General features: G+C 70.3%; 95 protein-coding genes and 4 tRNA genes. 55 read left to right on the top strand and 44 right to left on the bottom strand.

The features are described 5' to 3' along the window. Positions 1–151: 151 nt before the first annotated feature. From ABTZ99_RS20445 to ABTZ99_RS20415, 7 genes are all read right to left on the bottom strand, one after another. Positions 152–454, bottom strand: coding sequence for a DUF1416 domain-containing protein (locus ABTZ99_RS20445; protein ID WP_230566272.1), 303 nt, complete (start codon positions 452–454; stop codon positions 152–154). A gap of 2 nt (positions 455–456) precedes the next feature. Then, positions 457–1,302, bottom strand: coding sequence for a sulfurtransferase (locus tag ABTZ99_RS20440; RefSeq protein ID WP_230566273.1), 846 nt, complete (start codon positions 1,300–1,302; stop codon positions 457–459). A 40-nt stretch (positions 1,303–1,342) separates the two neighbouring features. Then, positions 1,343–1,798 (bottom strand): DUF4395 domain-containing protein, encoded by a 456-nt coding sequence (locus tag ABTZ99_RS20435; RefSeq protein WP_498785610.1) that lies wholly within the window; start codon positions 1,796–1,798, stop codon positions 1,343–1,345. A gap of 104 nt (positions 1,799–1,902) precedes the next feature. After that, positions 1,903–1,980: a putative leader peptide gene (locus tag ABTZ99_RS20430; protein WP_360462167.1), complete on the bottom strand. Its 78-nt coding sequence runs from the start codon at positions 1,978–1,980 to the stop codon at positions 1,903–1,905. A gap of 66 nt (positions 1,981–2,046) precedes the next feature. Further along, positions 2,047–2,472 carry a TlpA family protein disulfide reductase gene (locus ABTZ99_RS20425; RefSeq protein WP_498785612.1) on the bottom strand — a complete coding sequence of 142 codons (426 nt, stop codon included), beginning with the start codon at positions 2,470–2,472 and terminating at the stop codon, positions 2,047–2,049. Next, positions 2,472–3,275: an LmeA family phospholipid-binding protein gene (locus ABTZ99_RS20420; protein WP_498785614.1), complete on the bottom strand. Its 804-nt coding sequence runs from the start codon at positions 3,273–3,275 to the stop codon at positions 2,472–2,474. The genes ABTZ99_RS20425 and ABTZ99_RS20420 overlap by 1 nt, the downstream gene beginning before the upstream one ends. Next, the gene (locus ABTZ99_RS20415; RefSeq protein ID WP_498785616.1) at positions 3,272–3,973 is read right to left on the bottom strand and encodes an alpha/beta hydrolase family protein; all 702 of its coding nucleotides are present in this window, start codon (positions 3,971–3,973) and stop codon (positions 3,272–3,274) included. The genes ABTZ99_RS20420 and ABTZ99_RS20415 overlap by 4 nt, the downstream gene beginning before the upstream one ends. Before the next feature lie 229 nt (positions 3,974–4,202). On the opposite strand from ABTZ99_RS20415, the gene ABTZ99_RS20410 reads away from it, so the two are divergent. The 10 genes from ABTZ99_RS20410 (at position 4,203) to ABTZ99_RS20365 (ending at position 13,556) form a co-directional block, all read left to right on the top strand. After that, on the top strand, positions 4,203–4,958 hold the full coding sequence (locus ABTZ99_RS20410) for a winged helix-turn-helix domain-containing protein (protein WP_498785618.1): 756 nt from the start codon (positions 4,203–4,205) through the stop codon (positions 4,956–4,958). 149 nt (positions 4,959–5,107) lie between these two features. Next, positions 5,108–5,986, top strand: coding sequence for a mycothiol synthase (gene mshD, locus ABTZ99_RS20405; RefSeq protein ID WP_499612955.1), 879 nt, complete (start codon positions 5,108–5,110; stop codon positions 5,984–5,986). 194 nt (positions 5,987–6,180) lie between these two features. Then, the gene (gene pstS / locus ABTZ99_RS20400; protein ID WP_499612953.1) at positions 6,181–7,302 is read left to right on the top strand and encodes a phosphate ABC transporter substrate-binding protein PstS; all 1,122 of its coding nucleotides are present in this window, start codon (positions 6,181–6,183) and stop codon (positions 7,300–7,302) included. 34 nt (positions 7,303–7,336) lie between these two features. After that, positions 7,337–8,392 (top strand): phosphate ABC transporter permease subunit PstC, encoded by a 1,056-nt coding sequence (pstC, locus tag ABTZ99_RS20395; protein ID WP_498785624.1) that lies wholly within the window; start codon positions 7,337–7,339, stop codon positions 8,390–8,392. Next, the gene (pstA, locus tag ABTZ99_RS20390) at positions 8,389–9,303 is read left to right on the top strand and encodes a phosphate ABC transporter permease PstA (protein WP_498785626.1); all 915 of its coding nucleotides are present in this window, start codon (positions 8,389–8,391) and stop codon (positions 9,301–9,303) included. Before pstC ends, pstA begins: the two co-directional genes overlap by 4 nt. A 10-nt stretch (positions 9,304–9,313) precedes the next feature. Next, positions 9,314–10,090 (top strand): phosphate ABC transporter ATP-binding protein PstB, encoded by a 777-nt coding sequence (gene pstB / locus ABTZ99_RS20385; RefSeq protein WP_498785628.1) that lies wholly within the window; start codon positions 9,314–9,316, stop codon positions 10,088–10,090. Between the two features lie 165 nt (positions 10,091–10,255). Further along, positions 10,256–10,657 (top strand): hypothetical protein, encoded by a 402-nt coding sequence (locus ABTZ99_RS20380; RefSeq protein WP_498785630.1) that lies wholly within the window; start codon positions 10,256–10,258, stop codon positions 10,655–10,657. 12 nt (positions 10,658–10,669) lie between these two features. Continuing rightward, a complete protein-coding gene (locus ABTZ99_RS20375; RefSeq protein ID WP_498785632.1) occupies positions 10,670–11,215 on the top strand; it encodes a DUF3558 family protein in 546 nt (181 codons plus the stop codon). Positions 11,216–11,235: 20 nt separating this feature from the next. After that, entirely contained in the window at positions 11,236–12,765 is a 1,530-nt protein-coding gene (locus ABTZ99_RS20370) for a PPE domain-containing protein (RefSeq protein ID WP_499612949.1), read from the top strand. Continuing rightward, entirely contained in the window at positions 12,762–13,556 is a 795-nt protein-coding gene (locus tag ABTZ99_RS20365) for an ESX secretion-associated protein EspG (protein ID WP_498785636.1), read from the top strand. The genes ABTZ99_RS20370 and ABTZ99_RS20365 overlap by 4 nt, the downstream gene beginning before the upstream one ends. A gap of 3 nt (positions 13,557–13,559) precedes the next feature. Here ABTZ99_RS20365 and phoU read toward each other — a convergent pair whose 3' ends face one another. The 7 genes from phoU to ABTZ99_RS20330 all read right to left on the bottom strand — a co-directional run bounded on the left by phoU (position 13,560) and on the right by ABTZ99_RS20330 (position 21,528). Continuing rightward, positions 13,560–14,231: a phosphate signaling complex protein PhoU gene (gene phoU / locus ABTZ99_RS20360; RefSeq protein WP_230566287.1), complete on the bottom strand. Its 672-nt coding sequence runs from the start codon at positions 14,229–14,231 to the stop codon at positions 13,560–13,562. Positions 14,232–14,311: 80 nt separating this feature from the next. Continuing rightward, a complete protein-coding gene (locus tag ABTZ99_RS20355) occupies positions 14,312–17,497 on the bottom strand; it encodes an LCP family protein (protein ID WP_499612946.1) in 3,186 nt (1,061 codons plus the stop codon). Between the two features lie 210 nt (positions 17,498–17,707). Continuing rightward, entirely contained in the window at positions 17,708–18,571 is an 864-nt protein-coding gene (locus ABTZ99_RS20350; RefSeq protein ID WP_498785640.1) for a GGDEF domain-containing protein, read from the bottom strand. 180 nt (positions 18,572–18,751) lie between these two features. Continuing rightward, positions 18,752–19,207, bottom strand: coding sequence for a hypothetical protein (locus tag ABTZ99_RS20345; protein ID WP_499612944.1), 456 nt, complete (start codon positions 19,205–19,207; stop codon positions 18,752–18,754). Then, positions 19,200–20,348 (bottom strand): tRNA dihydrouridine synthase DusB, encoded by a 1,149-nt coding sequence (gene dusB, locus ABTZ99_RS20340; RefSeq protein WP_498785644.1) that lies wholly within the window; start codon positions 20,346–20,348, stop codon positions 19,200–19,202. The genes ABTZ99_RS20345 and dusB overlap by 8 nt, the downstream gene beginning before the upstream one ends. Before the next feature lie 43 nt (positions 20,349–20,391). Then, positions 20,392–21,006: a DUF4937 domain-containing protein gene (locus ABTZ99_RS20335; RefSeq protein ID WP_499612942.1), complete on the bottom strand. Its 615-nt coding sequence runs from the start codon at positions 21,004–21,006 to the stop codon at positions 20,392–20,394. 96 nt (positions 21,007–21,102) lie between these two features. Beyond that, entirely contained in the window at positions 21,103–21,528 is a 426-nt protein-coding gene (locus ABTZ99_RS20330; protein WP_499612940.1) for a superoxide dismutase, read from the bottom strand. Positions 21,529–22,211: 683 nt separating this feature from the next. Here ABTZ99_RS20330 and ABTZ99_RS20325 point away from each other — a divergent pair. Both ABTZ99_RS20325 and ABTZ99_RS20320 read left to right on the top strand, forming a co-directional pair. Beyond that, positions 22,212–23,543 carry a serine/threonine-protein kinase gene (locus ABTZ99_RS20325; RefSeq protein WP_499612938.1) on the top strand — a complete coding sequence of 444 codons (1,332 nt, stop codon included), beginning with the start codon at positions 22,212–22,214 and terminating at the stop codon, positions 23,541–23,543. Positions 23,544–23,599: 56 nt separating this feature from the next. Next, positions 23,600–24,919: a DNA methyltransferase gene (locus ABTZ99_RS20320; protein WP_499612936.1), complete on the top strand. Its 1,320-nt coding sequence runs from the start codon at positions 23,600–23,602 to the stop codon at positions 24,917–24,919. A gap of 12 nt (positions 24,920–24,931) precedes the next feature. Here ABTZ99_RS20320 and ABTZ99_RS20315 read toward each other — a convergent pair whose 3' ends face one another. Both ABTZ99_RS20315 and ABTZ99_RS20310 read right to left on the bottom strand, forming a co-directional pair. Beyond that, positions 24,932–25,948 (bottom strand): hypothetical protein, encoded by a 1,017-nt coding sequence (locus tag ABTZ99_RS20315; RefSeq protein ID WP_499612934.1) that lies wholly within the window; start codon positions 25,946–25,948, stop codon positions 24,932–24,934. Then, entirely contained in the window at positions 25,945–28,410 is a 2,466-nt protein-coding gene (locus ABTZ99_RS20310) for a coiled-coil domain-containing protein (protein ID WP_499612932.1), read from the bottom strand. Before ABTZ99_RS20310 ends, ABTZ99_RS20315 begins: the two co-directional genes overlap by 4 nt. Positions 28,411–29,507: 1,097 nt before the next feature. Between ABTZ99_RS20310 and ABTZ99_RS20305 the strand changes: the two genes are divergently transcribed. Then, on the top strand, positions 29,508–30,155 hold the full coding sequence (locus ABTZ99_RS20305) for an HAD family hydrolase (protein ID WP_499612930.1): 648 nt from the start codon (positions 29,508–29,510) through the stop codon (positions 30,153–30,155). Positions 30,156–30,166: 11 nt separating this feature from the next. Here ABTZ99_RS20305 and ABTZ99_RS20300 read toward each other — a convergent pair whose 3' ends face one another. Beyond that, positions 30,167–31,618 (bottom strand): helix-turn-helix domain-containing protein, encoded by a 1,452-nt coding sequence (locus tag ABTZ99_RS20300; protein ID WP_499612928.1) that lies wholly within the window; start codon positions 31,616–31,618, stop codon positions 30,167–30,169. A 176-nt stretch (positions 31,619–31,794) separates the two neighbouring features. Here ABTZ99_RS20300 and ABTZ99_RS20295 point away from each other — a divergent pair, with 176 nt between their 5' ends. Continuing rightward, positions 31,795–32,121, top strand: a complete 327-nt coding sequence (locus tag ABTZ99_RS20295) for a hypothetical protein (RefSeq protein ID WP_499612926.1) — start codon at positions 31,795–31,797, stop codon at positions 32,119–32,121. After that, positions 32,118–32,459, top strand: coding sequence for a hypothetical protein (locus ABTZ99_RS20290; protein WP_499612924.1), 342 nt, complete (start codon positions 32,118–32,120; stop codon positions 32,457–32,459). The genes ABTZ99_RS20295 and ABTZ99_RS20290 overlap by 4 nt, the downstream gene beginning before the upstream one ends. 127 nt (positions 32,460–32,586) lie before the next feature. On the opposite strand, the gene ABTZ99_RS20285 is transcribed toward ABTZ99_RS20290, so the two are convergent. Next, positions 32,587–32,985, bottom strand: a complete 399-nt coding sequence (locus tag ABTZ99_RS20285) for a GntR family transcriptional regulator (RefSeq protein WP_499612922.1) — start codon at positions 32,983–32,985, stop codon at positions 32,587–32,589. A gap of 136 nt (positions 32,986–33,121) precedes the next feature. Between ABTZ99_RS20285 and ABTZ99_RS20280 the strand changes: the two genes are divergently transcribed. The 11 genes from ABTZ99_RS20280 to ABTZ99_RS20230 all read left to right on the top strand — a co-directional run bounded on the left by ABTZ99_RS20280 (position 33,122) and on the right by ABTZ99_RS20230 (position 40,254). Then, positions 33,122–33,514 carry a hypothetical protein gene (locus ABTZ99_RS20280; protein ID WP_360462139.1) on the top strand — a complete coding sequence of 131 codons (393 nt, stop codon included), beginning with the start codon at positions 33,122–33,124 and terminating at the stop codon, positions 33,512–33,514. Positions 33,515–33,702: 188 nt separating this feature from the next. Next, entirely contained in the window at positions 33,703–34,101 is a 399-nt protein-coding gene (locus tag ABTZ99_RS20275; RefSeq protein WP_499612920.1) for a hypothetical protein, read from the top strand. Continuing rightward, positions 34,076–34,336 carry a hypothetical protein gene (locus ABTZ99_RS20270; RefSeq protein WP_498785670.1) on the top strand — a complete coding sequence of 87 codons (261 nt, stop codon included), beginning with the start codon at positions 34,076–34,078 and terminating at the stop codon, positions 34,334–34,336. Before ABTZ99_RS20275 ends, ABTZ99_RS20270 begins: the two co-directional genes overlap by 26 nt. After that, positions 34,336–34,557: a hypothetical protein gene (locus tag ABTZ99_RS20265; protein WP_499612918.1), complete on the top strand. Its 222-nt coding sequence runs from the start codon at positions 34,336–34,338 to the stop codon at positions 34,555–34,557. The genes ABTZ99_RS20270 and ABTZ99_RS20265 overlap by 1 nt, the downstream gene beginning before the upstream one ends. Positions 34,558–34,638: 81 nt before the next feature. After that, positions 34,639–36,021 (top strand): FtsK/SpoIIIE domain-containing protein, encoded by a 1,383-nt coding sequence (locus ABTZ99_RS20260; RefSeq protein WP_499612916.1) that lies wholly within the window; start codon positions 34,639–34,641, stop codon positions 36,019–36,021. 122 nt (positions 36,022–36,143) lie between these two features. Next, positions 36,144–36,521 (top strand): hypothetical protein, encoded by a 378-nt coding sequence (locus ABTZ99_RS20255; RefSeq protein WP_499612914.1) that lies wholly within the window; start codon positions 36,144–36,146, stop codon positions 36,519–36,521. A gap of 10 nt (positions 36,522–36,531) precedes the next feature. Further along, the gene (locus tag ABTZ99_RS20250) at positions 36,532–36,807 is read left to right on the top strand and encodes a transcriptional regulator (protein WP_499612912.1); all 276 of its coding nucleotides are present in this window, start codon (positions 36,532–36,534) and stop codon (positions 36,805–36,807) included. Beyond that, a complete protein-coding gene (locus tag ABTZ99_RS20245; RefSeq protein ID WP_499612910.1) occupies positions 36,782–37,549 on the top strand; it encodes a hypothetical protein in 768 nt (255 codons plus the stop codon). Before ABTZ99_RS20250 ends, ABTZ99_RS20245 begins: the two co-directional genes overlap by 26 nt. Before the next feature lie 19 nt (positions 37,550–37,568). Continuing rightward, the gene (locus ABTZ99_RS20240; protein ID WP_499612908.1) at positions 37,569–38,915 is read left to right on the top strand and encodes a replication initiator; all 1,347 of its coding nucleotides are present in this window, start codon (positions 37,569–37,571) and stop codon (positions 38,913–38,915) included. Then, complete coding sequence (locus ABTZ99_RS20235; protein WP_230566308.1) at positions 38,912–39,091, top strand: helix-turn-helix domain-containing protein; 180 nt, start codon at positions 38,912–38,914, stop codon at positions 39,089–39,091. Before ABTZ99_RS20240 ends, ABTZ99_RS20235 begins: the two co-directional genes overlap by 4 nt. Further along, the gene (locus ABTZ99_RS20230) at positions 39,091–40,254 is read left to right on the top strand and encodes a tyrosine-type recombinase/integrase (protein WP_499612906.1); all 1,164 of its coding nucleotides are present in this window, start codon (positions 39,091–39,093) and stop codon (positions 40,252–40,254) included. The genes ABTZ99_RS20235 and ABTZ99_RS20230 overlap by 1 nt, the downstream gene beginning before the upstream one ends. Positions 40,255–40,318: 64 nt before the next feature. Here the strand turns inward: ABTZ99_RS20230 and ABTZ99_RS20225 are convergent. Further along, positions 40,319–40,394: transfer RNA gene (locus ABTZ99_RS20225), tRNA-Lys, on the bottom strand. 136 nt (positions 40,395–40,530) lie between these two features. On the opposite strand from ABTZ99_RS20225, the gene ABTZ99_RS20220 reads away from it, so the two are divergent. Then, positions 40,531–41,409, top strand: coding sequence for an exodeoxyribonuclease III (locus ABTZ99_RS20220; RefSeq protein WP_499612904.1), 879 nt, complete (start codon positions 40,531–40,533; stop codon positions 41,407–41,409). Here ABTZ99_RS20220 and ABTZ99_RS20215 read toward each other — a convergent pair. After that, positions 41,406–42,422 (bottom strand): FAD-dependent monooxygenase, encoded by a 1,017-nt coding sequence (locus ABTZ99_RS20215; protein ID WP_498776157.1) that lies wholly within the window; start codon positions 42,420–42,422, stop codon positions 41,406–41,408. The genes ABTZ99_RS20220 and ABTZ99_RS20215 overlap by 4 nt on opposite strands. A gap of 57 nt (positions 42,423–42,479) precedes the next feature. On the opposite strand from ABTZ99_RS20215, the gene ABTZ99_RS20210 reads away from it, so the two are divergent. The 4 genes from ABTZ99_RS20210 (at position 42,480) to ABTZ99_RS20195 (ending at position 50,516) form a co-directional block, all read left to right on the top strand. Further along, positions 42,480–43,025, top strand: coding sequence for a TetR/AcrR family transcriptional regulator (locus ABTZ99_RS20210; protein ID WP_499612902.1), 546 nt, complete (start codon positions 42,480–42,482; stop codon positions 43,023–43,025). 80 nt (positions 43,026–43,105) lie between these two features. After that, entirely contained in the window at positions 43,106–43,687 is a 582-nt protein-coding gene (locus ABTZ99_RS20205; protein ID WP_498776163.1) for a hypothetical protein, read from the top strand. Further along, positions 43,687–45,684, top strand: coding sequence for a flotillin family protein (locus ABTZ99_RS20200; protein WP_498776165.1), 1,998 nt, complete (start codon positions 43,687–43,689; stop codon positions 45,682–45,684). The genes ABTZ99_RS20205 and ABTZ99_RS20200 overlap by 1 nt, the downstream gene beginning before the upstream one ends. After that, positions 45,681–50,516 carry a DNA repair ATPase gene (locus ABTZ99_RS20195; protein WP_498776168.1) on the top strand — a complete coding sequence of 1,612 codons (4,836 nt, stop codon included), beginning with the start codon at positions 45,681–45,683 and terminating at the stop codon, positions 50,514–50,516. Before ABTZ99_RS20200 ends, ABTZ99_RS20195 begins: the two co-directional genes overlap by 4 nt. A gap of 57 nt (positions 50,517–50,573) precedes the next feature. Here ABTZ99_RS20195 and ABTZ99_RS20190 read toward each other — a convergent pair whose 3' ends face one another. Beyond that, positions 50,574–51,092, bottom strand: a complete 519-nt coding sequence (locus ABTZ99_RS20190) for an excalibur calcium-binding domain-containing protein (protein WP_499612899.1) — start codon at positions 51,090–51,092, stop codon at positions 50,574–50,576. A 127-nt stretch (positions 51,093–51,219) separates the two neighbouring features. Here ABTZ99_RS20190 and ABTZ99_RS20185 point away from each other — a divergent pair, with 127 nt between their 5' ends. From ABTZ99_RS20185 to ABTZ99_RS20175, 3 genes are all read left to right on the top strand, one after another. Further along, entirely contained in the window at positions 51,220–52,056 is an 837-nt protein-coding gene (locus ABTZ99_RS20185) for an oxygenase MpaB family protein (RefSeq protein WP_499612897.1), read from the top strand. A 165-nt stretch (positions 52,057–52,221) separates the two neighbouring features. Then, a complete protein-coding gene (locus ABTZ99_RS20180; protein ID WP_499612895.1) occupies positions 52,222–53,049 on the top strand; it encodes a glutamate ABC transporter substrate-binding protein in 828 nt (275 codons plus the stop codon). Between the two features lie 213 nt (positions 53,050–53,262). Beyond that, complete coding sequence (locus ABTZ99_RS20175; protein WP_015105489.1) at positions 53,263–53,466, top strand: cold-shock protein; 204 nt, start codon at positions 53,263–53,265, stop codon at positions 53,464–53,466. A 130-nt stretch (positions 53,467–53,596) separates the two neighbouring features. Here ABTZ99_RS20175 and ABTZ99_RS20170 read toward each other — a convergent pair whose 3' ends face one another. Together ABTZ99_RS20170 and ABTZ99_RS20165 are read right to left on the bottom strand one after the other, a co-directional pair. Beyond that, positions 53,597–53,836, bottom strand: a complete 240-nt coding sequence (locus ABTZ99_RS20170) for a hypothetical protein (protein ID WP_498776179.1) — start codon at positions 53,834–53,836, stop codon at positions 53,597–53,599. Positions 53,837–54,172: 336 nt separating this feature from the next. Continuing rightward, positions 54,173–54,568, bottom strand: coding sequence for a hypothetical protein (locus ABTZ99_RS20165; RefSeq protein ID WP_499612892.1), 396 nt, complete (start codon positions 54,566–54,568; stop codon positions 54,173–54,175). Between the two features lie 164 nt (positions 54,569–54,732). Here ABTZ99_RS20165 and ABTZ99_RS20160 point away from each other — a divergent pair, with 164 nt between their 5' ends. The 5 genes from ABTZ99_RS20160 (at position 54,733) to ABTZ99_RS20140 (ending at position 56,351) form a co-directional block, all read left to right on the top strand. Beyond that, a complete protein-coding gene (locus ABTZ99_RS20160; protein WP_123745109.1) occupies positions 54,733–54,978 on the top strand; it encodes a hypothetical protein in 246 nt (81 codons plus the stop codon). A 159-nt stretch (positions 54,979–55,137) separates the two neighbouring features. Next, a complete protein-coding gene (locus tag ABTZ99_RS20155; protein ID WP_499612890.1) occupies positions 55,138–55,884 on the top strand; it encodes an SCO6745 family protein in 747 nt (248 codons plus the stop codon). A 154-nt stretch (positions 55,885–56,038) separates the two neighbouring features. Beyond that, positions 56,039–56,111, top strand: a tRNA-Glu gene (locus ABTZ99_RS20150). A 54-nt stretch (positions 56,112–56,165) separates the two neighbouring features. Next, a tRNA-Asp gene (locus ABTZ99_RS20145) sits at positions 56,166–56,239 on the top strand. Between the two features lie 35 nt (positions 56,240–56,274). Beyond that, positions 56,275–56,351: transfer RNA gene (locus tag ABTZ99_RS20140), tRNA-Phe, on the top strand. 44 nt (positions 56,352–56,395) lie between these two features. Here ABTZ99_RS20140 and ABTZ99_RS20135 read toward each other — a convergent pair. Beyond that, positions 56,396–57,145 carry a protein phosphatase 2C domain-containing protein gene (locus tag ABTZ99_RS20135; RefSeq protein WP_499612959.1) on the bottom strand — a complete coding sequence of 250 codons (750 nt, stop codon included), beginning with the start codon at positions 57,143–57,145 and terminating at the stop codon, positions 56,396–56,398. A gap of 65 nt (positions 57,146–57,210) precedes the next feature. On the opposite strand from ABTZ99_RS20135, the gene ABTZ99_RS20130 reads away from it, so the two are divergent. Both ABTZ99_RS20130 and ABTZ99_RS20125 read left to right on the top strand, forming a co-directional pair. Then, the gene (locus ABTZ99_RS20130; protein WP_077010893.1) at positions 57,211–57,423 is read left to right on the top strand and encodes a helix-turn-helix domain-containing protein; all 213 of its coding nucleotides are present in this window, start codon (positions 57,211–57,213) and stop codon (positions 57,421–57,423) included. After that, entirely contained in the window at positions 57,420–57,956 is a 537-nt protein-coding gene (locus tag ABTZ99_RS20125) for a Clp protease N-terminal domain-containing protein (protein ID WP_498776185.1), read from the top strand. Before ABTZ99_RS20130 ends, ABTZ99_RS20125 begins: the two co-directional genes overlap by 4 nt. On the opposite strand, the gene yczE is transcribed toward ABTZ99_RS20125, so the two are convergent. Then, a complete protein-coding gene (gene yczE / locus ABTZ99_RS20120; protein WP_499612888.1) occupies positions 57,925–58,554 on the bottom strand; it encodes a membrane protein YczE in 630 nt (209 codons plus the stop codon). The two genes, ABTZ99_RS20125 and yczE, sit on opposite strands and share 32 nt — an antisense overlap. 61 nt (positions 58,555–58,615) lie before the next feature. On the opposite strand from yczE, the gene yczR reads away from it, so the two are divergent. Next, on the top strand, positions 58,616–60,076 hold the full coding sequence (gene yczR, locus ABTZ99_RS20115; protein ID WP_499612886.1) for a MocR-like transcription factor YczR: 1,461 nt from the start codon (positions 58,616–58,618) through the stop codon (positions 60,074–60,076). Between the two features lie 613 nt (positions 60,077–60,689). On the opposite strand, the gene ABTZ99_RS20110 is transcribed toward yczR, so the two are convergent. From ABTZ99_RS20110 to ABTZ99_RS20075, 8 genes are all read right to left on the bottom strand, one after another. Continuing rightward, positions 60,690–61,607 (bottom strand): hypothetical protein, encoded by a 918-nt coding sequence (locus ABTZ99_RS20110; RefSeq protein ID WP_498776191.1) that lies wholly within the window; start codon positions 61,605–61,607, stop codon positions 60,690–60,692. 335 nt (positions 61,608–61,942) lie between these two features. Beyond that, a complete protein-coding gene (locus ABTZ99_RS20105) occupies positions 61,943–62,836 on the bottom strand; it encodes a CHAT domain-containing protein (protein ID WP_499612884.1) in 894 nt (297 codons plus the stop codon). After that, complete coding sequence (locus tag ABTZ99_RS20100; RefSeq protein WP_499612882.1) at positions 62,833–63,264, bottom strand: Ig-like domain-containing protein; 432 nt, start codon at positions 63,262–63,264, stop codon at positions 62,833–62,835. Before ABTZ99_RS20100 ends, ABTZ99_RS20105 begins: the two co-directional genes overlap by 4 nt. Then, complete coding sequence (locus ABTZ99_RS20095) at positions 63,261–63,800, bottom strand: RNA polymerase sigma factor (RefSeq protein ID WP_498776200.1); 540 nt, start codon at positions 63,798–63,800, stop codon at positions 63,261–63,263. Before ABTZ99_RS20095 ends, ABTZ99_RS20100 begins: the two co-directional genes overlap by 4 nt. A gap of 88 nt (positions 63,801–63,888) precedes the next feature. Further along, positions 63,889–66,063: an FtsX-like permease family protein gene (locus tag ABTZ99_RS20090; RefSeq protein ID WP_499612880.1), complete on the bottom strand. Its 2,175-nt coding sequence runs from the start codon at positions 66,061–66,063 to the stop codon at positions 63,889–63,891. A gap of 171 nt (positions 66,064–66,234) precedes the next feature. Then, positions 66,235–68,535 (bottom strand): FtsX-like permease family protein, encoded by a 2,301-nt coding sequence (locus ABTZ99_RS20085; protein WP_498776206.1) that lies wholly within the window; start codon positions 68,533–68,535, stop codon positions 66,235–66,237. Next, positions 68,532–69,269 carry an ABC transporter ATP-binding protein gene (locus ABTZ99_RS20080; RefSeq protein WP_498776208.1) on the bottom strand — a complete coding sequence of 246 codons (738 nt, stop codon included), beginning with the start codon at positions 69,267–69,269 and terminating at the stop codon, positions 68,532–68,534. Before ABTZ99_RS20080 ends, ABTZ99_RS20085 begins: the two co-directional genes overlap by 4 nt. Next, positions 69,266–69,790 (bottom strand): PadR family transcriptional regulator, encoded by a 525-nt coding sequence (locus ABTZ99_RS20075; RefSeq protein ID WP_498776212.1) that lies wholly within the window; start codon positions 69,788–69,790, stop codon positions 69,266–69,268. Before ABTZ99_RS20075 ends, ABTZ99_RS20080 begins: the two co-directional genes overlap by 4 nt. A 152-nt stretch (positions 69,791–69,942) precedes the next feature. On the opposite strand from ABTZ99_RS20075, the gene ABTZ99_RS20070 reads away from it, so the two are divergent. Then, positions 69,943–70,479, top strand: coding sequence for a CGNR zinc finger domain-containing protein (locus tag ABTZ99_RS20070; protein WP_498776214.1), 537 nt, complete (start codon positions 69,943–69,945; stop codon positions 70,477–70,479). Positions 70,480–70,546: 67 nt separating this feature from the next. Here the strand turns inward: ABTZ99_RS20070 and ABTZ99_RS20065 are convergent, their stop codons facing one another. Then, complete coding sequence (locus tag ABTZ99_RS20065; protein ID WP_498776216.1) at positions 70,547–71,803, bottom strand: DUF445 domain-containing protein; 1,257 nt, start codon at positions 71,801–71,803, stop codon at positions 70,547–70,549. A 29-nt stretch (positions 71,804–71,832) separates the two neighbouring features. On the opposite strand from ABTZ99_RS20065, the gene ABTZ99_RS20060 reads away from it, so the two are divergent. After that, a complete protein-coding gene (locus ABTZ99_RS20060; RefSeq protein ID WP_498776218.1) occupies positions 71,833–73,005 on the top strand; it encodes a pyridoxal phosphate-dependent aminotransferase in 1,173 nt (390 codons plus the stop codon). Here the strand turns inward: ABTZ99_RS20060 and ABTZ99_RS20055 are convergent. After that, positions 72,994–74,922 carry an NACHT domain-containing protein gene (locus tag ABTZ99_RS20055; protein ID WP_499612876.1) on the bottom strand — a complete coding sequence of 643 codons (1,929 nt, stop codon included), beginning with the start codon at positions 74,920–74,922 and terminating at the stop codon, positions 72,994–72,996. The two genes, ABTZ99_RS20060 and ABTZ99_RS20055, sit on opposite strands and share 12 nt — an antisense overlap. A gap of 73 nt (positions 74,923–74,995) precedes the next feature. Between ABTZ99_RS20055 and ABTZ99_RS20050 the strand changes: the two genes are divergently transcribed. Beyond that, positions 74,996–75,496, top strand: coding sequence for a TFIIB-type zinc ribbon-containing protein (locus tag ABTZ99_RS20050; protein WP_499612874.1), 501 nt, complete (start codon positions 74,996–74,998; stop codon positions 75,494–75,496). 65 nt (positions 75,497–75,561) lie between these two features. Here the strand turns inward: ABTZ99_RS20050 and tgmC are convergent, their stop codons facing one another. Next, positions 75,562–76,686, bottom strand: a complete 1,125-nt coding sequence (tgmC, locus tag ABTZ99_RS20045) for an ATP-grasp peptide maturase system methyltransferase (protein ID WP_499612872.1) — start codon at positions 76,684–76,686, stop codon at positions 75,562–75,564. Between the two features lie 112 nt (positions 76,687–76,798). On the opposite strand from tgmC, the gene ABTZ99_RS20040 reads away from it, so the two are divergent. From ABTZ99_RS20040 to ABTZ99_RS20020, 5 genes are all read left to right on the top strand, one after another. Beyond that, entirely contained in the window at positions 76,799–77,305 is a 507-nt protein-coding gene (locus tag ABTZ99_RS20040) for a helix-turn-helix domain-containing protein (RefSeq protein ID WP_499612870.1), read from the top strand. A 5-nt stretch (positions 77,306–77,310) separates the two neighbouring features. Continuing rightward, positions 77,311–78,015 carry a hypothetical protein gene (locus tag ABTZ99_RS20035; protein ID WP_499612868.1) on the top strand — a complete coding sequence of 235 codons (705 nt, stop codon included), beginning with the start codon at positions 77,311–77,313 and terminating at the stop codon, positions 78,013–78,015. A gap of 116 nt (positions 78,016–78,131) precedes the next feature. Next, complete coding sequence (locus tag ABTZ99_RS20030) at positions 78,132–78,416, top strand: DUF2516 family protein (RefSeq protein WP_498776591.1); 285 nt, start codon at positions 78,132–78,134, stop codon at positions 78,414–78,416. Continuing rightward, positions 78,410–79,072, top strand: a complete 663-nt coding sequence (locus ABTZ99_RS20025; protein WP_498776233.1) for an alpha/beta fold hydrolase — start codon at positions 78,410–78,412, stop codon at positions 79,070–79,072. The genes ABTZ99_RS20030 and ABTZ99_RS20025 overlap by 7 nt, the downstream gene beginning before the upstream one ends. 9 nt (positions 79,073–79,081) lie before the next feature. After that, on the top strand, positions 79,082–79,636 hold the full coding sequence (locus ABTZ99_RS20020; RefSeq protein ID WP_498776236.1) for a type 1 glutamine amidotransferase domain-containing protein: 555 nt from the start codon (positions 79,082–79,084) through the stop codon (positions 79,634–79,636). A gap of 48 nt (positions 79,637–79,684) precedes the next feature. Here ABTZ99_RS20020 and ABTZ99_RS20015 read toward each other — a convergent pair whose 3' ends face one another. Then, the gene (locus ABTZ99_RS20015) at positions 79,685–80,443 is read right to left on the bottom strand and encodes a MerR family transcriptional regulator (RefSeq protein ID WP_498776238.1); all 759 of its coding nucleotides are present in this window, start codon (positions 80,441–80,443) and stop codon (positions 79,685–79,687) included. Positions 80,444–80,514: 71 nt separating this feature from the next. Between ABTZ99_RS20015 and ABTZ99_RS20010 the strand changes: the two genes are divergently transcribed. Continuing rightward, a complete protein-coding gene (locus tag ABTZ99_RS20010; protein WP_498776240.1) occupies positions 80,515–81,063 on the top strand; it encodes a YbaK/EbsC family protein in 549 nt (182 codons plus the stop codon). Here the strand turns inward: ABTZ99_RS20010 and ABTZ99_RS20005 are convergent. Further along, a complete protein-coding gene (locus ABTZ99_RS20005; RefSeq protein WP_499612865.1) occupies positions 81,060–81,560 on the bottom strand; it encodes a TetR/AcrR family transcriptional regulator in 501 nt (166 codons plus the stop codon). The two genes, ABTZ99_RS20010 and ABTZ99_RS20005, sit on opposite strands and share 4 nt — an antisense overlap. A gap of 44 nt (positions 81,561–81,604) precedes the next feature. On the opposite strand from ABTZ99_RS20005, the gene ABTZ99_RS20000 reads away from it, so the two are divergent. Then, complete coding sequence (locus tag ABTZ99_RS20000) at positions 81,605–82,978, top strand: amidase (RefSeq protein WP_499612863.1); 1,374 nt, start codon at positions 81,605–81,607, stop codon at positions 82,976–82,978. Here ABTZ99_RS20000 and ABTZ99_RS19995 read toward each other — a convergent pair. Genes ABTZ99_RS19995 through ABTZ99_RS19975 form a run of 5 tightly spaced genes read right to left on the bottom strand, consistent with a single transcriptional unit; the run spans position 82,950 to position 86,974 of the window. Then, positions 82,950–84,017: an LOG family protein gene (locus tag ABTZ99_RS19995; RefSeq protein ID WP_499612861.1), complete on the bottom strand. Its 1,068-nt coding sequence runs from the start codon at positions 84,015–84,017 to the stop codon at positions 82,950–82,952. The two genes, ABTZ99_RS20000 and ABTZ99_RS19995, sit on opposite strands and share 29 nt — an antisense overlap. Positions 84,018–84,061: 44 nt before the next feature. Then, positions 84,062–84,940 (bottom strand): formyltetrahydrofolate deformylase, encoded by an 879-nt coding sequence (purU, locus tag ABTZ99_RS19990; protein ID WP_498776250.1) that lies wholly within the window; start codon positions 84,938–84,940, stop codon positions 84,062–84,064. Positions 84,941–84,952: 12 nt separating this feature from the next. Beyond that, positions 84,953–85,687, bottom strand: a complete 735-nt coding sequence (locus ABTZ99_RS19985) for a maleylpyruvate isomerase family mycothiol-dependent enzyme (RefSeq protein ID WP_499612859.1) — start codon at positions 85,685–85,687, stop codon at positions 84,953–84,955. A gap of 10 nt (positions 85,688–85,697) precedes the next feature. Next, the gene (locus ABTZ99_RS19980; protein ID WP_498776259.1) at positions 85,698–86,501 is read right to left on the bottom strand and encodes a class I SAM-dependent methyltransferase; all 804 of its coding nucleotides are present in this window, start codon (positions 86,499–86,501) and stop codon (positions 85,698–85,700) included. Further along, positions 86,480–86,974, bottom strand: a complete 495-nt coding sequence (locus ABTZ99_RS19975; RefSeq protein ID WP_498776264.1) for a DUF2505 domain-containing protein — start codon at positions 86,972–86,974, stop codon at positions 86,480–86,482. The genes ABTZ99_RS19980 and ABTZ99_RS19975 overlap by 22 nt, the downstream gene beginning before the upstream one ends. Between ABTZ99_RS19975 and ABTZ99_RS19970 the strand changes: the two genes are divergently transcribed. Then, positions 86,973–88,082 carry a UDP-N-acetylmuramate dehydrogenase gene (locus tag ABTZ99_RS19970; protein ID WP_498776267.1) on the top strand — a complete coding sequence of 370 codons (1,110 nt, stop codon included), beginning with the start codon at positions 86,973–86,975 and terminating at the stop codon, positions 88,080–88,082. The two genes, ABTZ99_RS19975 and ABTZ99_RS19970, sit on opposite strands and share 2 nt — an antisense overlap. A gap of 182 nt (positions 88,083–88,264) precedes the next feature. Then, positions 88,265–89,224 carry a chymotrypsin family serine protease gene (locus tag ABTZ99_RS19965; protein WP_498776269.1) on the top strand — a complete coding sequence of 320 codons (960 nt, stop codon included), beginning with the start codon at positions 88,265–88,267 and terminating at the stop codon, positions 89,222–89,224. Between the two features lie 43 nt (positions 89,225–89,267). Here the strand turns inward: ABTZ99_RS19965 and ABTZ99_RS19960 are convergent, their stop codons facing one another. Continuing rightward, positions 89,268–89,999, bottom strand: a complete 732-nt coding sequence (locus ABTZ99_RS19960; protein WP_499612857.1) for an SDR family NAD(P)-dependent oxidoreductase — start codon at positions 89,997–89,999, stop codon at positions 89,268–89,270. A 90-nt stretch (positions 90,000–90,089) separates the two neighbouring features. Here ABTZ99_RS19960 and ABTZ99_RS19955 point away from each other — a divergent pair, with 90 nt between their 5' ends. Then, positions 90,090–91,235, top strand: a complete 1,146-nt coding sequence (locus ABTZ99_RS19955; protein ID WP_499612855.1) for a L,D-transpeptidase — start codon at positions 90,090–90,092, stop codon at positions 91,233–91,235. Positions 91,236–91,406: the final 171 nt, after the last annotated feature.

Raw genomic sequence — 91,406 nt, 5'->3', positions numbered from 1 at the left:
GCACCCGCAGTCCTGTTACCACGTGTCCCCCCCCCCCCTTTTCGCCCCCCGGCCCCGGACCCCCCCCCCCCGGGGGGCCAACCCCCCGGGGGTCGGCGAGGGGTAGCGCCGGGGGCAGCCCGTGCGCTCCCCGGGTCTCGGGGGTGTGGTGTCAGGCCACCGCGACCTCGACCGGGTGCACGCCCGGCCCCTCCGCGCTGACCGACGCCTGCCCGTTGCCCGACCGGTGCAGCGCGCGGATCGTCCACGTGCCCGGCGCGGCGAAGAACCGGAAGTCGCCGTCGGCCGAGGACACGACCTCGGCGGTGAACTCGCCCGAGGCGTCCAGCAGGCGCACGAACGCGCCGCCGACCGGTGCGCCCTCGGACCGGACCTTGCCGGACAGCACGACCTCGTTCGCGCCGACCTGGATGTCGACGCCCTGCTCGGGCGCGCCGCAACCGTCCAGACTCATGATCAGGCCTCCTTGCCGCTGCCGAGCTCGACCGGCACGCCGACGAGCGAGCCGTACTCGGTCCAGGAACCGTCGTAGTTCTTCACGTCCTCGTGGCCGAGCAGCTCGTGCAGCGCGAACCACGTGTGCGACGAGCGCTCGCCGATGCGGCAGTAGGCGATCGTCTTGCGGGAGCCGTCGAAACCGGCCTCGCCGTAGATCTCGGCCAGCTCCTCGTTCGACCGGAACGTGCCGTCCTCGTTGGCCGCCTTGCTCCACGGCACGTTGATCGCGCTCGGGATGTGGCCGGCGCGCTGCGCCTGCTCCTGCGGCAGGTGGGCGGGCGCGAGCAGCTTGCCGGAGAACTCGTCGGGCGAGCGCACGTCGACCAGGTTCTTGTTGCCGATCGCGTCGACGACCTCGTCGCGGAACGCGCGGATCGCCAGGTTCTGCTCCTGGGCGGTGTAGCTCGTCGCCGGGCGCTCGACCTGCTCCTTGTCCAGCGGGCGGCCGTCGAGCTCCCACTTCTTGCGGCCGCCGTCGAGCAGCTTCACGGCGTCGTGGCCGTAGAGCTTGAAGTACCAGTAGGCGTAGGCGGCGAACCAGTTGTTGTTGCCGCCGTACAGGATGACCGTGTCGTCGTTGGAGATGCCCTTGGCGGACAGCAGCTTCTCGAAGCCCGCGCGGTCGACGAAGTCGCGCCGCACCGGGTCCTGGAGCTCGTTCCTCCAGTCGATCTTCACCGCGCCCGGGATGTGGCCGCCGTCGTAGGCGGTGGTGTCCTCGTCCACCTCCACGAACACCACGCCGGGCGCGCTGAGGTTCTCCTCGGACCAAGCGGCCGAGACCAGGACGTCTTCACGGCTCATCGAGCTGCTCCAATTTCTTCGTTCTGACTGCGACTTGGTGTCACTGGGGTCGGGCGAGCGCGGGTGCGTAGCGGCGCAGGAGCAGGAACAGCTCACAACCCAGGCACAGGCCGACCGCGGCGTTGAGCAGCGCGGCGACCAGTGCGGCGGAGGTGGCGACGACTCCGAGCGCGGTGAAACCGGTGGTGTAGCCGATCGTGCCGATGAGCGCGAAGACGAACCCGACGCCCTGCGCGAACCGCAGCGGGGCGGCCTCCTCGCGCTCGGCCGTCGGCTTGATCCTCGGCTGCACGGCGAACCGGTAGACGTGGCCCCACGGGTTGAGCTTCAGCGAGATGAACGCGCACATCGCGAAGAGCACGGTCTGGGCGGCGAGCAGCCGCCACGAGCCGGTCAGCAGGACGACCGCCAGGATGGCGGTGGTGATCCAGGCGCTGAACCGCGGGCCGCGCGGGTCGACCGGCGCGTCCTTGGTGGCGGTGGCATCTAAAGGCATGGCGACCTCCTGACGGTGGACAAGACTGGTAGTCCGTCTCAGGCGGTGTTAGGGGCAGGCGCGCACCACCGTCAAGGGTGTGCGGGCCGCCGGGAACCGCCCGGTCAGCGCGCCGCGCGACACAGGCTGCTGCGCACGCGGCACAGGTCCACCGCGAGTCGCTTGGTCAGCAGCGTGGTCATGGGTTCGAGACTAGCCGCTCGTCCCTGCTGTCGGGAGTGCCGTCCAAGGCGTGGGAATACCGAGGTTCACCCGATCGGGCCAGGCAGGTGTGGGCGCAAAGCCGCAATGAGGCGGTCCGCCTTCGGGACGCCACCGACCCGGAGCAGCTCCGCGCCCGAGGCGTCCAGCGCCACCGTGGTCGGCGCGCGCAGCACCCCGAGGTCGGCGGCGACCTCCGGCAGGTCGGTCACGTCGAGCTCGACGTGCCGCAGCCCCGCGGTGCGGCCGGCGAGGTCCTCGAGCACGGTGCGGGCCTGCCGGCAGTTCGCGCAGAACGTCGTGGAGAGCTGCACCAACGTCACCGGGACGCCCGGGTCGATCAGGTCGCGCACGGGCGCGGGCAGGCCCTGGTGCGGTTTCGCCACGCGCACGCGGCCGTCCCGGGCGCGCAGCGCCACGGCGACCGCGGCGACGACCGCGACCGCGCCGAACAACGCCCACACACCGGTCATCAGCCGCCGCCCTGGTCCAGGAGGATGTCGTTGATCGCGCCTTCCACGGTGAAGGCCCCACTCTCCACCTTGACCGCGGTCGGTGTCACCGTGAAGGGCAGCGCGCCGGGGTCGATGGTCACGCTCAACGCCTCGCGCACCACGCCGAGCACCGCGTCCAGCCCGTCCAGCGCCATGTCGTCCAGCTCGACGTCGTTCACCGCGATCATCACCTGGCCGTTGACCAGCGACACCGTCCCGTACGCGGTGATGCGGAGGTCGCGGCCGGCGACGTTGGTCTTGCCCGACAGCCGCACCGCCGCGACCGTCGGGTCCGGCGCCTGCCCGTCCGTGACCTTGGTGCGCTTGTCCGGGTCGATCGCCAGGTCGGTGAACGGCGTGATCTGGTTGACCAGCCGGCTCAGGTCGTTGACCTTGATCTTGACGCTGCCCTTGACCTGGTCGATCCGCGCGTCGCGGGTGTTGCCGGCCAGCAGGTCCGACAGGCCGATCCGGGTGTGCTTGAGGTTCGCCCGGATCTCCAGGTCGCGCAGCTGGTCGCGCACCGGCACGCCGGTGGCGCTGATCTCGATGTCGCGGTAGTCGCCGCCGATCGCCTGCGTGATGAACGGGAAGCCGTTGATCCGGACCGACGGGTCCTCGCTGAGCCCGAACTTCTCCCGCATCTTCTGCGCCACCTGGTACTCGCCGACCGCGGCCAGCGCGAAGTCGGCGGCGACCAGCAGCGCGCCCACGACGAGCGCGGCGATGATCAGCTTGCGCCCGCGCGTGGAACGGCGGCGGTTCGTGTCGGTCGCGGTCATCGCCTGCCCTTTGTCCGGTCCGGGTGGTGCTGCGAGGTGCGTTCGGCCAACCAGGTCGCGATCCGGTCTACCAGAGCGGGCGTCATCGACGACTCGGCGTGCCGCACGCCCGGCTCCAGCCACAGCTCGGCGTCGCCGCCCGCGGCCCGGTGCAGCGCGACGGCGTGAGCCGGGCCGAAGTAGTGGTCCTGCTCACCGTGCACGATCAGCAGTGGGGTCGGGGTGATGCGGTGCACCACCTCCAGCGGGCTCTCCGGCGCGGTCCGCCACGGCGGGCCGAGGCGCACGCCCAGCGCGCGGGCGGCGAGCCTGCCGTGCGGCTGTTCGAGCAGCCAGTGCACGCGGCGCATCGCCACCGTGTCGCGCACCCACCAGCGCGAGGGCGCGCTGACCGCCGCCACGGCGTCCGGCCGCTCGTCGTGCAGGCCCGCGTGGCGCAGGGCGACGGACGCGCCCATGGAGAAGCCGACGGTCGCCACCCGCCGGTAGCCGAGCTCGCGGGCGAGCGACACCCCGGCCGCGAGGTCGTGGATTTCGTCACCGCCGACGGTGGACCGCCCGGCGGAGCGGCCGTGGCCCCGGAAGTCCAGCGCGACGACCCCGCCGTGCCTCGCGAACCGGTGCAACACGCGTGACACGAACGGCTTGCGGACGTGGTTCGTGAAGCCGTGACCCACCACGAATGCGAGATCCGTCACGGTCGGTGTCGATCTCACATGCACACCGCGCAGGAGGACGGCGTCATGTGACATGGATGTAACAGGCGTGACGCTTGTGGAAACAACTGTGACTCTGTCCTGCTGACCTGGGTCTTTCGTGGTGTGCACCGGTATCGTCTCCGTCATCCGCAGGCAACGGGGCCCGGTCACCGTACTTCGCCTGTGCCTGGTCGGTGACCAAGCACCGGCCGAACGAGAGGGCGCCGCGATGAGTATCGATGTGCTGCTGCTGACCACCGACTCCGACCCCGAGGCGGTTCTCCCCGCGCTGTCGCTCCTCCCGCACGAGGTGCGGCCGCTGCGCCCGGAGGTCTCGGCGCTGCTGGAAGCCGGTCCGCACGACATCGTGCTGGTCGACGCCCGGACCGACCTGGTCGCGGCGCGCAGCCTGTGCCGGCTGCTCGACTCCAGCGGCGTGGACGTGCCCGTGGTGGCGGTCGTCACCGAGGGCGGCCTGGTCGCGGTCAACTCCGACTGGAGCGTGGACGAGATCCTGCTCCCCACCTCCGGCCCGGCCGAGGTGGACGCCCGCCTGCGCCTGGTGCGCTCCCGGCGCGGCACCACGCAGCCCGGCGGCGACGGCTCGATCCAGCTCGGCGAGCTCGTCATCGACGAGGCGACCTACACGGCCCGCCTGCGCGGTCGCCCGCTCGACCTGACCTACAAGGAGTTCGAGCTCCTCAAGTACCTGGCGCAGCACGCGGGCCGCGTGTTCACCCGCGCGCAGCTGCTGCAGGAGGTCTGGGGCTACGACTTCTTCGGCGGCACGCGGACGGTGGACGTGCACGTCCGGCGCCTGCGCGCCAAGCTGGGCCCCGAGCACGAGTCGCTCATCGGCACCGTGCGCAACGTGGGCTACAAGTTCGTGCGGCCCCCGCGCCCGGGCAGCGCCCGCCGCGTGGACCACGCGATCGACGCGCCCGAGACGACGATCGACGACGCCGAGCTGATCTACGGTGTTTGATTGCCGCTGCTCCGCAGACGGCGGCGAGGTCGCCTGGAAGTCGGCCGCTCGCGCCTGATTTCCCGACGATCGAAAAGCGTGATCGCCGGAAAATGAGTCGCGAACGACCGACGCGACCTCGCGGGGCGAGCTCCGGGTAGGTTTTCGGTGTGGAATTGACCTGGTTCGAGGTGTTGTCCCCCGAGCAGGCCGACGAGGTCAGCGGTCTGCTCGGGGCGGCCGAAGCCGCCGACGGCGTGGCCCCGGTCGGCGAGGCGGTCGTCCTGCGCCTGCGCCCCGACGCGCGCGGCAGCCGTCACCTGCTCGCCCGTGACGGCGCGACCCTCGTCGGCTACCTGCACCTGGACGTCTTCGGCGACTCCGACGGCAATGAGGTCGCGGAACTCGCCGTGCACCCCGACCACCGCCGTCGCGGGCACGGCGCCGCGCTGGTCGAAGCCGTGGCCGACCGCGCCAAGCCCCTGCGGATCTGGTCGCACGGCGGGCACCCCGGCGCCGCGGCGCTCGCCGCGAAGCTCGGCTACCGCAAGGTCCGCGAGCTGCTGCGCCTGCGCCGCCCGCTGGACGCCGACCTGCCCGAACCCGTGCTGCCTCCCGGCGTGGCGCTGCGCTCGTTCGTGCCGGGCCGGGACGAGGCCGCGGTGGTCTACGTCAACCACCGCGCGTTCGCGTGGCACCCCGAGCAGGGCGCGATGAGCATCGAGGACGTGCGGGAGAAGGAAGAGCAGCCGTGGTTCGACCCGGCCGGCTTCCTGCTCGCGGTCGACGACGACGGGCGGCTGCTCGGCTTCCACTGGACCAAGGCGCACACCGCCGAGCTCGGCGAGGTGTACGTGGTCGGGGTCGACCCGGACGCGCAGGGCGGCGGCCTCGGCAAGGCGATCACCCTCGCGGGCCTGGCGCACCTGCGCGCGGCCGGGCTCACCGACGTGATGCTGTACGTCGAGTCCGACAACGCTGCGGCGTTGGCCGTGTACGACCGGTTGGGCTTCACGCGCTGGGACTCGGACGTCCAATACGCCCGGTAGTGACAAACCCATCACGCCATGCAAACGTGCAGGTCACGGGACACCCAAAAGGCGGTGTACTCGGTCACTTCCCGTGTGGTGTTCACCCGTCGTTCACCTTCTCCTGGGTGCCTGTCCACCCTCGCTACCTACCGTCCGTGTCGAGCGGCGGGGCTTCGCCGCGAAACCCGCTTCCGTAGCTGGAGGACTCCCAGGTGAAGACCAAGCGACACGGCGCCGTACTCGGCCTGATCGCGGCCGGTGCGCTTCTGCTCACCGCGTGTGGCAGCGACAACAACGCCCCCGGCACGGGTTCGACGTCGGCGGCCGGCGATTCGTCGGTCCCCGTCGAGTGCGGTGGCAAGTCGAAGCTGAGCGCCGAGGGCTCTTCCGCGCAGCAGAACGCGATCGCCACGTTCATCCAGGCCTACCAGGCGAAGTGCCCGGGCTCCGACCTCGCCTACAACGCCTCCGGCTCCGGTGCGGGCGTCAAGCAGTTCAACGCGGGCCAGGTCGACTTCGGCGGCTCCGACTCGCCGCTGTCGGAGAGCAAGGGCGAGGTCGCCGCGGCGGCCGAGCGCTGCGAGGGCAACCCGGCGTGGAACCTGCCGCTGGTCTTCGGCCCGGTCGCGCTGGGCTACAAGCTCGAGGGCGTCAACGACCTGGTCCTCAACGGCGAGGTGACCGCCAAGATCTTCAACGGCGGCATCAAGAAGTGGAACGACCCGGCCATCGCGGCGCTGAACAGCGGCGCGTCGCTGCCCGACAAGGACATCAAGGTCGTCTACCGCTCGGACGAGTCCGGCACGACGGACAACTTCCAGAAGTACCTGACCGCCGCCTCCAAGGGCGCGTGGACCCAGGGTGACGGCAAGCAGTTCAAGGGCGGTGTCGGCGAGGCCAAGGAGAAGTCCGCCGGCGTCGCGCAGGCCGCGGGCTCCGTCGACGGCGCCATCACCTACGTCGAGCTGTCGTTCGCGCAGGACAACAAGCTGTCCCTGGCCAAGATCGACACCGGTTCCGGCCCGGTCGCGCTGACCAACGAGACGGTCGGCAAGGCCATCGACGGCGCCACCATCAAGGGCGCCGGCAACGACCTGGTCCTCGACCTGGACTCGATCTACGGCTCCACCGCCGCGGGCGCCTACCCGCTGCTGCTGGCCACCTACGAGATCGTCTGCTCCAAGGGCTACGACGCCGACACCGCGAAGGCGGTCAAGGCGTTCCTCACGGTCGCGGCCACGACTGGCCAGGACGGTCTGGCGGACGCGGGCTACGCTCCGCTGCCGAAGGCCTTCCAGGACAAGCTGCTGACCGCCATCAAGGCCATCGCCTGACCAGGCCGGCACACTTCCCGGGAACGCCATTGCGATGAACGACCGCACAGTGGCCCCACGCCCCGCGGGCACCGGTTCGACCGGTGCCCGTGCGGGCGTTCCGGCTGCCCGACCCGACTCGGAGGCTCCGATTCCCCCGACCACGGAAGCCGACCAGAAGACCCACGTCCGGCCGGGTGACCGGATCTTCGCAGGCCTGGCCACGGGGTCGGGCATCTTCATCGTGGTCCTGATCGCGGCGATCGGCGTCTTCCTGCTGCTCCAGGCCATCCCCTCGCTCGCCCTGGACAAGGTCAACTTCCTGACCAGCCGCGAGTGGTCCACCGGCGACGTCGACGACATGCGCTACGGCATCCTCGACCTGCTCCTGGTCACCGTGGTGTCGTCCGCGTTCGCGCTGGTCATCGCGATGCCGATCGCGCTGGGCATCGCCCTGTTCCTCACCCAGTACGCGCCGCGCCGGCTCGCCCGGCCGTTCGCCTACGTCATCGACCTGCTGGCCGCCGTGCCGTCGATCATCTTCGGCCTGTGGGGCCTGCTCGTGCTCGGCCCGGTGCTCACCCCGATCGGCGAGTGGCTGACCGCCAACCTCGGCTGGATCCCGCTGTTCGCCGAGGGCAACGTCAGCATCGAGCTCGGCGGCACCATCTTCACCGCCGGCATCGTGCTGGCCGTGATGATCCTGCCGATCATCACCGCGGTCAGCCGCGAGGTGTTCGACCGCACGCCGGTCACCCACGTGGAGGGCGCCATCGCGCTCGGCGCCACCAAGTGGGAGGTCGTGCGCACCACCGTGCTGCCGTTCGGCAAGGCGGGTTACGTCAGCGCCTCGATGCTCGGCCTCGGCCGCGCCCTCGGCGAGACGATCGCGCTGACGATCATCCTCAGCGGCACGGGCGCCGCGTTCGCGTGGAGCCTGTTCGACGGCGGCGCGACGTTCGCGTCCAAGATCGCGCTGGCCGCGCCCGAGTTCAACGACCCGCGCACGGCCGGCGCCTACATCGCCGCCGGCCTGGTGCTGTTCGTCCTCACCTTCGGCGTCAACGCCCTCGCCCGGTCCATCGTCGCCGGTCACAAGGAGTACGAATGACGACCGACACGGCGGACCTGAACCGCCTCGCCACGCCGCCGACGTTCCAGAGCGTCAGCGGCGCGCGCAAGCTCAAGAACGGCGTCGCCACCGTCCTGGTGTACGGGGCGTTCCTCGTCGCGATCGTGCCGCTGATCTGGGTGCTGTGGGTGGTGATCCAGCGCGGTTTCCCGGTCGTGCTCGACGGCGACTGGTGGCAGAAGTCGTTGTCCGGCCTGCTGGGCCGCCAGCAGGGCGGCGGTGTCTACCACGCGATCTACGGCACGTTGGTGCAGGGCCTCGTGTGCGGTGCGCTGTCCGTGCCGATCGGCCTGTTCGTCGGCGTGTACCTGGTGGAGTACGGCGGCCGGTCCAAGCTGTCCCGGGCCACCACGTTCATGGTCGACATCCTCACCGGTGTGCCGTCCATCGTGGCCGCGCTGTTCGTCTACACGCTGTGGATCACCTACTTCGGCTTCGGCCGCAGCGGGTTCGCGGTGTCCCTCGCCCTGGTGCTGCTGATGGTGCCGGTGATCGTGCGGACCACCGAGGAGATGCTGAAGATCGTGCCGGACGAGCTGCGCGAGGCGTCCTACGCGCTCGGCATCCCCAAGTGGAAGACGATCGTGAAGGTCGTCATCCCGACGGCGCTGTCCGGCATCATCACCGGCATCATGCTGGCGCTGGCCCGCGTCATGGGCGAGACCGCGCCGGTGCTCGTGCTGGCCGCGTACGCGCCGTACATCAACTACAACCTGTTCGAAGGGCCGATGGCGTCGCTGCCGCTGCTCATGACGTCGGAGCGGAACAACCCGACGCAGGCCGGTTTCGAGCGGATCTGGGGTGCGGCGATCACCCTGGTCATCATCATCACGCTGTTCAACCTGCTGGCGACCGTGATCTCGCGGTGGCTGGCTCCGAAGACGAAGTGAGCGGGCGGTCATGGCCAAGCGCATCGACGTGAAAGACCTCAACCTGTACTACGGCAAGTTCCACGCCGTGGACGGTGTCTCGCTCGCCGTGCCGCCGAAGAACGTGACGGCGTTCATCGGCCCGTCCGGTTGCGGGAAGTCCACCGTGCTGCGGTCGTTGAACCGCATGCACGAGGTGGCGCCCGGGGCGCGGGTGGAGGGCACCGTGCTGCTGGACGGCGAGGACATCTACGCGTCCTCCGTCGACCCGGTGCAGGTGCGCCGCACCATCGGCATGGTGTTCCAGCGCCCCAACCCGTTCCCGACGATGTCCATCCGGGACAACGTGGTCGCGGGGCTGAAGCTCGCGGGCGAGCGGAACAAGAAGAAGCTCGACGAGGTGGCCGAGCGGTCGTTGCGCGGGGCGAACCTGTGGAACGAGGTCAAGGACCGCCTCGACCGCCCCGGCGGCGGCCTGTCCGGCGGTCAGCAGCAGCGGCTGTGCATCGCGCGGGCGATCGCCGTGCAGCCGGACGTGCTGCTGATGGACGAGCCGTGCTCGGCGCTGGACCCCATCTCCACTCTCGCGATCGAGGACCTGATCACGGAGCTGAAGAAGGAGTACACGATCGTCATCGTGACCCACAACATGCAGCAGGCGGCGCGGGTCAGCGACCAGACCGCGTTCTTCAACCTGCTGGGTGTCGGTCAGCCGGGTCGGCTGATCGAGGTGGACGACACGGAGAAGATCTTCTCCAACCCGGGCCAGAAGGCCACGGAGGACTACATCTCCGGCCGTTTCGGCTGATCACCGCCTTGGCTCCCGGAAGCCCTCCCACCAGCGGTGGGAGGGCTTCCGCGCGTTCGGGTGACAGGGGAACCACGGGCCCGCCCCAGCCGTCAAAATCGAGACACGGTCGCCCGTTCGGGGGTACCGTGACCGTTGGGATCGGCAGACTCGCAGGGGGTAACCGTGGCGGCGGAAGGTGCGTTGAGCGCACAGTCCATGCAGGCTATGACGGCCAACATGGTGGGGCTGAAGCAGGCCGCCGAGTCGGGCTCGTTCGCCATCAGCCAGGAAGGCGCCGAGGCCTACCTAAAGGCGATCGACAGCGCGATCACGGACCTCAACAAGATGGATCGCGAAATCAACCGGCTCCGCCAGGAGACCAAGCTCGGCACCAGCCCTGATGGCACCGCCATGGCGCGCTACAACCAGGAGAGCGTCGAAGGTGGAGCCGGCACGAGCGGCATCGTCCCGGCGGTCGAGCAGCTGCGGTCCGCGTTGAACGAGGCACGTGAGGCGTTGCAGAAGGCGATTGAGAACTATCGTGAGGTCGACAGCTCGAACGCCAGCACCTACCAGCGCTACTGAGGGTGGAGTCAGTTGATCAAGGGATTGTCGACTCGCGTCGTCCTGTCGTTGGCCGTGCTGGGTGCGGTCGCGACCGGCTGCACGACCGGAGGGACCGCCACGCCGGGACCCACGGGGGCGACGACGACCGAGCAGACGTCGAAGGCCACCACCAGTAGCAGCAAGCCGTCGGGTGGTGGTGACTCGTTGGCCGACTTCGACCCGTGCGCGGTCCTCGAGCCGTTGATGTCTCAGCTGAACCTCTCGAACCTCGAAAAGGTCGACGAGAAGGAATGCAGCGCTGAGTACCCGTCGCTCGGCCTTACCAGCGTTACGAAACAGCCTGAACTTGCGATCGCCGACGCCGTCGGTGACGGCAAGAAGACCGACATCTCCATCGGCTCGCGCAAGGCCAGGGTTGTCGAGGCTCCGGCCAGCAAGAACTCGTGTCTGGTGGCAGTCGAGGTGGGGCCGACGTCCAGGGTCGACGTCTTCGCCGTTTCCAACACCTCGGGCGCCGAGGCATGTGAGGTCGCCACCAAGGTCGCCACCGCCGTCGAACCGAAGCTGCCGAAGTAACCCAGAGGGGGGAGAACGTCGTGACGCCGCCGAACTCGCAGCCGCCGTCCAACTCGCTGCCGCCGCAGAGCGGCAACCAGGCAACCCAGGTCACCTACGCCGGGCAGACCGAGGCTGAACTGCGCGCCGAGTACGAGCGCGAACGCGCCGCCAACCCGGGGATCTTCGGCGCCATCACGACGCTCGACGACTACCTGCGCTACAAGCAGCAGTCGGCGCAGTACCAGTCCACGCAGGAGCAGCAGCTCGAGCAGGTGGTGGAGAACTACCGGCCGCCGCTGTCGCCGCCCGGCTCCCACTACTTGGGCTACGACCACAAGGCGCTCAAGGACATGGTCACCACGAACATGTCCCCGAGCACGGCCAACGAGCAGGGCGAGGCCTGGACCAAGCTCGGCAACACCCTCGCCGAGCTGCAGACCAACCTGAGCAGCGCCACGGCCGCCAGCAAGGGCGCCTGGCAGGGCGCGGCGGCGGAGTCGGCGCAGGGCTACTTCACCAACGTCGCCACCTGGTCCGGCAACGCCGCCCAGGGCGCGCAGCTCACCGGCAACAAGCTGTACTCCCAGAGCCAGGCGGCCGAGACGGCGAAGAACGCGATGCCCGAGCCGGTCGAGTTCAGCACCGCCGACGCCTACAAGATGTTCTTCTCCGAGCCCAACCCGTTCAAGTGGGCCGAGACGATCGACCAGATCGAGCAGAAGTTCGAGGAGAAGCAGCAGGCCCACGAACGTGCGGCCGAGGTCATGACGACCATGTCCACGAGCTTCCAGGAGTCGGGCTCGACCATGCCCGCCTTCTCGGCGCCACCGCCGATGTCGGGCTCCGGCGGCGGCGACCCGAGCCAACCCGGCACGGGCCAGATCGGCGGCCGGCCGACCATGCCCAGCGGCACGGGGACGGGCACGGGCACCGGAACGGGTGACTTCAGCCTGCCCGGCGGCGGAACCGGCGGCGGCAACACCAACCAGTCCGGCTGGAACGGCCCCGGTGGCATCTCGACGCTGCCCGGGCCCGGCGGCGGTGGCGGGGGTGGCGGCGGTGGTGGTGGAAACACCAACATCCCCGGCCCCGGTCCGTACCCGCCCGGCATCTACCCGCCGGGCACCGGGCCCAACCGGCCCCCGATGCCGCCCGGCGGACGTCCCAACCCGAACGGTCCCGGCGGTGGCGGCGGCAACCGCGGCCCCGGCGGTCCTCCCGGAGGCGGCGGCGGCCGCGGGCTCGGCGGTGGCCCCGGCGGCATGGCCGCGGCCGGTCGCGGCGGCCTGGGCGGCTTCGGCCCCGGCGGCAGCGCGGGCACGCTCGGCGAGGCGGGCCGGGCCGGCGCCGGCGGCTTCGGTCCCGGCGGCAGCGGCGGTCTCGGCGGCGCGGGCGCGGCGGGCCGCGGTGGCGCCGGCGGCATGGGCGCCGGCATGGGCGCGGGCGCCGGTGGCGCGCGCGGCCAGGGCGACGAGGACAAGGAGCACAAGGCCGCGTCCTACCTGGTGGAGACCGAGGACGTCTTCGGCGACGGCACGATGGTCGCTCCGCCGGTCATCGGCGGGTGAGCGTGTTCTCGTTCGCCCTGTCCCACGCGGCGGCCGACATGCTCTGGGAGGACCTGAGGCTCGGCAGCCGTCCCTACCCGTTCGAATTCCCCTACCTCGGGCAGACGGTCGACGAGCGGCGCGGCATCCGCAACGCCGTCTACCGCGACCTGGAGTCGCGCGGCCTGGCCCGGCGCGGCCGGGTCGCGCCCGAGGTGGAGGAAGCGCTCACCCTGCTGGTCCGCTTCGACTACAGCCTCAACGCGGTCGCGTCGCTCGACGCGCGCAACGTCGAGCGCCAGCTGCTGGCGCGCGGCGGCGCGGCCGGTGAGAACGCGGCGCTCGCGGTCATGGACGACCGGCAGCTCAAGGTCGACCTGATGCGGGCGCCCGCGTTGCTGCGCACGATCGTGGACCTCGTCCCGCCGTCCCGACCGGGCCCCGGCCAGTCGATCACCGTGCCCATGCCGACGTCCGCGCCGCCACCGCCGCGCCGCGACGACGACTTCGGCAACGCCACCTTCACCCAGACCATGGCGCCGCGCTCGACCGCGGGCACGCAGGTCCGGGCGCTGGAAGCGGTGTTCGAACGCCCCCGGCTGCGCGCCGGCCAGTTCGGCGTCACGGTGCGCGGCAGGCACGGCCGGGAGCAGCGCGCGCCGCAGATCGCGTGGTTCGACAACGACCAGGGCCGCTACATGTCGCAGACGCGGCAGGGGCAGGACGGCCAGAAGTGGCTCACCCACGCCCCCGCCGACAACGCGCGCATCGCGGGCCAGCTCGGGCAGGAGCTGAACGCCCTGCTCGCCTGAGGCTCAGGAACCGTCGCCGGTGTCGCCGTGGTAGCCGGGCATCCGGCCGGTGACCACGAAGACGGTCCGCTTGGCCACCGACACCGCGTGGTCGGCGAAGCGCTCGTAGAACCGGCCGAGCAGCGTCGTGTCGACCGCGGACGGCACGCCGTGCGCCCAGTCCTTGTCCATGATCACCGTGAACAGGTGGCGGTGCAGGTCGTCCATCGCGTCGTCGGCGTCCTCCAGCGACCGCGCCCGCTGCACGTCCTGCGTGCGGATGATGTCGGTCGCCTCACGCGCCAGCTCGACCGCGATGCGGCCCATCTCGGCGAAGTACGGCCGCACCGTGTCCGGCAGCACCGGGTTCGGGTGCCTGCGCCGCGCGGCCTTGGCCACGTGCAGCGCGAGGTCGCCCATCCGCTCCACGCTCTCGGCCGCGTGGATCACCGCGAGCACGATGCGCAGGTCGGTCGCGACCGGCGCCTGCAGCGCCAGCAGCGCGTACGCCTGCTCCTCGATGTCGGCGCGCACGTCGTCGATCTTGGCGTCGTCACCGATCACCTGCTCGGCGAGGGCTAGGTCCGCCCCGAGCAGGGAAGCGGTCGCGCGCTCCATCGCGTCGCCTGCCATGCCGCACATGTCGGCGAGCTGGTCGGCGAGTTGTCCGAGCTGGTCGTGGTAGGCCTCACGCATGGGCGTCAGCCTACGGCGAGGTCATCGCGGTAGCGACCCGCCCCGGTGAACCCAGGGTGAACCCGAGACGTCCAGTCCTGTCAGGCGCAGGGGTCCTTCCCCGCGTTGACCACGTCCAGGTCCTCGGGCGGCGCCGTCTTGCCCGGCTCGGTGCCCGCCGCCTGCGGCGCCCGGACCTCCTCGTCCCAGCCGGGCCCGATCAGCAGCTGCACCGAGCCGCCCATGTTCGCCTGGAACTGCAACGTCGCGCCGGGCACCGAGGACAGCAGCGTCGTCGCCGCGTCCTCCGCGCCGATCCCGTACAGGATCACGGTCTTCTCGGCGCGCGGCGCGTCACCGGCGATGACGACGTCGTAGCCGAGTTCCCGCAGCGCGAGGGTGGTCCGGCGGGACGCGCCGTCGTTGTCCGGGTCGCCGTTGCGCACCTGGACCTTCAGTCCCTTGTGGTCGATGACCTTGCCCTGCTTGGGACCGGCCGGCGGGGTGGAGGTCTGAGTCGCGCCCTGGGCCGCCTGGTTCGGGTCGGCCGGCGTGTCGTCCGGGGTCTCCTCCGGCAGCGGCGTGCCGTCGATGATGGCCTGGAACAGCGCCTTGGTCTCCTCTTCCCGCAACAGCTCCAGGTTGTCGTCGTTGGACTTCGTGGCGCCCTCGGACGTCCGGTGCGGCACGGTGACGAACGTGACCCGGCCGGCTTCCAGGCTCTGCAACGACTGCGCCAGCGTCAGCATGTCGTTCACGCCGATGTTCTGGCCCACGGTGGACGCGGCGAACGCGTTGAGGAAGGCGTTGAGCTTGCCCGGGTTCAGCAGGATCTCCGACGACAACGCCTTGCGCAGCAACGACGACAGGAACTTCTGCTGCCGCGTGACGCGGTCGTAGTCGCCGAGCAGCTCGCCCTCGACCTTGCGGGCGCGCACGTAGTCCAGCGCCTTGTCGCCGTTGACCTCGAACTTGCCCGCCTTGTCGAAGATCAGGCCGAGCTCGTCGTCGTTCATCGGCTTCGGCACGCACACCGGGACGGTGCCGATGGCGTCGACCATGCCCTTGAAGCCGTTGAAGTCGACGCTGATGAAGTGGTTGATCTCCAGGCCGGTCAGCTCGGTCATGAACGCGCTGACGCACTTGGGCCCGCCGATGGCGTACGGCTCGTTGGCCTTCACGTCCTCCTCGGCCTCGAGCATCTCGCCGGTGTACTGGCCGGTGTTCGGATCCCACTTCTCGCACTTGGGCCGCTTGACGAGGAGGTCACGCGGCACGGAGACGACGACCATGCGCTTACGGTCGGCCGGGATGTGCGCGAGCATCAGCACGTCCGAGCGCGCGCCCGCGGTGTCCTCGGAGTTCGGGTCGCCGACGCCGTCCTGGGGCTTCGCGCCCGCACGGGTGTCCGAGCCGACGATGAGGAAGTTCTCGTCGCCGAGCTGCTTCTCCGCCTCGTGCACCGCGGCCGAGTTCGTGTTCAGCGCGTCGATCTCGGTGAACTTGCTGTCGATGTAGAACATCGCGCCCCAGCCGAGGCCGGTGGACACGAACACCAGCACGGCGGCGGCCAGCGCGACGACCTTGACCGCGCGCACGATCTTGCTGTGCTTGGCCGTGCGGCCGCGGCGGCGCGGGCCGTCGTCGTCGGGGTCGTCGACCGGCGAGGCGTACTCGGTGGCGTCCTCGTCGTGCTCGGCCTTCCACGGCATGAGCTTCTGGCGGCGTTCCTTGCGCAGGCGCTCCTGCTCGGCCAGCTCGTCGTGGACGGCGGAGAAGCGGGCCAGCGTGTGGTCGACCTCGCGACGCTTCTTGACGTCGTCGCTGATGGCCTCCATCTCCGTGGTGAGGCTGGCCGGGTCGATGGCCTCGCGCGGCTCCGGGCCCGCGTTGAGGCGGGCGGCGATGACGGGCGGCGCCGGGTCGGGAGCGGCGGGGCCCTCGTCGGCGAACCTCCGGCCGGGCACGTCGCCGACCGGCCGCGGTCCGCTGCCGTCCTCCGCGAGCCGGCGCGGTCCGCTGCCGTCGACCGGCACGACCGGTGGGCCTTCGGCGAGGCGGCGGGGTCCGCTGCCCTCGGGTCGGCGGCCGGGGCGCGGCGCGCCGGTCAGGTCGTGCGGGCCGCTGCCCTCGGCGGGGCGACGGGGTCCGTCGGCCGGGAGGCCGGGACGGGGGCGTTGGCCGGTGTGCTCGCCGGGCCGGGGCCCGTCCGCGAGCCGCCTCGCGATGCCGTCGGCGGGCGCGCCCTCGGCGACGCGGCGTCCGGGCGGTCCTGCTTCCTCGGGCCGCGGCCGGGGACCGCTGCCGTCCGGCAGGCGACGGGGCGCGTCGGGAGCCGGTGGCGGGTTGCCGTCCGCCGGACGTCGTGGCGCGAGGTCTTCGGGTCGCGGTCGAGGTCCGCTGCCGTCGGCGAGGCGGCGGGGCGCGTCGGGGGCCAGGTCTTCGGGGCGGGGGCCGCCGCCGTCCGCCAGGCGCCTGGGTGGTGCGTCGGGGGCGAGCCCTTCGGGCCGTGGCCGCGGTCCGCTGCCGTCGGGGAGCCGTCGACCCGGCGCGGCGCCGGGGAGGTCGGGGCGCGGGCGCCGGCCGGTGCTCTCGGCGGCACGTCGTGGCCCGGCCGGGTCCTGCGGGTGGCCGTTGGCCGGAAAGCGTTTGCCCGGCTCGCCGGGGGGCGCGGGGCGCGGGGCGGCGGGACGTCCCGGGCCGAGGTCGTCCGGTCGGCCGGCGTAACCGTTCGCGGGTCCGGCGGCCGGCGGGGGCGCGGGACGCCCGGGACGTGCCGGGCCGGGCTCGTCGGGACGGCGGCGGGCGCCGGTGTCCTCCGGCACGGGACGCGGCGTCCGGGTGCCGGTGCCGTCGTTCGCGGCGAAGAAGTCGTTCGGGGGCGGCGGTGCGCTCGGGCGGCGGCCGGCGACCGGCGGTGCGCCGTTGGTCGGCCTGGGCCGGGCGCCGGTGTCCTCCGGTGGCGGTGGCGCGTAGTCCGGCGGAGCCTGCCTGCGGGGCGGCTCCGGCGCGGCACGGCGGCCGGTTCCCTCGGGGGCGTGCCTGCCGTTCTGGGGCGGCGTGGGTCTGCGTGGCGGCTCTGGCTCGGGCGCGGCGCGCCTGCCGGTGTCCGACGGACCGGGCGGGACCGGGCGGGGGATGTTCGTGCGGCTGTGCTGTTCCAGCAGGTCGGACACGCTCAGCCCGCCATCGTCCAGCGACCTGCGGCGACGGCCGGTCGGCTGGTCCTCCTGAGGGGCCTGGTCACCTCCGGGTCCGGGGCCGCCACGGCGGGGCTCGTCGGGCACCCGGTCTCCCTTCAGCTTCGGTCATTAGTCGGTCGTCATCACGAGTTGACGACAGCAAGGACACATTGGTTGCACCAACGGCGTGTCACTTGCCTTGGCGATACTACGGATGACGGCCAGTCCTGACGACCACTCCCGGTGATACAGGGGTCGGCAGTACTCGGTTGCGCGCAGCAGACTACGTCCGAAAGGGTGAGTGGACGTGAGGTGTCAGTAACCGGCGACCCGCGATTCGGCTATACCTCGTCGCCCGGAAGCGGCACCCGCCAGGAGGACGCGGCCGTTCTCGCGGTAGGCGACGGCGTTCCGTCCTGACTGCTTGGCGGTGTAGAGCAAGCTGTCCGCGCGCAGGAGTTGCTGCTCCGGGGCGACCGGCGGACGGGTCGGCGCGCCGGCCGGCGGCGGCTCGTAGGCCAAGCCGATGCTGACGGTCACTCGCAAACCGGGCGCGAGGGAAGCCCAGGCGTGACGCTCGACACGCAGCCGGGCCGACTCGGCGATCTCCACGGCCGGCTCGGGCTCGACGTCGGGCAGCACGAGGACGAACTCCTCGCCGCCGTAGCGGGCGCAGAAACCGCCCTCCGGCAGCTCCTCCTGCAACAGCTCGACCACGCGCTGCAACACCCGGTCGCCCAAGAGGTGCCCGAACGTGTCATTCACCTGCTTGAACCAGTCCAGGTCGATCAACGCGATGGCGAGGCCCGCCGCGGTGGAGCCGCGCTCGGCGACCATGTCGAGCAGTCGCTCGTCCAGGTATCTGCGGTTGTAGCTGTCAGTGAGGCTGTCGCGCAGGCTCTGCTCGCGCGCCTCGGCGTGCTCGCGGCGCAGGCGGTCGACCTCCCGGCGCAGCTGCTCGGGCACCTGCGGCGGGTCGTCCTGGTCGGCGTAGACCAGGTCGAACGCCGAGCGCAGGTGCTGGTAGGCCTGCCGCCACTGGCCCCGGGAGGCGAGCAGCGCGGCGATCGACTCGTGCAGTTGCACCAAGCCGGTGCCCTCGCTCTCGGACGCGGGCATGCCTCCTCCGGGCCGGCCGTCGCGGTCGGACTCCGCGACTTCGGGTCGCAGTGCGGTCATCGCGCTCACCTCCCTCCTTGCCAAGGTGTCGTCTGATACGAGGCGACGCTTGAGCCGGCGGGACGCGTCATAGAGGGATTTCCCTCGACTGGTTGACCGTGCACTGCTCCGAACTAGTGGCATTCGGTGATCGAAAAGCCGAGAAGTTCACGGAGCGTGGTCAACCGGGTCGGCGTCACCTCAATTGACGCACGGGGCGAAGCCGTAGGCCTTGCCGTTGAGCAGGACGACGTGCTGCGAGCCGATCTGGCTGCCGATCTCGGAGCCCTCCTGCACGACGGTCAGCGTGACCGCGACGACCAGCACCACGCCGCGCGGGTGCTCGTCCTCGCCGGGCGGCGCCCACGCCGGGTCCAGGCGCAGCGTCGACATGGTCGGCTGCACCTTGATCGTGCCCGCGGGCAGCTCGCAGTCCTCGTCGCGGAAGTCCGGGTGCTGGGTGTCCTTGAGCAGGTCGCGCTGCTCGCTCGTGCCCTGCCCGCCCGCCTCGTTGAGGTCGGCGAAGTAGCCGGACACCAGCTCCCGCTCCACGTCGGTGACCTGGAGCGGACGGGCCACGCCGGTGATCACCGAACCGCAGCCGGCCAGCAGGAGGGCGCACGCCAGCGCCATCGCGGCGCGCACCGCCTCAGCCACCCGAGTGCAGTTCGTCGGCGCCGACGGGCACGGTGACGTCCTCGGGGTCGTCCAGCCAGCCCTCGGGCAGCACGACCTTGCCGGGCGAGCCCTGCCGGCCGCGCGGCTCGTCGGCGTTGTCCGGGAACTCCAGCGTCGGGTCGAGCCTGCCGACCAGGTCGTCCAGCTCGGCGAGGGTGGACACCATGGCGAGGTTGCGCCGCAGCTCCGCGCCGACCGGGAAGCCCTTCAGGTACCAGGCCATGTGCTTGCGCAGGTCACGCAGGCCCTTGTCCTCGCCGAGGAAGTCCGCGAGCAGCGCGCCGTGCCGGCGCAGGATGTCCGCGACCTGGCCCAGGCGCGGCCCCGGTGGGATGGGCTCGCCCCGGAACGCCGCCTGCAGCTCGCCGAACAGCCACGGCCGGCCGAGGCAGCCGCGCCCGACGACGACGCCGTCGCAGCCGGTCCGGGCGACCATGTCCAGGGCGTCCCGGGCGCTGAAGATGTCGCCGTTGCCGAGCACGGGGATGCTGGTCACGGCCTCCTTCAGGCGGGCGATGGCGGACCAGTCGGCCTTGCCGGAGTAGCGCTGGGACGCGGTGCGGGCGTGCAGGGCGACCGCCTGCGCGCCCTCGTCCTCGGCGATGCGGCCCGCGTCGAGGTAGGTGAGGTGCTCGTCGTCGATGCCGATGCGGAACTTCACGGTCACGGGCACACCGGCGGGCTCGGCGGCGCGCACCGCGGCACGCACGATCTGCCGGAACAGCTGCCGCTTGTACGGCAGGGCCGCGCCGCCGCCCTTGCGCGTCACCTTGGGCACCGGGCAGCCGAAGTTCATGTCGATGTGGTCGGCCCGGTCCTCGGCCACGATGATCTTCGCGGCTTCGGACATCGACTTCGGGTCGACGCCGTAGAGCTGCATCGAGCGGGGGCTCTCGTCCGCGCCGAACGTGATCATCTGCATCGTCTTGGCGTCGCGTTCGACGATCGCCCGGGCGGTGATCATCTCGCAGACGTAGAGCGACGTGGGGCTGCCGAACTCGCGGCAGAGCTGCCGGAAGGCCACGTTGGTGATGCCCGCCATGGGTGCGAGCACGACGGCGGGATCGACCGGGTGGCGGCCGATCTTCAGGGGCTTGGTGGCGTGCAGGGCGGTGGACATCGCCGTCCATTGTCGCCCAGCGCTGGTAGTGGTGGGTGCCACATCACCGAATCGCCCTCACCCGCCACCCCTCCTCCAGCTCCAGGACGTGCCCGGTCGTGGACGTGAGGTCGGCGTCCGCGCGGGCGCGGGCGCGCAGCCCGGGCACCTCGGCGGTGTACCGGCGGTGGGTGCGTGCATCGGGCCAGAACGTGGCGACGAGGTGGCGGTCCGCGGACAGGCGCGCGACCACGCCGCCGAGCACGCCCGCCGCCACCATCGCCGGCGCCCACACCTCGCGCTGGACCTCGGTGAAGTGCTGCTGGGCGCCCTCGGCGAGCCGGCAGTCCGCGACGCGCAGCACGGGGCCCTCCAGCGCCTCGGCCACGGTCGCCGCCGTGCCGGGCAGGGTGAGCACCGTCTCACCGACCGCCACCGCGATGTTCCGGTAGCCGCTCGCGTCGGCTACCGCGTCGTGCCGGTCGCGAAGGAACACCTCGTGGCTCGCCGCGTCCGCCCACAGCGCGAGCACGTGCGCGCGGCCCGTTCGCGGGTCCCAACCGCCGACCTGCCCGACCAGCCCGGGCTGGTCGGCGATGACCGTCCACCTCGCTTGGGCCGCGTCGAACACGTCGCGCGATGCCTCCGGCACGTCACAGGTGATCCACTTCGCGAGCACCAACGCCTCCGTCCGTCGAGGCCGTCGATCGTGCGACATCGAGGGCGCTGGAGGTCAAGGGCCGGCGTCCGCGGCGGGATGGGGAGTGCGGCGAGCTCAGAACGGCACGGTGAGGCAGCCGAGCCGGGCGCCCGCCGTGCCGGCGTGACCGGGCTCGGTGTGGGTGTGCTCCTCGTGCAGCACGATCGACCCGGCCCGCCGTTCGCCGAACTGCCACGCCACCCGCGTCATCGCCTCACCACGGCCGTGCCCGTCGGTGGTGAAGTCGAGCCAGATCTCGTTGCGCGGGTTGGCGAACGCGGGATCCGTCGCACCGCCTTGGACGTGCTGGTAGTGCGGTCCGGCATCGGTCGGCTCCGTCCCGCAGGGGTTCACGTGCGCGTGCGCACCGTAGTCGCGGTCCGGCAGCAGACCACTGGCGCGCAGCAGCACGACCGTGCCGCCGTCCCTGGGCGCCACCACGACCTCCGCCCGCGCTCCGGCGGGCACGCGGGGGTCATAGCTGATCAGTTCCCCAGCCACGGTCGTGACCGAAGCCGCAAGGGCGAGTGCCGCTACGAGGTGCATGGCACCTACTTATCGCCCACCCAGGGGCCACGCCAGCGCGATCACCCGTTCCGGTGGCGTCCCACACACATTCGCATTCCGGGCGCAGCACAATGGAAAAGAGTGGGCCGCCAGGGACTCGAACCCTGAACCCGAAGGTCGTGGATCTCACCCGCCCATCGTCTGTTGAAACCTTCCGGCATCAACCACTAGCTGCAAGATTTCCAAAAGCGAACCACCACTGTGGATCGAACGACGTGGTCCTCTGTCGTCGTTACTCGGGGGTAACCGAGGGAGTCGATCTTACCGCCGAAAGATGCCCTCCGCGCCCACAACCATCCACGGTCACTCGCCAACCGCTCGTGGCACTGGCAGAGGACCCCTGCGCAGGATCTGGCAGCACCGCCGCAGCAGGTCCCTGACCTGTGATTCAGCTACTGCTGCACCTGGAGCGCCGCGTTCTGTTCCATATAGGTTCCGTGGATAACGCGACGTCTTCGCCCAGAGCTACAAACGACAAGGCCATCTGCGGCCCTGTCTGATGTCGGCAGAGTGAAGGCGGGCCGTGATCACCGCTGCCTCAAGATCAACACCGATCTTGGGCTGGTTTTACTCGATCTGACGAGTCGATCACAGGGCGGGACGTCTATGCTTGCCCGATGACGGGTGTAGGTGAAACCGTGGATCCACGTGACCTCTATCGCTTGAGTGCCCGCCCGCTTGGCGAAGGAGGCTACGCGCGTGTTTGGCGTGCGCATCACAAAGAGTCAGGTCTGGAGGTCGCGCTTAAACGAGCGTTTCCAAAGCTTGACGCCTATAACCGAATCAAGCGGGAAATTCATGCTCAACAAAGCCTTGCGCACCCCAACATCATGCCCATCCAAGATCATGATCCCGGATTTCGCTGGTACACAATGCCGGTAGCTGAAGGCACTCTTCATACGCTCAGGAATGATCTTGACGAAGAAGTGCTGATGTCCATCCTGCTTAACCTTGCAGATGCACTTGAGGTTGCACACGGTCAAGATTTGATTCATCGGGACATATCTCCGAGCAATATCTTAGCTCTTTCTGGTGGTAGTGCAGGTAAGTTTAGATGGGTGTTGGCCGATTGGGGAATGGTACGACACCCTCCCAGTCTTGTCTCACAGCAGCTCACTCAAACGGGCCAAGGCATGGGTACGCCCGGATTTAACGCTCCCGAACTTGATGATGATCCACGAACTGTCACACCGGCGGTCGATGTTTATAGCTTGGGACGTATCGCCGCGTGGTTCGTGACGGGTAATCGACCAGTGCGTGGACGTCGACTTTTGCCCGACGGCACCATGATTCATTGGCGACCATTTGTCGCGAATTGTACGCATAAAGAAGTGAGTCAGCGAGTCTCGGATATAGCTGGTTTGAGGGACCTGCTGCGACGGGTTATTAGCGAGCGCGAAGAGTCGCCAGAGCGGCGTGCGCGAAACCTCGTCAATGGGTTGTTGAGGGGAGCAACGGAAAATCTCGACTCTTTGATGTCATTAGCGGAGGCGTACGCGAACGACGTTGATCTATATCTTGACCATCTTGCTCGCGTTCCTACAGCAAGCTTGCACGGTTGGGCTGCAAGCGAGCCAGATCGATCCGCTGCGCTTGCTATCACAATGGCTCAGCATGTCGTCGATGGTCCGTGGGGCGACAGGGATCTTCAGTATGTGGGGACACCTTTGGGTTTTGTCCACACCATTTTGCGTGCGATGGTCGATGTGGGCAAATTGGGACTTGCTCAAGATCTCGCCACCCTCTTTTTCACGGCAGACGCGCGTTGGAAGGACGTTGGACAACGGATGCGCACGAGAGACTGGCTGGACGGTCTGGCAGGGCCAGCGACCGCGGTCATGGCGCGAGCCTTGGCTCACTGCGCTGACATGACCGCTGTCTCTGACTACTACACAGAAGGCGGCTGGCGCCCTGCAGCTCCCGTCCTTCAAGCCCTCATGACAGCGTGACAGATAATCGCCTACCGCCGTGGTGGTGACAGGCGTCACCTGGTAAGAATATCCAGGTGGCGGACTCAAGCACTCCCTTGCTCTCACCTGGGCTTCCAGCAGAGCCTGCATCCGGCCGTGGCCGGAGCCATGGCACGAGTGGCACAGAGCCGTTCGACCGATGGTTCCGCTATCCAGCAGGGTTCGCATCGGACTACGTTTCGTTGCTTCTGAAGCATCTCGCTCTGCCGGCCGGCAGTCTAATTATTGACCCGTTCGCCGGATCTGCGGTTACTGGGACCGCTGCACGCAACGCGGGTCTTTCCTTCTTTGGGATTGAAGCGCATCCGCTAATCGCCGAACTCGCAAATTTGAAGCTCAAGAGGCCTCCAGGTTCCCCTGCTGCGCTTCTTCGGGCTATCGACAATGTTGTCAATGTTGCCCGGAATAGAAAAGCCTCCAAATCATTGCTTGATTCAGAAACCGAGCTGGTCCGCCGCTGCTTTTTTCCCGACGTGCTCGCAGACTTGATCTCCATTCGAAATTCGATAATCAGTGGCACAGCGGGGGTTTGGGGAAAGTATGCAAAATGGGCGCTTCTCGCTACGTTGCGCGACGTAGCATCTGTCCGTGTTGGATGGCCCTATCAAAGGCCAGGCCAAGCTCGCCAACCGAGGTACGCTGACCCGTACGCTCGATTCCTGCAACGAGCGAAGGTGATATCTGAAGATATTGGTCTCATAGACTGGAATTCTGGCCTCGACATGCGCGCATACGTGAGTCAAGGCGACTCTCGACAGAAGCGCTCGTGGAAGAATTTGACTTCAGGTGAGGCGCACGGCTGTATTGCGTCACCACCGTATCTAAATAACTTTGATTACGCGGACGCGACACGTCTGGAACTGTACTTCTGGGGCGAGGTTTCGAGCTGGGCCGAGATGGTCACGAATGTACGTTCTGGCATGGTGACTGCCACAACACAGCAGAGTAGCGTAGGTGCCGCTTCGGAGGCTTCTGAGAGGTTGAACAGGTTCGCCGAGGTCGGAGCAGAAGTAAATGAGCTGGTCGATGCCCTGAAAGGGCATCGTACCCGACGCGGGCGAGGAAAAGAGTACGACAGAGTTGTCCCAGACTACTTTGAGGCAATCTCGGAGGTACTCGAAAATCTTGCGACGTCAATGCGCCCTAGTTCCTCCGTTGTATGGCTTGTAGGCGACAGTGCTCCGTACGGTGTCTATATTGATACGCCAGCAATAATTGGCCGGATTGCTGAACAAGTCGGTTTCACTATGGAAAGAGATGAAGTGCTCCGACGTCGCGGCCAACGGTGGGCGACTAACAAGACGCGACACGACGTGCAGCTATCTGAACGTCTCATTCTATTCCGTCGCAATTGATGGGTATGCAAATCATGGCGATCCTTGCTGCCGCGCTGAAGAGAATATTTCTATCAAATGCTGCTTAAGCGTTTGAGTGTCGGCTGCGCGCTCAAATACCATCGACCGATGAGCCAATTGTCCGGCTATGCTGCGAAACTCGCTCACTAGTTGATCGAAGGCCAATGCCAGTTTTTCTTGGCTCAAGCTGGGGCGTCTCGCGAGGTCGTTCGCCAGAAACCGGATGACCTCGTCCCGGTGCTCAGCTGGGACATAGAGACGTTCTCCTTCAGACCTGTTGTCATGCTCCACAGCCAACCGGTGGGCCAATCGGCGCCGCGCCTCACTCAGTGCATAGCCGCCTTTGAGTCGCTGCTCCCCGGCTGATCGCCCTCCGCGACTGCCTGAAATCACGGAGGCAAATCTCTCAGCTCCGGCATGGATCGCTTTATCGATCTGCTCACCTTCGGGAGTGTAGTGATCCCATCGAATAACGGCACGTGCGGGAGAATCAGACCTATTGGCAAGTAGCGCAATTACCAAGCCGACGGAAATCGCCTGAAGAACTTCTGTGCCCCGGCCACTCTGTAGTGCGATGACTTGATTGAGTCGTCCGCGAGACCACCCTCGGTATACCTGGAGCGCCTTTTTCTCGACCGATGATACTTCGGTAGATGGAAAGACTAGGTGTCCTTTGCTGAGGTCCTGACGTTCCAGTAGGGCTATTATTAGACGTCCTTCAACACCAATAATCAGTGTTTTGTCTCCGGCATCCACTAGTAGAGGCTCGCCGTATGGCATCCGCCTCAGTTCGGCTGGTGTTTGCGGCAAATTGCTAAGACGCTCTCTTAGGGTGTGTCCCCTGGCCACGGGGTCGAAGAAGCGCCGGCATCCTTCGAGATCCTCCTCAATTCTGCCTGGGCTTTTACCATACGTCAGACGCCATAGCTCAATTAGGCCTCGCATGAGAGTGGCCGACTCTTGCCCGGTAAGAACAGTCGGCACACCGAATACCTCGCGGACGTTATCTGCTATGTCAAAAAGACTCACGGTAGAAGTTCCTCCGCTATGTAACCGCGCCGCTCGAGGTCGCGGGCACGAGAAAGGCTTCGTTCGTCCGCAGAAGAAGATCGGCTCGGAATGGTTTCGAGCGGAAGAATAACGACAACTTGGTCGCGGTTAGACGTCCGTTGTCGAGTTATGAGGTAGTTGGCTAGGCTGGACATCCGTTCACGATCCAAGTATGCGTTGAATTCATCGAGTGCAATCAGCCGGTTCGCGGGAGGATTCTCGTCCCGATCCAAGCGGGCTACTTGAGCTTGTGTGTATGCGAATGCCTGCTGGCCACTTGAGAATGCCAGCAAGGGGCGCTCATGTGGTTTTCCGTCTACAGTCCAGGTTACTGTTAGATCATCGGCATTCAGCTTGATATTATCGCCGGAATTGAATAGCGCTTCACGTACGAGGTCGTCATCAAACCATTGGCGCACTTCCTCTGAAAGCCAGTGCCGTGTGGCAGCATCAAAATCGTAAGACCGTCCAACGGCTGCGGGGTTGTGTACTCGCATTGCGAGACTTTTTAATGCGGCACCGATACCCTGGACTGCGTGGAAGGTTTTCTCTAGTGAATTTCGGCCACCCTCAATCCGTACTGCAATATCCTGCAGGATCTCAGCCTGTTGTTCTTCGTCTGCGTCGGCACTGCTTTCAATCTGTGGTACGGCTCTACGTAGCCAAGTCAATTCTTCATTGCTGTGCAACCAGTCGAAGGCCGCCGCGATGATTTTTTTGTGCTCAGAAGCTGCGCGTGCTGCTCTCTCGGCTTGGTGGGCACTTTGCGACTCTTGTTTGACCATTTCGTCGAGGTCAGCCCGGGCGGTTTGACTGCGACCTCGGACCCGAGCAGGCTCGACCTCGATCTCAGCGCACAAAGTTGCGAGCGTGTCAGCGAGGGCTTCTTCACTCATGCCACCACCGAGCAGTTCGCGGGCCTGTTCAATACGGGCATGCTCTGCTTGCAGTTGCCGACTTGAGTTATCGACAGCGTTACGACTGGCGATCAGGTCATCAAGTGATTGTGTTCCGGTTCCAGGCAGATTCCTCGCTGCGGTCCCAAGACGACCCTGTGCCTTGGTCAAGCGTTCCTGTGCCTGCGTAACCGTTTGAAGCGCGTCGTCTACATCTGCGAGCATGAGCAGCTGATTCCGAGTGGACTCAATCTCACTTGTTAGTCGTTCGGAATCTGTGGAGGGAGCCTTATTGCGAAGCGACTCAAGCTGGTTTGTGAGTGCAGACCTAAGTTCCGCTACGGTCCATCCGGAATTACCATCTTGCGGCTCAAGCAACTGAGTGTCGTTCAGGCCATCGCGTTCGGCTTCTTCAAGTCGAAGCGTCAGATCTTCGAGGACATCGATTGCCAGGGGCGCGGAATTGATACGTGGAAGAATTTCGGTGAGCGTATTAAGACGTTCCGATGCAGCTTTCCTGCGCTGTTCGAGCGCCTCAGGATTTGGACTAATGCCAGCTTTGGCTGCGCTTCTTTCTAGTGCTGCTTCTGCTTCTCGCAGCGACTGGTCCTGGCGGTCGAGATATTTTTGAGCGAGGTCAAATTCGTGATCTGCTTTCTCGTCACGCTGTTGACGCGCGCTTGCAGTTAAGATTTGGCTATTCAATTGCTCCTTTTTGGTCTCGAATTCCTGCAATTGCGCTTCGAGTTCCTCAAGCTTGGCGTTTAGCTCAGGTCCGCGACCACGTACTTGGTCTAGTTGGTCAGCGATCTCGACTGCTCTTTCGAAAAGGTCGACCCGTCGACGAGCCTCGCTGGCTTTCGTAGATAGCGCGGCGGCTCGCTTCTTGGCTTCTTGTGCTGTCAATACTTCGGAATGCAAGGTTTCTGGCTTGCTATCTGCGATCCGTTTTGCTACCTGCTCAAGCAAGTGGTCGAGGGCTTCTTGCCTTTTTTGACCATGTTCCTCCACCCAGGCCGAGACTTGATTGTAAGCCTCTGTGACACGGTCTTCCAGCGCTTTTAGTGGCGTTTCTGCCACCGAGATGCGATACACCTTGAGTAGCGGTGACACATCGCGTAGCCTCGCCTCTTTTCCGTCAATTCGTACTGCGCCCAAAAGATCGCCTAAGGGCTCTGCTTGTGCTGGCCAGCGTTTTGGTTCAAGAACCCATTCGATCTCGTTGGCGTCATGCAATCCGGTGATATGGATACGCGCGCTAAGTATCTGATTGCGGAAGGTGCGCCAGGATGGATCGTCCTTAGGGAAGGGTTGATCGCCTGTGCAAAGCTGAAGGAGTTTAACGGCATTGGTCTTGCCGATGCCGTTGTACCCTTCGATCTTGCATAGGCTCAAGTCGGGTATCTCTTCGATTATACGAAGTCCGCGGACACACTCGGCCTCGATCTTAATGTGCATCGCTGACCAGCCTTTCCAGAACTGCTGCTGATTCGAACGGATCGGCAGCCAGAGCTTCGAGGACACCGAGGTCGACTTGTGGACCACTCGCCTCCTCACGTGGCAGACCCTGTCGGACAGCCGTGTTGACTTGACGAACCACACTCAGCATCTGCTGTCCGGAGTCCGACACCTGGTGCCTCCCAACGGATCAAGATCCGATCGTGTTGTGATCAGTGATCCTAGCGCATGGTTGCGCCAGGCGAGGTGTAGTTGGAGGTCGCATTGGAACCCGCTTAGTGAACCAAGGCGGACGTGCGCTGGAGTTGAGCGAGCGTTGGGGTCGACCGTCTAGCCTAGCCCGAGCGCAGCTTTGTCGGTTACTTGTCAGGTCAGTGGTACGCCGGGCGTCTTGCGTACCCCATTACTCCGGGGTGGGTCGGCCTGCTGATCAGGTGTTGTGTGCATTCCAACGTCGTAGCACCTTCGGCCGCAGTTGTTCATATCCATGACCGCGGTCGAGTGCCTCGCCGGTTGGTTGGCGGCTTCGACTGTGCTGCGTTTGGGAGTAGGCCCACTTCTCTGCTCGGCAGTGGGCTGGCTAGGCAGGTCTCATCTGTCACAATTTGAAAGTCTCACCCATTGGGGGATGCGCAAGGCGGCATACTTCAAGTTCGAGGGCTTCGTGTCATCCCGTCGACCTGGCCTCCGCCCGACCACGCGTGTCAAGGGGGCTCATTGGGCCACACTGGACGCGGGCGCTGGATCTGCCCCCTTGACACGCGTGGTTGCCCTCGTGGAGGTCGACGGGATGACACGAAACCCGGTCCCCGCTGGTAGGTGAGAAGCGCGGCACATGGCCATCCCGGAGACCTGCCGCGCGGCGAGCGCAGTCCTGTTGTTCTTATTGCGGTCCTTGTGGGGTCGGTCGGCCGCTGTCCCGTCTGGCTGGGTTAGGTCCTGCCTCTCGTCACCGGGCGCGGGTGGGTGGCCGAAGGCCGGGCCCCGCCCGCTTGCCCGAGTGACACAGGGACGGGGCCGTGAAGGCCCTGCCAGACGGGATGGGCAGAGTGCGGCCGAGCGGCCCCGAAGGGGCCGCCTTGATGAAGAAAAGAAACTCTGAACACCGTGGTCAGGCCGAACCAGCAGGCGCTGAGGCTGATGCCACGGTCGCGTGGTGAGCGGCGATGGCGTAGGAGTAGGGCATGGTCGCGGCGGTGGTGTTTGACGTTGGTGAGACGTTGCTGGACGACTCGCGGGAGTGGGGGGCTTGGGCGGACTGGGTTGGGGTGTCTCGGCACACGTTCTCGACGGTGCTAGGGGCGGTGACTGCGGCTGGGCGGGATAACGCGGAGACGTTCCAGTACTTCCGGCCTGGGTTTGATGTGGCCCGTGAACGGCGGTTGCGGGAGGAGGCTGGGGTGGGGGAGCGGATCGAGGAGGGGGATCTGTACCCGGATGTAAGGGTTGGGTTGGGGCGGTTGAGGGAGCTGGGGGTCTGGGTTGGGGTGGCGGGGAACCAGACTGCGCGGGCGGCTGAGTTGCTGCGGGGGTTGAGGTTGCCGGTGGATGGGTTGGCGACGTCTGGTGAGTGGGGTGTGGCCAAGCCTGCGGCGGAGTTCTTTGAGCGGGTGGTGGGGATGACGCCTGCGGCGGTGGCTGGTGATGTGCTCTACGTCGGTGATCACCGGGACAACGATGTGGTGGCGGCGAAGGCTGCCGGGTTGCGTACGGCGCTGATCCGGCGTGGGCCGTGGGGGTACCTGTGGGCGGATGACCCGTTGGTGCGTCGGGATGCTGACTGGGTCATCGACTCACTGCACGACCTGCCGGAACTGCTGGCGAACGGCTGAGACGTAGCCGCTCAGCGAGCGCCCGCCCAGGCGGCCAGGTCGAGTAGGCCGGAGCTGAGTGAAGGGTGGGTGCGGAGCAGCACCGACAGGGCTTGGCGGACCTGTGGGTGGGCGCGGACGTGTTCAGGTGCGGCCTGGCGGGCGGCCTGCAGGCACAGGTAGGCGTCTTCGTGGCGGCCGAGGTCGAGTTGGGCTCGGGCCAGGTCGATGTAGTAGTGCGAGCGGCGCTCGGCGGGTAGTTCGGCGGGCGGGTGCCAGGTGGAGGCTCGTTGGATGCCTGCTGCGTCGCGGAGCTCGGCGGCAACGGCCAGCTCGTGGATGCGCAGAGACGCTGGGCCGAAGGCGGTGCCGTGGTAGATGCCTTCGGGTGCGGCGTGGGCGGCGTAGCGGGCGGTGAGTAGGTGGTCGGCGGCGATGTCGGCTTTGCCTGCTCGGGCGGCGACGACCGCGGCTCGCATGTGGAGTGCGCCGAATGCGGCTGCGGTTGGTGCGTGTTTCAGGTCGCGGGTGGGGAGTTGGTCTGCGGCGTGGTCGAGGGCGCGGGCGGCGGTGTGGAGGTCGCCGCTGGCGAAGAACGTTTCGGTGCGCACGTACGCGACTGCTGCGGGGAGGAGTGCGTTGTCGGACTCGTTGGCTGTCGCGCGCATGAGGTCGATGAGGCGGGCCGACAGGTCGAAGTAGCGGTACTTGTAGGCCACGCCGTCGGCGGCGCGTAGGGCCAGGGTCAGCAGGGATGCGATGTGACGGCGGTCTGCTGGGGCGAGGAGTTGGCGGGCTCGGGCCAGTTCGCCGATCAGGGCGGGTAGGTGGCGGACGAGTTCGCCGTAGCGGGCTTCGAGGCGGTGCTCGTTCATGCGGGCGACGTCGGCGGCCAGCTCGGGGAGGCTTCGGGTGGGGCCGTCGTCGGGTAGGTCGAGGATGTCGAGCGCGCGGCGTAGCCGTGGGATGCCCACTTGCACGATGTCCAGCTCTTGGGCGGGCTGGGGCGGTGGTGGTTGGTCGACCGGCGCCCATGACTGGTGGGGCGAGTAGACCGGGCTCGGGTCGACGGTGCGGCTGGCGTAGAGGTTGCGGACGTCGTGGACTTCGCGCGCAGTGCCGTCGAACCAGCGCAGGTGGCGCGGGACGTGGAGGGCGTCGCACCAGCGTTCGAGGCGTTCGAGGTCGGTGACCGGGCGGCGGGAGCGTTCGACTTCGCTGACGCGGCCTTGGGTGAGTTCGAGCCAGGCGGCGAGGGTGGCTTGTGGGACGGTCGGGTTCTGTGCCTGGCGGTAGGCGCGGAAGACCTGGCCGATGTTGCGTGACTCGAATGCCTCGCGGAGGGTGGGCTTGGCCCAGAACTCCGGCGGCAGTGTCGGGGCGCGGAGTGTAGAAGCCGCGGTGCACCGGCCACAGTGTTCGCCCCGGTTGTCACTGGCCAGCAAGGTGTCACACGTGCGGCAGCGTCGCTTGGACGTGGTCACGTGGCCGTTCACCCCCTGGTCGAGCTGTGCCTACTTCGGAGTGTAACTCGGTGATTACTGCGCTGACCTGCGCTTAGTGGTGACGGCGATATCCGATCAGCCATTGGTATGGGATCGGTCTTCCTTCCGCGTGAATCTGGTCGAGTAAGTCCCAGGTGTACACGGAGGTCGAACCGATGGGGATGTACTTGCTCCTCCAGCCGGAGGAGGACGCCGAGTCGGCGTTGGTGGAACGGGCACAGGGACATCCGTCCCTGGTGATCTCGTCCGGTGACGCGCGGCTGACTGTGCAGATCGCCGGGCGTGAGGGTGGGGCGCAGCTCGCGATCAGCTTCGCGCGTGAGCTGGCGGAGTCGGCCACGCAGTTCGCCGACCGCTGCGAAGCGCTCACCAAGCTCGCACCGCTCGACTTCGAGCACTTGAGCGCCCTGGTGAACACGACTCCCGACGAGGTGAACGCGCTGACGGCTTCGAAGCGTGAGGCCGGGGAGGTCGACCAGTGAACGAGGTCGAGAACCTGAAGCCGTTGTGCGGTGAAGTGGAGTTCGCGGGGCTGCTGGACACGATGGTGACGACGGCTCCGCCGCGAGTGTTCGCCGTGGTGCAGGAGTTCGGCGAACGCGTGGACGCGTGGGTCGCCGCGTGGGGCTTTGCGTTCGAAGACCGTGCGGAGGTCTTCGCAGTGGATGACCACTCCCGCATGAGTCTCGGCAAGCCCGAGAACGCGTTGCACCTGTTCAGCAGCAAGCGCCACCAGCTGAGGGCACGACTGGTCTGGCTGCCCGACGTCGGCGAGCGTCCGAAGCCGGAGACGGCGGAGGTGGCTACCTGCTCGGTGTAGCGGTCGAGGTCCGGGTTCTGCGGGGAACGGCAAGGGGGCGTGGTGTCTGAAGAGGACGACTGGACGGCGGAGGACTGGCGGGATCTCCACGCCCAAGCCTCCGAAATCCTGGTGCGCCTGGAAGAACTCAGTGATCGGCTGAGTCGGGTCGAGGCTCGTCTGGCGTGGTCCCGAAAACCTCAGTCTCGACAGCGGCGACGCGCCGGCTGAGGTCGTCCAGGACCGAGTTGATGCGGTCGAACATCTGCCGAAGCTCATGCGGTGAGGGCACGTCGTCCCCCGCATGGGCTTCGGGCTTCTTCACCACGATGGTGCCCTCGCCTTGGCGGGAGATGACCAGTCCTTCGTTGCGGAGCTGGTCCAGCGCCTTCTGCAACGTCATCACGGCACGGCCGTACTTGGTCTGAAGCTCGGTCAGGGACGGGAGCTTGTCGCCGATCTCGACCTCGTCGGACGCGATGTAGTGGCGCAGGTCGTCTGCGATCTGCTGGTACGCAGGTCTGCGGTCGGTTGCGTCGGGGCGCATGGACAGACTGTAGCGATAGAGCTAGCACTGCTGGAAGTCACTCGATCGGCCTAGTGTCTCTTATAGCTCTACTAGCTATGTTGGTTGTAGCGACAGGGCGGCAACGGGTCGTCCGGGGAATTGGAGGTACCGCGAGATGGCGCTTCAGGACCTGCCGGTGATGCTGAACGGCTACCGGCTCATGATCACGGAGGCTCCCGCCGCGAAGATGCGCGAAGCCGACGACGGCACGGTCACGCCGGTGGTCGACCGCACGTCGGGTGAGGTGCAGTACGTGGTGACGTTGTTCGCCAAGCCGTTGCCGGTGGAGGGTCGCAAGGCGGGCAAGGGCGAGGAGATCCGCGTCAACCTGCCCGGCGACCCCGGTGAGGGGTTCGAAGAGGGCATGTACGTCGAGCTGGTCAACGCGGTGGTGAACACCTACGAGATCCCGGACCGTGTGGACCCGCGCAAGATCGCCTCGGCCGGTCTGTGGTTCAAGGCGGCCGGTCTGAAGCCTGTGGCGCGACCGGTGCGCAGCGCGGCCTGATCATCGCGCCCGCGCTCTGACTATTTCGAAGCTCCTGCCCGGGGCTGCCTGATCTTTGTCAATTCCACAGTGGGTAGAGCCATGCCTGAATCCGGCGCTCGCACGATGAGCGCCGGGGTTTTCGGTGAGCCCGGAGTCGGCTTCGTCGGTTCCGGGTTCGCCGTGGTCCCCGATATCGGAGGTGGGTTGTGCTCGAAGTCAACGATTATCCGGTCAAGGTCAATGTCGAGCCTCCGGAAGGAACGGAGTTGAAGGAAGCGATGACCGCGCTCGGCCGGATCTGTTCGCAGGGTGACGGCTACGTGCTGACCGTGCGCTCTCGGCGGGTGTTCCGTGCTGTCGGGTCGCGCGGGATGCGCCGGTCGGCGGCGTGGGAGACGGCGGCGGTTCACCGGCTGGGCAACCTCGCCTTGATCTTCCCGGTGCCGGAGCCGGTGGTCCTGCGGACAGGAGCCGTGCGCGCGCCCGTGAACCTGCTGCTCCCTACGCAGTTGGGGTTCGAGGTGGCGGAAGCGTGGCGCGAGCTGGCGGGGTCGGCTGCGCACGAGGAGGGGGGTGTGGATGGCAGGACAGAACAAGCGAGCTGAGGAGCGGTACGCGAACCTCGTCAACGCGATCGACTTCGTCACGGAGCAGTTCGGCCCGTTGGACAGGCTGATCGCCAAGATGCGGGAGAACCCTTCTCCGCCGGGTTCGTGGCGGGTCACGCCGCCTGACGAGTTGAAGAGGTTGCTCGCCACGGTTCAGCAGAGCCTGACGAACTTGAAAGACCAAGCGGCCCGTTATGAGACCGAGCTGAAGACTCAGGAGTGGAAGGTCTGATGTCACAGGAACTGACCACGGCTTTGGAATGCCTGGACAAGTCCATGCGGCAACTGCGCCTGGCCATGCTGGACGTCCCGTATCGGCGGGAGGGGTTCAAGAGCCAGCACAACACGTTCGTGCGGTCGGTCGCGGTTCTGCGGACCTCGTTGTCCTACTCGCGATCGCAACTCGAACCGGCGTCCGCTCGTCGGCGTCGGCGGGGCAGTCCGCGCAAGTAGCGCATCTCCATGTCACGGCAACGGCCGATCACTGCTTCCCGGTGGTCGGCCGTTGCCGTGCCTGACAGAAGGGAACGAAGTATGTCGCAGACGACTACGGGCGCGTCCCGTCGTTCAGTTGGGTGGGAGTTCCGCACGGCGAGGTGGTTCGTTCGCCATCCCGGTGCGGTGGTTGGTCCTGGCGCGCTCGGGGCCTCGGCGGTCGAGTTCGGGCCTGAGGTGACCAGCGGCGTTGTCGGTGGCCTGGCGGTGGGCACCGCGGCTTGGTATCGGGCGCATCCGGACACGTTCGATACGTGGGCCGCGCCGGTGTTGCGAGCGTGGCGGCGTCGGTGGGCTGGTGCCTACACCGGTCGCCGTTGGGTGAACCTGATGGGCTCGTGTGGGTTGACCACGGTGCACTACCGGACCGGGGAGGTCCTGGTGCCGCGTGTGCTGCGGGTGCGGTCCTGGTCTCCGTCCATTGACGTGGTGCGGGTGCGGTTGGTGCCTGGTCAGGCGTTGCGGGCGTTCTCGGCGGTGTTGCCGGAGTTGGCGGCGACGCTCAAGGCCGAGCGGGCCGCGGTCGAGCAAGGCAAGCCCGGTGAGGTCGTGCTGATCGTCCAGCGCGATGAGCCGTTCGACCGTGTGATTCCGGCACCCGCCATGCCTGAGTCCTCCGACGCGGTGAACTTGCGGTCGCTGTGTCTGGGGGAGACGGAGCTGGGCGGGGAGTGGCGTGAGCCGCTGATCGGCACCCATCACCTGACGGCCGGTGCTACTGGTGCGGGCAAGAACTCGGTCGTCATGGCGAAGTTGCGGGCCGTTGCACCGATGATCCGTGACGGGCTGGTGCGGCCGTGGGTGTGTGACCCGAAGCTGTTCGAGTTCGTGGCGCTCAAGCCGATCCTCTATGGCCGGTACGCGGACAACCCGGAGGACTGCGCCGAGTTGATCGAGCGGTTCGTGGACAACATGGGCCGCAAGCAGAAGCGGTTGCAGCGCAAGGGGAAGCGCTCGGTTCCGGTGTCGCGTGAGCACCCGGTGGACTGGCTGATCCTCGATGAGGTCGGCTTCCTGATGTCCTACAACTCGGAGTACGCGCACGAGATCACCAACGCCTGCGCCGTCATCTCCTCGATGGGCCGCGCGACCAATGACGTGCTCGACGTGTACGTGCAGGAGCCGTCGAAGGACGTGCTCCCGATCCGCGACTTGCTCCCGCACCGGGTCTGCCTGCGGGTGACCTCGGAGCGGCACCCGGACATGGTGCTCGGTGAGGGTGCCCGTGAGCGTGGCGCGATTGCCGACGAGATCCCGGCCGACCCGTCCAGCGCCGGTATCGGCTACCGCGTCGACCCGCGTTCCCGCACGCCTCGCCGAGTGCGCGCGGCCTACACCAGCGACCACGACATTGACGAGTTGGTCGCGTTCGTCAAGGCCGGTCCGACCGACTCCGGTTCGGGCCTGCGCGTCGTCGCCTGACCTCATCACTTACTGACTTACGGAGCTTTGCCATGCCTTCGAACAGCTCTCGTTCGCTGGACCGGATCATCCGCACCTTGCGGTCGCTCATGCGGTCTACGGGCCTGCCTCGACCGGACCGCTTGCTCATCTCGACCGTGTCCGGCTCGGTGCACGTCGAGTTCACTTCCGGTTCGGCACCTGACCGCCTGGCGGCGCTGCTGCTGTGGGTCTCGCGCTTGGACGGCGTGACGCTCACGTGGACGCTGCGCCCTGACCACACGTTGAGCGTGGCGGCGACTGCCCGGAACGGCGCGGGCTTGGCGTTTGGCCTGACCGCTTCGGCTCCCGTCTCCAGTCTCGGGGCCGCCACGGCTGGGCAGTCCGCGGTGACCCTCGGCCCGTTCCGGCTGGTTCCACTCGTGGTCGAGCCGGTCACATTCGAAGAGGTCGCCCGCCTGGTCCACCTCGGCCGCGCGGTGGCAGCTCGTCGCCGCGTGGCCGGGGCAACGGCTGCGTGAGCGGGCGACCATGCCGCACACGATCAAGTTACGGCGCGACGTGTTCGCCAAGGCCGCTCGGCTTGCCGGTTTCCGGTCGGCGTACGCCCTCGCCAAGGCAATGGACGTCAACCGCTCCACGGTGGCTCGTGTGCTGGCCGGTGACTTGCAGACCGGACCCGCGTTCATTGCCGGGGCGCTGCTCGCGCTTACTCCGATGCAGTTCCACGACCTGTTCGACATCGTCCCGGACCAGCGGCGGAGCCCTGAGGAGGTGAGCCGTGTTCCGCAAGCACAGGACCGATGACCAGGGCGAAACGCGCACCGTGCAGAGGCTGCGCGCCCGTCTCGCCGAGTCCCACCAGCTGCACGACCTGACGTCGGACCCGCTGTTGCACGCGGTCCGCCTGGAGCGCTTCCGCGTCTCGGTTACCCGCTCCATGTGGTTCTTCCTAGCCCTGGGCCTGGGCTTCACCACCACCGGAGTGCACGAGTTCCTAGCCGGACACCTGACACCAGTCGCCGCGCTGTGGTGGGGCGCGTGGCTGGTCGAACCGGCCTTGGCGGGCATCCTCGTCACGCTCCTGCGCTGGGAAGCCGAGATGCTGTCCCACGGCCAGGACGTCGACGCCGCCCCGGTCGTCTGGCTCAAGCGGCTCCTGCTCGGCGCGACCCTGGTCACCAACGTGTGGTCATCGCTGCGCCCGCCGTCCGGCCAGGTCGAGTACGGCGTGGTCTTCCTCCACATCGTGGTGCCGCTGGTCGTGTTCCTGATCGCTGAGGTCATGCCGGTCATCCAGCACCGCTGCAACACCGCCCGTGACCGGGTGATGGCCACTGCGGCACCAACTTCGACCACCGCCACCACGGCCCTCAGTGCGCCGCGTACGGCGCTCAAGCTCCCGTCCCACCTGCAAGCCGTCCTCGGCACCAAAGCCGCTGAAGTCCGCGAACAGGGCCGCGCCATCACTCCGGCCGACGTGCAGGCCGCGGTGAACGTCCCTGACGCCTTCGCGGCCCAGCTCGCCGACCAGCTCAACGCCGCCTGACCACGGAAAGGAGGAGCCTTTGGTCCTCGCACTCGAAGATCGCATCGCCGACCGGGTCCAACGGGCCGACTACCGGGACTGGCGCGACAAGGTCACCGCCACCGGCGGATGCCTCGCACCGATCCGCCTGTTCGGAGCCTGGCAACTCCACAACCTCGACAGTACGAAAGTCCTCGCCCGGCTCGGAGGCGACGTCATGGTGCCATGCGGCAACCGCCGCGCCTCCGTCTGCCCGTCCTGCTCCGACCGGTACGCGGCCGACGCCTTCCACCTCATGCGAGCGGGCCTGTCCGGCGGCAGTAAGGGTGTCTCTGAGACCGTCGCAGAGAAGCCGCGAGTGTTCGCCACCCTGACCGCCCCATCCTTCGGCGCGGTCCACAACCGGCGCACGACCGCTGGCGGCAAGGCGCGGCCGTGTACGGGGTGCGGGGCCTTTCACCATCCCGATGACCCTCGCATCGGTGGCGCGGTCGATCCGGATAGTTATGACTACGTCGGAGCGGTGTTGTGGCAGGCGCACGCCGGGAAGCTGTGGCACCGGTTCACGATCGCGCTGCGGCGGGCGCTGGCTCGTGCGGCTGGGCTGACGGTGCGGGACTTCAAGAACCACGCGCGGCTGTCGTACGCCAAGGTCGCCGAGTACCAGCGACGCGGCCTGGTCCACTTCCACGCCGTCATCCGCATCGACGGCCCAGACGGCTCGCACGACCCGGCGCCCTCGTGGGCAACCGTGGACTTGGTCGACCAAGCGGTTCGGGCTGCTGCTCGCTCCGTGTTGGTCGAGTCCTTTCGGCCGGACGGCACGGTGCTCGACCTGGTCTGGGGTGAACAGGTCGACGTGCGCCCCATCCGGGCCGCCTCGGCGCACCAGGTCGAGGACGACGCCGGGGCGGTCAGTGACGGCAAGCTCGCGGCCTACGTGGCCAAGTACGCGACCAAGGGCACAGGAGCGCGTGACACGCCTGACCGGCCGATCCGGTCGCAGCTCGACATCGACCACCTGAGGGTCTCCGACCACCACCGACGCATGATCCAGACCGCGTGGGACCTCGGTGACCTGCACTTCTACGACGAGCTGAACCTGCGGAAGTGGGCGCACATGCTCGGCTTTCGGGGCCACTTCCTGACCAAGTCCAAGCACTACTCGACCACCTTCAAGCGCATCCGCGAGGACCGGCGGGCCTTCCGAGCGGCCGAAACCCTCGACCGGCTCGGCCTGGCCGCCGAGGAGGTGATCGTCGTCAACGACTGGGCGTATGCGGGCTCCGGCTACGCCAACGACGCAGAGCGCGAACTGGCCTCCGGCATCGCCGAACGCCTCCGCGCACAACGCCAACGCCAATACACAGAGGAGGACGCAGCGTGAACGAAATCTGGGACATCGAGCAGGTGGCGGCCTACCTCCGCATCCCGGTCAACACCATCTACCAGTGGCGGACCAGGAAGTACGGCCCTCCCGGTCGGCGGGTCGGCAAGCACCTGCGCTTCAACTCGGCCGACGTCAAGGCGTGGTTCGAGTCGCTGCCGACCGAGGCGGCCTGATGGGCAGACGTCCGATGCCGGTCGGTACCTACGGCAAGATCAGGGTCGAGACGCTCGGCCCGAAGCGGTACCGGGCTCGTTGTCGGTACCGCGACTTCAACGGCAAGGTCTACGACGTCGAGCGCATGGGCACCAGCCGCACGAACGCCGAGAACAACCTCAAGGCGGCTATCCGCGACTGGGTGACACCCGTAGCGGGAGCGACCGTCACGGCAAGCACGAAGTTCCGCGACGTCGCTGCCCGGTGGCTGGCCGAGCTAGTCCGCGACGCCGAACGGGAGTTCCGCTCCTGGGGCACGGTCGACACGTACCGCAACCGGCTCGAAGGGCTCGTGCTCCCCGCAGTGGGAGACCTGCGGATGAACGAGCTGTCCACGCCGATCCTGGACGCCCTGTGCAAGAAGGTCCGGGACAACTCCAGCGCCAGCTCGGCGAAGACGGTCAGGGCCGTTCTGAGCGGCGTCTGTGCCTACGCAGTCCAGCATGGGGCGCTTGAGGCCAATCCGGCGCGGGAGATCACTCGCCTGGAGAGCAAGCGGGCGAAGAACAGGCCGCAGAAGTCGCGGGCGTTGACCGCGGTGGAGGTGCTCGATCTGCTCAAGAAGCTGGATCAGGACGAGCGGGCGGTGAAGGACGATCTGCCGGACCTGATCAGGTTCTTCCTGGCGACCGGGGAACGGACGGGGGAGGCGCTGGGTGCGCACTGGCCGGACTTCAACGAAGAGGCACGGGAGCTGGCGATGTCCGGCAACGTCATCCGGGCGCGTGGGCGAGGGCGTGTCGTGAATCGGGGCAAGACGGAGAACGCCGAGCGACCGATTCCACTGCCGGATTGGTGTGTGGCCATGTTGGTGGAAAGGCGGGACAAGGCGGCCGACCTCGGCGGTCCGATCTTCCCCAGTTCGACCGGCACGATCCGTGAAGCAACTAACGTCCGCAATCGCGCCTGGAAGCCGTTCATCCCCCGAGCGGGCTACGAATGGGTGACTTTCCGAACCTTTCGGAGGACCGTCGCGACGCTGCTCGATGAGGCAGGCTTGACGGCGAGGCAGATCGCCGACCTGCTCGGTCACTCCCGGCCGTCGATGACGCAGGACGTGTACATGGGCCGCAGGTCACCCGGTCGGGCGGCGGCGGACGCGCTCGGGGCGGTCATCCGGTAAGTGAGGGGTAAATGGGGGCTTCGAAGTCGCTCGGCCTCCGACAGATCGTCGTGACCTGCGAGTCTGGTGGGCCGCCAGGGACTCGAACCCTGAACCCGAAGATTAAAAGTCTCCTGCTCTGCCAATTGAGCTAGCAGCCCGTGGCCGACAGCTTACCGAGACCGGGGCTCCCGGTGAGCGAGGTGGTCGACCGGGTGGTGTGGGTGGCGTCACGTTCGGTCGCACGGCGTACGGAGCAGTGCAGGTCAGGGGGTTGAGGCTGCATCCCGGAGGCGTATGCGGACTACGGTGGGGGTCGTGCGGGTGGCTACTTGGAACGTGAACTCGGTCAAGCAGCGGGTGCCGCGGTTGTTGCCGTGGCTCGACCAGAGGCAGCCCGATGTCGTCTGCCTGCAGGAGACGAAACTCGCGGACGACGCGTTCGTGGCCCTGCTCGGTGACGAGTTGTCCGCCCGCGGCTACGAGGTGGCGGCGCACGGCGAGAGCCGGTGGAACGGCGTGGCGATCCTGTCGAGGGTCGGGCTGGACGACGTGGTCGACGGGCTCGCGGACGGGCCCGGGTTTCCGCACCCCGAGGCGCGGGCGGTGGCGGCCACCTGCGGTGGGGTGCGGGTGCACTCCGTCTACGTGCCCAACGGGCGGACGCCGGACTCCGACCACTACCACTACAAGCTGGCCTGGCTGGCGGCGTTGCGGGACGTGGTGGCGGCCGGGCCGGCGGACGCCCTGGTCTGCGGCGACGTCAACATCGCGCCCACCGACGCGGACGTGTTCGACCCGGCGGCCTACGTCGGCCACACGCACGTGACCGGGCCCGAGCGGGAGGCGCTGGCGGCGCTGCGGGCGGTCGGGCTGCACGACGTGGTCCGCGACCGGTGGCCGGACGAACGCGTCTTCACCTACTGGGACTACCGCGCCGGCATGTTCCACCAGGACCTCGGCATGCGCATCGACCTCGTCCTGGCGTCCGGCCCGGTCGCCGCACGGGTCGAGGCCGCCTGGGTCGACCGGCACGCCCGCAAGGGCACCGGGCCGAGCGACCACGCCCCCGTGATCGTCGACCTGGACGAGGCGCCCGACGGCGACATCGGCCCGGTCGTGCCGCCGCCGTCCGCGCCGCGCACCCGCAAGTCGGTGAAGCTCCCGCAGTCCTAGCCCGCCAACTCGTCGGGCTCCAGGTCCGCGCTCCACGACGGCTGCGGCGCCAAGGCCAGCGCCACCCGCAGACCCGCGTCGCGCACCCCGGTGAACCGGCGCATCCGGGCCAGCCGGTTGAGCTGGAGCGACCGCGCGGCCAGCCGTTGCGTCACCCGGCGGCGCTCCGAGTCGTACCGACGCAACCCCGCGTCGACGTCGTCACCCGCCAGGCACTCCGCCAGCACGACGCCGTCGACGATCGCCTGGCACGCGCCCTGCCCGAGGTCCGGTGTCATGGCGTGCGCGGCGTCACCGAGCAGCGCCACCCGCCCGGAGACGTAGCTCGGCAACGGCGACAGGAACAGCAGCTCGTGCCGCAGCACGTCGGTGGCCGAGGCGAGCACGCGCGGGATCGGGTCGTGCCAGTCCGCGAACAACGAGAGGTCGGGCCCCATCGCGTACCAGTTGGTGCGCCCGTCGGCCTGCGGCGTGAGGCCGAACTTGCCGCCACGGCCCCACGTCTCACCGCCCGCGTCGACCGGGACGTCCACCGTGCCGCGCCACCCGACCGCCCCCGACCGGCGGACCGACGCGTCGAACAGCTCGCCGCGCACCGCGCTGTGGATGCCGTCCGCCCCGATGACGACGTCGTACCCGGCGCAGTCCGCCAAGCCCGCCGCCGTGCCGAACCGGACCACCCCGTCCGGCAACGCCCCCGCGAGCACGCCCAGCAACGCCGGCCGGGTGAGCAGGTGCACCGAGCTCGCCGCGATGGTCCCGATCACCGTCCCGTCCGGCTTGCGCACCACCCCGTCCGCCTGCCGCCGCCCGACCCGCCGGGCCGCGTCGCCCACGCCCAGCCGGTCCAACGCCGCGAACGCGTCGGGCCAGATCCCGAGCCCCGTGCCGACGTCGGGCAACGCCGCCGAGCGCTCGAAGACGTCCACCGCCCACCCGTGCCGTCGCATCCCGATGGCCGCGGCCAGGCCGCCGACCCCTCCACCGATCACCGCTGCGCGCCGAAGTCCCATGCGGCACACCGTACTACAGCTGTAGTGATCAACACTACGGGTGTAGTGTCCGTGCCGATGACCAGGCAACAGCAGGTACTCGACGCCGCGATCCGCGTCCTCGGCACGGGCGGCATGCGCCAGCTCACCCACCGCGCCGTCGACACCGAAGCCGGCCTGCCGCAGGGCTCGACGTCCAACCACTTCCGCACCCGCGACGCGTTGATCGGCGCCGTCCTGGGCCGCCTCCTCGAACACGAGACCGCGCTGTGGGCGAGCGTGGCCGGCGACGTCACCACCCCCGAAGCCCTCGCCGACGCCGTCGGCGCCCTGGTCGAGCGACTGGCCGAGGACCGCGTCCTCACGCTCGCCCGCCACGCGCTGTTCGTCGAAGTCGCCCAACGCACCGAACTGCGCGGCCACGTGGACCGGGCCCACCGCGAGATCGGGTCCTGGGCGCTACCCCTGATCGCCGGCCTCGGCTCGACGAGCCCTCCCGCCGACCTGGCGCTGCTCCTCGCCGTGATCGACGGCCTGCTGGCCAACGAGCTGGCGAACCCGAGCCCTCGCTTCGATCCCACCGCGGCGCTGCGCACGGTCCTCCGGGGGATGCTCGTGCACTGACCGGGGTGATCCGACCGCGTTGCGTCATTCCCCTCAGTTCTCCGCCGAAAACGGGTTAGGGTCCCGCGAAAGGGGGGTACATGGGGGAGTTCTTCGCGGCATCGCTGGGATTCCCGGTGGCCGTGCTCAGCGTCCTGCTGGTGATCGTGGTGGCCTACTGGCTGCTCGTCGCCTTCGGCGCGGCGGACGCGGACTGGGTCGAGCTGGACATCGGCGGCGTGCCCGCGACCCTGGGCATCTCCTTGCTGATCGCGGTGTCCTGGTTCGCCTGCCTGTCCGGCGTCGTCCTCCTCGAACCGGCCTCGGTGCTCGCGGGCACCGGCGTGCTCGGCGGGTCGCTCGCCGTCGGCCTGGTGCTGACCCGGCTGGCGATGACGCCGTTGAAGCGGCTGTTCCCGGCCGACCCGCCCGCGTCGCGCCTGGACTTCATCGGTCGCACCTGCGTCATCCGCACGGGCCGCGTGACCCAGACGTTCGGCCAGGCGGAGGTCACCGCCGCGGACGGCTCCTCGGCCGTCGTGCAGGTGCGCCAACCGGGCGCGGACGCGCTCACCGCGGGCACCACCGCACTCATCTTCGACTACGACGTGGACGGCGAGTTCTTCTGGGTCGCGTCCCTCGAAATCGGACACGACCCGACTCTCACACGGGGGGACCACTGATGGACGTCATCACCACCGGCTTCGGCATTCTCGTCGCCGTCGTCCTGGTCGTCGTCATCGGCCTGCTGATCCTGATCAGCCGCCTGTTCCGCAAGATCGACCAGGGCAAGGCGCTGATCATCTCCAAGGTGCGCAAGGTGGACGTCACGTTCACCGGCGCCGTGGTGCTGCCGGTGCTGCACCGCGCGGAGATCATGGACATCTCGGTGAAGACCATCGAGATCCGCCGCGCCGGGCAGGAAGGCCTGATCTGCCAGGACAACATCCGCGCCGACATCCGGATCACGTTCTTCGTGCGGGTCAACAAGACCGTCGAGGACGTCATCAAGGTCGCCCAGGCCATCGGCACCGCGCGGGCGAGCGACGAGCAGACGCTCCAGGAGCTGTTCAACGCCAAGTTCTCCGAGGCGTTGAAGACGGTCGGCAAGCAGCTCGACTTCATCGACCTCTACACCAAGCGCGACGAGTTCCGCGACCGGATCATCCAGGTCATCGGCACCGACCTCAACGGCTACAGCCTCGAGGACGCGGCGATCGACTACCTCGAGCAGACGCCGATGGCGCAGCTCAACCCGTCGAACATCCTCGACGCGCAGGGCATCCGCAAGATCACCGAGCTGACCGCGATCGAGCACGTGCGGACCAACGAGTTCACCCGGCACGAGGAGAAGGAGATCACGCGCCAGAACGTCGAGGCGCGCGAGGCGATCCTGGAGCTGGAGCGCCGCCAGGCGGACGCGGAGATCAAGCAGAAGCGCGAAGTGGAGACGATGCGGGCCCGCGAGGAGGCGGAGATCGCCAAGGTGCAGGCCGAGGAGCGCCTCAAGTCGAACACCGCGCACATCCGCACGGACGAGCAGCTGGGCATCCAGAGCGAGAACAAGGCGCGCGAGATCGCGGTGGCGGAGAAGAACCGCGAGCGCGTGATCGCGATCGAGACCGAGCGCATCGAGAAGGACCGGATGCTGGAGGTCATCGGCCGGGAGCGGGAGACCGAGCTGTCCCGCATCGCCGCGGACAAGGAGCTGGAGGCCGAGAAGCGGTCCATCGCCGAGGTAGTGCGCGAGCGCATCGCGGTGGAGAAGACCGTGGCCGAGCAGGAGGAGATCATCAAGCGGCTGCGCGCGGTCGAGGAGGCCGAGCGGCACCGCCAGACCGTGGTGATCCGGGCCGAGGCCGAGGCGCAGGAGGGCCTGGTCAAGGACATCAAGGCGGCCGAGGCCGCGGAGCAGGCCGCGAAGTTCAAGGCCCGCGAGGAACTGCTGCTCGCCGAGACGCGGCAGCAGGCCGCCGAGCTCGACACCCGCGCCATGATCCGGCTCGCCGAGGGCAAGCAGGCGGAGGCGGCCGCGGTCGGCCTCGCCGACGTGCAGGTGCGCGAGCGCGACGCGGAGGCGATCGAGAAGGTCGGCCGCGCCGAGGCCGTGGTGGGCAAGGAGAAGGCGCTGGTCGAGGCGCTCGCGATCCGCGAGAAGCTGAAGGGCGAGGCCGAGGGCCTGGCCGACAAGGCGGGCGCGATGGCCGCGCTGGACGACGCCACCCGCGAGCACGAGGAGTACCGGCTGCGGCTGGAGACGGAGAAGGAAGTCCGGCTCGCCGGGATCGACGTGCAGCGGCAGGTGGCCGAGTCGCAGGCGCTGGTGCTGGCGGCGGGCCTGGAGAAGGCCGACATCGACATCGTCGGCGGCGACAGCATGTTCTTCGACCGGATCGTCGGCGCCATCACGATGGGCAAGCAGGTCGACGGGTTCGTGGAGCACTCCGACGTCGCGCAGACCCTCGCCGGGCCGTGGCTGAACGGGACGGCGAGCTTCACCGACGACATCGGCAGGCTGCTCGGCTCGATCAGCACCGGTGACGTGAAGAACCTGACGGTGTCCGCGCTGCTGCTCAAGCTCATCAACTCCGGTGGGCCCGACGAGGGCAAGCTGCGCGAGCTGCTGGCCGCCGCGCAGCGCCTGGGCGTGGCCGAGCGGCCGGTCGCCTCGCTGTCGTGACCGCGCCAGTGGAGGCGTCGCCGGCGCCGGTGACGTTGGAGGCGGGCACCTACGAGGTGCTGCGGGCCCGGCTGGCCGAGCAGGCGGCCGGGCTCGCCCGCCGGGCGCAAGCGCTCAACGCGCGCCGGCTGGAGGCGTTCGGCAGCGCCGAGCTGACGTTGCTGGGCACCGAGCGCATCCGCACCGAGCACAACTGCGTGCCGCGCGACGTGGTGCAGGTGGCCGGGCTGATGCTGTTCGGCTACAACGTCTTCATCGGCCTCAAGCCGGAGACGACGGTCGACGACGTGTTCTCGCTGCACCGCTTCACCCGCGACGGCGACGCGTTCCGGTTCGAGGACGCGGGTGACGACGAGCTGCCCGGCCTGCTGCGCGACCCGCGGTTCGAGCGCGACTTCGCCGAGCTGTACCGGTACTACCGCGACACCAGGCTGATCCAGCTGCGCCGGGTCGAGGGCCGGTTGCTCGCGGTGTTCCAGACCGGCGCCCGCATCGGGGACATCCGGGTGCTGCGCTGGCAGGTCGGCGTCGACGGCACGGTCGAGTACCTGGACAACCGGGGCGAGCGCGACCACGTGTTCCCGCCCTCGCACGACTTCGAGTGGGTCGTGACCGGCCGCGAGCACCACGTGCTCGGCAGGCACCCGCACATCTCGATCGAGGACGAGGTGTTCGTCGAGACCATCGGCGGCGACCTCACGATCAAGGTGGAGAACAACACCGAGACCGGCGAGGGCGTCTACACCGAGCCGGTGGACGAGCCGCTGCAGTCGCTGGCCGACGGCGAGGTGCAGTACGCGCGGGTCGGCTCGCTGATCCTGCTGCGCATCCGCCCGTACAACGAGACCGCGTGGCGTCACCTGGTGTTCAACACGCGCACCCGGTCCGTGGTGCGGCTCGACGGCATCGGCCAGGCGTGCCAGCGGCTGCCCGAGGACCAGGGCCTGATCTTCCCGGGCGGCTACTACCTGGCCACGGGCGTGAACAAGACCTTCGACACCCCGGTGGACGAGCTGGAGTTCGAGCGGGTCATCCGCTCCACCAACGGCGAGGACGTGCTCTACGTCTTCCACGCCCGCCGCGACGGCCGGTCGCTGCTGCTGCCGTACAACGTGATCCGCAAGGAAGTGGCGAACCCGCTGTCGTGCCACGGGTACTCGCTGTTCGACGACGGCACGCTGGTCGTCTTCCGCGCGATGAGCGACGAGCCGACCCGCGTGCACCCCATGCAGGTGTGGCAGACCCCGTACGTGTCCGACGCCTACGCCGCCGCGCAGCCGGTCGGCACGGGACCGCTGGAGCGGGTCGGGAACGCCGACCTGGTGCGCGGCATCTCCGACTGCCTGTCGGTGAGCCGGATGGTCGGCGAGATGGCGCCGTCCGTGCCGGTGTTCGAGGACCTGATCTCCTCGTGCACCAGGGTGTTCGACGCCTACCACTGGCTGGGCGACGCGGAGCTGGAGGACCTGCGCACGCCGTTGACGCAGGTCCGGGCGACGGCCGAGCAGGTGCTGGACGAGTTCGAGGCCGTGCAGGAGCTGACCGACCAGGCGGCGACGGCGGTGGCCGAGGCGGACGCGGGGATCGCGTCGATCCTGCGCCGGGTGCGCGGCGAGGTGCCGACGACCGCGGACGCCTGGGTGCGGCAGCTGGCCGACCTGCGGCAGGCGCAGGGGCACCTGGTGACGTTGAAGGAGATGCGGTACGCCGACGTGGCGCGCATCGACGCCCTGGTGTCGTCGCTGGACGACGAGCTGGGCGGCACGGCGCGGCGCGCGGTCGAGCACCTGCGGCGCGACGACGCGTTCACCGGCTACCACGAGCAGGTCGAAGCGCTGGTCGGCGCGGCGGACGCGATCGGCACGGTCGCCGAGGCCGAGCCGGTGGTCGAGGAGCTGGCGCAGCGGCAGCGCGGCCTGGAGGTGCTGACCGAGGTCGTCGGCTCGCTCGACATCGCCGACGCCACCGTGCGCACGTCGATCCTGGAGCGCATCGGCGAGGTGCTCGGCGGGCTGAACCGGGCACGGGCCACTGTGGACGGTCGCAGGCGCGCCCTGCTGGCCACCGAGGGCCGGGCCGAGTTCGCCGCCGAGTTCGCGCTGCTCGGCCAGGCGATCACCGGCGCGCTGGCGGTGGCGGACACGCCGCAGCGGTGCGACGAGCAGCTGGGCCGGCTGCTGCTGCAGCTGGAGAACCTGGAGTCGCGGTTCGGCGAGTTCGACGACTTCCTGACCCGGCTCGGCGACAAGCGGACCGACGTCTACGAGGCGTTCTCCTCGCGCAAGCAGGCGTTGCTGGACGACCGGGCCCGGCGCGCCGACCGGCTCGCCTCCTCCGCCGACCGGATCCTCGTCAGCGTCACGAGGCGGGTGGCGTCACTGGGGTCGTTGGACGAGGTCAACACGTACTTCGCGTCCGACCCGATGGTGGCGAAGGTCCGCTCGGTGGCCGAGGAGCTGCGCTCGCTCGGCGACCAGGTGCGGGCCGAGGAGCTGGACGGCCGGGTGCTGGCCGCGCGGCAGGAGGCGGGCCGCTCGCTGCGCGACCGGCTGGACCTGTTCGACGGCGAGACGATCCGGCTCGGCAGGCACCGGTTCGCGGTGAACACCCAGCCGGTGGACCTGACCCTGGTGCCGAAGGACGGCGAGCTCGCGTTCGCCATCACCGGCACCGACTTCCGCTCGCCCGTGCGCGATCCCGCGTTCGCGGACACCAGGCCGTTCTGGGACCAGCTGCTGGTGTCGGAGACGGCCGAGGTGTACCGGGCCGAGCACCTGGCCACCTCGATCCTGGCCACGCACCCGTTGGACGGGCTGCACGCCGCCGTCACCGAGGACCGGTTGCCCGACCTCGTGCGGCAGGTGGCGGAGTCGCGGTTGGACGAGGGCTACGAGCGCGGCGTGCACGACCACGACGCGGCGCGGATCCTCGACGTGGTGCTGCGGCTGCACGCGGGCGCGGGCGTGCTCCGGTACCCGCCGTCCGCGCGTGCGGCGGCGCAGCTGTTCTGGGCTTCGGCGGACGAGGCCGACCGGGCCCTGTTCGAGCGGCGTGCGGCGTCGCTGGGCCGGGCGCGGGCGGCGTTCGGGCACACGGCGGCGATCGACGAGCTGTGCGCCGAGCTGTCCGAGGCGGCCGGTGACCCGTTGGCGGGCGAGTACCTCTTCGAGGAGCTGTGCAGCGCGCCGTTCGGGTTCGCGACGAGCGCCGGAGCGCGCGCTCTGGTGGACGCGTTCCACCGGGCGTTGGGCGGGCGCAAGGAGTTCGACGAGGACCTGCGCGCGGTCGGCGACCTGGACGTGCGGCGGCGGTTGGTGCAGGGCTGGTACGAGGCGTTCCTCGGCGGCCGCGTCGAACCCGACCTGCCGGAGGCGGTGGCGCTGGAGCTGTGCCGGGACCTGCCGCGGCACGAGTCGTCGGCGCAGCTGACGGCCACCGCGGACGGCCTGCTCGGCACGCACCCGCGGATCGCCGACCGCGCGCTGGAGATCCGGCTGGACGAGCTGCTGACCCGCACGCGCCGGTTCCGCGAGGAGCGCGTGCCCGCCTACCGGGCCTACCAGCGCCGGCGCAACGAGGTCGTGGCCGCCGAGCGCGCGCGCCTGCGCCTGGACGAGTTCCAGCCGAAGGTGATGAGCGCGTTCGTGCGCAACCGGTTGCTGGACGAGGTGTACCTGCCCCTGATCGGCGACAACCTGGCCAAGCAGCTCGGCGCGGCGGGCGACGGCAAGCGCACCGACCAGATGGGCCTGCTGCTGCTCATCTCACCGCCCGGCTACGGCAAGACGACGTTGATGGAGTACGTGGCCAACCGGCTCGGGCTGGTGTTCGTCAAGGTCAACGGCCCGTCGCTGGGCCACGACGTGACGTCGGTCGACCCGGCGGACGCGCCGAACGCCACCGCGCGGCAGGAGGTCGAGAAGATCTCGTTCGCGCTGGAGGCGGGCAACAACGTGCTGCTGTACCTGGACGACATCCAGCACACGTCGCCGGAGCTGCTGCAGAAGTTCATCTCGCTGTGCGACGCGCAGCGGCGGATGGAAGGCGTGTGGGACGGCGGCACGCGCACCTACGACCTGCGTGGCAAGCGGTTCGCGGTGTGCATGGCCGGCAACCCCTACACCGAGTCGGGGCAGCGGTTCCGGATCCCCGACATGCTCGCCAACCGCGCCGACGTGTGGAACCTGGGCGACGTGCTGTCCGGGCGCGAGGACCTGTTCGCGTTGAGCTACATCGAGAACGCGCTGACGTCGAACCCGGTGCTCGCGCCGCTGTCCACCCGCGACCGCGGCGACGTGGAGCTGCTCGTGCGGATGGCGCGCGGCGAGGACGTGCGGGCCGACCGGCTCGCGCACCCGTACTCGTCGGTCGAGCTGGAGCAGGTGCTTTCGGTGCTGCGCAAGCTGGTGCGCGTGCAGGAGGTCGTGCTGGCGAACAACCAGGCCTACATCGCCTCGGCCGCCCAGTCCGACGCCTCGCGCGTCGAGCCGCCGTTCCAGCTCCAGGGCTCCTACCGGAACATGAACAAGCTGGCGGAGAAGGTCGTGCCGGTGATGAACGACGCCGAGCTGGCCGCCGTGATCGACGACCACTACGCGGGCGAGGCCCAGACGCTGACCTCGGGCGCCGAGGCGAACCTGCTGAAGCTGGCCGAACTGCGCGGCACCCTGACGCCGGCCCAGGCCACCCGCTGGTCGGAGGTCAAGCAGTCCTACGTCCGCGCCCAAGCCCTGGGAGGCTCCACCGACGACCCGACCACCCGCACGGTCGGCGCCCTCTCGCTCCTGACGGACCGCGTCGGCACCGCCCTCGACCGCCTGGCCGACCGCTGAACGCGCGTGTCCCACGTCCAGGTCCCTTGAGTTCAACGCCCAGGTCGGCGCGGACCGTCAGTCGGCACGTTCGCACGCGATGCCGTCCCGGTCCCGGTCGAGGTAGTGGCGGTCCCAGCCGATGACCTCGATCCGCGTGATGCCCTGCTCGTACAGCCACTCGCACGGCCGCGACACACCGCGCGGGAAACGCCACGGCACGCACGGGCCGTCCGTCACGTACGAGTGGTCGCAGTTGTCGCCCCACGACGGACGCGTGGACGTCGTGCTCGACGGCGTGCTGGACGACGGAGGCGGCTCGGACGTCGTCGTCACGGGGACGGTGCTGACCGTGGTGATCGGCGGCGCGGGCCGCTGCGCGGGCGGCGGGACCACCACGGGGACCGACGTCGGCCGCGCGATCTCCAGCGTGGTCGTGTAAGTGGCGCTGAGCACACCGGGCTCCACCGGGCTCAGGTGCACCTGGCGCGCGTCGACCGGTCGGGGCTCGTTCACCGTGAGCGCCAGCGTCACGAGAGCGCCCGTCGCCAGTAACAGCGCCGCGCCGGCGAAGGCGACACTCCTGCCACTGCTCATCCAACACCCGTTCCAGGCTCCGCGGTGTCACGTGGAATCGTCCACACCGCTGAAGGCGTTACGCCCCAGCCCGTTCCGGCAGGTCGCGAGGGGTGACGGAAACGGCCTGGCGTGACACGATCGGGTGGTGGACGTCGGGATGCTCGGACCGGGAACCGTCACCTGGCAGCTGCACGCCGACCCCGCGATGTGGGTCGCCGGCATCACCAGCCTCTACCTCCAGGCGCTGCACCCGCGCGCCGTCGCGGCCGTCGTGCAGAACTCCACCTTCCAGCAGGACCCGCTCGGCCGCCTCCTGCGGACCGCGGACTTCGTCGGCACGGTCAGCTACGGCTCCACCGAAGAGGTCGAACGGGCCGCGGCACGCGTCCGGGGCGTGCACCGCACCCTGCGCGCGAAGGACGCCACCGGCAAGAGCTTCCGCATCGACGACCCCGAACTGCTGCTCTGGGTGCACTGCGCCGAGGTGCACAGCTTCCTCACCGTCCTGCGGCGCGCCGGCTACCGCCTCACCGACGCCCAGGCCGACCGCTACTACACCGAGCAACGCCGCACCGCCGCCCTCGTCGGCCTGCACGAGGACGAGGTGCCCGGCAGCGCCGCGGAGATGGCCGACTACTTCGCCGCCACGCTGCCCGAGCTGAAGCGCACGTCGGACTCCGAAGTCGTGTACCGGTTCCTGCACCGCCCGCCCCTGGACGGCGTGCTGCGGCTCAGCCTGGACGCCTACGAGCCGCTGCTCGGCCACCTCGCGTACTCCGTGCTGCCGCCGTGGGCCATCGCCCTGCACGGCCACCGCCCGTACGCCGAACCCGCCGCCACGGCCTTGCTGCGGGCCGTCCGGGCCGCCGCGCTCATGGTGCCCGCGCCGATCCGCTGGGGCGTGCCCGAAGGCCACGTGAACAAAGCGATACGGCGGCTCGGCCTGCGGGTTGCGCCCCGGCGCGCGCTCCTCCCGTCCTAGCCGGGAGTAGGCGGACTCACAGCGCCGATTGCTCCGTACGGCGTAGTGGCATGGACCACTGCGACTTTTATCGCATCTAGAGGACCGCTCGGTTTGCTTAGCATGGCCAACGTCCGGCGCGTCGATCCGCGCCGCTTCCCGAGCACCCCGAGAGGTTCGCACCTCATGCTGTTCCGACGACTGCTGCCCGCGACCGCCCTGGTCACGGCCCTCTCCCTGATCGCCGCGTGCGGCGGCGCGAGCGACGACACCCTGGCCGGCAAGGCCGACGACGGCGAGCTGACCATCGGCATCCGGTTCGACCAGCCGGGCCTCGGTCAGCGCAGGCTCGACGGCAAGTTCGTCGGCTTCGACGTGGACGTCGCCAAGTACGTCGCCGCCCAGCTCGGCGTCGACGAATCCGGCATCACCTGGCGCGAAGCGCGCTCCGCCGACCGCGAGAAGCTGATCGAGAACGGCGAGGTGGACTTCGTCGTCGCCACCTACTCGATCACCGACAAGCGCAAGGAGCACGTGTCCTTCGCCGGCCCGTACTTCGAGACCGGCCAGGGCGTGCTCGTCCGCTTCAGCGACGACGAGATCAGCGGCCCTGAGACGCTCAACGGCAAGAAGCTGTGCTCGGTCACCGGCTCGACGTCCGCGCAGAAGGTGAAGGAGCAGTTCGCCCAGGACGTGCAGCTGGTGGAGTACGGCCAGTACTCCGACTGCGTCGTCGCCCTCCTCGCGGCCAACGTCGACGCGGTCACCACCGACGAGGTGATCCTCGCCGGGTACGTGGCGGAGAACCCCGAGCTGCTCAAGCTGGTCGGCACCCCGTTCACCACCGAGCGCTACGGCATCGGCCTGGCCAAGGACGACACCAAGGGCCGGTCGGACGTCAGCGCGGCCATCGAGAAGATGGTCGGCTCCGGCGAGTGGCGGTCCGCGTTGGAGCGCAACATCGGGCAGGCCGACGTGCAGCTGCCGGAACCACCCAAGGTGACGGAGAAGTAGCTGTCCGGTGGACCAATGACTTCGGGGGTGTAGTGCTGGGCGTCACCAACCGATACGCTCAGCCACGCAGGCCGTGGTTTCTGTGTTCGTGTCTCACGCTCGCGGAACGACACGCGGGCGTGCCGTCCCCACCCTGAGCGGTGGGGGAAACGCCCCGGGACGGCCGGGGCTGCACGGTGCAGCCCCAAGCTTTCCTGCGATGGAGGCAGGTACATGGCACTGGGCACTGTCAAGTGGTTCAACTCCGAGAAGGGCTTCGGCTTCATCGCCCAGGAGAACGGCGGGCCGGACGTCTTCGTGCACTACTCGGAAATCCAGGGCCAGGGGTTCCGCACCCTGGAGGAGAACCAGCGGGTCGAGTTCGAGATCGGCCAGGGCACCAAGGGTCCGCAGGCCCAGAACGTGCGCAAGGTCTGATCGCGGCAGATCGTTTCCGATCCACGTCTTTTCGCACCAACGGCGCAGGCCCCCGACCGGGATGGTCGGGGGCCTGTTCGCGTTCGGGCCCGGCTTCGGGTGCCGGGGCGTTCGGTGTCGGCGGGCGGTGCTAGTAGCCGCGCTGGCGGGCTTCCCACTCCAACCGCTGCATGACCCACTCGGTGGCCAGCGCCTGGGGGGACGTCTGCCGCTCGGCGGCCAGTTCCTTCAGCTGCTCGTTCGCCATCAGCTGGAGGCGGAGCTGGTAGACCTGCGCGGTCCCGAAGCTCGTGCCGGCCGTCGTCTCCGCGTCCGTCGTCTCCGGGGCGAGGGCGGCCAGGTACGACTCCAGCTCCTCGTCGGCGGGCACGGCTTCTTCCTGTTCACGCGCGGGCGGGCGATGCCGGCCCGACTTCGACCGTCCAAGGGATCCAAGAGGCACGGCGACACGATAACGGTTGGATTGCGGAACCGGCGACACTGTGGCCTGGGTCACAGATGTGTGCATGGAGAGGCCCCCGCGCCAGGGGGAGGAACGCGGGGGCCGGAGGGGATCTCCACAGGCGCTGACCGGGGGTGTGTCAGCAATTCGGATTGTTGCACGCGCACGTGGGCCTGGGGAGTGGGTTGGACCGAAATCTTCAGGTAGTCGATGCGTCGAACCCTGTGCTCAGCCCGTTTTCGCCCGTTGGGCGCGCCCGGGGTGCTACCCCTTGGGGGTATCGGACTCGTCCGGTGGCGGCTCGAGGTTGGTGATCTCGCCCTCCAGCCGGTGCACCAGGTCCTCCAAGCCCGCGAGCATCCCGTCGAGCTGCTTCATCTTGTCGCTCATCAGCCGGTCGATGTCCGCCTCGATCGCGGACAGCGACAGGCTGCCGAACAGTTCCTGCGGGTTCGCCGCCGGTGGCGGCCCGGCGGCTGCGGCGGTGTCGGCGTTCTGGGCGGTTTCGGGCTCGGCCGCCGCGGTGGGCTCCGGCGCCGTGGCCTCGGGCCCGGCCGTTTGGGGCTCTGCGGTTTCGGGCTCGCCTGCGGGCGGCGGCGTGGCGGTCGCGTCGTCCGCCACCGCTGGTTCCGGCGTCTGCCCCGGTACCGGTTCGGTCATGGGTTGCACCCTCCTCGTTCGCGACAAGCACATCACGCGCCGCTTGACACCAAGTGGCCTACACGGAAAGTGACGCTGCGTCGCCCCTGAATCACTCTCCGGGGGGCTGCGGTGGTTCGATGGGCTCGCTTAGCCTCGCGCCAACCTCAAGTCGGGGAGGCGTCATGAGCGGGTCTCTAGAAGTGCGTCAGTTCCTGTGGAACCAGGACGAGACGATGTCCAGGCCGGGCGGCGGTGGGGTGCCTGCCCAGCGAACCGGTGAGCCGTCGAGGATCTCGGACGAGCAGGTGCACCGGGCTCGGCTGTCGGTGGCGCGCGGCGCCACCAGCGCCGAGGACTGCCGGTTGCTGCTCGACATGCTCGGGCTGTCGCCGGGCGAGGACGGGGGCGTGCCGCCCGTGCAGCGGTAGGACGCCGAAGTCGCGGCCCCTTCGGGACTCGTCCACGAAGGGGCCGCCGTCACCTGGACACCCTCGAAACCCGGCCTCATCGCGGCGCCGACCCGAAGCCGCGCACTTCGCGCTGCCCGCGCATTGCCGGCCGCCGGAGTTTTGTGACAGTGTTACGAAATGCTCTCCACCGCTCGGCTGACCAGGGAACCGCTGGTCGAGATCGCCGGCTCGTTCATGACCTCGCCCGAACTCGCCGCCCGCGAGGAAGCCGCCGGCCTGCCGCCGCGCACCCTCTACTTCCGCGGCCGCACGGCGGTGCTCGGCAACCCGTCGCCCGGCGTGGTGGCCTCCGTGCTCGGCATCTTCCCCGAGTGGCTGGTCGAGAAGGCGCTCGTGCGCGCGTTCCCCGCCGACCGCGCGATCGAGGCCTACCTCGGCGGGTGCTGGGACTGGTCCCGCAACCACCTCGCCGGGACGCCCGAGCCCGCCCGCTTCGCCGAGCTCGCGCTCGCGGTGGTCGACGGCGCGGAGGCGTCCGCCTTGCCGCTGTTCCGCGGCTGGCGCGAGGCAGCACGTCCCGACGACGGCCCGGCCGCGCTCGGTCACGCCCTGATGGTGCTGCGCGAGCTGCGCGGCGGGCTGCACTTCGCCGCGCTGCGCGCCGTCGGGCTCGACGTGACCCAGGCCGTCGCGCTGGACCCCGGTGGCGGTCGCGGGCGGCTCCTGCGCACGGGGTGGCGCCCGGAGGACGCGGAGGCGCTGCTGGCGTCCGTGGCGGACCGGCCGGACCTCGCGGCGCGGTGGCGGCGGGCCGAGCAGCTGACCGACGACCGGTTCGACGACGCGCTGGCCGTGCTGTCCGACGCGGAACGGGCGGAGTTCGCCGACCGACTGCTCGCCCCGGTGACCCCGACGCGCGGGTGAACCGCCGCGAACGGGGGTGGAATCGCAGGTCAACACCGTGTGCCACCCCCGTTTTGGAGGTGTGGACCCTCGTGCCCTATGCTTACGATGCTTCCACCGGACAGCGTGGAGGGCCTGGGAAAGAAGGTGGCCCAAGGGCTGCCGGAGGAACTAGGTCCCCATCGTCTAGCGGCCTAGGACCCCGCCCTTTCAAGGCGGTAGCGCGGGTTCGAATCCCGTTGGGGGCACGCAGTACCGCAAGTGCAGTACAGTGACGATCGACAAGATGAAGTAGTGCGCAAGGCCCAGTGGCGCAGTTGGTTAGCGCGTCGCCCTGTCACGGCGAAGGTCGCGGGTTCGAGTCCCGTCTGGGTCGCAAGGCAGTTCGGCCGGTTGGTCGATCCGCTACCTGGCCAGGTAGCTCAGTTGGTACGAGCGACCGCCTGAAAAGCGGTAGGTCGGCGGTTCGACCCCGCCCCTGGCCACCAGAACGTCAGAGAAAAGCCCCTCCGCTCTCCGCGAGGGGCTTTTCTCATTTCCCGGTGTCGAATCGGATCACCGCCAGCGCCTGATCGTCGTGCACTTTCGGCCGGGGCCACTTCGTGCGATCCGCGTCACCCTCTTCGGCCGCGCGGATCTCGTCCAGCACGGCTTCCGGCCCCATTTCCGACGTGATGTGCAACACGGTTTGCCAGTCCGCGAACAAGCCGTAGTCGTCCACGCCGCAGGACACGCCGTCGGTCGCCATCAGCACCGCGCGGACCCGGTCACGCGGCCACCTCGCCCGCACGGCCCGGTGCGCGGCGGCCGGGTCCGCCTCCGCCACCCACCAGCCGTGCTCGCGGTTGCGCCAGTCGGTGATCCGGTCGACCCGGCCGCGCAGGTCGCGCAGCCGGTGGTCGGCGACGACCTCGACGCCGGCGTCGGTGAACACCACGACCGGGCTGTCCGCGAGCACCAGGACGTCGACGGCGGTGGCGGTCCAGCGCGTGATCGCGACCGTGCTGGACGGTGAGTCCCCCGGCGTGAGGCCGTGCGTGGCCGCCAGTCGTGCGATGGCGCGGGCGAGCTGGTCGGCCAGGTCTTGGTCATCGGTGACGTGGGTCAGCTCGGCGGCCAGGTGGCGGGAGTGCCAGCCGCCGTCGCGCTCACGGGGGGTCGGCGAGGTCGCGCCGTCCAGCAGCACCACGGCGTTCGGCAGTCGGACGATCCGGTCCTCGGTCGGGCGCGGCAGGCCGTCGCGGCCCACTCCGGCCCGTTCGGCGGTGGTGATCTCCGGCATCGTCACCGAGCCTAGTGTGTCAACCTGGGTTGACAACCCCGCCCGTGTCAACCAAAGTTGACGGCATGACGGAAGCGACCGAGCTCGCCTCGGCGGCGGGCGACCAAGATCCCAGGGTCGGGCTGCGAGCGGTCAGCGCGCTGCGCCGCCTACTGGAAACACTCGAAGCCGTGCAGGTGCGCAACGCCCGCGCCCGCGGCTGGTCCTGGCAGGAGATCGCGGCCGAACTCGGGGTCACCCGACAGGCCGTCCACAAGAAGCACGGGGGAGACCGATGATCGGGGAACGGTTCACCAGGGCCGCCCGCCAAGCCGTCCACGACGCCGTCGTGCAGGCCGAACGGCTCGACGCGCCCGAGATCGGGCCCGAGCACCTGGCGCTGGCGCTGCTCGACGCGCCGGTCCTGGCCGAGTTCGAGCTCGCACGTGACGAGGTGGTCGACGCGTTCGCCGCCGCGCGCCGCAAGGGCGGGCTCAGCGACGCCGACACCGAGGCGTTGCGGCGGCTCGGCATCGACGTCGACCAGATCGTGGCGTCGGTCGAGCGCAGCCACGGCGAAGGCGCGCTGGCCGGGGCGCCGACCCGGCGGCGGCGGCGGTTCTTCGGCAACCACCTGCCGTTCACCGCGGCGGCCAAGAAGACGTTGGAGCGCAGCCTGGTCGAAGCGCGCGACCTCGGCCACGGCACGCTCGGCCAGGAGCACCTGCTGCTGGCGCTGCTGGCGCAGGGAGGGCTGGTGGCCGAGGTGCTGGAGGCGCGTGGCGTGAACTACGTGGAGGTCAGGAAGCGGGTCGCTCGCTCACCCAGGTGACCAGCGGGAGGAACAGCTGCGTCAGCGGGCCGATGGTGAAGGCGTACAGGACGGTGCCGACGCCGATCGTGCCGCCGAGCAGCCAGCCGACGCCGAGCACGGCCACCTCGACCACCGTGCGCACCAGGCGCAACGAGATCCCGGTCCGCGCGCAGAAACCGGTCGTCAGGCCGTCGCGCGGGCCGGGGCCGAGGCGGGCGCCGATGTAGGTGGCGGCGGCCAGGCCGTTCAGCACGATGCCGGCGGTGAGGAACAGGATGCGGGGCAGGAGCCCGGTCGGGGTCGGCAGGAGGAACAGCGTGACGTCCACCGCCAGGCCGATGACGACCACGTTGGCGACCGTGCCGACGCCCGGCTTCTGCCTGAGCGGGATCCAGCAGAGCAGGACCACGGCGCCGACGATGGCGGTGATCAGGCCGAAGGACAGCCCGGTGATCTTGGTCAGGCCCTCGTGCAGCACGTCCCACGGGTCGAGGCCGAGGGTGGCGCGGATCTGCAGCGCCATGCTCGCGCCGTAGAGCCACAGCCCCACCAGCAGTTGCGGGACGCGGCGGACGGGCGAGACGGAGACCGGGACCTGGGTGAGCGCGGCGAGCATGTGGCCATCCTTCGTCCAGATTGGCCTTGTATTCCAGAGCCAATCCGCAATAATTGGCCTCATGAACTCCGACGTCCCACCAGGTGGACGTATATCCGGCTTCCGCCTGGCCCGACTGCTCGGCGAGTGGCGCCGCCGTGGCGCACGTCACGGCTCGGCGGACCTGGCGGCGGCGATCCGGATGCTGGTGCTGGACGGCCGGCTGCCCGCCGGCACCCGGCTGCCCGCGGAACGCGAGCTGGCCGAGGTGCTGCCGGTGAGCCGGACGATGATCACGGCGGCGTTGGACCAGCTGCGGTCGGAAGGACTGGTCGCGAGCCGGCGCGGGGCGGGGTCGTGGATCAGCCTGCCGACGGGCACGTTGGGCGTCACGCCGGACACCCCGTTGGTGGGGCACAGCATGGTCGACTTCGCGCGGGCCGCTCCGCCGGCGCTGCCGGGCGTGCTGGCGGCGTTCGACCAGGTCCGGCGGTACCTGCCCGAGCACCTCGCGGATCACGGGTACTACGAGCACGGGGTGCCCGAGCTGCGGGAGCGCATCGCGGCCCGGTACGCGGCGCGGGGTCTGCCGACGTCGCCGGAGCAGATCGTGGTGACCAGCGGCGCGCAGCACGCGTTGGCGTTGACCCTGCGCCTGTTCACCGGTCCGGGTGACCGGGTGCTGGTGGAGCAGCCGAGCTACCCGAACGCGCTGGACGCGATCAAGGCCGTCTCCGCGATCCCGGTGCCGGTCGCGATGACGGAGACCGGCTGGGACCTGCCCGGGATCGCCGCCGCCCTCCGCCAAGCCGCACCGCGCATGGCGTACGTCGTGGTGGACTTCCACAACCCCACCGCGCACCGCCTGGACGCCGAGGGTCGCGCCGAACTGGCCGACACCGCCCGCCGGGCGCGCACGCCGTTGGTGGTGGACGAGACCGTCGTCGAACTGGACCTGGACGGCGACCCACTGGCCGGCCCGCCGCCGCTGGCGAAGTTCGCGGACGACCTGGTCGTGACCCTGGGCTCGGCCAGCAAGTCCCACTGGGGCGGCCTGCGGATCGGCTGGATCCGCGCGTCGACCGAAGTGGTCCACCGCCTGATCTCGACGCGGACCGCCCTCGACCTGGGCTCCGCGGTGGTCGACCAGCTGGTGCTGGCCGAGCTGCTGGCCGATCCCGAACCCGCGCTGCGCGACCGGCGGGCCCAGCTGGCGGCCCAGCGCGACGTGCTCATGGAGGGCCTGCGCGAACACTGCCCGACCTGGCGTTTCCGCAGGCCGGAGGGCGGTCTCAGCGTGTGGTGCGAACTGGACGCGCCGGTGAGCACGCGCATCGCCGTCGTGGCCCAGAACCACGGCATCCGCCTCGCACCGGGCTCGCGCTTCGGCGCCCACGGCGGCTTCGAACGCTGGCTGCGCCTGCCGTTCGTGCAATCACCGGACGTCCTGCGCGACGCCGCCCGCCGCCTGGGCCTGGTCGCCGCCTCCGTCACGGGCTCCACGATGCCGACCGACGCCGACCTCGCCGTGCCGGTCGCCTAGCGGGCCAGGGGTTGCCGGGCAACGGATCTGCGGTTCGGCAGGGCCGGCGGGCCAGAGGGGCGGCGGGCCAGCAGGTCGGCGGGTCGGCGGGCCACTCGTTTCGCGACCTCCGATTCCGGATCCGTGGAACCGGGGGTTCGGGGTGGGGCGGTGGTGGTCGGTGGCGGGGCGGGGGGTGGGGATGGTTGGGCGGTGGTTGGGGTGGCTGCGGGGACGTGGTGGGTGGTTGGCGGGGGTCCTCATGGTTTAACCGAGGGGCGGTAACGGTGTTTCCGTACATTTTCTGGTGATGATCACTCGATCGTGTTAGCCGGCCGTCGGCCGTCGGGCTCCGGCGCAGCCCCTCGTTGAGCCGGAGCCCGACGGCGGTTCGTGGACCTGCGGCGGGGACGCTCCAGGGATTGGCGTCCCCTGCCGCAGGTTCCCGTTCGGTCCCAGCGCTCGCGGGGGCAGCGCGGCGACGGGACCTGGCCCGTCCTGCCAGGGCGCGGTTGGCAGGACGGGAACCCTTGGGTGTGGTGCGACAGCCGTCGACAAACGTGATGTGCGCGAAATGACCAGGTCAGGCAGTGTGTGGTCGCGCGTGCTCAGGGCACACGGATCCCGTCTGACCTCAGTCGGGTGATGTGCTGGGCAGCCCCGGGACGCTGCCCGGCGACCTGCCGTCGTCCCACCGCTCGGCCGACCACGCGACCAACGGCTTCAGGTCCGCCTGCCCGGTCAACGACGCGTTCACGCCGCCCCGGTGGCCACCGCCGCCGCTGTCCGCGCCGCCCGAGGACGCCGTCGGCGCGCTCGGCGCGGGCGCCTGCTTCGGCGTCGGCGCGGGAGCGCTCGGCTCCGGCACCTCCCAGATCACCTCGGCGTTCGGGGTGACCGGGGAGACGTCCGGTGACGGTTCGGCGGTCGGTGCGAGCAGGACGTTCACGCGGACCGGTGCGGCCAGCGCGACGGGCTGCGGCGCCGGCGACACCGGGGCCTCGACGACCGCCGCACGCGCGGCGGCCTTCTGGGCGATCTTCGCCTCGTACAGCGGCGCGGGCATCGTGTTCGACGCCGTGCCCGAGTGGCTGTAGCCACTCGCGTAACCGCTCGAGTAGCTGTAACCGCCGGTGCTGGACGACTCCGGGTACGGCTCCTGGTCGGCTTCCGGTTCCGGCGCGGGCCCGTCGGTCATCACGGCCAGGGGCCGGGACTCGACCGCGGCCAGTTCCACCCCACCGAGGGACGGTGACGCGAGCGACGATGACCCGGACGACGGTGACCCGAAAGGCTGAGCCGCGACCCCGACGGCCGCGAACGGCGCGACGCCGGCGGGCACGACCGACGTGACCAGGTCGGCGGCTGCGGTCTGCTGCTCGTCGATCGCCACGTTCACCGCGTCGAGCGTCTTCGCCGCCTCGTCCGGGTGGTCTTCGCCCGCCGCCGCGACCCCGCCGCACACGAGCCACGCCGCGGCCGCCAACCCGCTCACGGCGAGCGTCCGGAGCAGCAGGGATCCACCCCGGCGCACCGCGTTGGGAGCTGCCACTGTGGATCACCACCGTTCCGGGTACGGCGAACGGGACGGACCGTTCGAGGTCGACGTTCTGCTATGTCTAGCACTGGGAACCGCATTTTCGAACGTTCTCCGGCGGAACCCACTCGGAAGGGCGGTGCCGTGCGGCTGTCCGTGTCGCCCCACCCATCCGTGAACACAGTCCGTCGTGTCCACCTGATGGTGTGATGGCGTGAATTGTCCGTTGTGGACGCCCGCGCGGTGTCCCTTGTGGACCGGTCATGAAGGGCCTGACCGGCGACTTCAGTACCACGGGTCCAAATCACCTATTCGGGCGTCACTCAAATAGGTGACACAAGGCCATGCGGTCACCCCGCGCCAACGCAGACGAAGCCGAGGTCACCGTGCCGGACCTGCGCATCGGCAAGCGCTTGCGCCGGGTGGGCCAGGTTCGCGTGCAGGTCGACCATCAGGTCCACCACCCGCTCGTCCGCGACCGGCCGCACGCTCTCCACGACGACCCGCGCGCCGCGCCTCAACAACACCCGCGCCAATCCGGACCCGCACGCCGAGAGGACCACCACCGAAGGCGCACGCGCCAAGCCGTCGAGATCGTGCCCGTGCAACGGCCCGTCACCCAATTGCAGATACGAAAACAATTCGTCTTGACGCACGCCGTCCGCCGCGAAGTGCACGACGTCCGCCTCCGCCATTCCCCGCAACGCCTCGTCCACAGTGGACCGGACCGGCCCGCCGTGCGCCCGCCGCAACGCCTCGACCTCCCGACGCGCGTGCGGACGCGACGGCCCGACCACCCACAGCCGGTTCGCCAGTGCCAACGGCCGCGCGTGGGCCCTGAACCAGCAACTCACCGACGGCGCGACCGACAGCGCCCGCCCCCGGGCCGACGGCAGCGCCGCCCACGGCACCCGCGCCAGCTCCGGACTGGGCACCACGACCAGCGGACGGTCGCCCGCCGGCCGCAGGAGGCGGTCCAGCCCCGCCACCGCGTCCGCCGACGGCAGCGAGCGGACGTGCCGCGCGACGGTCCGGGCCTCGCCGAAGTCGTGCAGCCCGACCCGCCGACCGGTGACGGACACGCCGACCAACCGCTCCCGGTGGCTGATGAAAACCAGCAGCGCCCGGTCGCCCAACGCGTCGACCACGTCGTTGAGCGGCACGGCCGGCCGACCCACCGCCGCCGAACGCGACAGCACGCGGATCTCCCGTTCCAGCCGCGTGATCCGGTCCCGGTCCATCATGCGACGAACCACGGCGTGGCGTGATCACGGCCCGAGGCGTCCACGCCGCGCAGCACGAACCTGACCGGCCCGAACGGCACCCGTTCGAGGTGGAACCGGCCCGCCTGGTCGACCACCGCCGTCACCCGACCTCCCGGCCACCGCGCGACCACGACGGCCCCCGCCCGCGCCGACCCGGTGACCCGCAGACCACCGGCCACCCGGTCCAGGCGCAGGTCGAGCCCGGCGAACACCACCCGGCGGGGCAGCCCGGGATCGACGTGCACCGAGTCGGACAACAACCGCGAGGTGACCGCGTCGGCGCGTTCGACCAGCGCGGACCGCGCCCGGGCGAGCAGGGGTCCCGGCATCGGGTCGAGGTCGTCCACCGCCAGGGCGAGGGCGTCCAGCAGCTCCCGGTCGGTCATCGTGAGCGTCGGTCCGGTCACCGCGGCACCTCCGCCCCGAGTCGGCGCCGCAGCACGGCCAGGCACCGGCCGCGGGTGGCGCCCAGGCTGTTGACCGGGATCCCGACCGCCTCGGCGACCTGCGTGAACGACAGCTCCGGCGCGAACGCCGCCAACCGCAGGATCTCCCGGCAACGGTCGGTCAACGTCGCGTACGCGCGCCACAGCCCGGCGTCACGGGCCAGCGCGCGCTCCTCCGGCGTCGGCCCGGCGTCGGCCGCTTCCCACCGGTCGAGCGGCACCTCCCGGCCGCGCAGCCGCAGCACGGTCAGCGTCTCGCGCCGGGTGGTCGTGACCAGCCACGCGCCCAGCCGCTCGGGGTGTCGGATGCCCGACAGGTTCTCGGCCAGCGCGAGCCAGGTGGCCTGGCAGACGTCGGCCGCGTCCTCGGGGCTCAGCCGGTGCGACCGCGGCACGGCCCACACCAGGCGCGCGTACCGGCGGACGATCTCGTGCCACGCGTCGGCGTCGCCGAAGCGGGCGCGCAGGAGCAGCTCACTGTTGTTCCGATCATGCATGCTCCTTGAGAGCACCCGGTCTGACCTGGGGATACCGCCGCCGCTCGATGGTGTGGCAAGCGGAACCGAGGATCGCTCGCGTGCGTCGCTACTCGGTTCGCAGGCCGGCCGGGCGGATCGCCGAGCGCAGCGCGGGCAACGTGCACAGCGACACCACGAGCACGACGACCGCCGCGGCGGCGACCGTGGTGGCGATCTCGGTCCAGTCGACCCGGAACCGCCCGCCCGGCGCGACGAGCCACGCCGTGCCCAGGCCGATCGGGATGGCCAGCGCGATGCCGAGCGCCGCGGGTATCGCCGACTGCCACAGCGCGGACACCGCCAGGACCTTCGGCGGCACGCCGTTCGCGGCCAGCACCGCGGTGGGACGGCGGCGTTCGAAGACCTGGTCGACGGCCGCCGCCGCGAGGCCGATCACCGCCAGCAGGGTGAGCAGCACCGACCCGCCGATGACGCCGCTGCGCAGGGACGCGAACAGCTCGACCTGCCCGGCCTCGAACTGGCGGCGCAGCGTGACGCCCCGGTCGGCGCGGCCGGTGGCGGCCATCAGGCGGTCGCCGAACGACTCGTCCGGGTCGCCGCGCACGACGAGTTCGGTCGGCGGCACGGAGGCCAGCACGGGATCGGCGCCGCCCGCCACGACCAGCCCCCACAGGTCGCCGTCGACCTTCTCGTACCGCGGCACGACCCATTCCTGCCCGTTGATCCTGAGCCTGGCGCCGGGTTCCGGGCCGTCACCGACCAGGTACGCGGCGCCGTTCACGCAGTCCGCGACGTCGAGGCGCTCGGCGATCTCGACGCAGTCGGTGCTGGTGACGGTGCCGCCGCCGGCGGTCGGGTGCGCGCGCACCTCGCTGACCTGCCGCACGCCGCCGACCAGCGCGATCGCCTCTTCCAGCGACCGGACCGAGGCGTGCGGGGGCAGGTCGAGCACCCAGCGGTCCGGGGTGTCCGTCGGCGGTCCGGCGGTGAACTGGGCCGCCACGCCGAGCAGGACCTGCAACGTCAGCGAGCCGGTCAGCACCACCACGACGCCGGACAGCACGCGTGGCGTGCCCGCGTCGAAGCGGAGGGTCCGCAGGGCGAGCAGCGGGGCGACGCCGTCCGGTTCGAGGCGGTGGGCGACCTGGCCGACCAGCCACGGCAGCACCGCGCCCGTGCCCGCGAGGACCAGCGCGATGCCGACGCCGAGCCCGACGGCCAGGCGCGCGTCGGCCACCACCTGCCAGTAGCTGCCGATCGCCGAGATCACCACGATCAGCGCGGCGCCCGCGCCGATCAGCCCGAACCGCCACCACGCGCGGTGCCGCGGCAGTTCGACGGCGCGGGACAGGCCGAGCGGCCCGACGTCCTCCGTGCGCAGGGCGAGCAGCGCCGACACGACGGCCACCACCGGCACGCCCAGCGCGATCAGGGCGCCGAGCAGCGGGTCGGGCAGCAGGTCGGTCGGGAAGAAGCCCACCCCTTCCACCTCGATGAACCGGGCGAGCGGCCGTGCGGCGAAGAACAGCGCCACGCCGACGAACAGCCCGAGCACCGCGCCGGTCAACGTCTCGCCGCTCGCGATCCAGCGGATCTGCGTGCGCGACGCGCCGACCAGCCGGATCGCGGCCAGGCGCTGCGCGCGGCCGGTCGTGCCGAGGCGGGTGGCGACCAGGACGAAGATGCCGAGCGGGACGAGCAGCGCGCTGATCGCGGCGACCATCAGCAGCCGGTAGATCGGCAGCAGGGTGGCGGGCGGCTGGTCGCTGCCGAAGCCCGCGGCCGGGTGGGCGCTGTCGTGGTGGGCTTCGGGCAGGCCCGCGTAGAAGATCAGGGACTTCGGCCTCGGCAGGCCCGCGTCGGCGATCACGCCGATCACGCTCTCCGGGAACCGGGCGCGGACCGAGTCGTCGGTGCGCATGAGGTCGAGCAGTTCGGGTGAGACGACCAGCTCGCCCGGGCCCGGGATGCGGCCGACACCGGGCGGCACGGGCGCGTCGGGCGCGGTGGCGGCCAGTTCCACGCCGGTGATGAGCCGCCCTTGCCAGGAAACGCTGACGTGGCGGGCTTTCAGCTTCGCGTCACCCGTCGTGGAGTCGACCGACGCGGCCTGCACGCGGTGCGACTTGGCCTCCCGCGCGGGGCCGATCGAGGCGGCCAGCAGCAGGACGGTGACGCCGAGGCCGACGCCGGCGGCGGTGAGCGCCAACCTCGCCCAGGACGTCCGGCTGCCCCCGACGGCCAGTCGGATGCCCAGGACGAGGTCGGCGGCCCACCTCATCGGAGCACGCTCCGACCGCCCGCGTCGGAGAGCTGGTGGGGGTGCTGGGGAATGGGGGTCACATCTCCTCAGACGTCCCGGAGCGCCGGAACGTGGCTTCGGTGTGCCGACCGAGTTCGCGTCGCCGCCCCGGGCTTGGGGGCGTCAGGGGCGGCGACGCCCGCCTCGGACCTACTCGGAGCGCAGGCCGAGGGCGCCGGTGGCCCGCCGCAGCGACGGCAGCGACAGCAGCGTCACGACGACGACCAGCAGTGCGGCGGCGGCGCTGAGCACCCCGATCCCGGACCAGTCGAGCAGGATCGGCTGGGAGATGATCCGCAGCAGCAGGACCGCCAGACCGCTGCCCACGCTCACGGCCACGACCAGCGCCAACAGCAGCGGCACGGCGTTCTGCCAGAGCAGGGACCGGCTCAGCGCGCCGCGCGGCACACCGCTCGCGGCCAGCACGGCCAGCGGCCGCCTGCGCTCGCGGACCTGCTCCAGAGCCAGCACGAGCAGGCTCGCGCCCGCCAGCAGCAACGTGACCAGCGAACCGGCCAGCAGGGCTTGGCGGATGCTCTGGAACTCCTTCACGCGTTCGGCCACGTCCACCTGGCCGAAGTACGACGTGTAGGCGCGCCACGTCAGCGGGGCCAGGGCGTTGCGGACGTGCTCGGCGATGTCCGGCCGGTCCGGGTCCACCTGCACCAGCACGCTGGAGTCGTCGGGGTCGGCGGGGAGCTCCCGCGCCGCCGACGGCGTGACCAGCAGGCCCGCCCGGTACATGCCGGTGTCGTCCGGTGGCTGGACCACGGTGAACGGGGGAACCGTCCACTCCTGTCCCGGCACCGGGTTGCCCTCGGAGTCCACGCGCGTCGAAACCCGTTGGCCCGCCACGAGCTTCTCGTAGCCGGAACGGTGCGAGGAGCCGGGGTCGACGTAGAAGGTGTCGCCGTCCTGGCAGTCGGGCAGCACCGCCTGCGTCCGCAACGCCTCGCAGCTGCCGATCGTCGCCATGTGGTACTGGTCCGCGCCCGACCTGAGCGACGCGCTCCGCATCGGGTGCGCCTGCCGCACGCCGGCCGACCGGGCCAGCTCCACGGCGATCTTCTCGGTCGCCTCGGGCGGCGAGTCCTGCAGGCTGACCACCATCTTGCCCTTGTCCGCCTCGGGGGTCGGCCGCTCCACGATCCTGGTCTCCGCGCTGGCCATCACGGACTGCAAAGCGATCCCGCCCGCCAGGACCACGGCCACGCCGCCGACCACGCGCGCCGCCGTGCCGCTCTCCAGCTGGAGCCTGCGGATCGCCAGCTGCCACGACGGCGCGCCGCCGCGCATCCGGCCCACCGCGCGTTCGACCACCCACGGCAGCAGCACCGGGATGCCGAGCAGCAGCAGGATGATCCCGCCGATCACGATCACGTCGGAACCCTGGACCGCCTCGCCGCCGAACGCGCCCGCCTGGCTGAGCAGCGCGGCCACGCCGAGGGCGATCGGCACCACGCGCCACCACAGCACCCGTCGCACGGGCTTCGTTCGGCGCACCACGCCCAGCGGCTCGACCACCGTGCGGCGCATGGCGACCACCGACGTCACCACCGCCATCACGGGCACCAGCACCGCGATCAGCGCCGCCAGCGGCGGCCACGGCGTCAGGTCGCCGACGAACACGCTGATCCCGAGCAGCCGGACGTCCTCGACGAACTGGCGTGCGGTGAAGAACAGCGCCGCGCCGACGGCCAGCCCGACGACCGCGCCGAGCAACGCCTCGCCGGCCGCGATCCGGCGGACCCGGTGCGCGCCCGCGCCGACCAGCCGCAAGGCCGCCAGCCTGCGGTCCCGTTCGGCGCCCGCCAGGCGGGTGGTGATGCCGACGAACACCAGCACCGGGAACAGCAGCGCGACCGAGCCGACCATGACCAGCAGGATCAGCACCGGCTCGAGCTCGCGCTCGGTCACCTCGCCGCCGAAGCCGGTGATCGCGTTCTCCCCGTCCGCCCCGACGGACGCGTCACCCGCGTAGAACTTCAGGTCGTGCGGCGCGACGAGACCGGCCTGGCCGATCGTGCCGACGACCTCCTGCGGGAACCGCGCCCGCAGCAGCTCACCGTCCGGCGCGGCCAGCAGGTCCGCCAACGCGGGCGACACGAGGATCTCGCCGTCGCCGGGCACCCTCGACGTGCCCGGCGGCACCGGCGCGCCGGGCCCGGTGCCGCGGACGAAGTGCCCGGTGATCGCCACGCCGCGGTAGTCGGTGTTCCAGAACGTCATGTAGAGCACGTCGCCCGACACCGCCTCGGCGTACACGGGCCCGGCCGCGGACTGCCGCTCGGCGCGTTCGGTCAGCACGCTCGTCACCGACGACGCGGCCAGCAGCACGGCCACGCCGAGGCCGATGCCCGCGCCGGTCAGCGCCAGCCGGACCCACGACGTGCGCCCGCCGCCGAGGGCCAGCCGGACGCCGAGCGCGAGGTCGGCGAACCACTGCTTCACGTGACGGGCTCCATCTCGCGGGACTTGCCGTCGCGCACCACGACCTCGCGGTCGGAGTAGGCGGCCACCCGCGCCTCGTGCGTCACCAGCACCACCGCCGCGTTGGTCTCCTTCGCCGCGGTGACCAGCAGCTGCATCACGCGCTCGCCGTTGAGCGAGTCCAGCGCGCCGGTCGGCTCGTCGGCGAACACCACGCGCGGTCCGGTGACCAGGGCGCGTGCCACGGCGACCCGCTGGCCCTGGCCGCCGGAGGTCTCGCCGGGGCGCTTGTCCGCGACGTCGGCGACCTCCAGCCGCTCCAGCCACTCGCGGGCGCGGGACTCGGCCTCCTTGCGCTTCACCGAACCCAGCCGCAGGGGCAGCGCCACGTTCTCCAGGCAGGTCAGCTCCGGCACCAGCTGGCCGAACTGGAACACGAACCCGAAGTCGGTGCGCCGCAACTCGCTGCGCGGGCCGTCGCCCATCGCGCTGAGCTCCACGTCGCGGTAGCGCACGGTGCCCTTGTCGGGCGTGAGGATGCCGGCCAGGCAGTGCAGCAGGGTGGACTTGCCGGAGCCGGACGGGCCCATCACGGCCACCACCTCGCCCGCGCGCACGCTCAGGCCGGCGCCGTCCAACGCGGGCGTGGGGCCGAACGACTTGTGCAGGTCCACGGCCTCCAGCAGGGTCCGCGCGCCCGCACCGTCGATCAGGTCGCCGCCCGTCGGGCCGCCGTTGGTCGGGTCGACGCTCATGTGGTCACCGCCGTCTTGAGCTTGCCGAGGCGCGCGGCGGTGAGCTCCAGCCAGCGCAGGTCGGCTTCGAGGTGGAACAGGGCGTGGTCGCAGATCAGCTGGTCGGCGAGGTCGCCCTCGGCCTTGCGCTTGGTCAGCTCGCGCATCGTGGTCAGGTGGGCGGCGCGCTGGACGTCGAGCACGTCGTCCGCGCTGCGACCGGACAGCAGGGCCAGCACGACCTTCGCGTAGAGCGTGTTCTGCAGGTAGGGCTCCGGGCTCTCGGGCGTGCCCAGCCAGTGCTCCACGTCCGTCACGCCGGCGTCCGTGATCGCGTACCGCTTGCGGTCGGGGCCGTCGCCCGACTCGACGCCCGCCTCCTCGACCAGGCCGTTGCGGAGCAGGCGCGAGAGCGTGGTGTAGACCTGCCCGTAGTGCAGCGGCCGGCCTTGCCCGAAGCGCTCGTCGTAGGCCTTCTTGAGGTCGTAGCCGTGCCGTGGACCCTTTTCGAGCAGCCCCAGCAGGGTGTGTCCGATCGACATGGCAGGCACTATACACACGATGTATACACACGGTTCATAGCCCGATCGGCGCAGGGTGGCCGCTGGTCCGACCGGGCTGTGGGAGTAACCGATCGTGATGGTTTGACGGTTACTTCGCCACATCGCGTGGCTCCGACGCCTACAGTGGAGGGGTGACTGGTCTGGCGGCCGGCTGGGACCACGCGGCTTTCACGCAGGGTCGAGCCGGCGATGCGGAACACGATGTGGAGCTGCTGCTCGCTTTCCTGAACACCCGAGACCTCGAACTCGGCACGGACGTGCTGGACAGCGCCGCCGCCTGGCGCGCGTGGGTCACCGAACGCGGCCTCGGCCGGGCGGGTGATCCGCACGAGGTCCGCGCCGTCCGCGCCTCGCTGCGGGCCTCGTTGGGTGAACGGCACGACGGCCCCGATCCGACCCCCGTCGCGGGCTTGATCCGCGTCGACCTCAGCCACGGCGTGCCGACCATGTCCAGCACCGACGCGCTCGGCGCGGTGCTCGGGGCGGCGGCGCGGCTGGCCGTGCTCGGGTCGTGGGAGCGGTTCAAGATCTGCCAGGCGGACGACTGCCGGTGGGCGTTCTTCGACCGCTCGCGCAACCGCTCGCGCACCTGGTGCTCGATGCAGACGTGCGGCAACCGGGAGAAGGCCCGCAACTGGCGGGAACGGCGCGCCCTGAGCGTGACCTGAAACGGGGAACCCGGGGTGCCGGAACGCGCGTGTCCCGCGTCCAGGTACCCCGGGTCGAACGCTCAGGTCACGTCACCAGTTGGCTGACGGTGTAGATCGCCAGGCCCGCGAGCGCGCCGACGACCGTGCCGTTGATCCGGATGAACTGCAGGTCGCGGCCGACCTGCAGCTCGATCTTGCGCGAGGTCTCCTCGGCGTCCCAGCGCTCGACGGTGTCGGTGATCAGCGTGGTGATCTCGTCGCGGTAGTTGGTCACCACGTACCCCGCCGCGCCCTCGAGCCACCCGTCGACCTTCTCGCGCAGCGACTCGTCCTCCACCATCCGGCGGCCGAAGGTCATCAGGCCCTCGCGCACGCGCTTGCGCAGCTCCGACGACGGGTCCTCGGCCGCGTCGAGCAGCATCTTCTTCGCCGTGCCCCAGGCCGACCCGATGAGCCGCTGCACGTCCGGGTGCGTCACGAGCTGCTGCTTGACCTGCTCGGCCCGCTGCATGGTCGCCGGGTCGGTCCGCAGGTCGCCCGCGAACTCGATCAGGAACTGGTCCACCGCCAGCCGCATCGGGTGGTTGACGTCGGTCTTCACCGCCCACGCGAAGTTCAGCAGCTCGTTGTAGACCTTGTCGCCGAGCAGCGAGTCGACGAACTTCGGCGACCACGTCGGCGCCCGGTCCGACACCACGCCCATGACCTTGTCGTAGTTGTCGCGCACCCAGTCGTACGCCCGGTCGCACACCAGGTCCACGAGCTTGTGGTGCGCGCCGTCGGTGAGCACCTGGCCGAGCAGCCTGCCCAGCGGCGGACCCCACGGCTGGTCGACCAACCGCCGCACCAGCGCCTGCTCGACCACGGCCTGCACGTCGTCGTCGCGCAGCACGGTCACGGCGCCCTTCACGACGTTGGCCAGCTCGGACGTGACCCGCTCGGCGTGCTCGGGCCGCGCGACCCACTCGCCGAGCCGCCGGCCGATGCCCGCCCGCCGCAGCTTGTCCCGCACCACCGCCTCGGACAGGAAGTTCGTCCCGACGAACGACCCCAGCGCGTCGCCGAAGCTGTCCTTGCGGGTCGGGATGATCGCGGTGTGCGGGATCGGCAGTCCGAGCGGCCTGCGGAACAGCGCGGTCACGGCGAACCAGTCGGCCAGCGCGCCGACCATGCCCGCCTCGGCCGCCGCGCGGACGTAGCCGAGCCACGCCGGGCCGCCGTCCTCGAACAGCAGTGCCACGACGAAGATCAGGGTCGCGGCCAGGAAGAAGCCGGTCGCGACGAGCTTCATCCGGCGCAGGCCCTGGCGCTTGAGCTGGTCAGCGGGGGTCAGTTGCTCCACGGCGCCATTGTCCGTGAAGATTCGGCCTTGTGCGGGCACCAGCGCTAGTCACCAGGATGAGGCCGTTCACCTCGACGATCTTCGCCGAGATGACGGCGTTGGCCACGCGGACCGGGGCGGTGAACCTCGGGCAGGGCTTCCCGGACACCGACGGCCCGGCCGGGATGCTCGCGGCCGCCAAGGCCGCCATCGACGGCGGTCTCAACCAGTACCCGCCCGGCCCGGGCATGCCGGAGCTGCGCCAGGCGATCGCGGAGCACCGCGCGCGCTACGGCACGCACTACGACCCCGACACCGAGATCCTGGTGACGGTCGGCGCCACGGAGGCCATCGCGGCGACGTTGCTGGCGCTGGTGGAGCCCGGTGACGAGGTCGTGCTCATCGAGCCCTACTACGACTCCTACGCGGCGTCCGTGGCGCTGGCCGGCGCGACCCGCCGCACGGTGGGGCTGGTCGAGGAGCCGGGCACGGGCCGGCTCGGGCTCGACGTCGACGCGCTGCGCGCCGCCATCGGCCCGAAGACCAGGGCGTTGCTGCTCAACTCGCCGCACAACCCGACGGGGACCGTGCTCAACTACGTGGAGCTGGCCGCCGTCGCCGCGCTGTGCGTCGAGCACGACCTCGTGGCGATCACCGACGAGGTGTACGAGCACCTGGTGTTCGACGGCCTCGCGCACGTGCCGCTGGCCACGTTCCCCGGCATGGCCGAGCGGACCGTGACGATCTCCGGCGCGGGCAAGTCGTTCAACTGCACGGGCTGGAAGATCGGCTGGGCGTGCGGCCCCGCCGAGCTGGTCGGCGCGGCGCGCGCGGCCAAGCAGTTCCTGACCTTCGTCGGCGGCGCGCCGTTCCAGCCGGCCGTCGCGCACGCGCTGCGGCACGAGCTGGAGTGGGTCGAGGGCCTGCGCACGTCGCTGCAGGACAAGCGGTCGCGGCTGTCCGCCGGCCTGGCCGACGCCGGGTTCGCGGTGCGGCCCAGCGAGGGCACCTACTTCATCACCGCGGACGTCCGGCCGCTCGGCTTCACCGACGGCGCGCAGCTGTGCCGCGAGCTGCCGGGCCGGATCGGCGTGGCGGCCGTGCCGGTGCAGGTGTTCACCGACCACCCGGACGACTGGCGGCACCTGGTGCGGTTCGCGTTCTGCAAGCGTGACGAGGTGCTGGACGAGGCGATCGGCCGGCTGCGGAAGCTAAGCGTCTGACGTGACCTGGGAGGGACGCGCGCCCGCCAGCCGGTCCTGCACCAGCGCGTGCCGGAACTGGTAGACGGCGCCCGCCTGGCGCAGCACGCCGAGCTTGCGCGCGTCCTCCAGGAACACCATCAGCTCCCACGGCAGCTTCCCGCGCGCCGCCAGCCAGATCCGCGCCACGGTGAACCACCACCAGCGCAGGTGCAGCACGGACAGCGTGAAGCCGAGCATCAGCCCGCACGCCAGGCCGAGCCCGACCATGCCCGACTGGGCCGGCCCGAACACCAGCCCGGCGGCCGCGCCGAACACCACGGCCAGCACCAGCGACCCGGTCCACACCGCGACCCGGTCCCGCGCCATCGTCCACTTCGGACTGGACGGGTGGCTCAGCTCGGCCGTGCTGCCCAACCCGAACCGCAGCGCCACCGCCACCGCGATGCCGAGGCCGACGACCAGTCCCGCGGACAGCCCGTACAGCGCGCCGAACACCAGGCCCGCCGCCGTGCCCAGCACACCGCTGACCACGACCAGGCTGCGCCACACGCCGAGCCGGGGTTTCGGCGCGCGGTGCCCGGACGCGTACAGCGCGGCCACCGCGACCGCGAGCCCGGCGGCCAGCCCGGTGATCGGCGCCAGCTGCGGCGTGCTCGCGTAGGCCATCAGCCAGGCGACGCCGAAGCCGCCGATCAGGCCGAGCGCGACCGCGCCGAGCAGCGCCAGCCACGTGCCGGCGACCGAGCGGCGCAGGTCCCACCAGCCGAGCTCGCGCACGCCGCGCCGCCGCATCTCGCCGGCCAGGAACGCCAGCCAGCGGGCCGCCTTGTCCTTGGGCCAGACCTGGCTGGCCCTGACCTGGTGCGCCACCCCGCGGTCGCCGAACGCGCCGTCGACCAGCAGGTCCGCCAGGTGGTTCTCGATGGCGGCGCGGTCGGGGAACCGGACCCGGTCCAGCAGCTCGCTCGGCTCGCCGTACCCGTAGACGACGCCCGCCAGCCACACCGCCAGCGGCGTGGAGAGCGCGTCGGCCAGCCGGCCGTCCGGCTCGTCGCGCAGGTGCAGGAAGACCGGCTCCCAGCGGGCGGCGGACACCGGGTCCGCCACCGACCGCAGGTAGCCCGCGACCTCCTCCAGGTCCAACGGCTGCAACTGCACGACCTGCGCGCCGGCCACGGTGCCGTTCACCTCGGCGAACTCGTCCGTGCGGCTGGTCAGGACCAGCGGGTGCGAGCCGGGGAACGCGCGGTTGATGCGGTCCAGCGCGTCGGCGCGGCGCGCGGGCGGGAGCTGGTCGAGGCCGTCGAGGACCGGGAACACGCGGCGTTGCTCGACCAGCAGGTCGCCCGCGTAGCTGCCGTACAGCTCGGTGTTGCGCAGCGCCGGGTGGTCCTCGTACAGCCGCCGGGTCATCCAGGTGCGGACGTCCTCCGCCTCCGGGTTCCACGTGGACAGCGGCAGCAGGACCGGCACCGGACCGTCCACGTGGCGGTCGAGCAGGCCGATCGCGAGCAGCATCGCGGTCGTGCTCTTGCCCGCGCCGGGCTCGCCGAGGAACACCATGCGCCGGTTGCGCTGGAACGCGCGGACGACGGCGTCGCTGTGCCCGGGTTCGCCCTGCGTGGCGCTCCAGTGCAGGTCGAGGGCGTGGTCCTCCAGGCCGCGGGCGCGGCACTCCTCGTTCCACTGGGCGTGCAGGGCGCGGGCCAGGGCGCTCGTGGCGGCGTCGAGGTTGTCGTCGGTGGACAGGCCGGCGGCCCGCCTGCGGTGCAGCCACGGGTCCAGCGCCGCGAGCAGCGCGAGGAAGCCGAGGGCGAGGCCGGACAGCCACAGCTCGGGGTCGATGCCGTAGTCGGTGACGAACAGGCCGGCCGCGGCGAGCACGGCGGCCAGCACGCACCCCGTGAGCACGGCCCGTTGGCGGAATCTGGACACCAACGCATCATGACTGAACGATCACGGATGGTGGTGACGCGGTGACCCTTGTGTCGTGCGTACCCTCGAAGACGTGATCTGTCCGAAATGCCAGGACCTCATGCGGACCATCAGCCGTGGCTCCGTGCACATCGAGCAGTGCGAGAACTGCAAGGGCGTTTTCCTGGACGGCGGCGAGCTGGAGCAGATCATCGCCGCCGAGCGGGCGCACTACGCGCAGCCGTACCGGCCGGAGGGCGTGCCCGTGTCGGTACCCGTGCCCGTCCCGGTGTCGGCGCCGGCCGCCGAGCCGACGGCGGTCGTGCCGATCGAGGGGACGTTGCCGGCCGACGGCGACGTCCCGGTCGAGGGCGGGCAGCAGCCGGCCGCCGTGCCGCCCGCGCCCGCCGCCGGTCCACCGCCGCCCTACCAGCCGCCTCCCGGCACGCCGACCGGTCCACCCCCGCCGTACCAGCCGCCGCCGGGCACCGCGCCCGCCGTGCCGCCGCCCGCCGCCTACCCGGGCGGGTACTACGCGCCGCAGCCGCACTACCCGCGCCGCAAGCGCAGCTTCCTGGAGGAACTGCTCGACTGAACGGCCCGCCGGCCCGGTCCGGGCGTCGACTCCGGGTGTTCCGAACGCGGGACGCGCGGGTGGGTTTACGGGAGTGGCCAGGTCAGGTCGGTGCCGTCCAGGGCGAAGTACTGGGAGGTCGGCGTCGCGGTGAAGGTGAACTGGTGGCGGCGCGGCCTGCCCAGCGCGCGCCACTGCCGGTAGGCGGCTTCGGCGACGTCCCACAGCGCCCGCGGACCGCCCTGGTCCACGACGGCGCCGCGGTGCCGGACCCACGAGCCGTCGGGGTGCACGAGGCGGATCGGGTCGGCCGCCACCGCCACCTCGGCCAGCGCCAGCCCGGCGAAGAACTCGAAGCCGCCGGCCGGGTCCAGCACGCTGCGCGAGGACAGCAGGGTCGTGCGGGACGTCGTCGGCTCCTCGGTCAGGGCCTCCAGCAGCGCCTCGTCCGCCCACTCCTGCCGGTGCGCGCGCAACGGCATGAACCGGCCGTCCTCCGGCAGCACGCGACCGGTGGCTTGCCCGTCGCGCACGGTCAGCCGCACCAGACCGGCGCCGATGGCCCGGTTGAACGTGGTCACGATCGCCCCGCCGGGCGCGGTCTGCTCCAGCCACGCCGTCGGGATGCGGGACACGGCGCACGTGCCGAGGATCCGGTCGTAGGGAGCGCGCGGCGCGTGCCCCTGCTCGCCGTCGCCCAGCACGCACGTCGGGTGGTAGCCGGCGGCGGCCAGCCGGGCCTCGGCGCGCACCAGCACGCCGGGGTCGACGTCGATCGAGGTCACGCGGTCCCCGCCGAGCACGTGGCAGAGCAGGGCGGCGTTGTAGCCGGTGCCGGTGCCGATCTCCAGCACCCGGTCGCCCGGCGCGACGGCCAGGGCCTCCAGCATGATCGCCATGATCGTCGGCATGCTCGACGAACTGGTGGGTACCCCCGTCACGGCTCCGGTGACGAGTGCTTGCTCCCACGCCCGGTCGTCGTTGTCGAGCTGGGTCACGCAGACGTCGTTGCGGTAGGCGAGCGCGAGGTGGTCGGGGTGCTCCGCGGTCACCGGCTCCCACGCGCCGTCGGGGCGCTGGACGAAGAACCCCGGCAGGAACGCGTGCCTCGGGACCTGGCGAAACGCCTCCGCCCACCGCCGGTCGCGCAACACGCCCGCGGCCAGCAGCGAGTCGGTCAGCCGGGCTCGCAGGTTCGCCGCAACGTCCACGCGCTCCACCGTAGCGCTGTGGGCGAGCACACGTCCCGATCGCTAGCAGAGCGCTTGCAGCAGCTAGCACCTCCGCGTACCGTCGACGGTGGATCGAGGAGGTGCCGCGAAGTTGGACAAGTCCATCGACGAGGCGGTGGCCGATCTCGGCCGCGACATCGGCGAGTACATCCGCCAGCAGCGCAACACGGCCAAGATCTCGTTGCGGCAGCTGGCCAAGCTCGCCGGGGTCTCCAACCCGTACCTGAGCCAGATCGAACGGGGCCTGCGCAAGCCGAGCGCGGAGATCCTGCAGCAGATCGCCAAGGGGCTGAGGATCTCGGCGGAGGCGCTGTACGTCGAGGCCGGGATCCTGGAGCAGCGCGAGGGCGGGGCCCTCGCGGACGCCATCGTCACCGCCCCCGACCTGACCGAGCGGCAGAAACAGGTGTTGCTCGACGTCTACGAGTCGTTCCGGCGGGAGAACGCCGCCGGCCGAGCCGGCAATCAGATGACTGCCGGTCGAGCCGGCGATCAGACCACCGGCGGTCGCGCCGGCGACCAGGCGACCGCCGAGGCGGAGAACACCGCAGGCGGAGCCGGCGCACCGGCCACCGCCACCCAGACCAACGAGGAGTGATCTCCATGCCGAACCTGCCCACCACCGAAGAGCTCCGCAAGGCCGGCGAGCAGGCCGTCGCCGCCGCCCGCACGCCGCTGCTGGCCGCCCTCGGCGCCGGCGACCTGGCCGCGAAGGCGGTCATCGACGCGTTGAACAAGGCCCGCGAGCGCGCCGAGTCGGCGAAGACCGCGGCCGAGTCCGCCGACCTGAAGAAGGACCTGCGCGACCGGCTGGACCCGGCCGAGCTGCGCAAGGTCGTGGACGCCTACACGCAGTCCGCGCTGAACCTCTACCAGTTCTTCGCCCAGCACGGCGAGGAGGCGCTGGAGAAGCTGAAGACCCAGCCGGGCCTGCAGAAGGCGCTGCACCAGGTCGAGGAGGCCGTCGGCACCGCGCAGAAGCGCACCGAGGCCGCCGCCGCGGACGCCCGCGTGCTGGCCGACGACGTGCTCGGCAAGGTGTCCCGCCGCACCCGCGCGGTCGGCGAGAAGGTCGCCGACGACCTGGACGACGCGAGCGAGAAGCTGGCCGAGACCGTGGTCGAGGTCGGCGGTGACGTCGCCGCCGAGGTGCGCGAGACGAGCCGCAAGGCCGCGCCGCGCAAGCCGGCCGCGACGAAGCCGGTCACCACGACCAAGCCCGCGGGCGTCGCGAAGCCCGCGAGCCCGACCAAGACCGCGGCCACCCGCTCGACCGCGGCGAAGAAGCCGACCGACAGCGGCAAGTGACCCGACCGTGACGGGGCGTCCCACCAAGGGCGCCCCGTTTCGGCTGTACCACGACAGCGCCACGCACGTAGGCTGGAGACGTGTTGCCACCATTCCCGCCGTTCAGTCCTCTCTTCCTGGACTTCTGGGTCATGTTCGCGGCGTACTACGCCGCGTTGGTCATGGGCGTGTTCGCCTTCGCGCACGCGCTCTCGCAGCGGGCCGACGCCTTCACGGCGGCCGAGCGCATGACCAAGCCCGCGTGGCTCGGCATCACCGGCGGTGGCGCGTTCGCGCTGCTGCTGTTCCACCCGTTCTCCGCCGGCGGCATGTTCTGGCTCGCCGGGCTGGTCGCGGTCACGGTGTACGTGGTCGACGTCCGGCCCCGGCTGATCGAGGTCCAGCGCGGCCCGCGGTGGTGACGCACCGGAGCTTCGGCTCCGGCGCGCCCGTCACGCTCGTCGGCCACGGCCTGGGCGCGACACCCGGCGAAGCCCGCCTGCCCACCTCCGGGCTGCCGGGCACGAAAGTGGTGGTCACCCTCCCCTCGCACGGCGACGCGCCGGACGCGCCCGAGGGCTACTGGACCTACCGGCGCATCGCCGCCGACCTGCGTGGAGCGGCACGGGAGACCGGCGCGACCCGGGCGGTCGGCGTGTCGTTGACCGCGGGCGCGCTGCTGGCCCTGCTCGCCGACGAACCCGACGCGTTCGACCGCGTCGCCCTCCTGCTGCCCGCCGTGCTGGACGAGCCGAGGCGCCTGCTCGACCGCGAGGAGGCGATCACCGCCGTCGGCGGACCACCCGGCTACCAGGCCGAACGGCGACAGGCGTTCGCGCGGCTCGACGGCGCGCTGGCCGAGCTGCCCGGCCAGGTCGCGGTCACCGACCGCGCGGCGCTGGCCCGCGTCACGGCCCCCGTGCTGGTGGTCGGCGCGACGGACGACCCGCTGCACCCCGAGGACGTGGCGAAGCAGGTGGCCGCCGCGTTCCCGAACGGCCGGGTGGAGCTCGTGCCGTCGTGGTCGACCCACCGCGCCGACGTCCGCGGGTGGTTGGTCGACTTCCTGCGGGGGTAGCCGAACCGCATGGCCGAACAGAAGAGGATCGCATTCCTGGTCGACACGGAGGGCATCGAGCAGGTCGAGCTGACCGAGCCCTGGCAGCACGTGGAGAAGGCCGGTGCCGTGCCGAGGCTGCTCGCGCCCAAGCTCGGCACGGTGCAGGCGTACGACCACCTCACGCCCGCCGACACGTTCGACGTGGACGTGCCGTTCGCGCACGCGGACCCGATGGACTACGACGCCGTGGTGATCCCGGGTGGCGTGGCCAACGCCGACAACCTCAGGCTCGACCGCGACGCGGTGAAGTTCGTCAAGCAGCACGTCGCCGCGGGCAAGCCGGTCGCGGCGATCTGCCACGGGCCGTGGCTGCTGGTGGAGGCGGACGTGGTGCGCGGCAAGCAGCTGACCTCGTTCCCGAGCCTGGCCACCGACCTCCGCAACGCGGGCGCCGACTGGGCGGACGTGGAGGTGCGGGTCTGCGACGTGGCCGGGTGGACCCTGGTCACCAGCCGCAAGCCCGACGACCTGCCGGCGTTCAACCGCGAGGCGCTCAAGGCCTTCGGGCTCCAGGACCTCTGACGCGCCCCGGACCGGGTCCACGGGGATGTGCACCTCCCCGTGGCCGCGCTAGAGCCTGGCCGTCGCGTACACCGCGATCGCGTCGCGGACGTACTCGGCGAAGCCCTCGGCGTGCGCGTCGAACTGCGCCTTGAACTCCGGCGAGTCCACGTACAGCTCACCGAGCCCGGTGTAGGACTCCCGGTTCGGCGTCCAGCTCAGGCAGATCCACCGGTAGTGCCGGTCGGTCACGTCCAGCGCGCGCGGCGCGTCGGCCGGGACGCCGGCGTCGAACAGCTCGGCGTAGGCCTTCCCGATGGCCTGCCACTCCGCCTTGAACCCCTCGGCGTCGGCCTTGGTCCAGCCCTTCATCCGGCGCTTGCTCTCGTCGACGTGCTCCTGGACGCCCTCGCCGTAGCGCTCCACCAGTTCCGCCTCGTAGCGGGCCTGGCGGTCGGCGTCGAAGCCGTCGAACAGCTCTTCCAGTGCCACTTCGTCACCCCCTTCCAGTTCCTCGATCGTGCGGGAGACGGTCCGGGCCAGCTTCGCCAGCCGCTCCTGCTCGGTGGCCAGCCACCGCGCGTGGTTGCGCAGCACGTCGACCGCCCGGTGCCGCCCGTCCAGGACCTCGGCCACGGTGTCGAGGCCGAGTCCCAGGTCGCGCAGCAGCAGGATGCGCTGGAGCCGGTGCAACTGCTCGCGCTCGTAGTAGCGGTAGCCGTTGTCGCCGACCCACGCCGGTTCGAGCAGGCCGATCGCGTCGTAGTGCCGCAACGTCCGCGAAGTCACCTTCGACATCCGCGCGACCTGTGCGATCGACCAGGCCATGACCGTGCTCCCTCCCTGTGCCGACCACGGTAGGGGTTGACGTAGCGTCAACGTCAAGCGCGGCCGGCAGGATGGCCGGTGTGTGGACCATCGCGGGAACCCTGACCCCCTTGCCCGTGCTCGACCGGCTCGACCTGGTCGCGGACCCGGTCGCCGCGGCGTTGAGGTCGATGGCGGACGGCGCGCGGCTCGCGGTCGCGGAGATCGACCCCGGGCTGGCGGACACGGCCGAGTTCTGCGCGCACTACGGCTCGCCGTTGGCGGCGTCGGCGAACTGCGTCGTCGTCGCGGGCAAGCGCGGCGAGACCGTCCGGTACGCGGCGTGCGTCGTGCTCGCGACCACCCGCGCGGACGTGAACGGCGTCGTCCGGCGGCGGCTGGACGCGCGCAAGGCGTCGTTCGCGCCGATGGACGACGCGGTGTCGCTCAGCGGCATGGAGTACGGCGGCATCACGCCGATCGGCCTGCCCGAGGACTGGCCCGTGCTGCTGTCGCCCGAGGTGGCGGCGGCGCCGGAACTGGTCATCGGCAGCGGCATCCGGGGCAGCAAGGTCCTGGTGCCGGGCGAGGTGCTGGCCAAGCTGCCGAACGCCGAGGTCGTCGAGGGCCTGGCCCGCTAGCCCGCCAGGTGCCGGTCGAGCACTTCGCGCGCCTGGTCGTGCGTGAGGTGCCCGATGAGCACGTGCGTGGTGAGGCCGTCGGCCAGCGCCAGCACCGTGCGCGCCCGCCCGCGGTCGCCGAGGAGCCTGGTGAACATGTCCTCGAGGTCGGCGTAGCTCGCGCGCAGGACGGGCGCGAGCGCCGGGCTGACGGCCGCCTGCGCGACGAACGCGAGCCACACCCTGGCTTCGGCGCGCTCGGGCAGCGCGACGGCACGTGCCGCCTCGGCCGCGGTGCCGCCGGCCCGGCCCAGGACGCGCTTGCCGACCTCTTCCAGCGCGAACCGCAGCATCTCGTCCTTGGTGCGGAAACACCGCTGCACCGCCCCCATCGAGACGTCAGCGCGCGCTGCGACGTCCCTCAGGGTCACGCCTTCGAGGCCGCGTTCGTCGGCGAGCAGGAACACCGCGTCGGTGATCTGCCGGCGCCGGGATTCGTATTCGACCTGCTTGGGCACCCGTGGATACTATTCGATGCACTTGCATCGGAACAGGGGGCGTCATGTGGGACTGGACGGCGGCGGAGCAGGCCGCCGCGGTGCGCTCGGGCCGCGTCACGGCGGTCGCGCTGGTGGAGAGCCACCTGGAGCGGATCGCGGCGGTGAACCCGGTGGTCAACGCGATCACGCGGCTGGTGGCCGAGCAGGCGCTGGCCGAGGCGGCGGAGCTCGACCGGGACGGTGCGCGCGGGCCGCTGGCCGGTGTGCCGTTCACGGTGAAGGAGAGCATCGCGATCGGCGGCGTGCCGACGACCCACGGCGCGGTGCGGTTCAAGGACTTCGTGACGCCGCTGGACGCGCCGCCGGTGGCGCGGCTGCGCGCGGCGGGCGCGATCCCGATCGGGCACTCGAACATGCCGACGCTCACGTTGGCCGGCGTGCACACGCGCAGCGAGCTGTTCGGCGACACGGTCAACCCGTGGGACCCGGCCGTCACGCCCGGCGGGTCCAGCGGCGGCGACGGGGTGGCGGTGGCGACCGGGATGGCGGGGTTGGGGCTGGGCAACGACGCCGGCGGCTCGGTGCGCGTCCCGGCGGCGTTCTGCGGCGTGGCCGGGTTGAAGCCGACCTACGGGCGGTTCCCGGCCGACCACCGGCTCGGTCCGGACGACCCGCCGCTGGGCGCGCAGCTGTTCGTGGTGGACGGGCCGCTCGCCCGCACCGTCGGTGACCTGCGGCTCGCGTTCGAGGCGTTGGCCGGCACGTCGCCGCGCGACCCGAGGGCGGTGCCCGTGCCGCTGACCGGGCCGCCGGTGCCGCGTCGGGTGGCGGTGGTCGCCGATCCCGGCGGCACGGGGGTCGACCCGGTGGTGCGGGCCGCGGTCGAGGACGCCGCAGGCGTGCTGTCGGACGCCGGGTACGAGGTGGTCGAGGCGGACGTGCCGGTGCTGGACGAGGCGCTGGCGGCGTACGGGGGCATGCTGATGACGGAGTTCGCGCCGAGCTGGCCGGTGGTGCGGACGTTGCTCGGCGCGGAAGGCCACCGGTACATCGAGATGTCGATGGCGAAGACCGCGCCGGTGGACGTCGCGGAGTACGTGCGGCTCACGGGCGTGCTGCTGGGCGTGAAGCGGGCGTGGGCGCAGTTCCTGGACCGGTTCCCGCTGGTGCTCGGGCCGGTGTTCACCGCCCGTCCGCCCGCGCCCGGGGTGGAGTCGCGCTCGATCGAGGGGCACGACCTGGTGACCGGCGCGATGCGGCTGTGCACCGCGACGACCTTCGTCGGCCTGCCGGCGGTGGCCGTGCCGACCGGGGTGGTCGACGGGCTGCCCGTCGGCGTGCAGCTGGTCGGTCGGGCCTACCGCGAGGACGTGTGCCTGGACGCGGCCGAGGTGGTGCAGCGGGTGATCACCCCGCGTACTCCCGCAGGAAGCTGACGGCCTCGTCCGCGTCGTCGGTGACGAGGATCCAGCGCTCGGCCTCCCGGCCGCGGGCCAGGCGTCGCACCAGCGGCGCGGCCGGCACCTCGTCGACCCAGAAGTCCTCGCCCAGGAACACCATCGGCGCGGCCGGGCCGACCGAGCCGTAGTGGTTCTGGCAGTAGTCCTGGAAGACCTCCTGCACGGTGCCCGCGCTGCCCGGCGTGTAGATGATGCCGCCGGTGGCGACGGTGAGCAGGCCCTCCTCGCGGACGGAGTTGGCGAAGTACTTGGCGTGCAGCTCGCACGCCGGGTTCGGCGGTTCGTGGCCGTAGAACCAGGTCGGGATGCCGATCGTGCGCGGTCGGTCGGAGGTGGGCAGGTCGGTGGGGCACGCGGCGATCCAGCGGCCGATGGACTCCGCGTCCCCGCCGAACGCGGGCGCCTTCGACAGGTCCTTCAACGTCGGCTCGTCCACGCCGACCCGCACGCCCAGCGGCACGGCCTCCATCACGCCCGGACCGCCGCCGGTCAGCACGGTGAACCCGGCTTCGCCGAGCGCCGCGCCCAGCCCGACGGCCCGCCGGTAGCCGTCGGTGTCGCGGCCGAGCGCGTGCCCGCCCATCACGGCGACCGGGCGTTCGGCGAGCGCGTCGTCCAGCGCCTCGGTGATCGCGTGGTCGTGCAGGCGTTCGGCGAGGGCGTGCAGCGGGTCCGGGTTGTGGCCCCTGGCGCGGGTGTGCCGGTAGATGACGGCGTCCGGGGTGTCGGCGTAGGACAGCGGGTCGCCCGGGTCGAAACCGGCGAACAGCTCGGCCGGCGTGTAGAGCCGCGACCGGTACACGTCGTAGGGCAGGTCGGGGATGGTCGGGAACACCAGCGCCCCGGCCGCCGCCGCGCGCCGCTGGGCGAGCGGCGAGAGCGTGCAGCCGAGGAACAGCGCGCCGTCCATCGGCACGCGCAGCTCTTCCCCGCTCAGGTCGAGCCCGACGAGGACGGCGTTCCGCAGCTCGGACGCCGCGCGGACCTGGTCGAGGTCGGTGTACTCGGTGCGCACCGGCGCAGCCTACGTGCGGGCCGCCACCCCGGATCGGGGTTTCCTCAGAAGATGACGGTCTGGTTGCCGTGCACCAGGACGCGGTCCTCCAGGTGCCACCGCAGACCGCGCGACAGCACGACCTTCTCGATGTCGCGCCCCTTGCGCACCATGTCGTTGACGGAGTCGGTGTGGTCCACCCGGATCACGTCCTGCTCCACGATCGGGCCCTGGTCGAGGTCCGCGGTCACGTAGTGGCACGTGGCGCCGACCAGCTTCACGCCCCGGCTGTGCGCCTGGTGGTACGGCCGCGCCCCGATGAACGACGGCAGGAAGCTGTGGTGGATGTTCAACGCCCGCCCGGCCCAGTCCGCGCACAGCTCGGCGGGCAGGATCTGCATGAACCGCGCCAGCACCACCGCGTGCGGCCGGTGGGCGTCGACGAGCTGCCGCAGCTGCGCGAACGCCGCCGCCTTGCCCTCCGGGTCGTTCGCCGGGAACGGCACGTGGTGGAACGGGATGCCGTGCGCCCTGGTGATCCCGGCCAGGTCGGCGTGGTTGCCGATGACCGCGGACACGTCGACGTCCAGCTCGTGCGACGCCACCCGGCCCAGCAGGTCGTACAGGCAGTGGCCCTCCTTGGACACCAGGATCACCACCCGCCTGCGCTCGCCGGAGTCGGCGACCCGCCACGAGCCGGGGTGCGCACCCAGCTCGCGGGCCACTTCCGCGAACCGGACCCGCAGCTCCTCCACGTCGAACGGCAGCGAGTCGGCCCGGACCTCCTGGCGGGTGAAGAACCAGTTGGTGGTCGGGTCGGTGTGGTAGGCCGCCTCGACGATCCAGCCACCGTGCTCGGCCAGGAACGAGGAGATCCGGGCCACGATGCCGGTGCGGTCGGGGCAGCCGAAGGTGATCACGTAGCGTCGTTCAGGCAGAGGCACGACCGGAAGTATCTACGGTCGCGGCAGCCCGTCCAGCAGTGACCTGTCACCCGATGTGATGGCGCCGCTCGGCCTGCCCCACGCCGCCCGGTAGACCGCGTCGGCGGTGCCGGCCACGGTGGCGTCCTCGTCGGTGCCGGAGTCGGTGATCGGACCCACCTCGGGCGGCTGACCGGGCGTGAGCCGCACCTCCCAGGCACGGCTCGCGTCGGCGGCGTGGAACAGCACCCGCCCCGTCCGCGCGATCGGCCTGCGCCGCGCGCCGGTCAGCAGCATCCGGGTCAGGAACTCGTCCACCCCGTCGGCCGCGAACTCGACGTCGAACAGCAGGGACGGCACGTCCGCGCCGTGCCGGGCGTGCTCGGCGTCGAGCCGGTGGATCGCGGTCTCGTGCGCCTGCCGGCGTGACCAGAAGCCGAAGGTCTTGGGCCCGACGAACGTCCACGCGGGCGTGTTCGACGTGGAGCCGAGCAGGGTGTCGGTCAGCTCGACGACCTTCTTGTCCCACCAGGCGAACAGCTCGTCCCAGTCGGCGGGGCGCTCTTCGGGCTTGACCCAGTCCGCGTCCACCGGCGTGTGCAGCGCCCGCAGCGCCCAGGAGTGGACCATCGCCACGTGGTCGACGAGCCCGCGCACCGTCCAGCCGGGGCAGGTGGACACCTGCGCCTCCGGCCCGGCGGCCAGGGCGGCGGCACGCAGTGCGGCGTACTGGGTCCTGATGTGCTGGACGAAATCGGCGTGGTCCACTCCGCACAGCCTAGGGACTCACCACGTCCCAGGACAGGGTGATCTCGCCGAGCCGCCAGCGCTTCCGGTCGTCCAGCACCGGCCAGCCGCGGTCGGCCAGCAGCCGCACGGACTCCACCCACCGCGCCCGCGGGCCGTAGGGCGCGAACGGCGCGCACGTCGCCCAGCACGCGTCCAGTTCGCAGAGCAGGGCGTGCACCTTCTCGCCGGGCACGTTGTGGTGGATCAACGCCTTCGGCAGCCGCTCGGCGAGGTCACCAGGGGTCTCCAGGTCGGCGGGCAGGCAGGACAGCGTGAACGTTTGCGGCCCGTCCGCGGTCAACGCGACCCAGCAGCAACGGCGGCCGATCTCGTCGCACGTGCCCTCGACCAGCACGCCGCCGGGCGCGAGGCGGCCGACCATGGTGTCCCACGCCTCGGCCGCCTGCTCCTCGGTGTACTGCCGGAGCACGTTGAACGCGCGCAGCAGCAGCGGGCGCGCGCCGGCCAGCTCGAACCCGCCGCGCCGGAAGTCGAGGCCGGGCGGGTCGGCGACCTCCTTGCCCGCGGCGACCCGGTCGGCGTCGAGCTCCAGGCCGAGCACGCGGACGGCCGGGTTCACGGCGCGCAGCCGTGCCGCCATCTCGACGGTGGTGATCGGCGAGGAGCCGTAGCCGAGGTCGACCACCAGCGGTTCGGGCGCGGAGAGCAGGTCGCGGTAGGTGTGCGCGACCCACCGGTCGACCCGGCGCAGGCGGTTCGGGTTGGTGGTGCCCCTCGTGGGCAGGCCGAGCGCGCGCGCCCGGCCCGCGGCTAGGCGCGGCGTGCGAGCCATTCGGCGGTGAACTCGGATTCCTTGTCGAGCAGCAGCGAGACCTGTTCGGCGATCATCGCCTCCAGCTTGCCGCCCATGATCGGGATGCCCACCTTGACCTGACCCGTGAGGGTGAGTTCGCTCCCACTCGCGGTGTCGGCGAGCGTGATCGTGCCGTCCAGCCGGCCCGGGACGCCGTTCAGCGTCACCTCGACCGTGCCCGCGTAACCGGCCTCGGTCCACGACTCGGCGCGGTCGATGACGAGGTCGCCGCCGAGCAGGCCGCGGGCCACCGACGGCAGCTTGTCGGCGGGCACACCCTGCTTGAGCTGGTAGGACGTGCTCTGGTCGGTGGTGGTGAAGGCGACCAGCTCCGGGTTCGTGCCACCCAGTTCGGCGAGCCGGTCGCGCAGGTACGTCTGGTCGACCAACGCTGCGTACACGTCCCGTGCCGGCCAGCGGGACGTGGTTCGGTGCTCGATGCGGCGTGCCATGTCGCGGAGGCTACCGTTCACGGTCGTGACCACCCCGCCCTCCAGTGCCCGTGTGCCGCTGGCCGAGTGCACCACGCTGCGGCTCGGTGGCCCTGCGACGAGGTTCACGCGCGCTGCCACAGCCGCCGAGCTGGTCGAGACCGTCCGCGCGCTGGACGCGGCCGGCGAGCCGTTGTTGCTGCTCGGCGGCGGTTCGAACCTGGTGGTGTCCGATGCCGGGTTCGCCGGCACGGTGGTGGCCGTCGGCACGTCCGGCCGTCGGCTCGACCCGTTGGGCGACGGCCTCGTGCAGCTGACCGTGGAGGCGGGCGAGGACTGGGACTCGGTCGTCGCGGAGGCCGTGGCGCAGGGGTTGGGCGGGCTGGAGTGCCTGTCCGGCATCCCGGGCCTGGTCGGCGCGACGCCGGTGCAGAACGTCGGCGCGTACGGCGTCGAGGTGGCGCAGGTGCTGACCTCGGTGGACCTGCTGGACCGGCGCACGGGTCGCGTGCACCAGGTGCCGGCGGACGGCCTGGGCCTGGCCTACCGGACCAGCGTGCTGAAGGGCACCGACCACGCGGTGGTGCTGCGGGCGCGGTTCGCGCTGACCGCGGGCGGGCAGTCCGCGCCCATCCGGTACGGCGAGCTGGCCAGGGTGCTCGGCGTCGCGCCGGGCGACCGGGTGCCCGCCGACGCGGCCCGCAAGGCGGTGCTGGAGCTGCGGCGCGGCAAGGGCATGGTCCTGGACGCGACGGATCACGACACGTGGAGCGCGGGCTCGTTCTTCACCAACCCGCTGCTGGACGACTCGACGTTGGCCGGGGTGCTGATCCGGATCGCCGAGCGGCTCGGGCCGCAGGTGGAGGTGCCGACGTACCCGGCGGGGGCCGGGTACTCGAAGCTGTCGGCGGCGTGGCTGATCGAGCGGGCCGGGTTCGGGCGCGGGCACCGCGGGCCGGGTGGCCGGGTGGCGTTGTCGGGCAAGCACACGCTGGCGCTGACCAACCGGGGCGGCGCGTCGACGGAGGACCTGCTGGACCTGGCGCGCGAGGTGCGGGACGGGGTGCGGGCGGCGTTCGGGGTGGAGCTGCTCCCGGAGCCGGTGTTGGTGGGCTGCGAGCTCGGGTGAGGCGGGCCGGCCGTCGGCTCCGGCACGCCCTCGGCGGCGTGGGCGGGTCGTCGGGCGGTGGACGGGTGTGGCTCTGCGTCGCCGGACGCCGCCGACCGTTGAACCGCCGAACGGGTGACTGGGTGTGACGAATCCTCACTCCACGCGTTTCATGGAGGTAGGGGCACCTGTTGGAGGTCGTCATGGCCTACCCCGACGATCGCGCGAACGTCAGGCCGATCAAGAAGCTGGTTGAGGACGATTTCCTGAGCCGGCCCGGCGTGGTGGGTGTCGACCTCGGCGAGAAGACCGTCGGCGGCCGGGCGACCGGCCGGCTGGCGATCGTCGTGTTCGTCCGCCGCAAGGGCGACGCCGCGCAGTTCGCCATCCCGCCGGACGTGCTGGGCGTGCCGACGGACGTGGTCGAGGACACGTTCTGGCCGCACCACACCATCGCGTCGCCCGAGGGCGTGAGCGGTGCGGAGCGGCACGAGTCGCTGGCCGGTGGCATCGGGATCGGGCCGAGCCGGGCGATCCGGTTCGTGCCGCCGGACGTGCCGGAGGTGGACGACTACGTGGTGGCCGGGACGCTGGGCGCGCTGGTCACGCCGAGGTGCCGGAACACCGTGATGGCGTTGACGTCGTTCCACGTGGCCTGCGTGGACGACGCCTGGGCGGTCGGCGACCCGATGGTGCACCCGTCCCGGGTCGACGGCGGGCACCCGGTGCACGACCGGGTCGGCGTGCTGGCGCGGGCGGCGTTGTCGGCGCGCGTGGACGCCGCCGCGATCACGTTGACGACACCGCGCGTGCGGCCCGAGGTGGTGGGGTTGGGCGCGGTGACGGGTGGTGCGCGGGCGCGGGTCGGCGACCGGGTGCGCAAGCGCGGCCGGACGACGGCGGTCACGGAGGGCGTGGTGGCGTCGACGGACGCGGCGATCACGCTCGACTTCGGGGTGCAGCTGGGCGTGCGGACGCTGTACGACCAGATCCGGATCGAGACGCCCCGGTTCGCCGATCACGGCGACTCGGGCGCGGTGCTGCTCGACGACGCGAACCGCGTGGTCGGGTTGTACTGCGGCGGGAGCCCGGACCGGGGGTTCGCGAACCCCATCGGTCCGGTGCTCGACCAGTTGGACGTGGAGCTGCTGACGTCGGGGTGATGCCGTTCGGTGGTCCTGTGCGGTTTGGTCGGGTCTGATCCGGTCAGGCCCGGTGCACCCGCGAAGCGGAGGCCTGTGCGCGGGGCTTGAGGACGATCTGGTCCAGGTTGACGTGCGGCGGCCTGGTCACCGCGAACGCGATCACGTCCGCCACGTCGTCCGCGGTCAGCGGTGTCACGCCCTGGTAGACGGCCGCGGCCCGGTCGGCGTCGCCGTCGAACCGGTTGACGGAGAAGTCGGTCTCGACCATGCCGGGGAGGATCTCGGTCACGCGCACGGGTTGGCCGAGCAGCTCGCCGCGCAGCGTGCGGTGCAGCGCGGACTGGGCGTGCTTGGCGGAGGTGTAGCCGGAGCCGTTGTCGTAGGCCTCGTAGGCGGCGACCGAGGTGACGGTGACCACGTGCCCGTCACCGGAGGCGATCAGCTTCGGCAGCAGGCCCTTGGTGACGCGCAGCGTGCCGAGCACGTTGGTCTCCCACATCCACCGCCAGTGCTCCTCGTCGGCCTCGGCGACGCTTGCCAGGCCGCGCGCGCCGCCGGCGTTGTTGACCAGCACGTTCGCGGCGGGGACGGCGTCGAGGAAGGACTCGACCGACGGGGCGGAGGTGACGTCGAGCTCGACCGCGGTGCCCTCGATCTCATCCGCGATAGCCTTGAGGAGGTCGACCCGCCGAGCGCCGAGCACCACGTGGAAGCCCTCGGCGGCGAGCCTGCGGGCGGTGGCCTCGCCGATGCCCGCACTGGCTCCGGTCACGACTGCGATAGGACGGTTCACACCGGGGATCCTAGGCGTGGGACGCGGATGTGACGCGAATCACTCGCACCGGGAGTCGGGTGGGACGTCCTTCGATCAGGAGGTCGTAACGTGCACAGGACAGTGGCGGCTCTGCTGCTCGGCTTGGCCCTGGTGGCGGGCTGCTCGGCGAAGGTGGAAACGGGCACCGCCAAACCGATCGGCGGCGACAACCCACCGGTGGCCAAGTTCACCACCGCGCCCGCGGACGGCGCGGTGGACGCCCCCGTGAACGCGCCGGTGCAGGTCACCGTGGCCGAGGGCACGATCGACCAGGTCGCGGTCACCAACCCGGAGGGCAAGGCCGTCGAGGGCAAGCTCGCCGAGGACAAGAAGTCGTGGTCCAGCACGGAGCCGCTCGGGTTCGGCAAGGCGTACACCTACGCGGGCAAGGCGACCGGGACGGACGGCAGGCCGGTCGAGCTGAAGGGCGGGTTCACGACGGTGAACCCCGCGTCGCAGGTGCGCGCGACGCTGTTCCCCGGCGACAACCAGACCATGGGCGTGGCGGTGCCGATCAAGATCGACTTCGACGCCGACGTCGCGGATCGCGCGACGGTGGAGAAGGCGCTGACCGTGACGAACTCCGCCGGGGTCAAGGGCAGTTGGGCGTGGCTCAGCTCGCGCGAGGTCCACTACCGGCCGGAGCAGTACTGGCCCGCGAACACCCAGATCCACGTCGAGGCGAAGCTGTACGGGGTGCCCTACGGTGGCGGTGCGTACGGTCGCGCGGACGTGACCAGCGACTTCACCATCGGCCGCAACCAGGTCGTGAAGATCGACACGCCGTCGCACCAGCTGGTCGTGCAGCGTGACGGGCAGACCGTGGCGACCTACCCGGCGTCGTTCGGCAAGGACGACGACCCGAACCTGGCCACGCCGAACGGCACGTTCGTGGTGATGCAGAAGTTCGACACGTGGAGCTTCGACAACCCCCAGTACGGCTACACCAACGTCGTGAAGAAGTGGTCGGTGCGGTTCTCCAACCACGGTGAGTTCATCCACGAGAACAACGACAACGCGGCGAACATCGGCAAGCTCAACTCGTCGCACGGGTGCGCGAACCTGTTGGAGGCCGATGCCAAGGCGTACTACGACAGCGCGATGGTCGGTGATCCGGTGGAGGTGACCGGGTCGGTCACGACGTTGCCGGCGCAGTTCGACTGGTACGACTGGCAGATCCCTTGGGCGCAGTGGCAGACGATGTCCGCGCTGTGAAGACCTGACTGCTCGCGCAGGTTCGGGTCGGTGGTCACACTCAGGTCCGGCTCGAGTGGCGGAGCGGTGCGGGTCAGGTCCGGCTCGATTTGACATGGGGCCCTTACGGGCACTCCAGGCAGGCCAAAGCCGGCAGGCCCGGCGGGGAAGAGCGTCCCGCCAGGCCTGCCG

Origin of the sequence: Actinosynnema sp. NPDC002837 (genome assembly GCF_040295345.1) — a bacterium.
Taxonomy (GTDB): Bacteria; Actinomycetota; Actinomycetes; order Mycobacteriales; family Pseudonocardiaceae; genus Actinosynnema.
The sequence above is the reverse complement of the archived record's forward strand: the minus strand, read 5'-3'. Positions and strand labels throughout refer to the sequence as shown.

Coding starts and splice junctions, on each gene's coding strand:
- ABTZ99_RS20445 (WP_230566272.1), bottom strand. CDS start 454: ATGAGTCTGGACGGTTGCGGCGCGCCCGAGCAGGGCGTCGACATCCAG.
- ABTZ99_RS20440 (WP_230566273.1), bottom strand. CDS start 1,302: ATGAGCCGTGAAGACGTCCTGGTCTCGGCCGCTTGGTCCGAGGAGAAC.
- ABTZ99_RS20435 (WP_498785610.1), bottom strand. CDS start 1,798: ATGCCTTTAGATGCCACCGCCACCAAGGACGCGCCGGTCGACCCGCGC.
- ABTZ99_RS20430 (WP_360462167.1), bottom strand. CDS start 1,980: ATGACCACGCTGCTGACCAAGCGACTCGCGGTGGACCTGTGCCGCGTG.
- ABTZ99_RS20425 (WP_498785612.1), bottom strand. CDS start 2,472: ATGACCGGTGTGTGGGCGTTGTTCGGCGCGGTCGCGGTCGTCGCCGCG.
- ABTZ99_RS20420 (WP_498785614.1), bottom strand. CDS start 3,275: ATGACCGCGACCGACACGAACCGCCGCCGTTCCACGCGCGGGCGCAAG.
- ABTZ99_RS20410 (WP_498785618.1), top strand. CDS start 4,203: ATGAGTATCGATGTGCTGCTGCTGACCACCGACTCCGACCCCGAGGCG.
- pstC (WP_498785624.1), top strand. CDS start 7,337: ATGAACGACCGCACAGTGGCCCCACGCCCCGCGGGCACCGGTTCGACC.
- pstA (WP_498785626.1), top strand. CDS start 8,389: ATGACGACCGACACGGCGGACCTGAACCGCCTCGCCACGCCGCCGACG.
- pstB (WP_498785628.1), top strand. CDS start 9,314: ATGGCCAAGCGCATCGACGTGAAAGACCTCAACCTGTACTACGGCAAG.
- phoU (WP_230566287.1), bottom strand. CDS start 14,231: ATGCGTGAGGCCTACCACGACCAGCTCGGACAACTCGCCGACCAGCTC.
- ABTZ99_RS20350 (WP_498785640.1), bottom strand. CDS start 18,571: ATGACCGCACTGCGACCCGAAGTCGCGGAGTCCGACCGCGACGGCCGG.
- dusB (WP_498785644.1), bottom strand. CDS start 20,348: ATGTCCACCGCCCTGCACGCCACCAAGCCCCTGAAGATCGGCCGCCAC.
- ABTZ99_RS20325 (WP_499612938.1), top strand. CDS start 22,212: ATGACGGGTGTAGGTGAAACCGTGGATCCACGTGACCTCTATCGCTTG.
- ABTZ99_RS20305 (WP_499612930.1), top strand. CDS start 29,508: ATGGTCGCGGCGGTGGTGTTTGACGTTGGTGAGACGTTGCTGGACGAC.
- ABTZ99_RS20295 (WP_499612926.1), top strand. CDS start 31,795: ATGGGGATGTACTTGCTCCTCCAGCCGGAGGAGGACGCCGAGTCGGCG.
- ABTZ99_RS20285 (WP_499612922.1), bottom strand. CDS start 32,985: ATGCGCCCCGACGCAACCGACCGCAGACCTGCGTACCAGCAGATCGCA.
- ABTZ99_RS20280 (WP_360462139.1), top strand. CDS start 33,122: ATGGCGCTTCAGGACCTGCCGGTGATGCTGAACGGCTACCGGCTCATG.
- ABTZ99_RS20270 (WP_498785670.1), top strand. CDS start 34,076: ATGGCAGGACAGAACAAGCGAGCTGAGGAGCGGTACGCGAACCTCGTC.
- ABTZ99_RS20265 (WP_499612918.1), top strand. CDS start 34,336: ATGTCACAGGAACTGACCACGGCTTTGGAATGCCTGGACAAGTCCATG.
- ABTZ99_RS20260 (WP_499612916.1), top strand. CDS start 34,639: ATGTCGCAGACGACTACGGGCGCGTCCCGTCGTTCAGTTGGGTGGGAG.
- ABTZ99_RS20250 (WP_499612912.1), top strand. CDS start 36,532: ATGCCGCACACGATCAAGTTACGGCGCGACGTGTTCGCCAAGGCCGCT.
- ABTZ99_RS20230 (WP_499612906.1), top strand. CDS start 39,091: ATGGGCAGACGTCCGATGCCGGTCGGTACCTACGGCAAGATCAGGGTC.
- ABTZ99_RS20220 (WP_499612904.1), top strand. CDS start 40,531: ATGCGGACTACGGTGGGGGTCGTGCGGGTGGCTACTTGGAACGTGAAC.
- ABTZ99_RS20215 (WP_498776157.1), bottom strand. CDS start 42,422: ATGGGACTTCGGCGCGCAGCGGTGATCGGTGGAGGGGTCGGCGGCCTG.
- ABTZ99_RS20210 (WP_499612902.1), top strand. CDS start 42,480: ATGACCAGGCAACAGCAGGTACTCGACGCCGCGATCCGCGTCCTCGGC.
- ABTZ99_RS20205 (WP_498776163.1), top strand. CDS start 43,106: ATGGGGGAGTTCTTCGCGGCATCGCTGGGATTCCCGGTGGCCGTGCTC.
- ABTZ99_RS20200 (WP_498776165.1), top strand. CDS start 43,687: ATGGACGTCATCACCACCGGCTTCGGCATTCTCGTCGCCGTCGTCCTG.
- ABTZ99_RS20190 (WP_499612899.1), bottom strand. CDS start 51,092: ATGAGCAGTGGCAGGAGTGTCGCCTTCGCCGGCGCGGCGCTGTTACTG.
- ABTZ99_RS20180 (WP_499612895.1), top strand. CDS start 52,222: ATGCTGTTCCGACGACTGCTGCCCGCGACCGCCCTGGTCACGGCCCTC.
- ABTZ99_RS20175 (WP_015105489.1), top strand. CDS start 53,263: ATGGCACTGGGCACTGTCAAGTGGTTCAACTCCGAGAAGGGCTTCGGC.
- ABTZ99_RS20165 (WP_499612892.1), bottom strand. CDS start 54,568: ATGACCGAACCGGTACCGGGGCAGACGCCGGAACCAGCGGTGGCGGAC.
- ABTZ99_RS20160 (WP_123745109.1), top strand. CDS start 54,733: ATGAGCGGGTCTCTAGAAGTGCGTCAGTTCCTGTGGAACCAGGACGAG.
- ABTZ99_RS20155 (WP_499612890.1), top strand. CDS start 55,138: ATGCTCTCCACCGCTCGGCTGACCAGGGAACCGCTGGTCGAGATCGCC.
- ABTZ99_RS20135 (WP_499612959.1), bottom strand. CDS start 57,145: ATGCCGGAGATCACCACCGCCGAACGGGCCGGAGTGGGCCGCGACGGC.
- ABTZ99_RS20130 (WP_077010893.1), top strand. CDS start 57,211: ATGACGGAAGCGACCGAGCTCGCCTCGGCGGCGGGCGACCAAGATCCC.
- ABTZ99_RS20125 (WP_498776185.1), top strand. CDS start 57,420: ATGATCGGGGAACGGTTCACCAGGGCCGCCCGCCAAGCCGTCCACGAC.
- yczE (WP_499612888.1), bottom strand. CDS start 58,554: ATGCTCGCCGCGCTCACCCAGGTCCCGGTCTCCGTCTCGCCCGTCCGC.
- yczR (WP_499612886.1), top strand. CDS start 58,616: ATGAACTCCGACGTCCCACCAGGTGGACGTATATCCGGCTTCCGCCTG.
- ABTZ99_RS20105 (WP_499612884.1), bottom strand. CDS start 62,836: ATGATGGACCGGGACCGGATCACGCGGCTGGAACGGGAGATCCGCGTG.
- ABTZ99_RS20095 (WP_498776200.1), bottom strand. CDS start 63,800: ATGCATGATCGGAACAACAGTGAGCTGCTCCTGCGCGCCCGCTTCGGC.
- ABTZ99_RS20090 (WP_499612880.1), bottom strand. CDS start 66,063: ATGAGGTGGGCCGCCGACCTCGTCCTGGGCATCCGACTGGCCGTCGGG.
- ABTZ99_RS20080 (WP_498776208.1), bottom strand. CDS start 69,269: ATGAGCGTCGACCCGACCAACGGCGGCCCGACGGGCGGCGACCTGATC.
- ABTZ99_RS20075 (WP_498776212.1), bottom strand. CDS start 69,790: ATGTCGATCGGACACACCCTGCTGGGGCTGCTCGAAAAGGGTCCACGG.
- ABTZ99_RS20035 (WP_499612868.1), top strand. CDS start 77,311: ATGCCGAACCTGCCCACCACCGAAGAGCTCCGCAAGGCCGGCGAGCAG.
- ABTZ99_RS20020 (WP_498776236.1), top strand. CDS start 79,082: ATGGCCGAACAGAAGAGGATCGCATTCCTGGTCGACACGGAGGGCATC.
- ABTZ99_RS20015 (WP_498776238.1), bottom strand. CDS start 80,443: ATGGCCTGGTCGATCGCACAGGTCGCGCGGATGTCGAAGGTGACTTCG.
- ABTZ99_RS20010 (WP_498776240.1), top strand. CDS start 80,515: ATGGCCGGTGTGTGGACCATCGCGGGAACCCTGACCCCCTTGCCCGTG.
- ABTZ99_RS20000 (WP_499612863.1), top strand. CDS start 81,605: ATGTGGGACTGGACGGCGGCGGAGCAGGCCGCCGCGGTGCGCTCGGGC.
- ABTZ99_RS19980 (WP_498776259.1), bottom strand. CDS start 86,501: ATGGCTCGCACGCCGCGCCTAGCCGCGGGCCGGGCGCGCGCGCTCGGC.
- ABTZ99_RS19970 (WP_498776267.1), top strand. CDS start 86,973: ATGTCGCGGAGGCTACCGTTCACGGTCGTGACCACCCCGCCCTCCAGT.
- ABTZ99_RS19975 (WP_498776264.1), bottom strand. CDS start 86,974: ATGGCACGCCGCATCGAGCACCGAACCACGTCCCGCTGGCCGGCACGG.
- ABTZ99_RS19965 (WP_498776269.1), top strand. CDS start 88,265: ATGGCCTACCCCGACGATCGCGCGAACGTCAGGCCGATCAAGAAGCTG.